The organism is Glycomyces rhizosphaerae, assembly GCF_042647865.1.
Lineage (GTDB): Bacteria > Actinomycetota > Actinomycetes > Mycobacteriales > Micromonosporaceae > Glycomyces > Glycomyces rhizosphaerae.
Map to the genome: position 1 here is coordinate 617,850 of NZ_JBHRWO010000004.1, position 108,932 is coordinate 726,781.

The 108,932-nt window shown below is 69.3% G+C and carries 113 protein-coding genes and 2 pseudogenes (1 of these 115 only partly in view); 54 read left to right on the top strand and 61 right to left on the bottom strand.

The genetic code is table 11. The features are described 5' to 3' along the window. On the bottom strand, positions 1-884 hold the 5' portion of the coding sequence (locus ACFO8M_RS03710) for a sulfotransferase family protein (RefSeq protein WP_387970640.1). The gene continues 322 nt to the left of window position 1, outside the view; only the first 884 of its 1,206 coding nucleotides appear in the window; the start codon lies at positions 882-884; its stop codon lies off the left edge, out of view. Positions 885-977: 93 nt separating this feature from the next. Here ACFO8M_RS03710 and ACFO8M_RS03715 point away from each other — a divergent pair, with 93 nt between their 5' ends. From ACFO8M_RS03715 to ACFO8M_RS03725, 3 genes are read left to right on the top strand one after another with little or no spacing between them, the layout of a single operon-like run. Then, complete coding sequence (locus tag ACFO8M_RS03715; protein WP_387970643.1) at positions 978-1,289, top strand: hypothetical protein; 312 nt, start codon at positions 978-980, stop codon at positions 1,287-1,289. A 6-nt stretch (positions 1,290-1,295) separates the two neighbouring features. Continuing rightward, on the top strand, positions 1,296-1,508 hold the full coding sequence (locus ACFO8M_RS03720; RefSeq protein ID WP_387970645.1) for a hypothetical protein: 213 nt from the start codon (positions 1,296-1,298) through the stop codon (positions 1,506-1,508). Positions 1,509-1,563: 55 nt separating this feature from the next. Next, positions 1,564-2,484 carry an alpha/beta fold hydrolase gene (locus tag ACFO8M_RS03725; protein WP_387970648.1) on the top strand — a complete coding sequence of 307 codons (921 nt, stop codon included), beginning with the start codon at positions 1,564-1,566 and terminating at the stop codon, positions 2,482-2,484. Between the two features lie 225 nt (positions 2,485-2,709). Here the strand turns inward: ACFO8M_RS03725 and ACFO8M_RS03730 are convergent, their stop codons facing one another. The 8 genes from ACFO8M_RS03730 to ACFO8M_RS03765 form a co-directional block, all read right to left on the bottom strand. After that, positions 2,710-3,516 (bottom strand): SigB/SigF/SigG family RNA polymerase sigma factor, encoded by an 807-nt coding sequence (locus tag ACFO8M_RS03730; protein ID WP_387970651.1) that lies wholly within the window; start codon positions 3,514-3,516, stop codon positions 2,710-2,712. A 288-nt stretch (positions 3,517-3,804) separates the two neighbouring features. Further along, positions 3,805-4,089, bottom strand: coding sequence for a hypothetical protein (locus tag ACFO8M_RS03735; protein ID WP_387970654.1), 285 nt, complete (start codon positions 4,087-4,089; stop codon positions 3,805-3,807). Positions 4,090-4,146: 57 nt separating this feature from the next. After that, entirely contained in the window at positions 4,147-4,470 is a 324-nt protein-coding gene (locus ACFO8M_RS03740) for a hypothetical protein (RefSeq protein ID WP_387970657.1), read from the bottom strand. 83 nt (positions 4,471-4,553) lie between these two features. Next, positions 4,554-4,718, bottom strand: coding sequence for a hypothetical protein (locus tag ACFO8M_RS03745; RefSeq protein ID WP_387970660.1), 165 nt, complete (start codon positions 4,716-4,718; stop codon positions 4,554-4,556). A 79-nt stretch (positions 4,719-4,797) separates the two neighbouring features. Continuing rightward, positions 4,798-5,025 carry a hypothetical protein gene (locus tag ACFO8M_RS03750; RefSeq protein ID WP_387970663.1) on the bottom strand — a complete coding sequence of 76 codons (228 nt, stop codon included), beginning with the start codon at positions 5,023-5,025 and terminating at the stop codon, positions 4,798-4,800. A 32-nt stretch (positions 5,026-5,057) separates the two neighbouring features. Next, positions 5,058-5,828, bottom strand: coding sequence for a GNAT family N-acetyltransferase (locus ACFO8M_RS03755; protein ID WP_387970666.1), 771 nt, complete (start codon positions 5,826-5,828; stop codon positions 5,058-5,060). 113 nt (positions 5,829-5,941) lie between these two features. Beyond that, positions 5,942-6,247: a hypothetical protein gene (locus ACFO8M_RS03760; RefSeq protein WP_387970669.1), complete on the bottom strand. Its 306-nt coding sequence runs from the start codon at positions 6,245-6,247 to the stop codon at positions 5,942-5,944. Further along, a complete protein-coding gene (locus ACFO8M_RS03765; RefSeq protein WP_387970671.1) occupies positions 6,240-6,590 on the bottom strand; it encodes a hypothetical protein in 351 nt (116 codons plus the stop codon). The genes ACFO8M_RS03760 and ACFO8M_RS03765 overlap by 8 nt, the downstream gene beginning before the upstream one ends. A 348-nt stretch (positions 6,591-6,938) precedes the next feature. Between ACFO8M_RS03765 and ACFO8M_RS03770 the strand changes: the two genes are divergently transcribed. Both ACFO8M_RS03770 and ACFO8M_RS03775 read left to right on the top strand, forming a co-directional pair. Continuing rightward, positions 6,939-7,799, top strand: coding sequence for a Scr1 family TA system antitoxin-like transcriptional regulator (locus ACFO8M_RS03770; protein WP_387970674.1), 861 nt, complete (start codon positions 6,939-6,941; stop codon positions 7,797-7,799). Next, positions 7,759-8,010, top strand: coding sequence for a DUF397 domain-containing protein (locus ACFO8M_RS03775; protein ID WP_387970677.1), 252 nt, complete (start codon positions 7,759-7,761; stop codon positions 8,008-8,010). Before ACFO8M_RS03770 ends, ACFO8M_RS03775 begins: the two co-directional genes overlap by 41 nt. 129 nt (positions 8,011-8,139) lie before the next feature. Here ACFO8M_RS03775 and ACFO8M_RS03780 read toward each other — a convergent pair whose 3' ends face one another. Continuing rightward, complete coding sequence (locus tag ACFO8M_RS03780; protein ID WP_387970679.1) at positions 8,140-8,553, bottom strand: nuclear transport factor 2 family protein; 414 nt, start codon at positions 8,551-8,553, stop codon at positions 8,140-8,142. An 87-nt stretch (positions 8,554-8,640) separates the two neighbouring features. Between ACFO8M_RS03780 and ACFO8M_RS03785 the strand changes: the two genes are divergently transcribed. Beyond that, positions 8,641-9,087 carry a MarR family winged helix-turn-helix transcriptional regulator gene (locus ACFO8M_RS03785; RefSeq protein WP_387970682.1) on the top strand — a complete coding sequence of 149 codons (447 nt, stop codon included), beginning with the start codon at positions 8,641-8,643 and terminating at the stop codon, positions 9,085-9,087. Positions 9,088-9,101: 14 nt separating this feature from the next. Here ACFO8M_RS03785 and ACFO8M_RS03790 read toward each other — a convergent pair whose 3' ends face one another. Beyond that, on the bottom strand, positions 9,102-9,833 hold the full coding sequence (locus ACFO8M_RS03790; RefSeq protein ID WP_387970685.1) for a TetR/AcrR family transcriptional regulator: 732 nt from the start codon (positions 9,831-9,833) through the stop codon (positions 9,102-9,104). Between the two features lie 89 nt (positions 9,834-9,922). Between ACFO8M_RS03790 and ACFO8M_RS03795 the strand changes: the two genes are divergently transcribed. Further along, positions 9,923-10,606, top strand: coding sequence for an NAD(P)-dependent oxidoreductase (locus ACFO8M_RS03795; protein ID WP_387970687.1), 684 nt, complete (start codon positions 9,923-9,925; stop codon positions 10,604-10,606). Positions 10,607-10,694: 88 nt separating this feature from the next. Beyond that, entirely contained in the window at positions 10,695-11,594 is a 900-nt protein-coding gene (locus ACFO8M_RS03800; protein ID WP_387970690.1) for an aminoglycoside phosphotransferase family protein, read from the top strand. A 37-nt stretch (positions 11,595-11,631) separates the two neighbouring features. Here ACFO8M_RS03800 and ACFO8M_RS03805 read toward each other — a convergent pair whose 3' ends face one another. From ACFO8M_RS03805 to ACFO8M_RS03825, 5 genes are all read right to left on the bottom strand, one after another. Further along, positions 11,632-12,150 carry a hypothetical protein gene (locus tag ACFO8M_RS03805; RefSeq protein ID WP_387970693.1) on the bottom strand — a complete coding sequence of 173 codons (519 nt, stop codon included), beginning with the start codon at positions 12,148-12,150 and terminating at the stop codon, positions 11,632-11,634. A gap of 45 nt (positions 12,151-12,195) precedes the next feature. Continuing rightward, positions 12,196-13,131 carry a sigma-70 family RNA polymerase sigma factor gene (locus ACFO8M_RS03810; RefSeq protein WP_387970696.1) on the bottom strand — a complete coding sequence of 312 codons (936 nt, stop codon included), beginning with the start codon at positions 13,129-13,131 and terminating at the stop codon, positions 12,196-12,198. Positions 13,132-13,141: 10 nt separating this feature from the next. Continuing rightward, on the bottom strand, positions 13,142-14,332 hold the full coding sequence (locus tag ACFO8M_RS03815) for an NAD(P)/FAD-dependent oxidoreductase (protein ID WP_387970699.1): 1,191 nt from the start codon (positions 14,330-14,332) through the stop codon (positions 13,142-13,144). A gap of 82 nt (positions 14,333-14,414) precedes the next feature. Next, on the bottom strand, positions 14,415-15,284 hold the full coding sequence (locus ACFO8M_RS03820; protein WP_387970702.1) for an alpha/beta fold hydrolase: 870 nt from the start codon (positions 15,282-15,284) through the stop codon (positions 14,415-14,417). Further along, positions 15,277-15,873 (bottom strand): TetR-like C-terminal domain-containing protein, encoded by a 597-nt coding sequence (locus ACFO8M_RS03825; protein ID WP_387970705.1) that lies wholly within the window; start codon positions 15,871-15,873, stop codon positions 15,277-15,279. The genes ACFO8M_RS03820 and ACFO8M_RS03825 overlap by 8 nt, the downstream gene beginning before the upstream one ends. Positions 15,874-16,056: 183 nt before the next feature. Here ACFO8M_RS03825 and ACFO8M_RS03830 point away from each other — a divergent pair, with 183 nt between their 5' ends. Continuing rightward, positions 16,057-17,244 carry a sulfotransferase family protein gene (locus ACFO8M_RS03830; RefSeq protein ID WP_387970708.1) on the top strand — a complete coding sequence of 396 codons (1,188 nt, stop codon included), beginning with the start codon at positions 16,057-16,059 and terminating at the stop codon, positions 17,242-17,244. A gap of 151 nt (positions 17,245-17,395) precedes the next feature. Continuing rightward, the gene (locus ACFO8M_RS03835) at positions 17,396-17,920 is read left to right on the top strand and encodes a hypothetical protein (protein WP_387970711.1); all 525 of its coding nucleotides are present in this window, start codon (positions 17,396-17,398) and stop codon (positions 17,918-17,920) included. Positions 17,921-18,244: 324 nt separating this feature from the next. Here ACFO8M_RS03835 and ACFO8M_RS03840 read toward each other — a convergent pair whose 3' ends face one another. Beyond that, complete coding sequence (locus ACFO8M_RS03840; RefSeq protein ID WP_387970714.1) at positions 18,245-19,063, bottom strand: NAD(P)H-binding protein; 819 nt, start codon at positions 19,061-19,063, stop codon at positions 18,245-18,247. An 89-nt stretch (positions 19,064-19,152) separates the two neighbouring features. On the opposite strand from ACFO8M_RS03840, the gene ACFO8M_RS03845 reads away from it, so the two are divergent. The 3 genes from ACFO8M_RS03845 (at position 19,153) to ACFO8M_RS03855 (ending at position 20,329) form a co-directional block, all read left to right on the top strand. Beyond that, positions 19,153-19,557, top strand: a complete 405-nt coding sequence (locus ACFO8M_RS03845; protein ID WP_387970717.1) for a winged helix-turn-helix transcriptional regulator — start codon at positions 19,153-19,155, stop codon at positions 19,555-19,557. Positions 19,558-19,619: 62 nt separating this feature from the next. Then, positions 19,620-19,964 carry a helix-turn-helix domain-containing protein gene (locus ACFO8M_RS03850; RefSeq protein WP_387971197.1) on the top strand — a complete coding sequence of 115 codons (345 nt, stop codon included), beginning with the start codon at positions 19,620-19,622 and terminating at the stop codon, positions 19,962-19,964. Beyond that, positions 19,847-20,329 (top strand): IS630 family transposase, encoded by a 483-nt coding sequence (locus tag ACFO8M_RS03855; RefSeq protein WP_387970720.1) that lies wholly within the window; start codon positions 19,847-19,849, stop codon positions 20,327-20,329. Before ACFO8M_RS03850 ends, ACFO8M_RS03855 begins: the two co-directional genes overlap by 118 nt. Here the strand turns inward: ACFO8M_RS03855 and ACFO8M_RS03860 are convergent. Then, positions 20,262-20,736: pseudogene (locus ACFO8M_RS03860) on the bottom strand (IS5 family transposase); the annotation flags it as partial. The gene ACFO8M_RS03855 and the pseudogene ACFO8M_RS03860 sit on opposite strands and share 68 nt — an antisense overlap. A gap of 43 nt (positions 20,737-20,779) precedes the next feature. Beyond that, complete coding sequence (locus tag ACFO8M_RS03865) at positions 20,780-21,256, bottom strand: hypothetical protein (protein WP_387970723.1); 477 nt, start codon at positions 21,254-21,256, stop codon at positions 20,780-20,782. 379 nt (positions 21,257-21,635) lie between these two features. On the opposite strand from ACFO8M_RS03865, the gene ACFO8M_RS03870 reads away from it, so the two are divergent. Further along, positions 21,636-21,944, top strand: coding sequence for a GNAT family N-acetyltransferase (locus tag ACFO8M_RS03870; protein WP_387970726.1), 309 nt, complete (start codon positions 21,636-21,638; stop codon positions 21,942-21,944). A 158-nt stretch (positions 21,945-22,102) separates the two neighbouring features. On the opposite strand, the gene ACFO8M_RS03875 is transcribed toward ACFO8M_RS03870, so the two are convergent. Continuing rightward, positions 22,103-22,837 (bottom strand): carbon-nitrogen hydrolase family protein, encoded by a 735-nt coding sequence (locus ACFO8M_RS03875; protein WP_387970729.1) that lies wholly within the window; start codon positions 22,835-22,837, stop codon positions 22,103-22,105. A gap of 123 nt (positions 22,838-22,960) precedes the next feature. Here ACFO8M_RS03875 and ACFO8M_RS03880 point away from each other — a divergent pair, with 123 nt between their 5' ends. Beyond that, positions 22,961-23,446, top strand: coding sequence for a cupin domain-containing protein (locus tag ACFO8M_RS03880; RefSeq protein WP_387970732.1), 486 nt, complete (start codon positions 22,961-22,963; stop codon positions 23,444-23,446). On the opposite strand, the gene ACFO8M_RS03885 is transcribed toward ACFO8M_RS03880, so the two are convergent. The 8 genes from ACFO8M_RS03885 to ACFO8M_RS03920 all read right to left on the bottom strand — a co-directional run bounded on the left by ACFO8M_RS03885 (position 23,443) and on the right by ACFO8M_RS03920 (position 31,642). Next, a complete protein-coding gene (locus ACFO8M_RS03885) occupies positions 23,443-24,093 on the bottom strand; it encodes a response regulator (RefSeq protein WP_387970735.1) in 651 nt (216 codons plus the stop codon). The two genes, ACFO8M_RS03880 and ACFO8M_RS03885, sit on opposite strands and share 4 nt — an antisense overlap. Beyond that, positions 24,083-25,363, bottom strand: coding sequence for a sensor histidine kinase (locus ACFO8M_RS03890; RefSeq protein WP_387970738.1), 1,281 nt, complete (start codon positions 25,361-25,363; stop codon positions 24,083-24,085). Before ACFO8M_RS03890 ends, ACFO8M_RS03885 begins: the two co-directional genes overlap by 11 nt. Beyond that, a complete protein-coding gene (locus ACFO8M_RS03895) occupies positions 25,354-26,088 on the bottom strand; it encodes an ABC transporter permease (protein ID WP_387970741.1) in 735 nt (244 codons plus the stop codon). Before ACFO8M_RS03895 ends, ACFO8M_RS03890 begins: the two co-directional genes overlap by 10 nt. A 20-nt stretch (positions 26,089-26,108) precedes the next feature. Beyond that, positions 26,109-27,017 (bottom strand): ABC transporter ATP-binding protein, encoded by a 909-nt coding sequence (locus tag ACFO8M_RS03900; RefSeq protein WP_387970744.1) that lies wholly within the window; start codon positions 27,015-27,017, stop codon positions 26,109-26,111. A 173-nt stretch (positions 27,018-27,190) separates the two neighbouring features. Continuing rightward, positions 27,191-28,018 carry an RICIN domain-containing protein gene (locus ACFO8M_RS03905; RefSeq protein ID WP_387970747.1) on the bottom strand — a complete coding sequence of 276 codons (828 nt, stop codon included), beginning with the start codon at positions 28,016-28,018 and terminating at the stop codon, positions 27,191-27,193. Positions 28,019-28,051: 33 nt separating this feature from the next. Continuing rightward, on the bottom strand, positions 28,052-28,792 hold the full coding sequence (locus tag ACFO8M_RS03910) for an RICIN domain-containing protein (RefSeq protein WP_387970750.1): 741 nt from the start codon (positions 28,790-28,792) through the stop codon (positions 28,052-28,054). A gap of 26 nt (positions 28,793-28,818) precedes the next feature. Next, the gene (locus tag ACFO8M_RS03915) at positions 28,819-31,296 is read right to left on the bottom strand and encodes a TPR repeat region-containing protein (protein ID WP_387970753.1); all 2,478 of its coding nucleotides are present in this window, start codon (positions 31,294-31,296) and stop codon (positions 28,819-28,821) included. A 31-nt stretch (positions 31,297-31,327) separates the two neighbouring features. Next, the gene (locus tag ACFO8M_RS03920; RefSeq protein WP_387970756.1) at positions 31,328-31,642 is read right to left on the bottom strand and encodes a hypothetical protein; all 315 of its coding nucleotides are present in this window, start codon (positions 31,640-31,642) and stop codon (positions 31,328-31,330) included. 277 nt (positions 31,643-31,919) lie between these two features. Here ACFO8M_RS03920 and ACFO8M_RS03925 point away from each other — a divergent pair, with 277 nt between their 5' ends. The 9 genes from ACFO8M_RS03925 to ACFO8M_RS03965 all read left to right on the top strand — a co-directional run bounded on the left by ACFO8M_RS03925 (position 31,920) and on the right by ACFO8M_RS03965 (position 42,274). After that, entirely contained in the window at positions 31,920-32,270 is a 351-nt protein-coding gene (locus tag ACFO8M_RS03925; protein WP_387970759.1) for a hypothetical protein, read from the top strand. Between the two features lie 14 nt (positions 32,271-32,284). Next, a complete protein-coding gene (locus tag ACFO8M_RS03930) occupies positions 32,285-32,587 on the top strand; it encodes a WXG100 family type VII secretion target (protein WP_387970761.1) in 303 nt (100 codons plus the stop codon). Then, positions 32,584-32,934, top strand: a complete 351-nt coding sequence (locus ACFO8M_RS03935; RefSeq protein ID WP_387970763.1) for an ABC transporter permease — start codon at positions 32,584-32,586, stop codon at positions 32,932-32,934. The genes ACFO8M_RS03930 and ACFO8M_RS03935 overlap by 4 nt, the downstream gene beginning before the upstream one ends. A gap of 24 nt (positions 32,935-32,958) precedes the next feature. Next, on the top strand, positions 32,959-34,290 hold the full coding sequence (gene eccD, locus ACFO8M_RS03940) for a type VII secretion integral membrane protein EccD (protein ID WP_387970766.1): 1,332 nt from the start codon (positions 32,959-32,961) through the stop codon (positions 34,288-34,290). Between the two features lies 1 nt (position 34,291). Beyond that, entirely contained in the window at positions 34,292-38,260 is a 3,969-nt protein-coding gene (gene eccCa / locus ACFO8M_RS03945) for a type VII secretion protein EccCa (protein ID WP_387970769.1), read from the top strand. 70 nt (positions 38,261-38,330) lie between these two features. Next, positions 38,331-39,077: an SDR family NAD(P)-dependent oxidoreductase gene (locus ACFO8M_RS03950; RefSeq protein ID WP_387970772.1), complete on the top strand. Its 747-nt coding sequence runs from the start codon at positions 38,331-38,333 to the stop codon at positions 39,075-39,077. Positions 39,078-39,080: 3 nt separating this feature from the next. Then, positions 39,081-40,493 (top strand): metallophosphoesterase, encoded by a 1,413-nt coding sequence (locus tag ACFO8M_RS03955; protein WP_387970774.1) that lies wholly within the window; start codon positions 39,081-39,083, stop codon positions 40,491-40,493. Between the two features lie 142 nt (positions 40,494-40,635). Next, positions 40,636-41,337 carry an alpha/beta fold hydrolase gene (locus tag ACFO8M_RS03960; RefSeq protein ID WP_387970777.1) on the top strand — a complete coding sequence of 234 codons (702 nt, stop codon included), beginning with the start codon at positions 40,636-40,638 and terminating at the stop codon, positions 41,335-41,337. A 127-nt stretch (positions 41,338-41,464) separates the two neighbouring features. Continuing rightward, a complete protein-coding gene (locus ACFO8M_RS03965; protein ID WP_387970780.1) occupies positions 41,465-42,274 on the top strand; it encodes an isocitrate lyase/PEP mutase family protein in 810 nt (269 codons plus the stop codon). A 224-nt stretch (positions 42,275-42,498) separates the two neighbouring features. On the opposite strand, the gene ACFO8M_RS03970 is transcribed toward ACFO8M_RS03965, so the two are convergent. After that, complete coding sequence (locus tag ACFO8M_RS03970) at positions 42,499-43,137, bottom strand: TetR/AcrR family transcriptional regulator (RefSeq protein ID WP_387970782.1); 639 nt, start codon at positions 43,135-43,137, stop codon at positions 42,499-42,501. Positions 43,138-43,199: 62 nt separating this feature from the next. Between ACFO8M_RS03970 and ACFO8M_RS03975 the strand changes: the two genes are divergently transcribed. Beyond that, positions 43,200-44,567: an MFS transporter gene (locus ACFO8M_RS03975; RefSeq protein ID WP_387970785.1), complete on the top strand. Its 1,368-nt coding sequence runs from the start codon at positions 43,200-43,202 to the stop codon at positions 44,565-44,567. A 198-nt stretch (positions 44,568-44,765) separates the two neighbouring features. Here ACFO8M_RS03975 and ACFO8M_RS03980 read toward each other — a convergent pair whose 3' ends face one another. Beyond that, positions 44,766-45,326, bottom strand: a complete 561-nt coding sequence (locus tag ACFO8M_RS03980; RefSeq protein ID WP_387970788.1) for a CGNR zinc finger domain-containing protein — start codon at positions 45,324-45,326, stop codon at positions 44,766-44,768. Positions 45,327-45,411: 85 nt separating this feature from the next. Here ACFO8M_RS03980 and ACFO8M_RS03985 point away from each other — a divergent pair, with 85 nt between their 5' ends. Continuing rightward, positions 45,412-46,278 (top strand): alpha/beta fold hydrolase, encoded by an 867-nt coding sequence (locus tag ACFO8M_RS03985; RefSeq protein ID WP_387970790.1) that lies wholly within the window; start codon positions 45,412-45,414, stop codon positions 46,276-46,278. A 12-nt stretch (positions 46,279-46,290) separates the two neighbouring features. Here ACFO8M_RS03985 and ACFO8M_RS03990 read toward each other — a convergent pair whose 3' ends face one another. Further along, positions 46,291-46,737 carry a PaaI family thioesterase gene (locus ACFO8M_RS03990; RefSeq protein WP_387970793.1) on the bottom strand — a complete coding sequence of 149 codons (447 nt, stop codon included), beginning with the start codon at positions 46,735-46,737 and terminating at the stop codon, positions 46,291-46,293. Positions 46,738-46,902: 165 nt separating this feature from the next. Here ACFO8M_RS03990 and ACFO8M_RS03995 point away from each other — a divergent pair, with 165 nt between their 5' ends. Further along, positions 46,903-48,261 carry a GH39 family glycosyl hydrolase gene (locus ACFO8M_RS03995; protein ID WP_387970795.1) on the top strand — a complete coding sequence of 453 codons (1,359 nt, stop codon included), beginning with the start codon at positions 46,903-46,905 and terminating at the stop codon, positions 48,259-48,261. A 61-nt stretch (positions 48,262-48,322) separates the two neighbouring features. On the opposite strand, the gene ACFO8M_RS04000 is transcribed toward ACFO8M_RS03995, so the two are convergent. Then, positions 48,323-48,877 carry a TetR/AcrR family transcriptional regulator gene (locus ACFO8M_RS04000; RefSeq protein ID WP_387970798.1) on the bottom strand — a complete coding sequence of 185 codons (555 nt, stop codon included), beginning with the start codon at positions 48,875-48,877 and terminating at the stop codon, positions 48,323-48,325. A 62-nt stretch (positions 48,878-48,939) separates the two neighbouring features. On the opposite strand from ACFO8M_RS04000, the gene ACFO8M_RS04005 reads away from it, so the two are divergent. Next, positions 48,940-49,908, top strand: a complete 969-nt coding sequence (locus tag ACFO8M_RS04005) for an alpha/beta hydrolase (RefSeq protein WP_387970801.1) — start codon at positions 48,940-48,942, stop codon at positions 49,906-49,908. A gap of 66 nt (positions 49,909-49,974) precedes the next feature. On the opposite strand, the gene ACFO8M_RS04010 is transcribed toward ACFO8M_RS04005, so the two are convergent. The 5 genes from ACFO8M_RS04010 to ACFO8M_RS04030 form a co-directional block, all read right to left on the bottom strand. Further along, positions 49,975-51,285 (bottom strand): extracellular catalytic domain type 1 short-chain-length polyhydroxyalkanoate depolymerase, encoded by a 1,311-nt coding sequence (locus ACFO8M_RS04010; protein WP_387970804.1) that lies wholly within the window; start codon positions 51,283-51,285, stop codon positions 49,975-49,977. Between the two features lie 163 nt (positions 51,286-51,448). After that, positions 51,449-52,084 (bottom strand): LysE family translocator, encoded by a 636-nt coding sequence (locus ACFO8M_RS04015; protein WP_387970807.1) that lies wholly within the window; start codon positions 52,082-52,084, stop codon positions 51,449-51,451. Between the two features lie 120 nt (positions 52,085-52,204). Next, positions 52,205-52,747 carry a hypothetical protein gene (locus tag ACFO8M_RS04020; protein WP_387970809.1) on the bottom strand — a complete coding sequence of 181 codons (543 nt, stop codon included), beginning with the start codon at positions 52,745-52,747 and terminating at the stop codon, positions 52,205-52,207. A 69-nt stretch (positions 52,748-52,816) separates the two neighbouring features. Continuing rightward, complete coding sequence (locus ACFO8M_RS04025) at positions 52,817-53,644, bottom strand: SAM-dependent methyltransferase (protein ID WP_387970812.1); 828 nt, start codon at positions 53,642-53,644, stop codon at positions 52,817-52,819. Between the two features lie 282 nt (positions 53,645-53,926). Further along, positions 53,927-55,660 carry a cellulase family glycosylhydrolase gene (locus ACFO8M_RS04030; protein ID WP_387970815.1) on the bottom strand — a complete coding sequence of 578 codons (1,734 nt, stop codon included), beginning with the start codon at positions 55,658-55,660 and terminating at the stop codon, positions 53,927-53,929. Positions 55,661-56,050: 390 nt separating this feature from the next. On the opposite strand from ACFO8M_RS04030, the gene ACFO8M_RS04035 reads away from it, so the two are divergent. After that, on the top strand, positions 56,051-56,509 hold the full coding sequence (locus ACFO8M_RS04035; protein WP_387971200.1) for a MarR family winged helix-turn-helix transcriptional regulator: 459 nt from the start codon (positions 56,051-56,053) through the stop codon (positions 56,507-56,509). A 105-nt stretch (positions 56,510-56,614) separates the two neighbouring features. Here ACFO8M_RS04035 and ACFO8M_RS04040 read toward each other — a convergent pair whose 3' ends face one another. After that, entirely contained in the window at positions 56,615-57,718 is a 1,104-nt protein-coding gene (locus tag ACFO8M_RS04040; protein ID WP_387970819.1) for an FAD-dependent oxidoreductase, read from the bottom strand. 161 nt (positions 57,719-57,879) lie between these two features. Here ACFO8M_RS04040 and ACFO8M_RS04045 point away from each other — a divergent pair, with 161 nt between their 5' ends. The 3 genes from ACFO8M_RS04045 to ACFO8M_RS04055 are packed head-to-tail and all read left to right on the top strand — an operon-like array spanning position 57,880 to position 60,258. Next, the gene (locus ACFO8M_RS04045; protein WP_387970822.1) at positions 57,880-59,058 is read left to right on the top strand and encodes a MalY/PatB family protein; all 1,179 of its coding nucleotides are present in this window, start codon (positions 57,880-57,882) and stop codon (positions 59,056-59,058) included. 37 nt (positions 59,059-59,095) lie between these two features. Then, positions 59,096-59,548, top strand: coding sequence for a MarR family winged helix-turn-helix transcriptional regulator (locus ACFO8M_RS04050; protein WP_387970825.1), 453 nt, complete (start codon positions 59,096-59,098; stop codon positions 59,546-59,548). Further along, entirely contained in the window at positions 59,545-60,258 is a 714-nt protein-coding gene (locus ACFO8M_RS04055) for a VOC family protein (RefSeq protein ID WP_387970827.1), read from the top strand. The genes ACFO8M_RS04050 and ACFO8M_RS04055 overlap by 4 nt, the downstream gene beginning before the upstream one ends. Here the strand turns inward: ACFO8M_RS04055 and ACFO8M_RS04060 are convergent. Next, the gene (locus tag ACFO8M_RS04060; protein ID WP_387970829.1) at positions 60,255-61,502 is read right to left on the bottom strand and encodes an MFS transporter; all 1,248 of its coding nucleotides are present in this window, start codon (positions 61,500-61,502) and stop codon (positions 60,255-60,257) included. The two genes, ACFO8M_RS04055 and ACFO8M_RS04060, sit on opposite strands and share 4 nt — an antisense overlap. Positions 61,503-61,591: 89 nt before the next feature. Here ACFO8M_RS04060 and ACFO8M_RS04065 point away from each other — a divergent pair, with 89 nt between their 5' ends. Further along, on the top strand, positions 61,592-62,101 hold the full coding sequence (locus tag ACFO8M_RS04065) for an Lrp/AsnC family transcriptional regulator (protein WP_387970831.1): 510 nt from the start codon (positions 61,592-61,594) through the stop codon (positions 62,099-62,101). A 64-nt stretch (positions 62,102-62,165) separates the two neighbouring features. Next, complete coding sequence (locus tag ACFO8M_RS04070) at positions 62,166-63,032, top strand: GNAT family N-acetyltransferase (protein ID WP_387970834.1); 867 nt, start codon at positions 62,166-62,168, stop codon at positions 63,030-63,032. Positions 63,033-63,077: 45 nt separating this feature from the next. Here the strand turns inward: ACFO8M_RS04070 and ACFO8M_RS04075 are convergent, their stop codons facing one another. The 4 genes from ACFO8M_RS04075 to ACFO8M_RS04090 all read right to left on the bottom strand — a co-directional run bounded on the left by ACFO8M_RS04075 (position 63,078) and on the right by ACFO8M_RS04090 (position 68,439). Next, positions 63,078-63,626, bottom strand: a complete 549-nt coding sequence (locus ACFO8M_RS04075) for a GNAT family N-acetyltransferase (RefSeq protein ID WP_387970837.1) — start codon at positions 63,624-63,626, stop codon at positions 63,078-63,080. Positions 63,627-63,636: 10 nt separating this feature from the next. Further along, positions 63,637-65,133, bottom strand: a complete 1,497-nt coding sequence (locus tag ACFO8M_RS04080; RefSeq protein ID WP_387970840.1) for an APC family permease — start codon at positions 65,131-65,133, stop codon at positions 63,637-63,639. Positions 65,134-65,169: 36 nt separating this feature from the next. Beyond that, on the bottom strand, positions 65,170-65,841 hold the full coding sequence (locus ACFO8M_RS04085; RefSeq protein WP_387970843.1) for a GPP34 family phosphoprotein: 672 nt from the start codon (positions 65,839-65,841) through the stop codon (positions 65,170-65,172). A gap of 210 nt (positions 65,842-66,051) precedes the next feature. Further along, a complete protein-coding gene (locus ACFO8M_RS04090) occupies positions 66,052-68,439 on the bottom strand; it encodes a xyloglucanase (protein WP_387970846.1) in 2,388 nt (795 codons plus the stop codon). A 227-nt stretch (positions 68,440-68,666) separates the two neighbouring features. On the opposite strand from ACFO8M_RS04090, the gene ACFO8M_RS04095 reads away from it, so the two are divergent. After that, positions 68,667-70,562: a glycoside hydrolase family 3 protein gene (locus tag ACFO8M_RS04095; RefSeq protein ID WP_387970849.1), complete on the top strand. Its 1,896-nt coding sequence runs from the start codon at positions 68,667-68,669 to the stop codon at positions 70,560-70,562. Here the strand turns inward: ACFO8M_RS04095 and ACFO8M_RS04100 are convergent. Then, positions 70,559-71,137: a DinB family protein gene (locus ACFO8M_RS04100; protein WP_387970852.1), complete on the bottom strand. Its 579-nt coding sequence runs from the start codon at positions 71,135-71,137 to the stop codon at positions 70,559-70,561. The two genes, ACFO8M_RS04095 and ACFO8M_RS04100, sit on opposite strands and share 4 nt — an antisense overlap. Before the next feature lie 150 nt (positions 71,138-71,287). On the opposite strand from ACFO8M_RS04100, the gene ACFO8M_RS04105 reads away from it, so the two are divergent. Beyond that, a complete protein-coding gene (locus ACFO8M_RS04105) occupies positions 71,288-72,433 on the top strand; it encodes an erythromycin esterase family protein (RefSeq protein WP_387970855.1) in 1,146 nt (381 codons plus the stop codon). A 57-nt stretch (positions 72,434-72,490) separates the two neighbouring features. Next, positions 72,491-73,231 (top strand): YqjF family protein, encoded by a 741-nt coding sequence (locus tag ACFO8M_RS04110; RefSeq protein WP_387970858.1) that lies wholly within the window; start codon positions 72,491-72,493, stop codon positions 73,229-73,231. Positions 73,232-73,238: 7 nt separating this feature from the next. On the opposite strand, the gene ACFO8M_RS04115 is transcribed toward ACFO8M_RS04110, so the two are convergent. Beyond that, complete coding sequence (locus tag ACFO8M_RS04115; RefSeq protein WP_387970860.1) at positions 73,239-73,655, bottom strand: YkvA family protein; 417 nt, start codon at positions 73,653-73,655, stop codon at positions 73,239-73,241. Positions 73,656-73,730: 75 nt separating this feature from the next. Here ACFO8M_RS04115 and ACFO8M_RS04120 point away from each other — a divergent pair, with 75 nt between their 5' ends. Then, the gene (locus ACFO8M_RS04120; protein WP_387970862.1) at positions 73,731-74,507 is read left to right on the top strand and encodes an alpha/beta fold hydrolase; all 777 of its coding nucleotides are present in this window, start codon (positions 73,731-73,733) and stop codon (positions 74,505-74,507) included. A gap of 62 nt (positions 74,508-74,569) precedes the next feature. Here the strand turns inward: ACFO8M_RS04120 and ACFO8M_RS04125 are convergent, their stop codons facing one another. Both ACFO8M_RS04125 and ACFO8M_RS04130 read right to left on the bottom strand, forming a co-directional pair. Further along, positions 74,570-76,027: an RICIN domain-containing protein gene (locus tag ACFO8M_RS04125; RefSeq protein ID WP_387970864.1), complete on the bottom strand. Its 1,458-nt coding sequence runs from the start codon at positions 76,025-76,027 to the stop codon at positions 74,570-74,572. Between the two features lie 203 nt (positions 76,028-76,230). Then, a complete protein-coding gene (locus ACFO8M_RS04130; protein WP_387970867.1) occupies positions 76,231-77,580 on the bottom strand; it encodes a hypothetical protein in 1,350 nt (449 codons plus the stop codon). Positions 77,581-78,125: 545 nt separating this feature from the next. Here ACFO8M_RS04130 and ACFO8M_RS04135 point away from each other — a divergent pair. After that, positions 78,126-79,163 carry a S66 family peptidase gene (locus ACFO8M_RS04135; RefSeq protein WP_387970869.1) on the top strand — a complete coding sequence of 346 codons (1,038 nt, stop codon included), beginning with the start codon at positions 78,126-78,128 and terminating at the stop codon, positions 79,161-79,163. On the opposite strand, the gene ACFO8M_RS04140 is transcribed toward ACFO8M_RS04135, so the two are convergent. Continuing rightward, a complete protein-coding gene (locus ACFO8M_RS04140; protein ID WP_387970872.1) occupies positions 79,147-79,317 on the bottom strand; it encodes a hypothetical protein in 171 nt (56 codons plus the stop codon). The genes ACFO8M_RS04135 and ACFO8M_RS04140 overlap by 17 nt on opposite strands. Positions 79,318-79,343: 26 nt before the next feature. Between ACFO8M_RS04140 and ACFO8M_RS04145 the strand changes: the two genes are divergently transcribed. Then, entirely contained in the window at positions 79,344-80,558 is a 1,215-nt protein-coding gene (locus ACFO8M_RS04145) for a glycosyltransferase (RefSeq protein ID WP_387970875.1), read from the top strand. Positions 80,559-80,564: 6 nt separating this feature from the next. Here ACFO8M_RS04145 and ACFO8M_RS04150 read toward each other — a convergent pair whose 3' ends face one another. Then, on the bottom strand, positions 80,565-81,233 hold the full coding sequence (locus ACFO8M_RS04150) for a cellulose binding domain-containing protein (RefSeq protein WP_387970878.1): 669 nt from the start codon (positions 81,231-81,233) through the stop codon (positions 80,565-80,567). 268 nt (positions 81,234-81,501) lie between these two features. Between ACFO8M_RS04150 and ACFO8M_RS04155 the strand changes: the two genes are divergently transcribed. From ACFO8M_RS04155 to ACFO8M_RS04170, 4 genes are all read left to right on the top strand, one after another. Next, positions 81,502-83,820, top strand: a complete 2,319-nt coding sequence (locus ACFO8M_RS04155; protein ID WP_387970881.1) for an FdhF/YdeP family oxidoreductase — start codon at positions 81,502-81,504, stop codon at positions 83,818-83,820. A 222-nt stretch (positions 83,821-84,042) separates the two neighbouring features. Then, positions 84,043-84,864, top strand: a complete 822-nt coding sequence (fdhD, locus tag ACFO8M_RS04160) for a formate dehydrogenase accessory sulfurtransferase FdhD (RefSeq protein WP_387970883.1) — start codon at positions 84,043-84,045, stop codon at positions 84,862-84,864. 648 nt (positions 84,865-85,512) lie between these two features. After that, on the top strand, positions 85,513-87,210 hold the full coding sequence (locus ACFO8M_RS04165; RefSeq protein ID WP_387970886.1) for a DUF6055 domain-containing protein: 1,698 nt from the start codon (positions 85,513-85,515) through the stop codon (positions 87,208-87,210). 137 nt (positions 87,211-87,347) lie between these two features. After that, on the top strand, positions 87,348-87,752 hold the full coding sequence (locus ACFO8M_RS04170; protein ID WP_387970888.1) for a hypothetical protein: 405 nt from the start codon (positions 87,348-87,350) through the stop codon (positions 87,750-87,752). A 57-nt stretch (positions 87,753-87,809) separates the two neighbouring features. On the opposite strand, the gene ACFO8M_RS04175 is transcribed toward ACFO8M_RS04170, so the two are convergent. Both ACFO8M_RS04175 and ACFO8M_RS04180 read right to left on the bottom strand, forming a co-directional pair. Next, a complete protein-coding gene (locus tag ACFO8M_RS04175) occupies positions 87,810-89,732 on the bottom strand; it encodes an immunoglobulin domain-containing protein (RefSeq protein ID WP_387970891.1) in 1,923 nt (640 codons plus the stop codon). Between the two features lie 151 nt (positions 89,733-89,883). Further along, positions 89,884-90,471, bottom strand: coding sequence for a TIGR03086 family metal-binding protein (locus ACFO8M_RS04180; protein ID WP_387970893.1), 588 nt, complete (start codon positions 90,469-90,471; stop codon positions 89,884-89,886). Positions 90,472-90,611: 140 nt separating this feature from the next. Between ACFO8M_RS04180 and ACFO8M_RS04185 the strand changes: the two genes are divergently transcribed. Continuing rightward, positions 90,612-91,346 (top strand): hypothetical protein, encoded by a 735-nt coding sequence (locus ACFO8M_RS04185; RefSeq protein WP_387970896.1) that lies wholly within the window; start codon positions 90,612-90,614, stop codon positions 91,344-91,346. Positions 91,347-91,404: 58 nt separating this feature from the next. On the opposite strand, the gene ACFO8M_RS04190 is transcribed toward ACFO8M_RS04185, so the two are convergent. Both ACFO8M_RS04190 and ACFO8M_RS04195 read right to left on the bottom strand, forming a co-directional pair. Next, the gene (locus ACFO8M_RS04190) at positions 91,405-93,648 is read right to left on the bottom strand and encodes a rhamnogalacturonan lyase family protein (protein WP_387970899.1); all 2,244 of its coding nucleotides are present in this window, start codon (positions 93,646-93,648) and stop codon (positions 91,405-91,407) included. Between the two features lie 225 nt (positions 93,649-93,873). Next, entirely contained in the window at positions 93,874-94,170 is a 297-nt protein-coding gene (locus tag ACFO8M_RS04195) for a helix-turn-helix transcriptional regulator (RefSeq protein WP_387970902.1), read from the bottom strand. 398 nt (positions 94,171-94,568) lie between these two features. Here ACFO8M_RS04195 and ACFO8M_RS04200 point away from each other — a divergent pair, with 398 nt between their 5' ends. Beyond that, entirely contained in the window at positions 94,569-95,729 is a 1,161-nt protein-coding gene (locus ACFO8M_RS04200) for an MFS transporter (RefSeq protein WP_387970905.1), read from the top strand. On the opposite strand, the gene ACFO8M_RS04205 is transcribed toward ACFO8M_RS04200, so the two are convergent. The 3 genes from ACFO8M_RS04205 to ACFO8M_RS04215 are packed head-to-tail and all read right to left on the bottom strand — an operon-like array spanning position 95,730 to position 98,604. Continuing rightward, positions 95,730-96,503, bottom strand: coding sequence for an ABC transporter ATP-binding protein (locus ACFO8M_RS04205; protein WP_387970908.1), 774 nt, complete (start codon positions 96,501-96,503; stop codon positions 95,730-95,732). After that, on the bottom strand, positions 96,500-97,561 hold the full coding sequence (locus ACFO8M_RS04210) for a FecCD family ABC transporter permease (RefSeq protein ID WP_387970911.1): 1,062 nt from the start codon (positions 97,559-97,561) through the stop codon (positions 96,500-96,502). Before ACFO8M_RS04210 ends, ACFO8M_RS04205 begins: the two co-directional genes overlap by 4 nt. Further along, positions 97,558-98,604: an ABC transporter substrate-binding protein gene (locus ACFO8M_RS04215; protein WP_387970914.1), complete on the bottom strand. Its 1,047-nt coding sequence runs from the start codon at positions 98,602-98,604 to the stop codon at positions 97,558-97,560. Before ACFO8M_RS04215 ends, ACFO8M_RS04210 begins: the two co-directional genes overlap by 4 nt. A 278-nt stretch (positions 98,605-98,882) precedes the next feature. On the opposite strand from ACFO8M_RS04215, the gene ACFO8M_RS04220 reads away from it, so the two are divergent. Beyond that, a complete protein-coding gene (locus tag ACFO8M_RS04220) occupies positions 98,883-99,305 on the top strand; it encodes a hypothetical protein (protein WP_387970916.1) in 423 nt (140 codons plus the stop codon). On the opposite strand, the gene ACFO8M_RS04225 is transcribed toward ACFO8M_RS04220, so the two are convergent. Beyond that, the gene (locus tag ACFO8M_RS04225; protein WP_387970919.1) at positions 99,302-100,123 is read right to left on the bottom strand and encodes an NAD(P)H-binding protein; all 822 of its coding nucleotides are present in this window, start codon (positions 100,121-100,123) and stop codon (positions 99,302-99,304) included. The genes ACFO8M_RS04220 and ACFO8M_RS04225 overlap by 4 nt on opposite strands. Before the next feature lie 135 nt (positions 100,124-100,258). Here ACFO8M_RS04225 and ACFO8M_RS04230 point away from each other — a divergent pair, with 135 nt between their 5' ends. Next, a complete protein-coding gene (locus ACFO8M_RS04230; protein ID WP_387970921.1) occupies positions 100,259-100,723 on the top strand; it encodes a MarR family transcriptional regulator in 465 nt (154 codons plus the stop codon). On the opposite strand, the gene ACFO8M_RS04235 is transcribed toward ACFO8M_RS04230, so the two are convergent. The 3 genes from ACFO8M_RS04235 to ACFO8M_RS04245 all read right to left on the bottom strand — a co-directional run bounded on the left by ACFO8M_RS04235 (position 100,717) and on the right by ACFO8M_RS04245 (position 104,825). Beyond that, positions 100,717-103,362 carry a tetratricopeptide repeat protein gene (locus tag ACFO8M_RS04235; RefSeq protein ID WP_387970924.1) on the bottom strand — a complete coding sequence of 882 codons (2,646 nt, stop codon included), beginning with the start codon at positions 103,360-103,362 and terminating at the stop codon, positions 100,717-100,719. The genes ACFO8M_RS04230 and ACFO8M_RS04235 overlap by 7 nt on opposite strands. A 1-nt stretch (position 103,363) precedes the next feature. Further along, entirely contained in the window at positions 103,364-103,705 is a 342-nt protein-coding gene (locus ACFO8M_RS04240; RefSeq protein WP_387970927.1) for a CU044_2847 family protein, read from the bottom strand. A gap of 91 nt (positions 103,706-103,796) precedes the next feature. Continuing rightward, positions 103,797-104,825 carry a LacI family DNA-binding transcriptional regulator gene (locus ACFO8M_RS04245; RefSeq protein ID WP_387970930.1) on the bottom strand — a complete coding sequence of 343 codons (1,029 nt, stop codon included), beginning with the start codon at positions 104,823-104,825 and terminating at the stop codon, positions 103,797-103,799. Between the two features lie 209 nt (positions 104,826-105,034). On the opposite strand from ACFO8M_RS04245, the gene ACFO8M_RS04250 reads away from it, so the two are divergent. From ACFO8M_RS04250 to ACFO8M_RS04265, 4 genes are all read left to right on the top strand, one after another. Further along, entirely contained in the window at positions 105,035-105,856 is an 822-nt protein-coding gene (locus ACFO8M_RS04250; RefSeq protein ID WP_387970933.1) for an SGNH/GDSL hydrolase family protein, read from the top strand. 136 nt (positions 105,857-105,992) lie between these two features. Next, on the top strand, positions 105,993-106,811 hold the full coding sequence (locus tag ACFO8M_RS04255) for an SGNH/GDSL hydrolase family protein (protein WP_387970937.1): 819 nt from the start codon (positions 105,993-105,995) through the stop codon (positions 106,809-106,811). 66 nt (positions 106,812-106,877) lie between these two features. Then, positions 106,878-107,282 (top strand): YchJ family protein, encoded by a 405-nt coding sequence (locus ACFO8M_RS04260; protein ID WP_387970940.1) that lies wholly within the window; start codon positions 106,878-106,880, stop codon positions 107,280-107,282. 92 nt (positions 107,283-107,374) lie between these two features. Continuing rightward, positions 107,375-107,944, top strand: a complete 570-nt coding sequence (locus ACFO8M_RS04265) for a TetR/AcrR family transcriptional regulator (protein WP_387970942.1) — start codon at positions 107,375-107,377, stop codon at positions 107,942-107,944. Here the strand turns inward: ACFO8M_RS04265 and ACFO8M_RS04270 are convergent. Next, positions 107,941-108,198: pseudogene (locus tag ACFO8M_RS04270) on the bottom strand (theronine dehydrogenase); the annotation flags it as partial. The gene ACFO8M_RS04265 and the pseudogene ACFO8M_RS04270 overlap by 4 nt on opposite strands. A gap of 1 nt (position 108,199) precedes the next feature. Here ACFO8M_RS04270 and ACFO8M_RS04275 point away from each other — a divergent pair. Together ACFO8M_RS04275 and ACFO8M_RS04280 are read left to right on the top strand one after the other, a co-directional pair. Next, the gene (locus tag ACFO8M_RS04275) at positions 108,200-108,478 is read left to right on the top strand and encodes a hypothetical protein (protein ID WP_387970945.1); all 279 of its coding nucleotides are present in this window, start codon (positions 108,200-108,202) and stop codon (positions 108,476-108,478) included. 49 nt (positions 108,479-108,527) lie between these two features. After that, positions 108,528-108,905, top strand: coding sequence for a hypothetical protein (locus ACFO8M_RS04280; RefSeq protein WP_387970948.1), 378 nt, complete (start codon positions 108,528-108,530; stop codon positions 108,903-108,905). Positions 108,906-108,932: the final 27 nt, after the last annotated feature.

Below are 108,932 nucleotides of genomic sequence, written 5' to 3' on the forward strand. Positions count from 1 at the left end.
ATCTGCTCCAGGTCCGGACGGCGCTGGTACAGCGACCACGAGGTCTCCATCAGCGAGCACACCGAACCCATCACGGTGGTCGGATCACGGTGCGTCCAAACGAACTTCGCGTCCGGGAAGACCTTGCGGATCACGTCGAGGTCGTTCAGGTGCGCCGGGTACTTCAGCGTCCAGCGCTTCGGTTCGCGGCCGTACTGCAGCACCTGCAGCGCCCGCTTCAGGTACACGTAGTCGGCGGTGTAGTCCCGCTCGCCGAGCCACTGCTTGTACTCCGGGAGCGCCGCGCGCAGCGCGAGGTGGTAGGTGCCTTGCGGCAGGATGAACATCGACTCTTCGGGCTGGCGGGCCCGGATGGGGTGGATGACCTCCCATGACGGCGCGAACCTGACCATCATCCGCGCCCCGGACTCGATCATCTTGATCGTCTTCTCGGACTCGGCCGGGTCGACTGGCACATCGGTCCGCAGCATCTCCCACAGCAGCGGCCCGCGGTGGTCGTCCGAGGCGGCGAGGATCTTGTGTGCCAACGTGGTCGCCGTGCGCGGCAGGCCCACCACGAACACCGGGGCGACGACCTTCTCGTCCGCGATCTCCGGGTGCTCCTGAATCCTCTGCCGGATCCGCAGCCGGTTCTCCAAGCGCGACTTGGCATCCATCAGGCCCGACTGCCAACCGAACGGCGTCAGACGCTTCTCGTCGGCCAGGCATTTCAGGTGGAAGCCGAGATCGGCGATGAACTGTTCCTCGCCCGCGACCGACCATCCGGTCGACGCCTCGACTTGGGCGACGGCCTTTTCCCAGGTCTCAAGAGGACGCTTCCGGCCGCCCGAGGAGGGCCTGAGCATGGCATTGACGAGCGTGGCGGTCAGGGTGGTCCGGCTCATGGGGGGTCCTTTCGGAGCGCTAGGCCCGCAAGGCGACAGCTGGCCCCGACAGATTACTACTGGTAGTTCAGGTTCGTCTCTTAGAGTTTGACCATGGTCATTCAGCGGCTCGCGCAGATGACCGGCATGAGTGCGGGACCCTCGATCCGACCCGACTGGAACGCGGTCAGGTCCGCGCTCGGGTTCGACGTGCCCGGCGACTACAAGGAGTTGATCGACGACTTCGGGGCCGGCGCACTCAATGACTTCGTGCTGCTGCTCGGCCCAGGTGAGCCGGTGAAGCTGTACAACTTGGTGGAGCACGGCCTGTACTGGGACGGGTATCTCAGGGAGATCTGGGAGAACTCCCCGAGGACATCCCCACGGCGCTCCAGGGCAGCTTCGCTCTCATCAGTTGGGCGCTGACCGAGAATGGGCGTCCAGATGCTCTGGATCGCCGAACCTGGTGTGCCCGCAGAGAAATGGCAGATCGCGTTCCTCCGGTACGCCGGAGAACGCTGGGAATTCCATCAGGAGTCGACCATCGCAATCCTCACGGCTTTGGCCGCCCGCGAGCTCTCGACGCCGCTCGTCCCGCCCTTCGAAGACGATGAACCAGTGGAGTTCATCTCCTACGATTCCTGACCAAGCTTGGTGGTTGACGTTTCGGGCGTTCCCGGCGTGGTGTAGACCAGGGGGCATGGTTCTTCCTGTTGAGGTTGTTGCGCCGGTGATGGTTGAGGTTCGCGAGGGACATCGGCTGGCGGTGCGGCGGCGTGGGGACGGCGGGGTGCCGTTGCTGCTGGTTCATGGGTTCCCGTGTACCAGCCGGATTTGGTCGCACAATCTCGTTCCCTTGGCCGAGGCCGGGTTCGACGTGGTGGCCGCGGACCTGCGGGGTTATGGCGACTCCGATCTCGCACCTGACGGGTTCTATGACTTCAACGCGTTCAACGAGGACCTGACCGGTCTGTTCGACGCGCTCGGGTGGGAGAAGGCGGTCGTGGCCGGGCACGATCTCGGTGCGATGATCGCCATCGACATGGCGACCCGCCACCCCGACCGCGTCGACCGCCTGGTGATCCTCGATGACTCCATGCCGGACCTGGACGAGGCGTTCGCGGCCGCCGGTATTCCGGCGGGCCGGCCCAAGCCGGCTGTGTACGACTATCAACGGCGCCAAGGTCGCCACGCTGAGGAACTGGTCGCCGAGCTGGATACGCCGGAGCGGCGCCGGCGGTACATCGGCGAGTTCTTCGGGCACCGCATGTGGTGCCCGCCCGACGCCTTTGACGAGGACGACCTGGCTTTCCTGACCGAGTCCTATGGGGATGCGGACCGATTGCGCGCATCCTTCGCCGACTACGAGGTCGTCATGGGCACCAGGAAGCTCTCAGCGCCGGAGATGATCGACCGGCCGGTCCAGCACCGGACCCTGATCCTGATCGGCGCCGACCAAGTGACCCTCGGCGACCACATTGAGCAGCGTTGCGTGATCGCCTTCCCCGAGGCGGTCGGGCCGTTCTGGGTCAAGGGCGCCGGGCACTTCATGCCTTGGGAGACACCTGAGATGGTCAATCGCGCCATTGCGTCCTTCTGCGGCGACCTGCTCGCGACCTGAGACAGCTCGGGACATGGGGCTTACCGGCGCATCATTGTCGTTGGAGGAGAACACCATGCACCTTGAAGCAGGACTGGAATCGGGGCGGTGATGTGCGGCTGCCGTCTGCACGGCGACGGATCGGTCGAGGCCATGATCGGCGTTGCGGGCCGGGACTCGCAAGGATCCAGGCCGAGCCCGTCGCTGAACGACGTTCGAGACGCCGTTCTGGCGGGATGCCGGTGCTCAGTCGTTGTAGTCGTGCTCCTTCGGTGCGGTGAGCATGAGTTTGCGAAGCTCCAGGAGTGTGCTTTTGAGCAGGCGGGAGACGTGCATCTGCGAGATGCCGATCTCGGTCCCGATCTCGGATTGCGTCTTTTCGCCGAAGAACCGCAGGGAGAGGATCTGCCGCTCGCGGACGGGCAGCTGCCGCAGGAGCGGGAGCAGGGACTCGCGGTTGTCGACCAGTCCGAGGGCGAGGTCGTCCGCCCCGATGGTCTCGGCCGGCGGGTCGCCGTCGGCAAACGCCGGCTGGTCGAGTGAAACCGACCGGAACGACTGGATCGCCTGCAGCCCTTCGAGAACTTCGGCTTCGGAGACACCCAGCCGTTCGGCGAGGTCGACGGCGGTGGCCGGACGGCCCAACGTTTGGGAGAGGTGGGCGCCTGCGGTGTTGATCGCCATGCGCATCTCCTGGAGGCGGCGCGGCAGGCGCACCGGCCAGGCGGTGTCGCGGAAGTGGCGACGCACCTCTCCCATGACCGTCGGAACGGCATAGGAGAGGAACTCGATGCCGCGTTCGGGATCGAAGCGGTCGACGGCGTGGATGAGGCCGACCGTGGCGACCTGGACCAGGTCGTCCTTGGCGATGCCGCGGCTCGCATAGCGACGGGCGATGTTCTCGGCGAGCGGGAGATATCCGGTGATGATCCGGTCCCTGAGTTCCTCGCGCCGGAGATCGTGAATTCCGAGTACGGCCATCTGTCCGAACAAGGGCGCGAACTCCCGGTATTCGTCGTCGCTGCGAGGTCTGCTGATGTCTTGTGGTGCCATGTGCGGCTACCGCCCTGCGACTGTCTGGTAGGGCAACCGGTGAATGCCGGTTCGGATCGACCAGGTTGCGCGTCCCGGGCTGGCACCAGCGCGTTCCGGCCACGCGTGCGGGGTAGGTCCCGCATCGCAGGCGATCGGAGCGCCGTCTAGCTGACACTTGCGGAGCGCTCGGGTCTTGGAGTGCAGTCCCGGTCCGCGCCTAGGCGGACCGTGCAGGCGCCCGAGTGGCTCCATCGATATGTTCAGCCTATACCGATTCGGTCTCAATGCGGCCGGGCTGACCACTGGTCATCTGTATAAACATGCAGGCAGTGCCAGTCTCGACAGGTCCGGCGGCACGCGGTTCGGGCCGGCGAAGGTCAGCCAGTGGTCGAGGGCGGTCGACGCGGCGCGGAACGAGTGATGGGAACCGAGGTTCTGGGCGTGCGGTCCGAATGTCGTATGCAGGTCTGCAACTGCTGCGACGTAGCCGGCGAACTCGCCGTCGAGCGTCGCCACGTACAGATCGGTGGCCGCGGGCTTCCAGACGAGGGAAGGCGGGGTACGGGAGGGCGTTGGGGCAGTGATGGTCACCTGATTCGTAGAGCGGAGCGGACGCACGGTCCGCTGGATGCGGGACGGCGTTTCGGGCTAGCGGCGCACTCGCCGCACCGCGGCTTTGCCGCGTTCGGGCAGTCCGGCAGCGGCGTGCACCAAGGCGTCCATAGCGTCCTCGGTCTGGGCTGCTGCCCGTTTAAGGAGCGTCTTTGCTGTCCGTCGCCGGCTGAGCTGCACCCCGATGATGGCGGCCGCCGCAATGCCGACCGCGACCGATCCCACGAGGATCGGGAGTATCGACCGGAAGACGTCCCTCTCGACGCGATCGTCGTCGGGTTCGTGATCGTGCCAGTCATCTGCGGGCAATTGCTCGGCATCGGTTCCTGGGGTCTTCGCCGGTGTGATCGCTGGGGCCATGGCCGTATCCTCCTTGGTTCGGGGTGGAGGCATGCCCGTTCGGGGCGGGGGCGAAACCCCGCCCTTACCGTCCGGGTCGGCGGTCAGGCTGCGCGGTGGCCGGCTCGTCGCCTGATGAGACCGAAGACGATGGTGCCGATGACCAGCACGATACCGACGGCGGCCAACCAGAGCAGGCCCTCGATGGCAAAACCGACGATCGCGAGCAGGACCCAGGCGACTACTAGGATCCATAGGACTGTACCCATATTTCGAGCGTACGCCCGCAAACGGCATAAATGTTCGGGACGTGAAGAAACTCCTCAATAGCTGAGCGTTCGACAGCCCTCAGCGGGCGAGGGTCACCGCGTTGACGTTGTAGTCGATGCGTTGGGGTTCTCCGCTGGTCACGAGCTCCAGGACGGAGTGGTTGACTTCGTCGTCGAGGTCGCGGATCTGGAGTGAGGTGTCGGCGTTGAGCGGGTACGTGTCGGTGGTTTCGGCGTCGACCCAGAGGCCGTCTTCGAGACGCTGGTGCACGGTCGCGTCGCTGTCGTCTTCGGAGTTGTGGCTCAACGACTTCGAGGATCGTGTGCGATGGAACGATCTCACTGCCAGATGGTGCGGGTATGGGTGATTCCGAACCCGTGGCGAGCGAGATTGTCGTGGCTGGGTGAGCCGAATGCGGCGGTGACCACCACGAGGTCGCTGCCCTCTGCCGCGGCGTCGGCCAGTCGCCTGTCGATGAGTGCGGCTTGGCAACCCCGCCTGCGGTATTTCGGCAAGGTCGCCGCCCCGGCGAAGTAGCCCACCTTGTTGTGCGTGAAGAGCGAGCCCGCCGCTGCCGGATGCCCGTCGATCAGGGCCACGTAACGGCGTAGCCCGGGAGTGGAATGCTCGATGGCGAGCATCCTCCGGAACACCACGTCGCTCGCAGGTGTTTCATAGCCGCCGTACAGAACTTCCAAATACCGTTCATCGTTCAGGCCCACCTCCTGGACCGCAGCTTGGGGAGCGGCAGCTTCCGGGCGCGGGCGCGCATGCAAGGTGACAGTGGGCGTTGAGGGCGCCAGTCCGGCGTCCAGGAGCGTGTGGTGCAACTCGGTAGTGGCGTCGCCCGCCCACACCTCGACCGCTGGGAGCAAGGCTTGTTCGGCATAGAACTCGAGGACTTCCTTCAGCGCCCTGCGATCTGCTGATCGATACCCCCGCACTTTGTTGTACGGCACGCGCTGCGGAAGCGTCGGAAGTCGTGTCGCCGCGGCCGCTCCAAAACGGCGGAGCGTCGCGTTCGGGTCCTCAACGGCGATCGCCGTGAAGTCGAGTTCTGCCTTGCGCGTGATCACTGCTTCGGCCTGCTCGACCAGGTCTGTCCACATGTACCCAGTCTCGGCTACGGCCCACGTCAAGTTGCAGCAGGCTCGGTGAGCGAGCGGGGGATGAGGTGAGGCCGGTCGGACTCCACCTTGTCCGACCGGCCTCGGAGTGGAGCTTAGTAGTCGAACAGGCTCGGCCTGTCGACCAACTCGCGGGCCTTCTCGAGAATCCACGGGCACCACGGATCGCCGTTCCACGCGCCGCGCCAGATCGCGGGCTCCTCGGTGTCGTCGCCGAACCGGCAGACTTCGCGAGGACCCACGCCGTCATCGCAGTCGACCCGGTACGTGTTCGGCGTGCCCGGGGGAGCCGAGACGAAGATGACGAAGAACTCGACCGGGCCGCGCCTGAACTTTCCGAGGCTGTGTTCGCCTTCGGGTTCGGCCGGGTCGGTCGGGTCGGCGAAGGTCGTCTCAGCCACGGCAGAACCGGATCTCGCTCGAGTGGGGCGTGGTCGCCTTGCGCGCGTTGGGGTTGTGGAAGACCCGGAACGCGCTGTTCCAGGCCCACTCCCGCCATTCGGGCCTGGACGAGCGCCACTCCTCGTTCCATGTGGCGTGCTCTTGCCCTGTGTTCAGACCCGAGACGATGAGGATGACATCCGCCCGGTTTCCCTTGGCGTACACCTGGAACGAGTCAGGCGCTTCCGCGCTCGAAGCGCAGACGATGAAGCAGCGTTGGCCGTCATCGAACTGCCCGCGCTCGAGTGGGTCCGGAGCGGACTGGGCGACTTCGGGTCTCGGCTTCGCGGCTCGGTTGTACATCGCGACCTCCAATGGAGAGAGTGTCAGATAGCCGACAGTGGAGATGCCGAAGAGCCGCCGATGACCTTTGGGAGGCAGCGACTCCCCGGTAATCCCACCGCTCGCGAGCCGGTACACGACCCGCGATCTATCCAACATAAGCCACGTTTTCGCAGTTCAAGAGGTATGCGCTGCAATGAGTCTCCGTGCACGGGGATGGTGTCACAAGATCGGGCCACAATATTCGGAGTCAAATGTTGTGGCCCAATGTTGTGCACCGATCTTGATGGCGGTGTTGATGACTGCCCCTGGCGTGCAACGTGGGATCATCGCTACTACCGGTTATCTGCACAGCGTTGGGAGCGCGCGATGGCATCCTCGACTCGATACGAGAAGCTCATTAAGGCCTATCTGACGGCCGAGATCAATGCGCTGATGAAGGAAAAGGGCTGGATCGCCCCGCATCTTGCCAAGGCGGTTGGCAAGCATGTCAACACGATCCGACCGTGGATGAGCGGAGCGCGGCTTCCCGATGCGGGCAACATCCTGCTCATCTGCGAACGGCTGGGTGCCGATCCGGCGCGCGCGGCCTACATGCAGCATGTCAGGGAACAGCTCACGATGGGACCGGAGGTCGTGTCTGATCTCGACAAGCGCAACTTGTTCATCGTCGAGGCGAGCGAGCGCAACTACGGCAAGTTGGTCAAGTGGAACCCGGTGCTGTTCCCCAGTTTTGCGCAGACCGAGGCGTTCCATATGGAGTTGCTGCCCGATCCAGAAGATCCGGCCAGGAAGATCGAGCACTGGAAGCGCAAAGAGCGTCGAAGCGACACGTTCTTCGGTCGAATCGGGAGCGACGATTCGCCAGAAGCAGAGCTTTATCTGCCTGCTACCGCGTTCACCTTCCTGGAGCGGCTCGCGTCCAGGGAGAGACACCGTCAGGTCGAGTGGCTTCTCGCGATCGATGCAATGCCGGGCTGTGAAGTGCAAGTGGTTCAGTCACCGTATCTCGTGCCGTTCGCGTTCGAGTGTTTCAAAGGTGAGGGCCGACCAGGTGCGGGGCCGGATTTCGTGTATGTCGAAACTCTTGACCAGAGCCGTCACCTTGTCGATCCCGAAAAGCTTGCCTTGTATGATCACAGGCGCAGCCTGCTGCGGGCTGATGCGCAACGGATTGGAAGGTATCTCGATGGTCGAGTTCACCAGCTGGCGGAAGAGCACCCGCAGTAGCGACACCGCCGAAGCGGATTGCGTCGAGTGCCGCCGGTCCTGGAGGAAGAGCACCCGGAGCGACAGCGACACTGATCCAAACTGTGTCGAGGCTCGGAACACTGTCGCTGGGTTCCAGGTTCGTGACTCCAAACTTGGACATGACTCCCCGGTCTTCGATTTGACCGCCTCGGACTTCACCGGCCTCCTGCGTGTCACAGACCGCGACTGAGCGACCAGGCCACCACAGACAAACCGCCCCCGCCTTCCGGTTGGAAGACGGGGGCGTTCTGCTGTACCGAAACTCAGCCGGTGGCGGGGAAGGCCCGGATCGAATCCTGTTGAGGTGCAAGGACAAGCATCAGTCCTTCCTGATCCATTGCGGCTTGACCTCGTGTTCGCTGATCCGCCAACCCAGAGGCGTCCGCACCGCGGCGCTGCTCGAGCGCAGGCCACCGATCTGGTGGGGCGGCGCGCCTTCGCGGAAGTAATACACGACCGAGTTCGCCGAAACGGCCGCCTGGTCGCCGTCGAGTTCCACCAGCAAGTCGAACTGCGTGTGCTGCGTGAGCTCACCCTCGACCTCCGCTTTCCGCATGAAGTCGACGAGGCTGTCGAGGCCGCGCATCTCTCCTCCTCGCGGCGAGTGCACCACCACGTCGGCGGCGAAGACGGCGCCGGCGTCGTCCCACCGGCGTTCGTCGAGCAGGAGCGCGAAACGAGTGAAGAGGTCAGTGATCTCGAATCGGTCGGCGATCATCGTCTCGTCGGGCATGTCATCCTCTTTCGTTCGTCTCACTAACGTTGGTGTCACCAACTATAGATGGATTCGTTGGCGATGCCAACCTTGTATCGTGAAGCGATGGAGCAGACTCCCGCACGCCTGATCGAGATGCCCAGCTGGCTGCTCACCCAGTTGTCGATCCACGCCCATCGGCTGTCGTCAGACGCGTTCGCCGAGGTTGGTGCGCGCGGATACCACTACCGGATTCTGTCCTCCCTGGACGAGTTCGGCATCGCCAGTCAGGCCGAGCTCGGGCGCTACTCCAACATGGACCGCAGCGATGTGGTGGCGGCGGTCAACGAACTCGCCGAGCAGGGCTGCCTCGAGCGCACCCCCGACCCCCACGACCGCAGGCGCAACCTGGTGTCCCTCACCAAGACCGGCGAGCGGCAACTGCGGCGACTGGACCGGGCGCTCGACACGGCGCAGGAATCACTGCTCGAACCGCTCGCCGCCGAAGACCGAGCAGCCTTGACTCGCATGCTCGGTCAGCTACTCGCACATCACCAGCGCGCCCAACGCTGAAGTCGGTTTCGGGATCAGTCGGACTCGGCCTCGAAGCCTAGGGAACGGGCGAGGTCGCGCAGTTCGGCCCGGTAGAGCCTCGCCGGGTCCTTCGTCTGGGCGCGCAGGTGTCCGTAGACCTCCAGTGCGACCAGACCGTGCATCCGCCCCCACGTGCGCAGCGCCAGGGCGACCGCGGCGGGCGGCAGGTCCGGGAACTTGTCCTTGACCAGGTCGGCGAGGCCCGGGTCGAAGTCGTCCCAGGTGTAATCGTCTTCGCGCCCTTGGTCTTTCAGCGGCCAAGCCGCCGCGACGAGGCCGGTGAGCCCGGCGCAGGCCCGTGACGCGGCTTCGGGTGCGGCGCCGCTCTCGGGCACCTTGTACCCGCGCACCGGGTCGCCGTAGACGAGCCGGAACCCGGCGGGGTGCGCGATCGCCCACGCCCGGAACGACTCGCCCCAGGCCAGGAGCCTGGCCGCGGGTGCGTCGGCCGGGTGCGCGTCGCGCGCGGCTTCCACCTCGTCCACCAGCGAGGTGTACATGTCGCTGGTCAAGGCGGTGATCAGGTCGTCGCGGGTGGCGTAGTAGCTGTACAGAGCCCCGGCGGTCATCCGCATCTCGCGGGCGATGGCCCGCAGCGAGATCGCGTCCGGCCCGCCCTCGGTCAGCAGCTCCAGCGCGACCCGCTTGATCTCGGCGGTGGTGTCGAGCCGAAGTTGTTCTCGCCGAGTCGGAGTCGCGTTCGTCACGTTGACAGTGTACCCCATGTAGAAACTATGCTCCGCAGGAGAATTGCACGGCGTTCAATGTTTGATCGCCGTTGAATCCGAGTTCTCGGAAGAAACGGAGACCCGCAATGCGGATCGGAGTATTCGGCGCTACAGGCGCCATCGGCGGCCGGATCGTCGTCGAGGCAGTGGACCGAGGGCACCAGGTCACCGCCTTCACGAGCGATCCGGCCCGGTTGGGCGACAACGATGAAGCGGTGACCTGGCGGGTCGCGGACGTGCTCGATCCCGAGAGCATCGCCGCGAACATCGGCGGACTCGACGTGGTCGTGCAGGCGATCAACGCGGGCCGTGGCGTCCCGGACACCATCGCCAACGCGGACGTGCTGCCCAGGGCCGCAAGCTCAATGGTCAAAGCGCTGGAATCGCACCCGACGGTCAGACTCATCGTCATGGGCGGAGCCGGGAGTTTGGAAGTGGCTCCCGGTCTGATGGTCGTCGACGTCGAGGGCTTCGCCGAGGGCCTGCCCGACGCACTCGGCGTCCCGGTGGAGTACGTGAACGCGGTCCGGGCGGGCGTCGAGGCGCTGGGCCTGTACCGCACCTCGAACCGGAAGTGGGCCTACATCAGCCCCTCCGCCGGTCTCATCAAGCCTGGCGAACGCACTGGGCGGTTCCGCATCGGCGGCGACCAACTGCTCGTGCGGTCCGACGGCACCAGCGACATCAGCCTGGAAGACCTGGCCATGGCGGCCGTCGACGAGGCGGAGACCGCGCGTCACGTGCAGCGTCGATTCACCGTGGGCTACTGAGGAAGTCGGCTTTGGTGGCCGCCCAGTTCAGGCCGGGCGGCCACCGGTCGATCGGGTCGGGCTGTGCGGTTGCGGTTAGGGTGCTTGGATGACGGACTTCCAGTTGAGCGATCTGGTCATCGACGAAGACCTCGTGCGGGCGATGCTGCGCGACCAGCACCCCGACCTGGCCGAACTCGAGCTTCGGGAGGTGGACGGCGGCTGGGACAACAAGATGTGGCGCCTGGGTGACCACCTGGCCGTCCGCATCCCGAGGACCCCGCGCGGCCCGTCGCTGCTCGACCAGGAGCACCGCTGGATGCCGGAGATCGCGAAGCGCCTGCCGCTGCCCGTGTCGGCGCCCGTGCGACTCGGAACGGCGACCGAGCGGTTCCCCGCAACTTGGCTCGTGACCACTTGGGTCGCAGGCGAACCACTCGACCACGCCCCGATCGAACGGGGTGCGGCATCGGCCGAGGCGCTGGCGAGTTTCCTTGCGGCCCTGCATCAGGAAGCGCCCGAGGACGCTCCGGTGAATCCGCAGCGGAGCGTGCCGCTGAAGGACCATGCCGAGGTCGCCGAGCGGGGTATCGAGCATTGGTCCACTGCGGAGACGCTCGCGCCGATGCGCGAGATCTGGAACGACGCGCTCGCCGCCGTCCAGTGGGATCGGGCTCCCGTGTGGATTCACGGCGACCTGCACCCGGCGAATGCGGTTGCGGCCGAAGGGACTTTGGCGGGTGTGATCGACTTCGGCGAACTGTGCGCCGGTGACCCGGCCACCGACCTTGCGGCGGCCTGGCTGCTGCTGCCCGAGGGCGCGGCCGAGCTGTGCCTTGACGCCTACCCGGACGTCGACGAGGCCACGGTGCTGCGGGCGCGAGGTTGGGCGCTGCTGCGGGCCCTGAACCTCTTGAGCATCGGCCACGCGGGGGAGCAGGGCTGGCCCGGCGGCAAGGTGAGCTGGAAGCCCGCCGGTGAAGCGACGATCGCGCGCCTGCTCGCCTAGCGCGGTTGCTTTCCGCCGCCTCGCGGGGACGGGGCGTTTACTGTTCGCAGGTGGATTCGTCGTACGCCCGCAAGGCCTCTTCGGCTTCCTTCACCTCGGGGGCGTACCAGATGTCGGTGATATCCGCCAGAGAGGCGTTGTCGGCCATCACTTCGGTCATCCGCGTCCCCGCTTCCGAGAGCGTGAGGACGTGCGATGCGATTTCGTCAGGCGCGAGAGAAACCGCCATCAGTCCGTCCATGGCAATGCTGTAAGTAAAGGTGGGCGCTGATGCATCGGGCACCATGTCATCGGTCGCACCCGGTCCCTGCTCGACGGCGGCGCTCGCGAATCCGAACTCCAGCATTGCGGCCGAAGTCAACAGGGACGACAACTCGGTGCAGAACGCCTCCGCGGCTTCCGCGCTGGACATCTCCGTCGGTGAAGCCACAGCGGACGTCTCCGGGGTGGTCGGGTCATCGGCGGGCGGCTCGCCCTCCGCGCAGGCGCTCAATGCTGCGGCAGTCGCGAGCACGGTGCGTATGAGGGCCGCGTTGAGGGGGCGCTTCGTGTTCATGCGCGAAGCGTAAGCAGGTTCGCACGGGACCGGTCCCATGCGCGTTCACCAGTTTTCGATGATCGGGTCGCGGTGCTCGCCGCGCTGCCACTGCTCCGTGACCCGCCCCAACCGGGCCGGGGCCGCGAGGCCGTGGACGGCCGCGACCTTGCCGTCCCGGACGTCGAGGATGCCGAGTCCCACGACCCGGTCCTCAAGGGCGACAAGGATCGCGGGCGCGCCGTTGACCATGGCCGCGTAGAACGACGGCGACCCGCCGACCATCTGGTGCTTCGCCGGGGTCGGCTTGAACGCCGCCCGAAGAGTGGCGGCGATCCGGACCGGGACCGACTCGTACATGAGCTTGTCGAGGAGGCCCGCGCCGTCGGAGACCGCGACCGCGTCGTCGGTCAGCAGGGCCACGAGCCGCTCGGTTCGGCCCGAGGAGGCGGCGTCGATGAACGCTTCGACGATGTGGCGGGCCGAGGCCGGATCGATCTGGGCGGCGTTCCGGCGCACGCCGACATGGCGCCTGGCCCGGAGCGCGTGCTGCTGGCTCGCGGACTCGGTGATGTCGAGGATCTCAGCGATCTCGCTGTGGCTGTAGGCGAACGCTTCCCGCAGGACGTAAACGGCCCGCTCGGTCGGCGGTAGGCGCTCCAAGAGCATGAGCACCGCGAAGCTCACCGATTCGCGCTGCTCGAAGGTCTCGGCGGGGCCGAGCATCGGGTCGCCGTCGAGGACCGGTTCGGGCAGCCATGCGCCGACCGCGCGCTCGCGGCGCGTCTTCGCCGAACGGAGCCGGTCGAGGGCCAGGTTGGTGACCACTTTGGTCAGCCACGCCTCGGGGACCTCGATGTAGTCGCGGTCCGCGGCCTGCCAGCGCAGGAAGGCGTCCTGCACCACGTCTTCGGCGTCGGCGGCCGAGCCGAGCAGGCGGTACGCCAACGAGGCCAGCCGTCCCCGGCCGGCCTCGAAGCGTTCCACAGCGGCGATGTCCATGAGCGCCACTCTAGGCGGCTGTGGCCTCAGTCGATCGAACGGTTTGGGCCGCGAGTCGGTGCTTGCGGGCCGGCATGCCGAACGTCGGGTGGCCGGCGCCCCATGCGGCGCCCTTGAGGATGCTGTTCTTGACGCGCGCGGTCGTTCGGCCGCGGAAAGCACCGGGCTTCGAAGTGGCGTCGCCGTCCACCAACTGGTAGATCGCATCTTTGCGACCGAGGCTGATGTGGTTGCCGAAGTAGAGCAGTCCGGTGTTGACGACCTCGCGGCCGGTGAGTTCGCCGATGATCGCCTTGATGGCCTGCTTGACGGAGAATCCCGCTGAGCCGCAGTTCATCGGGAGCGGCTTGCCGTTGTCGCCGAGGGTGAACACGGCGTCCCCGGCGGCGAAGACCTCGGGGTGGGAGACCGAGCGCATCTGGCGGTCCACGGTGATCTGGCCGTTCGATTCGACGGCGAGGCCGCTCTCTGCGGCGATGGGGTGGACGGCGAAGCCCGCCGCCCACACGGTCGCGTCCGAGGCGAAGAAGGTGCCGTCGGCGGCGTAGGCGCCGTCCGCCGTGACGCGTTCGATCGGCGAGTGCTCGTGGACGAGGATCCCGAACCGGTTGAAGGCCCGCAGGAGGTGGTCGCGGGCGACTGGGCCGAGCCAGCCGCCCAGTTCGCCGCTGGTGGCGACCTCGACGCGGAGTCCGGGGCGGGATTCGGCGATCTCGGTGGCGGCCTCGATCGCGGTCAGGTTGCCGCCGATGACGAGCAGGGTCCCGTCGCCGTTCAGCTCGTCGAGGCGGTCGCGCAAGCGGAGCGCCGAGGGCCGCGCGGCGATGTGGAAGGCGTGTTCCTCGACGCCCGGGACGGCGTGGACGGCGGCGGTGCTGCCGAGCGTGTAGAGCAGCGTGTCGTATTCGAGAAGGTCGACGCGCTGGCCGTCGGTGACGGCGACGGTCCGGTTGTCGGGGTCGACGGCGGTGACCCGGGCGATCTTCAACTGGATGTCGGTGCCCGCGAACACTTCCGTGAGCGGGCGGTGCTTGAGGTCCTGCCCGGCGGCGACCTGGTGGAGGCGCAGCCGTTCGACGAAGTCGGGTTCGGCGTTGACGACGGTGATCGCGAAGTCGTCGGAGTGAAGGTGGCGGGCGAGGTAGCCGGCGCCGAAGGCTCCGGCGTACCCCGCTCCGAGGACGATGATGCGGTGTTTCATGGTCTCGCTCCTGTCTGTCTCGCTGGTGCCCTTTGAACGGGGCGGCTTCGCGATCCATGACAGGTTCGAATGGTGACCTGTGTCACCGTATTTCGAGGAGGGCGGTGAGCGCTTCGGCGAACTGGCGGGGCCGCTCGATCGCGCCGAGGTGGCCGCCGGGGAACTCGGTGAGCGGCAGGTCGAGGGACGCGGCGAACGCGGCGACCGTGCGGTGGGGGAGTTGGCCGCGCGAGTCGATCCCCGCGGCGGGGACGAGGCGGTCGGCGGCGGCCCGCAGCGCGTCCGGGTCGGGCACGTGGGAGGTGAACGGGACCAGCACGTGCTCGATGAACGCGGGCTGGAGGCCGGCGAGGCGGGCGAAGACCGGGGCCAGTTCCGGGGCGGGCGGCTCGGGTTCGGTGTCGGCGTAGCCGTCGAGCCAGGTCCCGAAGTGGCGCAACGGGATCGACACTTCGGGCTGGGGTGCCGTGACGCCTTCGGTCATGATCTTGCCCGCGGCGGCCATGTCGCCGGTGCGCGCGGTGTCGCGCACGGAGGTGAACATGGCCTGCTGCGCTTCGGCATCGGGCAGGAAGTGCGTCATGAGCGCTTCGTGGACGACGGCGGCGCGCACCCGTTCGGGGTGGCGGAGCGTGAGTTCGACGGCGGCGATCGCGCCCGCGCTGAAGCCGAACACGTTCACGGGTTCGTCGGTGAGCTTGTCCAGCAGGTGAAGTGCGTCGTCGGCGGCGCTCGCGGGGTACTGGTCGCCGAGCTCGGCTGCGTGCTCCCGACGGGAGGCGAGTCGCGAGTAGACAGAGATGACGGTGTAGCTGTCGGCCAGGTGCTTGGCGAGCGGACCCATGACGCCGGCGTCGCCGGAGCCGCCGGGGATGAGCAGCAGCGGCGGGCCGTCGCCGCGGAGGTCGTAGTCGATCGTGGTGTCGGGCAAGGTGATGGTGCCGTCAGGCATCGGTGTCTCCTGTCTGCGTCGAGTGTTCGGACCAGGCGGTCAGGGTGTGGTGGATGGCGTCGATCGCGCGGCGCCAGGACGTGTCGATGTCGCGGTCGGCCGTGAACCCGCCCGCGAGCTGGAGGTCGCTGAAACCGTGGAAGGTGCTGCGCAGCAGGCGAACCGCGTCGGTGGCGTCAGGTTCGGGGAGGTCGTAGCCGCGCAGCAGCGCGTAGCAGGCCTCGATGATCCGGGCGACGCCCGAGGACTGCGCGGCCAGCTCGGGCGGCAGCGGCGCGCGCGTGGCGGCGTAGCGGCCGGGCTGGGTGGTCGCGGAGTGCCGGTAGGCGTCGGCGAACGCGGTGAGCGCGGCGCGGCCGGAGCGGCCCGCGATGGCCGAGCCGAGCTTGTCGGCCCATTCGTCGAGGGCCAGGAGGGTCACCTGTTCGCGCAGGTCGGCTAGGCCGCGGACGTGGGCGTAGAGGCTGGCGTCGCGCACGCCGAACCGCTTCGCGAGCGCCGCGAGGGTGACGTGCTCGAAGCCGATCTCGTCGGCGAGGTCGGCGGCGGCGGCCACGAGGTCCTTGCGGTTGAGTCCGACGCGCGGCATCCCGAATCCTTTCCTAGTCTTCCTAGTTTAAAACCTAGGATACCTAGGAACCGTCCCGGTGTCGAGGTGGACTCGGGTCGGCGGCCGGATTGCTGTCGACACTGGACCGGCACCGGCGGCTATGCGAGAATGACGCGCATTCGGCCCCCACGGACGGGAAGCACCCCTATGCGCCGCAAGTCCATGACCACCAGCGTTCTCAATGTGCTGTTGAAGCCCACGATGTCGAGCAGACGCGATCCCGACAAGGTCTTCGACGCGATCGTCGCGAAGTCCGAGCAGGCCACCGGCGGCGACCGGGCCGCGATCGGCGAGTTCCTCGACGGGATGCGAGTCCTGAACGAGAACTTCGCCGCGAGCCCCAAGTTGAGCCCGATGGGCTGGCAGAGCGTCCAAGGCGACCTGCGCCTGCGCATTGAGAACCGTTTGCGCGTGCAGCGCCTCGTCACCGACCACCCCGAGATCGCCGACGAGCCGATCGAGCGGCCCGTCTTCATCGTCGGGCTCCCCCGGACCGCGACCACATTGGCGCACAACATCATCGCCAAATCCGCCGAACACCGCGGCCCTGCGTTGTGGGAGTGGATGTTCACCGACATCGACCGCGGCGAGGAGGCGAAACGGCGCCGCGTCAAGCAGACCGAGCGCCTGGTGGGCACGTTCATGCGGCTCGCCCCGGCGTTCAAGGTCATCCACCCGCTCAACGCCGAGAAGCCCGACGAGTGCAACTACCTGCTGCCGCACGGCCACCAGCACCTGGCGCGGGTCCACATGCCCGGGTACCGCAAGTGGATCGAGCAGCACGACACCCTGCCCGACTACCAGTACTTGAAGCTCGCGCTGCAAGTGCTGCAGTTCGGCCGGGAGCGCAAGCGGTGGATCCTGAAGTCCCCCATGCACCTCGACCACCTGCCCGAGATCCGGAAGGTCTTCCCGGACGCCCGGATCGTGTGGACGCACCGGGATCCGATCACGGTGCTCGGGTCGCTGTGCTCACTCGTGGAGTCCTCGCAGGTGATGCACGAGCGCAACCCCGACCTGCACGCGATCGGGGAGACCTGGCTCGGGCTCCAGGTGAACGCGATCGAGCGGGCCCGCAAGGCCCGCATCGACTGGCCCCGTTCGTCGTTCATCGACGTCCCCTACCCGTGGCTGGCCGCCGAGCCGCACGAGAAGGTCCCGATCCTCTACGAACGCCTCGGTGCGAAGTGGACGGAGGCGGACGCGCTGAACCTCGACGGCGTCCTGGCCCGCCCCGGCATCGGCCGCCAGCACGAGTACGAACTCGCCCGGTACGGCCTCAATCCCGAGCAGGTCGAGTCCGCGTTCGGCGACTACCCGCAGCTGGTCGAGAAGATGCGGATCGACTAGGGCCTGTCCTGTGAATCAGGTCGGCCGGGAGCGCGTCGGTCCGGGTCCCGCTCCGCGCGTCCCCGGTGGCGTTCAGGCGCTGGCGGCGGGCGGTCATACTCGGTACCGACGCAGGCGCGGGGGGCAGGCCTCCGGCAGGGAGGCAGGAAGCATGAAGCAGCCGCGGCAGGCCCGGGCGGTCCAGTGGCACCTCACCGCGGACGGTTCGGCGGTCCAGGCGTACCCGAAGGCCCTCGACCACTTGGATCCGAAGCAGGAGGCGCCGAAGGGGCTGAAGTACGTCCGCTACGCGACCACGCGGCGCCTGGCGCTGGCGGACCTGTACGCCCTCGAGGAGGCCGTCGACAAGACCGTGGCGCGCGACGGCCGCGTGCACTCGGCGGCGGCCCTCACGGGTGCGATCGGGCTGGCCGCGATGATCGTCGGCTGGGTCGTCCCTATCGGCGTCGACGGCGGATGGTCGCAGATCCTGTTCATCGCAGCGATCCCGGTCCTGGTGGCCGGGGTCGCGGGCATGATGTTCAAGGCGCCCGGCTTGACGAACCGCAGCATCGAGGGCCTCCGGGCCGAAGCGGGCCTGGACGTCTCGACCCTTGAGGTCCTCAAGGAACCCGACGCGCTGGCCCTGCTCCACGCCCCGGGGACGGTCTCCGGGCCCGGCATCACGGGCGGCTAGGGCTTTTCCTGTGGATCGTTGAGCCAGATCATGGTCGCGGCGATGACCAGGCTCGCTCGGTAGATGGCCGCCCGCTTCGCATAGCGGGTGTCCAGATCCCGCCATTGTTTGAACCGGTTGAAGCACCGCTCGAGCCGTCCGCCTCTCCACCGGCGATATAGGTGTAGGCGAGAACGGCGATGGCGAGCGTGCCCGCGATGACCCTCGCGCGGTTGATTCCCTGCATATGAACACGCGTCGCGTTCGGAGAAGCCATGGCGGCCACCATGATCGCGCTTCGCCATGCCGGCCGGTCGCGGCTGTCACCGCGACCGGCCCGCGCGGTCAGCGGAAGGCGGCGGCGTTGCGCTTCGCCCAGTCCGCAAACGGGATCGGCGGGCGGCCGAGGACGCGTTCCACGTCCTCGCTGATCCGCTGCTCGGCCGCGTTCGGGTTGCCCATGACGTCGAGCGAGCCCTCCACGACCTCGGCCGGCCAGAACTCGAGCAGTTGCTCGAAGGCCTCGGCCCGCGTCTGCTCGACGAACGCCACCGGCTCGCCGATCGCCGCCGCGATCGCCGTTGACTGCCCGCGCGGCGTCATCAACGCGGGCCCGGTGAGCGAGTACGCCTTCCCGGCATGGCCGTCCTCGGTGAGTGTGGCCGCGGCGACTTCGGCGATGTCGAGCGGGTCGACCAGCGGCAGGCCCACGTCGCCGAACGGCGCGAGGACCTTGCGCTCCTTGCTGACCGGCTCGGCCCACAGCAGTGCGTTGGAGGAGAATCCGCCCGGCCGCAGCATCGTCCACTCGAGACCGGAGGCCTTGACGGCGTCCTCGAACACGCGCAGTTCCGGCTCCTCGGGCCGGGTGGCGACCCGCTCCGAGGAGAGCAGCACGACCCGGCCGATACCGGCGGCCCGGGCCGCATCGAGCACGGGCACGATGTCGAGATCCTGGTCGCGGGTGAGCAGGAAGAGTCGTTCGCCGCCTTCGAATGCGGACTTCAAGGTCTCGGGTGCGGCGAGGTCGGCCTTGCGGTGGACGACCCCGGCGGGGAACTCGGCTTCGCCGCGCGAGACGGCGACGACCTTCTCCCCTGCGGCGGCCAGGGCCTCGACGAGCGGGCGGCCCACGTTCCCGGTGGCTCCGGTGACAACGATCATCTTGGGTTCCTTTCGATTGCGGGTGTAAAACCGAAGGTAGAGCCAAGACTTACTTTCCGGAAGGGCCTACCTCGAGGTAAGCTCCTGGCATGCCGGGAGGAAAACAGATCACCGCATGGGCTCCGCCGGACGGTCGTGAGGTCTTTCACACCAACTGCCCCGCAAGGCAAGTGCTCGACCACATCACCAACCGCTGGGGCATCTGGGTGCTGCTCGGCCTGCGGGAGGGCGAACTGCGGTTCTTCGAGCTGCGCGACCGCATCGAGGGCATCAGCGAGAAGATGCTCTCGCAGACCCTGCGCCAGCTGGTGGCCGACAACCTCGTCTGGCGGCGCGTCGAGGCCACCGTGCCGCCCCAGGTCACATACGGCCTCACCGAGTTCGGCGAGGGCGCGGCCGACCACCTCGGCGGCATGTTCGACTGGTTGCGCGGCAACGCCGCCTCCATGATGGAGAAATGCGCGAAGGATGAGGCGGCGAAGGCACGAAGCTGAGCCCTTCCGAGGAACAGGCCCTGGTGGGTGCTCTGGTCGATTACGATCCCGACACCGTCGGGGTGGGCGGGAAACTGTGGACCGCCAAGAAGGTCTGCGTGCTGGCGCGGCGCCTGTTCGGAGCCGCGTTCACCGACCGCGGCATGCGCAAGCTCCTGCGCCGCTTGGGGTTCAGCTTTCAGCGGCCCGACCGCCGAGCTGTCGAGGGTGATGGGCCGCGCGATGGGACTGGGCCGAGCGGGCCTGGATCGAACTGTGCGGGCAGGCCGCGTCCGAGGGTGCGCGGATCATGTTCCTTGACCAGGTCGGGGTCTGCTCGGACCATCTGTCGGGTCGCACCTGGGGTCGCAAGGGGCACACGCCGCTGGCGACGACGAGCGGGAACCGGTTCGGCGTCAACGCCATGAGCGCCATCAGCCGCGAAGGCCAGATGTATTTCACCGTGTTCCGCCAGTCGTTCACCATTGAGGTGTTCATCGACTTCCTCGAGCGGGTTATCGGCACTTTCGAAGGCAAGACCCATCTGGTCGTCGACGGCCACTCGGTTCACCGCTCCAAACGGGTGCGGGAGTGGGTCGCGGCCCGAGACGACCGGATCGAGCTGCACTTGCTGCCGCCGTACTCCCCGCACCTCAACCCCGACGAGTTGGTCAACGCCGACCTCAAGCGGCACCTGGCCGACAAGGTGATCACCGATGTTCGAAGGCCTGGGAGTCGTGGAGGTTCGCTCCCGAGACGGCGAGGGCAAGCGGGAGTCCGTTGCGGTCGGTGAGCACATGGATCTTCGAGCCGGACTTGCCACGATCGACCGGGTTCGGGCCGGTCAGTGATCCCCCTTCTTGGCGCGCAGGCTCGCCCCGTCGACGATCGCCCGCGACCAGTCGATCTCGCCGACGGCGCCGAGCCGGTCGAGGACGGCGCGGTGGAGCTTGGCCCACAGGCCGGCCTTGGACCACTCCGCGAAACGCCGGTGCGCGGTCTGGTGGGAGACGCCGAAGGTCGGCGGGAGGTGGCGCCAGGCGCAGCCGGTGGTCAGCACGAACGCTATCGCTGCGAAGGTCTGCCGGTTATCGCCCGAGGAATCCCGCCGCCCTGCGCCCGCTTCGGTGCTATCGGGATCAACGGTTCGGTGATCTCCCACAACCCATCGGGCACCATGCGTCCGCCGAACTCATCCATGCCAGATCTAAACCAGATCGGTTGCACGGCAAGCGGGGCGAACTCAAGAGGCTGAGCTCGACGTGCCTGGAGGAGGTGTCCAGCTTCGATGCATGCCGGTGCTGTAGCCGATGAGCAGGTTCACAGCGGCCAGGACCAGGAGGAGAAACAGCACGTTTCCGGAGCCACTCGGGTTCGACAATGCCAGTAGCCAGACCAGATAGCCGGCGATGAAGGAGAGGCTGTAGATGCCGGGGGCGGCGAGTCGCAGCTTCACGGCTACTAGGGGTCCGATGATCATCGCGCTGAGTGGGGCGAGCAGCAGGAGGGCCAGCATGTACGGTATGCCCGCGCCGGGGGCGAACTCTTCTGAGCTGTCAGCCCAGGATGAGGAGACGGTATCGCCGCCGAACGTGATCGCAGCGGCAGCGGCAACCTGAGCGAGGCTGACCACAAGAGTCTTGCCCATGGCGACCTCGCGTCCCTTGCGCCGCAAGGCGGATCGGCTCTCATGCTCCTGGGGGTTCGCTTGTTCGCTCATGCGACCCAAGTTTACCGAGCAGTTTCGCCGCGGCTCTTCTCTGAGAGCAGCGAATACACCAACTGAGACACGCTCTAAATCCGGCCCAGTACCAGGGCGTTTCCCTGTGCCCCAACAGTTTGCCGTCGCCCTCCGTACCGATTACCTTGCGGGAAAATCTTAGTGGCGGCAATGGGAGGGGGTTGTGGTCATGATCTCGGAGAGCGCGATCCGCGTGCACGGAACAGGAGGAGGGGCTCCATGGGGGCGCGTGGTGCGACGCCGGTCACTATCGACAGGGCCAGTTTCGACGATATAGAGACCGTCACTGAATAAGGCTCCGGCCTCCAGGGAAGTAGCCGTTTCCTTTATCTCGGAGCGGCTATCCAGGGCTGACTCGATGATTTTGATCGCCAGGAATGCCGATGGGGCTGCCGTGGGATTCACGCAGGTCTATCCGACCTTTGCGTCCGTCTCCATGGGGCGGGTGTGGATTCTTAACGATCTATACGTCGTCCCGGATGCGAGGCGCCTCGGAGCAGGTCGAGCGCTCGTCCGGGCCGTTACCGACGAGGCCCAGGCCGAGGGAGTTGTCAGGGTGACGCTTGCCACCGCTGAGGACAACGTATCCGCGCAGGCGCTCTACGAGGTCGAAGGTTTTGCGACGGGACAACCGGTACGCCATTACGTCAAGCGGACGCGTAAGTGAATCCGTCAAGATGAGCTGAGCCTCGCCACAGTTGGAGGCTTTCATGAAGACGATTATCATCGTGGACCGGCTCGCCGAAGCAGGGATTCCCTATTGAGTCGGAAATAGAGAGCATCGCTCGCAAACCAGCAACGAGCGAAGATCCATCAAGTTCCGGCTCAATAGAACCGCAACTCGGCCTTGACGATCCGGCCCGGGTGCTCGTCCGCCCGCACCGCGACGGTGCCGTCCGGCGCCCAGATCGCCGAGTTCCCCGTGGTCTCGGCGTAGTCACTGCCGGGTCCCGCGAAGCAGGCCTGCACCACCCACATGCCGTAGCCCTTGGCGAGTTGCGGCATCCGCTTGTCGCGCTTGGGAAGCCCCAGCGGCGTGAACAGCGAGCCCGCGACGTACGCGTCGATGCCGCCGATCCCCGAGCGCTTTGCGAACTCGGCGGTGGCCGGCGCGTGCTCGAACATCATCGTGTCGCGGCAGATCGCCAGGCCGAGCCGCCAGCCGTCCAACTCCATGACGACAGGATCGGCCGCGGCCCGGAAACGGCGGGCCTCCTCCTCGTCGGGATGCAGCTTGCGGTACGCCACCGCGACACCGGACCCGTCGATGCGGAGCATCGCGATGAACTCGGCGTCGCCCTCCTTGACCGGCGCCCCGGCCAGCGCGACCGAACCGGTGGTGGCGCAAGCCGCGACGATCGCCGCCAGCTCGGGATCGTCAAGGGCCACAGCGGGAGCCGCGAGCGCGTACGAGGTGAGCGACAGCTCCGGGAACACCACCAGCCGAGCGCCGGAGGCAAGGACCGCCTCAGCGTGCGCGGCGGCGTTGAACGGGAGGTCGCCGGGCCGCAGCTCGGGCTGCGCGGCGGCGACGGTCAAAGGCGCGGGGCGATCGCTCATGCCCCGAGCTTATCCGTCCCCGGCCGGGTCCGACCTTCGCAAACCGGGCGCCTTCGGCGGCGATACGCTCCAGTCGTCGCCGAACCGGGCGGCCGTCACCGCCGACCAGAGAGGGACCCTCGTATGTCTTACCCCGAACCGAAGTACTTCGGCGAGACCGGCGAGATCACCGCCGCCACCCGCCCGAACGGCAGCCCCGCCGACATCCTCTTCGACAACGGGTCCGCCGACTACCTTGCCAAAGGCGCGGCCACCGGCGGCGAGTTCGGGCTCTACCGCTGGAACATGGGACCCAAGAAGGGCGGGCCCGGCGCGCACTTCCACAAGACCATCTCGGAGTCCTTCTACATCCTCGAAGGCACCGTGACGATCTACAACGGCAGCGAATGGGCCCCCGCGAGCAAGGGCGACTTCGTGTACGTCCCCCAAGGCGGCCTGCACGGCTTCCGCAACGACACCGACGAGCCGGCCTCGATGCTGCTGCTCTTCACCCCGGGCGCGGTGCGCGAGCCCTACTTCGAGGGCCTTGCGACGCTCGGCGAGATGACCGAGGAGGAGCGCGCGGCGTTCTTCATCGAGCACGACAACTACTGGGTCGAGGAAGCCTAGCGGCCCTTCGGTTGCAGGAGGCCGCGTTCGTACGCGGCCGCGACGGCCGCGGCGCGGTCGTTGACCTCCAGCTTCGCGTAGACGTGCATCAGGTGGGTCTTCACCGTGGCCTCGCTGATGAACAGTTCCTTGGCGGCCTCCCTGTTGTTGCGGCCCTTCGCGATGAGCGCCAGCACCTCCAGCTCGCGTTCGCTCAGCGGGCCGGTGCTCGGTGCGGGCCTGCGGATCTGGTCCATCAGGAGTGAGGCGACCGAGGGCGCGAGCACCGTCCCGCCTTCGTGTGCGGTGCGGATGGCGCGCTGCAGCTCGGCGGGCGAGGCGTCCTTGAGCAGGTAGCCGCTGGCGCCCGCCTCGATCGCGGGCAGCACGTCCGAATCGGTGTCGTACGTGGTCAGCACCAGCACTTTCGCCGTCGAGTTCCGGGCGGCGAGCTCCCGGATCGCGCTCACGCCATCGGTTCGGGGCATCCGCAGGTCCATGAGGACCACGTCCGGGCCGAGGGCGAGCGCCCGGTCGACCGCTTCGCGGCCGTCGGCGGCCTCGCCCACCACCTGGATGTCGTCGGAGCGGTCGAACATGCCGCGCAGGCCGTCGCGCACCACGGGGTGGTCGTCGACGATGAGCACGCGGATCGGTTCAGGCGGCATCGGGCACCGCCTGCGGGATGGCCGGGACGATCGCCGAGACCACGGTGCCGGACCCGGGCTCGGACTCGATGGAGACGGTCCCGGCGAGGCGGCCCACGCGCTGGCGCATCGCGGCGAGCCCGTACCCGTTCCCCTTGGTGGCCTTGATCTTGGACGGTTCGAAACCGATTCCGTCGTCGCGCACGTCGAGCGCCAACTGGTCCTCCATATAGGAAAGGGTGATGCCGACCCGCCCGGCTCTGCTGTGCTTGGCGGCGTTCTGCAGCGCCTCCTGGGTGACGCGCAGGAGCGTCACCTCGATCTCCGGGTGCATCGGCTTCGCGTCCCCGATGGTGACCAGCTCGACCGGCACCGCGTGCGCCTCGGACCATTTCGCCGAGACCTCGGCCAGCGCCTCCGGCAGCTGCGCGGTGTCGAGCGTCGGCGGCCCGATCGCCTGCACGGTGCGGCGGGCCTCGGCGAGGCTCTCGCGGGCGAGCTCCACGGCGCTGTCGAAGTGACGGCGGCGCTGCGACTCGTCGTCGGTGCCGTCGGCGGCGTGGAGCTGCGCGATGATCCCCGCCAGGCCCTGCGCGACGGTGTCGTGGATGTCGCGGGCCATGCGCTGGCGCTCGTCGAGGATGCCCGCTTCCCTTGCCTGCGTGAGCAGTTGCATGTGGAGCCCGGCGTTCTCTTGGAGCGCCGCCTCGCGGGAGAGTATGGCCTCCTCGCGCTGCGTCCGCAGTTGCACCAGCTTCTCGTTCAGCAGGAACCCGGAGCTGATCGCGGCCGTCTGGATGAGGACGACCACCGTGTACACCACCAGTGCTTCAGCCTGGATGTCGGTGAAGTCGACCATGGAGGCGTTGACCACGAGCGAGGTCCCGCCGATGCCGGCGACGACCATCCACATCGGCTTGAAGTACCCGGCGTGGAAGAACCCGGTGATGACGAAGATGAAGAACAGCATGTCGCGGGCCATCAGCGCCGCGCCGAAGCCCAGCATCACGAACAGGTGCACCGCGAGCCGCGCACTCGAAGCCTCGGTCTTCGACGGGATGCGGGTGTAGGCGAAGTACACCCACACGACCGCCGCCGCCGTGAGGCCGAGCGTCTGGAGCTGGAAGTCCATGGGCCGCTGGGAGATCAGCGCGCTGAGCACCAGGCTGACCGCGAGGAGGCCGTACGGCATCCAGTCGAGGAGCCGGTGGTACGCGGACTCGATCCTGGAGTGCCGTTCGGACAACTCCTCGGGGGTTCGCGGCACCGGCTCCATGACTGCTACTCCCACTTGAAGATTCGGGCCGCGACCGCCCCGGCGACCACGGCGGTGGCGGCCATGACCAGGAGCGGGGCGACGGCGGGGGCCGTGCCGGTCCAGGCGTCGAGCAGCGACTGCACGCCCGGCGGCACGAAGTCGCCGGCGCGGGCGACCGCGTCCGGCAGCATGAACCGGGGAAGGTACACGCCGCCGAAGAACATGGCCGTCATGAACAGCACCGTCGAGAGCCCGGAAGCGGACCGGGCGGTCGGCGCCACGGCTGCCACGAGCATACCGAGCGCGAAGACCGCGGTGATGCCGAGGACGAAAGCGATCGCGAAGCCCAAGGGGTGCTGGGGCAGCGGCACATCGAACACGAGTTTGCCGGCCACGACGACGAGCAGGGCCGAGGCGAGGGCCGCCCCGATGTTCACGACCAGTTGCGCCAGAAGGAGTTTCACCGGGTGGACCGGGGTGGTCCGCATGCGGCGCAGCACGCCCTGCTCGCGGTAGGCCGCCAGGACCGCAGGGAGGTTGGTCAGGCCGATGACGCCGACGGCCATGACGATCGTGGAGGGCGCGAAGTAGTCGATGAAGCGTTGGCCGCCCATGTCCTCGGACGGTTCGCGCAGCATCGGCACGGCGCCGAGTCCGAGCAGGACGACGGTGGGCAGGAGCAGGCCGACCGTGAACGACATGGGATCACGCAGGAACAGCCGGGATTCGATCTGGATGAGTTTGCCGAGAGCGGACATCAGGTTCTCCTTGCGGGGGCTTAGTTCTCGAGGGACTTGCCGGTGAGGGCCACGAACGCGTCGTCGAGGCTGACCTGCTCGACGCGCAGGTCCGCGGCCACGATCTGGTTGCGCGCCAAGACGGACGCGACGGCCTGGAGGAGGTTCTCGCCGCCGGTGACGACCACGTGCGGGCCGCTGCGTTCGACGCGCGCGACCTCCGGGAGGTCGAGCAGGAGCGAGTCCGGGAACGCGGCCGAGGGGCGGAAGCGCACCCGCTGCTCCACGCTCACCCGCGCAGTGAGCCCGGCGGGGGTGTCGAGGGCGACGATCTTGCCCGAGTCGACCACGGCGAGGCGGTCGCAGAGCCGCTCGGCCTCGTCCATGAAGTGCGTGACCAGGATGATCGTGACCCCGGAGTCCCGCACCTCCTCGATGAGGTCCCACGTGTCGCGCCGCGCCTGCGGGTCGAGCCCGGTCGTCAGCTCGTCGAGCACTGCGACGCGCGGGTTCCCGACGAGCGCGAGCGCGATCGACAGCCGCTGCTGCTGGCCGCCGGAGAGCTTCCCGAACGGCGTCTTCCGCTTGGCGTCCAGGCCGAGCTTTTCAAGCAGCTGATCGGTATTCGCGCGCTCGCGATAGAACGAGCCGTACAGGTCCAGGGCCTCGCCGACGCGGAGGCGGTCGGGAAGGCGGCTCTCCTGCAACTGGATGCCGAGCACCTGCCTGAGCTCCGCGCCGTCCCGCTCGGGATCGAGGCCGAGAACTGAGACGCTGCCGCCGTCCCGGTTCCGCAGGCCCTCGACGCATTCGACGGTGGTGGTCTTGCCCGCGCCGTTGGGGCCGAGGATCCCGAAGATCTCGCCTTCGTCCACCTCGAACGAGACGCCGTCGACGGCGCGGAAGTTGCCGTAGTCCTTGACCAGGTCTTTGACTTCGATGATCGCCATTGCGGCCTCCTTGCTTCGTGTAGGTCAACACTCGCAAGAACGGCGCGGCGCGGCATCGACCGCGCGACGGAGCCGCCGGTTGATCCGCGCGATCAACCGATCGGCTGATCGCCCGACCGATTGCGGGAACGGCGAAGGGCGTACCGGCGATCCCGGTACGCCCTTGCAGTCCTTTACGAAAGCGTGAAGCGCTGGGCCGAGTCGCCTCCGTCGCAGGACTCGGTGGCGGTCGGCTCGCCCGCGCTGGAGGAGCGGCCTTCGAGCATCCCGATGCACAACCCTGAAGCGCTGGTGGCGATCGTGTAGACCCCGCCGCCCTGCGGTTCCAGCTCCCAGAACTGGGTCTCGGTGAACTCGCAGCCGAACGCGGCCATGAGATAGCCCTCCTGGTCGGCCGGGGCGTCCGCGCCCATGCAGGCGCTCCAGTCCGAGAAGTGCATGTTGAAGACGTACACGCCCTCGTCCCAGGCCACGACCTGGATCGTGGACGGGTTCGTCGAGCCGCACCCGGCGAGGACCACGACCGTGCGGCCCTCGTTGCCCGGTTCCGGGCCGGTGCTCAGGCACAGGCCGCTGGCCTCCTGTTTCACCTGGTACCAGCCGTCACCGGGATAGGTCGGCTCCGGCGGGGCCGCCTCGGTCTCCTCGGCGGTGTCCGCCGGCCGCTCCGCTTCCTCCTCCGTGGCCGCGGCCTCGGTCGGTGACGGAGAGGGGCTCGGCGACGGCGACGGCGTCGGGCTGGGCGCCGGTGTGGCGTCCATAGAGGTCGGTGCCGGTTCGTTGGCGGCGGCCGGTTCCGGGTCGCCGCCGCCCCCGCCGCTCGCGGCCATCACCGCGGCGATGACGGCGATCGTGAGGACGAGCGCGACGACGGCGGCGACACCGGCCATGGCCTGGCTGCTGCCCAGGCGCATCCGCGCCTTCTCCCAGATCTCGCGGAGCTTCGCGGGCAGGTCGTTCCCGGACGAATGCCGGGGGATGTGTGGATCACGTTGTTCCACAGAGGATTCCTTTATGGAGGGGTGAAAGAGCTGTCAGGGGACCAGCAGCGCGAACCGCTGGTTCGGGTCCTCGGGATCGCACGTGGCCGTGGCGAGGGCCGCGCCCGCCTCGGCGGTCACACCCTCCAAGAGCCCCAGGCAAAGACCCGAAGCGACGACGGCGAACGTGTACGAGTCCGCGCCGGCACCGGTGAGCTGGAACTGCTGCAGCGGCGAGTCCGCGCAGTCCTGCCCGGAAGAGAGGTACCCGGGCTGGTCGGCCGGATCGTCGGCGCCCCAGCAGGCCTGCCAGTCGTCCTCGGTGAAGTCGAGGCCGACGGTGTAGACGCCCGCGCCCTGCGACGTGAACGCGAGGCTCGCCGGGTAGGTCGCGGCGCAGTCGCCGAGGACCATGACGCTGCGCTCGGGATTGCCCGGCTCGGGTCCGTCGGTGACGCACAGGCCCGTGGACTCCTGGCGGGCGAGGTACGCGCCGTCCGCCGGGAGGGTCGGCGCGGGATCGCCCTCGCCCTGCGGTGCGGCGGAGGAGCTTTCGTCGCCACCGGGCGTGGCGGCCTCGTTCTCGTCCTCACCGCCGCCGGAGGCGACGACGGCCACGATGATCGCGATGAGGAGCACCAGTGCCACGACGGCGGCCGTCGCGGCCACGGCCTTGTTCGCGCCGATCCGGTCGCGGAGTCCTTCGAGGCTGGACTGGAGGCGGTCGGGCAGGTCGCGCTGCTGGTCCGAGGCGCGGTTCGCCGGTCTTGTCGGGGGAGGGTCGGTCTGGGTCACAAGGGTTTCCTAGTCGTGGGGGCGGGCTATTCGGTCTGGCCCTGGGAGACGTCTTTGCGCTGCTGCTCGATGTCCTGGATGAAGTCCTTGTAGCGCTGGAACAGCTCCGGGTCGCGCTCGATGAGCCGTTCGAGACCGGTGATCACCCTGTCCTGGCTGACCCGCCGGTCGCCGAGGTCGGGGTCGTTGGCGAGCAGCAGGTCCTTCACGGAGCGCAGGTCCTGGGCGTCCTTGGGACCGGCCACCAGCTGCGGTTCGACTTGGCGGACGTCGCCGATGTCGATGCCGGACTTCGGGTCGCGGGTCATGCCGTCGACGATGCTGTAGCCGACTTCCATCTTGATGTCGTCGAGCGAGCGCGTGACGCCTTCGTCGTAGGGCGCGGTGCCGTCCTTCCAGACGATGTTCTCGGCCCTGGCGACGCCCGGGCCCCACTTGCCGAGCTCGAAGCCCTCGTTGACGACCACTTTCCAGCCGCTGTGCAGGGCGCTCGCCCCGGGGACTTCGAGGGCGATCTCCTTGGCGATGGTGAAGCCGGCGGCCATCCAGGCGGCCTGGCGGTTCGCGTCGGCGGTCTGCCCGGCGGCGTCCTCGCCGGCGTCGGCCTGCGCGGCGCGGAAGGCCGCGTCGACGTAGCCGAGCAGTCGACCGGAGGTCCGCGCGTGCTCGCCCGCCTCGGCGCCGTCGGCCCAGCCGGGCATGCCGCCGGTCTCCAGGTACATGTGGGCGTAGGCGGCTTGGGCGAGGTCGTCGCGGGCCTGTTCGTCGCCCATGACCAACTCGAGGAAGCGGACCCGGCTCCCGGTTTCGAGGTCGAGCGGTGCCTCACCGCCCCAGTCGACGCCGGTCTCCTTGACCGGTGAGGCGGCGAAGGCGTCGAGGAAGGCGATGGCCGAGCGGCCCATGGCCTGGGCGACGGCCGGGTTCGCGGCGCCGATCGGGGCGGCCTCGTAGTCGCCGATCTCGCCGAAGTGGTCGCTGAAGAACTCGTAGCCCGACTCGTCCCATGGCCCGACGGGCTTCTCGTCGGTCATGATGCCGAACATGGCGGCGAACGACTCGGTGGCCGACTTCGCCAGTTCTTCGTCCTTGCCGACCGCGGCGTCCGGGATCCAGTCGATGAGTTTCGCGGCGGTCTTGCCGTCGTCCTCCCATTGGTGGCCGAACAGGCCGCGCAGCACCGATTCGGCGGTGTGCTCCTTGTAGTAGGGGTGCTGGAGGTCGCCGGTGAGGATGGCCGCGTTGGCGTCGGTGTTGGCGAGCGAGTGGTCGAGGATGGTGCGGGCGGTGCCTTCGCCGATGCTGAAGCCGCCCGCCTCGCCGTCGAGGTGCTCGGAGACGGCGATGGTGAGCGCGGCCGAGAAGTCCTTGCCGCCCCGCATGTACGCCATGCCCTGGTAGTCGATGGCGTCGAACATGGTCGCGAGCGCGCGCAGTTCGTCGCCGTCGTGGTGTTGGGGCTTGAGGTCGGATCCTTTGCCCTTGCCGCCGATGTAGGCGTCCACGAAGTTCCGCACCGAGTCGGGGAGGCGGCCGGTGCCGCCGCCGAGCTTGTCGTTGGAGACGGCGAGGAGGCCGCCGCCCATGCCGGCGAGGACGAGTGCCTTGTCGGCGTCGGTCCAGTAGGTGTCGTCCAAGAGGTCGGGCATGTTGAAGACGCTCTTGTCGATCGCGCCGAAGAACCGCTCCAGGTACTCCAGTTCGCCGGCGGACAGCTTGCCTTCGCCGATCGAGTCGAGGTGGTGGGCGCGCTCGATCAGTGCCTTGAGGACGCCGAGTTGGCCGCGCAGTTCCGGGGGGAGGTCCTCCACCCGTCCGTTCTTGAGGGCGTCGAGCAGGTCATCGCCGAGGACGCCGCCCCAGTCGCCGGTCAGCGGCATGGGCGCGTTCATCCCGAACACGCTGAACAGCGCCCAGGAGTCGACGCCCCCGCCGGTCGCCATGGCGCGCAGGTTCTCTGGGGTGGGGCCCTCTTTGAGCATGCCTCCCGCGTCGGCGGCGTCCCCTTTGAACTTCTCGTAGGCGGCGTTGGCGGCGTCGTTCATCTCGGCGAGCTTGAGTCCGCCCGCGTAGGCGGTGGCGTCGGCGGTCGCGGCTTCGCGTTCGGCCGGGGTCAGGTTGGGAGTCGTGCCGCCCACCTGGGATTCGCGGATGCCGAACTTGTCGTTCACGGCCTCGGCCCACTCGCGGTTGAGTTTCTTGACGGCCGCTTTGAACTCGCGGACCGAGGCGGCCCAGCGGTTGGTGACCGCCGAGCCCCAGACGGCGCCTTCCATGGCGGCGGTCGCCGCGGTCAGGAATTCGCCGCCGCGCTGCTTGATCGGCTCGGAGACCAGCTCGCTGAACTCGACGGCGGTCGTGTTCATCTTCGCGACCACGTCGGTGCCCTGACCGAGGATGCGTCCACTGTGGTTGTCGAGGCTGCGCGCGGCGTCCTCGAGTGCGTCCTCGTTCGCGGTGGTGGTCGGAGGATCGAAGCTGCCGAGGGTGGGAATTGCGGCCATCTGGTTCGCCCTCTCCGTCGTGCGGGGGTGGTCAGGGATTGATGGTGGGAGGAGTCGGCCGCGGGACGTCGAGGAGGTAGCCGCCGCGGTTGTCCTGGTCGGTGGTGGTGCCGTCGGTGACGGTGATCTTGGCGTTGCCGCCGACGCTCTCGCCGTGGTCGGCGGTCTTGGCGAGGTCGGTCGACCAGCGCTCGCCGAAGTCCTCGTAGCCGCCGGTCACCTCGGGCTCCCCGGCGGCGGCGATGCAGCCTTCCAGGGTGCCCATGAGGTCGCCGCGCAGACTGCCGTAGCTCTCGGCCAGGGTCATGGTCTCGTTGCCGCCGGCGCTGGCCTGATTGGGGTTCATGCCCAGGTAGTCCATTGGTCCTCCAGGGGGGTGCGGACTCACGACTGCGGCCAGCGTACCGAAAAGCCGTGAGGATTGGAATAACGTCAGATGAACTGACTTTATCGGTGTTCGTTGGGGCGCAATGGAAGTGGCAAGATGATCTTGGAGTGGCGAATGCGGTGGCTGGTGTCCAGAGTGGTTTGATCCGGTCTTTACTTACGCTTTACTTCCATGCCAACATGAACCGATACGCTCCACGCACGGGCCATCCGCACCCTGATCAAGGAGGACCCCCATGGCCGGAATAGGGACCGAATTCGGGCTCACCGAAGCCAACGCCCTCAACCTCAGCGCCAACAACCACTCCGTCTCCGTCGACGAACTGTTCGGCGACCTGCGCGCCCTCATCACCGAGATGGAAGAGGACGTCAACGCGCAGGGCGGCAACGCGCTCGCCGCCTTCCAGACCGCGAAGGCCGAGTTCATCACCGCTTACAACGCCCTCGCCGACAAGTACGGCGTCAGCTCCATGGCGCAAGGCGCCACCAGCACCGACGGCTTCACCACCGACGACGCGAACGAAGGCGGCTACGCCGGAGCGCAGGGCGGCCTGCCCGGCATCAAGCCGATCACCATCCAGGTCTAGAAGGGACTGTCCACATGCCTACTTCTCCTTACGAGCTCTACGGCAACGTCGGCAACCTCCAGAACCTGGCCGGCGTCCAGCACACCTACCGCGGCCGCTTCGAAGCCATCCTCGGCCAGATCCAGGGACACGTCAGCACCGTCCAAGGCAAGTGGGTCGGCGCCGGCACCGAGGGCTTCGGCACCTTCAACACCCAGACCTCCACCGAGTTCACCGACGTCCAGACGGCCTTCAACAAGCTCGCCACCGCCACCGACGACGCCGGGTCCAACTGGCAGGGCGCCATGGCCCGCATCAACTCCCGGTGGGGCGGGTGACCTCGGAGTCCCCCCAAACCCCCGCGCGATCGGCCGAACCCGGCACCGACCTCGCGCCGATGGCCATGCGGCGCACCGGCCAGAGCGAGCGCTACGTGCTCCAGGCCGCCGCGCTGCGCCGCCGCCAGCTCCGCGCCGCCGTCCTCTACGGCTCGGCGCGGAGCTGGCGGCAGCGCCAACCCCTGTGGCCCGCCGCGCTCATCGGCGCGATCGCGGTGGCCCTCGTTGTCGCCGCCTTCGCCGTCGCCAACGCCTTCGAGAAGCAGAAGCAGCGCGAAGCCGAAGAAGAGGCCGAACGCAACTCGACCGTCTCCGTGTCCATAATCGCCACCGCCCACCCGTCCTGAACACCCCTACCTGAAAGTCCCGCCTTGCCCGGTCGATACAGCACCGTCACCGTCGTCGGCCCCCGCGCCACCCGCGACCTCGCGCTCCCCGACGACCTCCCCGTCGCCGAACTCCTCCCCGAACTCCTGCGGCACACCGGACCCGAGGAACCCGACGAGGACGGCACCGGCTGGGCACTGTCCACCGTCGACGGAACGACCTTCGCCCCCGCCGAGACCCTGGGCGACCACCCCGTCGCCGACGGCGGCATGCTCCTCCTCCACGACGCCACCGCCGCCGCACTCCCCGACACCGTCGAGGACGTGCGCGACGCCGTCGAAGACGCCGTGGACGCCGGCGGCGCCCGCTGGGAAAGCGGCACCGGACGCCTCCTCGCCGTCGGCACCGCCGGACTCCTCGTCGCCGCCGCCGCGTTCAGCCCCGGCGCCGACGCCGCGATCCTCCTCACCGGCGGGCTCGTCTGCCTCCTCGCCGTCCTCATGGCCTGGTGGTCGGCCCGCCAGCACGACCTCATGACCCACCTCGCCCTCACCGGCGGCGTCCTGTGGGCCGGACGGGTCGGCTACGTCGCGGTCGGCGCCCTCGCCCCCGACGGCGCCGCGCACCCCGCGACCCGCATGATCGGCGCCGGGATCGCCGCCCTCGCCCTCATCGTCGCCGCCCGCGCCGGAGCCCGCCTCGCCACCGCCTACGCCGTCGGCCTCGCCTGCGCCCTCGGCCTCAGCGCGCTCGCCTGGTCCCTGTGGGCCCACATGGGACTCTCCGCGGTCCGCGCCCGGACTCTCATCATCCTCATCGGACTGTTCGCGCTCGCTCTCGTGCCCCGTCTGTCCATGTCCTCCGCCGGGCTCTTCGCCCTCGACCGCGACGTCCGCGCCGGGGACGCGACCACCGACGTGCACCTCGCGCGCCGCCTCGAAGCCACCGACGCCCGCCTCACCGGCGCCGTCTGCGGCATCGCCGCGACCACCGCAGCCGCCGCCGCCCTCCTCGCCGCCAACGGCGACACGTGGGCCGCCCTCATGGGCACCGGCGCCGCGCTCGCACTCCTGACCCGCTCCCGGATCTTCGAACTCGTCCGCCACGTCGCCCCGCTGCGCCTGGCCGGCATGGCCGCACTCGCCTGGGCCGCATGGCGATGGATCGGCGCCTCCGAACCGCTCCTGGCCTGGCTCCCGGCGCTGGCGGTCCTGGCCGGGCTCGCGTACGTCTCAGTCGCCAGTGTGTCGCGTTCGGCGGTGTCGGCCGCGTGGTGGCGGCGGGTCGTGGCCGTAGCCGAGACGATCCTGGTGGCCGGGATGATCGTGCTCGCCGGGCACCTCTCGGGCCTGTACGCGATGATCAGCGGGGTCTGACATGGGCACCGACGTCGTCCGCCGACCCGCCCGGCGCCCCGCACCCGAGGTCTCGACCGAGCCGATCACGCTCGCTTCGCCTCCGGCCCTCGGCGAGCCGCCGTCGGCGGCGATGGGCGCGCCGATGCTCATGATGCCGCTCATGTCCGGCTCGGGCGCGATGATCATGGTCCTGTCGAACCTCCAGCGGCCCCTGTACGCCACCGCGGGCCTGCTGATGCTCGTCGCCAGCGTCGCGATGGGCGTCGTGCTGTTCGCCGCGATGCGTTCGGGCCCCAGGCGAAAGCTCCGGCAGGAGCGCGAACGCTATCTCGACTACCTCGAGGACGCCCGGCACACCATCCGCGAGGCGGTGAAGGCCCAACGCGACCATGCGGCCCGCCGCCACCCGCACCCCGGGCTGCTGCTCGGTCTCGCGTGCGATCCGGGCCGCCGGTGGGAGCGCCGCGGCACGGACACCGACCTGCTCACCGTCCGATGCGGACTCGCGGCGGTGCCGCTGAGCCGCGCCCTGTCACTGAGAATCGACGAGCAGAACCCACTCACCGTGTACGACCCGGTGTGCCAGTCGGGTGCCGAAGAGCTCGTCGACCAGTACGCGCGTCTGGCCGACCAGCCGCTGACGCTCGAACTCGGCGCGGTGGGGGACACCGCGATCGTCGGCGAGTACGCGCGCTCGCGCGCCGCCGCCCAGGCGATGCTCGCCCAGCTCGCGGTCCTGGTCGCCCCCGAGGATCTGCGCGTGGCGATCGTCGCCTACCCCAGCGTCGCTCCCGAGTGGACGAACCTGTCGTGGCTGCCGCACCTCCTCGCCGACCCGAACGCGACCGAGACACCCGTGCCGCTCATCTGCTCCACCACGGCTGAACTCACCGAACTCCTCGCCGAGGACCTCGCGCTGCGCGCCGCCGAACTGCGCCGCCGCCGCGGCGGCCCGCCCGGGCCCGGTTCGCGCCGCCTCCTCGTCATCGTCGACGGCGAGCACCAGGTGTCCCTGCCCGGCCTGCTCGCCGATTTCGAAGCGCCGCAACTGCTCGGCGTCCACATCTGGACCCTCGTCGCCGAGCAGCGCCAAGAACCCGAGCACACCGCCGCACGCATCAAAGTGGACGCCGAGTCGGTCACCGTGACCCGCATCGAACGCACCGACGGCAGCGTCGCAGAGACCGCGTTCTCCGGCCGCCCCGACCGGCTCGACGCCGCCGACCTCGCCGCCATAGCCCGGGCCCTGAGCCCCTGGCGGCTCGCCCTCGACGACGTCTCCCGCGCGTTGTCGGGGGTACACGGCCTCGCCGACATCCTCGGCGTCGCCGACCCGGCCGAAGTGGACTGGCAGCGGACCTGGGCCCCGCGCGAGGAGTCCGCGCTGCTGCGCGTCCCCTTCGCCGTCGACGCCGACGGCCGCCCCGTCGAACTCGACCTCAAGGAGTCCGCGCTCGGCGGCATGGGCCCGCACGGCCTCATCGTCGGCGCCACCGGCTCCGGCAAGTCCGAGGCCCTGCGCACCCTCGTGGCCGCGCTCGCGGTGCGGCACCCGCCCGAGCGCCTCGCGCTGCTCACTGTGGACTTCAAGGGCGGCGCCACGTTCGCCGACTGCGACGCCCTGCCGCACAGCGCCGGGGCCATCACCAACCTCGCTGACGACCTCGGGCTCGTCGACCGCTTCGCCGAGGCGCTGTACGGCGAGATGTCGCGGCGCCAGCAACTGCTCAAGGACGCCGGGAACCTCCCGAACGTCCACGCCTACCACAAACAGCGGCAACAGCATCCGGACTTCGAACCGCTGCCGCACCTGCTCGTGATCATCGACGAGTTCTCCGAGCTCCTCACCGCCAAGCCCGACTTCTCGGACCTGTTCGTGGCCGTCGGCCGGATCGGCCGCTCCATCGGCGTGCACCTGCTGCTCGCCACGCAGCGGCTCGAATCGGCGCACCTGCGCGGCCTCGAATCGCACCTGTCGTACCGGATCGGCCTGCGCACCTTCTCCGAATCCGAGAGCCGCGAGGCCATCGGCGTGCCCGACGCCTACCGGCTCCCGCCCGAACCCGGCTCCGGATACCTCAAAGTGGACACCACGATCTTCACGAGGTTCAAGGCCGCCATGGTCTCCGGCAAGTACACGCCGCCGCGAGAAGAAGCCGAGCGGACCCTGCCCGTGCTGCCGTGGCCCGTGCCGCCGATCGTCAACGTCCTCGACACCCTCGCCGCCACCGCCACTGCAGTACGTGGCGCGGGGGAGCAGCCCGACGCCGAACACAGCGTGCTCCGCGTCCTCGTCTCCTCCCTCGCGAGCGCCACCGAGACCGACGGCATCGACCGCGTCTGTCCAGTGTGGCTCCCGCCCCTGCCCGAAGCCCTCCCGCTCTCCGCCGTAGCGGGCGAACCGGCCGATCTCGACGGCACCGTGAAAGCCGTGCTCGGCCTCCTCGACCACCCCCGCGAGCAACGCCAAGACCCCCTCGAATGGGAACTCTCGGGCGCGGACGCCAACCTCGTCGTGCTCGGCGCCCCCGGCTCCGGCAAGTCCACGCTCCTGCGCACCCTCATCGCCGGACTCGCCCTGCGCTACCCGCCGAACGCCCTGGCCGCCTACGTGATCGACTTCGGCGGCGGCGCCCTCGGCAGCCTCACCGCGCTGCCGCACGTCGCCGTCGCCGCCGGCCGGGCCGAACCCGAGCTCGTCGCCCGCACCCTCGCCGAGGTCCGCACCCTCCTCGACACCCGCGAGACCCTCATGCGACGCAACGGCATCGACTCCGCGGCGGGCCTGCGCCGCGCCGCCGCCGACGGCACCGTCGACGTCCCGGGCGACCTCGTGCTCGCCGTCGACGGCTGGGGCGGCCTCACCGAAGCCAACGACGACGCCAACGACCTGCTCATGGAGATCGCCTCCCGCGGCCCCGCGCTCGGCGTCCACGCCGTGCTCACCGCCGTGAACTCCTCCCAGGTGCGCGCCCGCCTCGCCGCGTCCTTCTCCGGACGCATCGAACTGCGCCTCGCCGACGCCTTCGACTCCGGCATCGACCGCAAACTCATCGAGGAACTGCCCAAAGAGGTCCCCGGCCGGGTCCTCACCTCCGACAAGCGCTTCGGGCACATCGCCCTCCCGCGCATCGACGACCAGTCCTCCATTGAGGACCTCGCTGACGGCTTCGCCGACCTCGCCCGCGAAGTGCGACGCCGCTGGCCCGGACCCGGCGTCAACGCCGTCAAAGCCCTCCCGGTCGACGTGGGCCTGCACGAACTCGTCCCGCCCGTCCCGGCCCCGGCCAGCGGCGACCCGTACGCGCTCGCTCCCGTTGTGGGCGTTGCCGAAAGCGACCTCGGACCCGCAGTGATCGACTTCGCGACCGACCCGCACCTCGTCGTCTTCGGTGACACCCAGACCGGCAAGACCACCCTCCTGCGCGGCATCATGCGCCAGATCGTGCGCCGCCCCAGCACCGAAGCCGGCATCTTCCTCGTCGACTACCGCCGCTCCCACCTCGAAGAAGTCCCCGAAAACCACCTCGTCACCTACTGCAACACCGCCGCCCACGCCGCCCAGAACGCCGCCGAACTCGCCGAGGCCCTCAAGAAACGCCTCCCCGGGCCCGACGTCACGCCGAAGCAGCTGCGCGAACGCGACTGGTGGACCGGTCCCGAGATCTTCGTCGTCGTCGACGACTACGACCTCATCGTCACCTCCGCCGGAAACCCCTTGGCGCCCTTGACCGAACTCGCCGCCCACGGTGCCGACCTCGGCCTCCACCTCATCCTCGCCCGCCGCACCGGCGGCGCCAGCCGCGCCGTCTACGAACCGCTGCTGCGCCAGGTCTGCGACATGTCCAGCCCCGGACTGCTCTTCTCCGGCGACCGCCTCGAAGGCCGCCTCATCAACGGCACCGCCAGCCGCCAACTCCCACCCGGCCGCGCCCTCCTCGCCCGCCGCGGCCGAAACCCCGACCTCGTCCAGATTGCCCGCCCCTGACAGACGAAGCGCACGGGACGCCGCCGAGCTAGCATCGCTGCGGCAACCCGAATCCAGAAGGAGACGCACCATGACGCGCACAGTGGTGGTCAGCGGCGGAGGCACCGGCATCGGCTACGCGGTCGCCGAACGATTCGCAGCAGACGGCGACCAGGTCATCCTGGTCGGCCGCCGCGAGGACGTGCTCACCGAAGCCGCCCGCAAGATCGGCGACCAAGCCTCCCATGTAGTCGCCGACCTCACCGAAATCGAAGGGGCCGAACGCGTCGCGAAGCACGCGGCCGACCATCACGGCACAGTGGACGTGATCGTCGCCAACGCGGGCGGCAACATCGGCATCCAAGCCCCCGAACAGGTACCCGAAGGCCTCGCCGGGGTCTCCTGGCTCTGGACGGAGAACCTGCGGCTCAACGTCATCACCGCCGTCCACCTCGTGGAAGGCCTCAAGCCGCACATCGCCGACGACGGCCGCATCCTCCTGTTCAGCTCCATCGCCGCCTACCGCGGCAGCGGCTCGGGCAGCTACGCCGCCTCGAAGGCCGCACTGCACCCGTACGCGATCGACCTCTCGACCGAGCTGGGCCCGAGGGGGATCACCGCGAACGTGATCGCCCCCGGGTACATCCAGGACACCGAGTTCTTCGGCGCCGGAATCAGCGAGCAGCGCCGCGCCTGGAACATCGACCTGACCCACAGCAAACGCCCCGGCACCCCCGCCGACATCGCCGCGCTCGCGCACTGGCTCGCCGCTCCCGAAGGGGGCAACGTCACCGCGCAGATCATCCAGTCCAACGGCGGCGCGCTGGCCGGGCGCTAGGGGATGGCCTTCGCCTGGTTCATCGTCCGGCTGCTCGCGGTCACGGTCGGGTTCGCCGCGCTGCACGGGTATGTGTGGTGGCGGCTGTGCCGGGATACGACGAAGCCGGGTTCGAAGTGGCGACCGATCGGCGCGGTGGTGCTCGGGGTCTTGGCGGTCTTCGGACTGCTCGCGCGGTTCTTTTCGCCGTCTGAGGCTCCGATGGCGTTCCAGGAGTGGGTGGGCTGGCCGGGCTGGATCTGGTTCGGGATCTTCATGTACCTGTTCGGCCTCCTGGTGGTCGCCGAGCCGGTGCGCTGGTTCCTCCTGCGCCGCAAACGAATCGAGGGCGCGGGCGTACGAGCAGCCGATCCCGATCCCGATCCCGATCCCGATTCCGATTCCGATTCCGATTCCGATTCCGAGGCTGACCCGCAGGCCTCGACCGACTGTCGGACCCCCGAGCCATCATCGAAACGGGGAGCCCCGCGCGACAACACCCCCGACCTCGGGGGTCAGACCCCGCCGGATCGTCGGACCCGCGCGTCATTCTTGAAACGGGGGGTCCCCGGACCCGACACACCCGGCCTCGGGGAACGGACGCACACGCGCCGCCTCGTCGTCTCCCGGGCGATCGGGTTGAGCGCGTCCGTGCTCGCCCTCGGCACAGTCGGGCACGGCCTGTACGAGGGTTACCGCACTCCACCGCTGAAGGCCGTGACCGTGCCGCTCTCCCGTCTCCCACGTCGATTCGACGGGTACCGGATCGCGATCGTCGGCGACACGCACTTCTCCGCGCTCCGCGGGCGCGGCTATTGCGAACGCGTGGTGGAGCGGATCAACGGGGTGCAGGCGGACCTCATCGCGTTCGTCGGCGATCTCGCCAGCAACGAGGCCGACCAGATCCGCGAGGCCACCGACCCGCTCGCGAAACTCCAGGCCCGCGACGGGGCGTTCTTCGTAGCTGGAAACGCCGAGCACTATGTGGGCGCTGAGGAGTGGTACGACCGCGTCGCCGAGCTCGGCATGACAGGCCTGCCGAACACGCGGGTCGAGCTGGCGGGCTTCGACCTGGCCGGCGTCAACGACCTCATCGTGGAGCAGCGCCACCTCGTCGACGAGACCGGCCCCGATCTCGAAGCGGCCCTTGCCGACCGCGACCCCGAGCGTCCGGTGATCCTCATGGCGCACCAACCGAACATGATCGATCGCGCGCTCGGCTACGGCATCGACCTCCAGCTCTCGGGCCACACCCACGGCGGCCAGATGTGGCCCGTGCACTACCTGTCGCAGCTGCGCAGCGGCCAACTCACCGGCCTTGAGGAGTACGAGGGCACCCCGGTCTACGTCACGAACGGCGCGGGCACGAACGGCCCCCCGATCCGCGTGGGCGCCGACGCCGACATCACGGTCATGATCCTGCGAGCGGGAAACTAGCGGCCGCAAGGCTTCGAACTGTCGTACCCCTGCGTCACCATCGAATCGGGGGCCCCGCGCCGACACTCCCGACCTCGGGTGCCGGAGCCGTCTCCCGCGCGAACGCGGGGAAGTTGTCGGACCCCGCCGTTATGGTCGGGGCATGGACATCATCCTCATCCCCGGTTTCTGGCTCGACGCTTCCTCCTGGAGCGAGATCACCCCCGCGCTGGAGAAGGCCGGGCATCGCACGCACCCACTCACGTTGCCCGGCATGGAATCCCGCGATGCCGACCGAAGCGGCATCGGCCTGCGCGACCACGTCGACGCGGTGGCCGCGGCGGTCGACGCGATCGACGGTCCGGTCGTGCTCGTGGGCCACTCCGGCGGCGGCGCGGTCGCGCACGCCGTTGCCGACGCCCGGCCCGACCGCATCGACCAAGTGATCTATGTGGACTCGGCGCCGCTGGGCCCGGGCGGTGTGATCAACGACGAGCTGCCGGTGGTCGACGGCGAGATCCCGCTCCCGGACTGGAACGTGTTCGAGGACGAGGACCTGGTCGACCTCGACGACGAACTTCGCGAAGCCTTCCGCGCCAGGTCCATCCCGACCCCGAAGAACGTCGCCTTCGACAAGCAGGTGCTCGGCGACGAGCGCCGTTTCGACGTGCCGATCACGCTCATCTGCTGCGAGTTCGGCAGCGCCATGGTCCGCACGTGGATCGAGCAGGGCGTGCCGTTCGTGAAGGAGATCGCCACGGTCAAGGACGTCGCCTACATCGACCTGCCGACCGGCCACTGGCCGCAGTTCACCAAGCCGGCCGAGCTGACCGAAGCGATCCTCTCTGCGGTAGGACGGGCTTGACCGGACTCGCTCGACGTTGATGCCGAGGCGATCGTCTCGGCGGTAGGCCGTGCTCGACAGGCGCCGCTCGACGGTAATGTCGTTTTTCGGCCAGCCATGAAGCGACATCGCTGCTTACATTGTCGACATGACGAACCAGACCGCCGCCCGCTTCCGCTCCCTCCACGCCACCCCGGCCCTGCGCCTTCCGAACTGCTGGGACGCCGCCAGCGCGGCGGTCATCGCCGCCGCGGGCGCGCCCGCCGTCGCCACGACGAGCGCCGGGGTCGCGTGGAGCCTCGGCCGTGCCGACGGCGACGCGCTCGACCGAGATGCGGCCGTGGACGCCATCGCGCGGATCGTGCGTGTCGTGGACGTGCCGGTGACCGCCGACATCGAGTCCGGTTACGGTGCAACGCCGAAGGAGGTCGCGGTGACGCTCGCGGCGGTCGCCGAGGCCGGTGCGGTCGGCGTGAACATCGAGGACACGGTCGCGGAGGTTCCGGGTTCGCTGCGGGACCTCGCCGAGCAGGTCGAGCGTCTGGTCGCGGCGCGGGAGGGCGGCGGGCCGGACCTGTTCATCAACGCGCGCATCGACATGTACCTGGCGGGGATCGGCGCGGAGGCCGACCGGTTCGACGCGACGGTCGCCCGTGCGGAGGCGTACGCGGAGGCGGGTGCCGACGGCATCTTCGTGCCGGGCGTGTCCGACCCGGCCGTGATCGCCGCGCTGGTCGAGGCGATCCGGTTGCCGCTCAACGTGATGGCCGGCCCGGGCGCACTGGCGCCGTCCGAGCTCGAACGCCTCGGTGTCGCCCGCATCAGCCTCGGCCCGGGCCTCGCCACGGCCGCATACGAACTGGCCCGCAAGGCCGCCATCGGCTTCCTCGAAGCCGACTCATACGAGGCGGTCGAAGGCGGCATCGCATACGGCACCATGAACGCCCTCCTGGCCTGACGGCATCACGCGCCGCGCAACTCGGAGAGAATGTCGGACCCCCGCGGCACCCTTGTGTCCGGGGGTCCGAACGCGCGGCGCACCCGAGCTCGGGTGCGGGACGAATCGGTCCGGCCCCGAAAACGTCGGACCCGCAGGGCACCCTTGTATTCAGGGGCGCCGGTTTGCGACGCACCCGAGCTCGGGTGCGGGACGAGTCGGACGAGTCATTGCGTCCCTTGCCTTCAGGTTTCGTCTCCGGTGTTCGTCTCATCCGGGCGGAGTGCGGCTTGGGCGAATGACAGCACATGCCGGCGCATGATCTCGGGGTTCTCGCTCTCGTCGGCGCCGAGGATGAGCCGCGACAGCTGCGGCACGACGCTCGGCCAGGCCGCGAGGCCGATGAGGATGAACAGGGTCGGGGCCGCCTGCAGGCGGCCTTCGGCCGCGCCGAGTGACTGTTCGAGCGCCTTGACCTTCTCCCGATAGCGCACCCGCCGCTCCGCCTCTCCGGGGAGCGGCTCGGTGCGGTAGTGGAGCGCCTCCCACAGCAGCAGCCGCAGCAGCTGGGGGTGGAGGCGGTGGAACTCGTGGACGCGGTCGACGTATTCGACCAGGTCCTCCCCGGCGGCGAGCGGCACGGCCTCCGCGAGTTCGTCGAGCGCGTCGTTGACGACCGCGTCGAACAGGCCTTCCTTGCTGCCGAAATAGCCGTAGACCCGCTCGCGGTTGACGCCCGATCGGGCGGCGATGTCGGAGATGCGGGTATGGGCGAGCCCGTGTTCGGCGAACACCTCCCTGGCGGCTTCCAGGAGTTTCTCGCGGGTCGTCAACGGTGACGGGCTCGCGCTGGTGTCGCGTATGCGAAGTTGTGAATCCGACATGAACGTAACAATACTCCAACTCTGTTGTTGATCAACAAACGAGTTGGTGGTCTAATGAAGTCATGAGCCAGGAAGCCCAAGTTCGTCCCGTCGCACGGCCCAGCGGCGACGAAGGCCGTGACCAGCACTGGGCCCCCACCGGTCGCACGCTCGTCCCGCTGGCCTCGGCCGGCGTCTTCGTAGTCGGCCAGCTGTACGTCGTCATCCCCCTGCTCGGGGAGTTCGCCGCAGGCTGGCAGTCCGGCAGTGCCGAGACCGCCTGGATGGTGACCGCGTTCGGCTTCGCCTACGCGTTCGGCTTCCTCTTCTCCGGCCCCGCCGCCGACCGGTTCGGCCGCCGCCGCGTCCTCCTGATCGGCCTCGTCGCCTCCGCCCTCGCCACCGCCGCCGTCGGCTTCGCCGACGGCCTGGCGTCCGGCCTCACCCTGCGGGCGGTCCAAGGCTTCACCTCGGCGTTCTTCGCCCCGGCCGCGCTGGCCTACGCCGCCGAGCGCATCGCCCCGCCCCGCCGGCCGATCGCGCTGACCACCATGACCAGCGGCTTCATCGCGTCCGCGATCATCGCCCAAGCCGCCGCCACCCTGCTGTTGCCGGAGCTCGGCTGGCAGTCGCCGTTCTTCGGCGGCGCGGTGTGCGTGCTCGCGCTCGCGGCGATCCTCTTCTTCGTCCTCGAGCCCGACCCCGACCGCAAGGGCGCCGCCCGCGTGAACCCGCTGGGAGCCATGGCCCACATGCTGCGACGCCGCGACACGCTCCTGCTCTACCTCGCGACGGCAACCGTCCTCTCTGGATTCGTCGCGGTCTACACAGGACTCGAGACGGTAGGACCGGACGGCCTGTCGGGCAACCCGCGCGCGATGCTCGCCCTGCGCGCCTCCGCGCTCCCGGCCTTCCTCGCCGCACCCTGGATCGCGGGACGCCTGCGCCGCTTCGCACCCACGACGCGAGTGGTCGGCGCGCTGGCCGTGGCCGCAGTCAGCGCGTTCGCGGCCGCCGCGGCCTCCGGGCTCGGGGTCTGGGCGATCGCGGTGTGCCTGCTCGTCTTCGTCGCCGGGATCGCTTTGGCGGCGCCGGGACTCATCGAGGCCGTCGGCTCGGCCGCGGGCCCGGCTCGGGCGGCCGCCACCGCGCTCTACACGTTCACCCTCTTCGTCGGCGCGAGCCTCGGCCCCCAACTGGCCGCCGCCGTCGACGGCGCCGGCTTCATCGGCGTCTGCCTTGCCGCCGGAACGCTTCTCGCCGTGGGGGCGATGATCGCCCTCGCAGCGCGCAACACCAGGAAACAACATGCGTTAGGGCCGCAACACGCCAGGCCCGGCGACCGTGGCGGTCTCCGGGGCACCGTGATCCGCCGCCAACCGGACGGCTACCGCCTCGGCGGACCCCACGCCACCGTCGTCGCCGACCGCGACTGCCGCCCGCTCGGCTAGACCTGTCTCCGGCAGAACGACGGGCGGTACCGGCCCCGAGAGCCGCCTGATCCGCCGGCGCTTTACGCCGACGACCTTGCCGTGCAGTGGATCAAGCCGCACGACGAAACGGTGACGGATGCGGACGGGGTCCGCACCATCACCGGCATGAAGGTCAAGACCCGGCACGCCGACGGCACCTGCGCTGGTCCCGTCTCGCTAACGCGCGGCCTTGCGGCGCTCGTAGTGGCGGGCCACGCGGACGCGGTTGCCGCAGCGCTCGGGGGAGCACCACTGGCGCCGCGGATGGGCTGGCACGAACAGCAGCACACAGTCTTCGGCGCCGCAACGGCGCAGCTTCGCGACAGCCGGGTCGGTGAGCAGATCGATGGCGGCCTGGGCGAAGTCGGCGGCGAGCCGGTCGGCGGTGGTGCCCTCTCGTTGCACGCTCGCCACCACTGCGCCTGCGTCCCAGTCGAGTCGGGTGCGGTTAGGCGCGGCGTTCACCGCTGCCGCGAGTCCTCCCAGACTCGACTCCGGCGGTCGCCGACCCTCGACCAGCGCGCCGAACGCGGCCGCGGCGTGATCCCGAACGGCCAGCACCGCTTTGAGCGCGGCGCGGTCAGCCGTCACCCCGCCGAACTCCGGGTGCCGCTCGGCCTCCAGTGCCAGCCAAGCGCCCAATTCCTCCGGACCGGCCAGCAGGTCCCCGTCCGCGGTCACGGTGTTCACCAGATCGATCGCCGGCGGCTCGCCGACCAGTGGTGTCGTCGCATTCATGGGGCTAATGCTACATGGATTCAAGTATGCGTTAGCATTCTGTCCAGAAGCTAATGCATAAACGAATCAAGAAAGCATGTGAATGATGAACCGGTTCCCCTCGATCCACTACGGCCGCATCGACGTCGACGGCGTCGAAGTCCACTACCGCGAGTCCGTGCCCGAACGGCCCGACGCTCCCGTCCTGCTGCTCCTGCACGGCTTCCCCTCCGCCTCGCACCAGTTCCGGCGCCTCATCGACGCGCTCGGCGCCGACTACCGGCTCATCGCCCCCGACTACCCGGGCTTCGGCGAGACCGTCGCCCCCGAGGACTTCACGTACACCTTCGACCGCCTCGCCGACATCGTCGAAGGCTTCACCGACCGCCTCGGCCTGCACCGCTTCGCCATGTACCTCTTCGACTTCGGCGCTCCCGTCGGCCTCCGGCTCGCCGAACGCCGCCCCGACCGCGTCACCGGCCTCATCGTCCAGAACGGCAACGCCTACCTCGAAGGCATGTCCGAGGCCGCCCGCGACTTCACCGCGCTCAGCCCGGAACAGCCCGGCGCCGAGGACACCGTGCGCGGCCTGCTCGCCTTGGAGGGCACGCGATTCCAGTACGAGACCGGCACGCCCGACCCCGGCCTGATCGCTCCCGAGAGCTGGACCCTCGACCAGCACTACCTCGACCTGCCCGGACGCAAGGAGGCGCAGGTCGCGCTGGCGTTCGACTACAAGTCGAATGTGGAGCGATACGCCGATTGGCAAGCGTGGCTGCGGAAGTACGCGCCGCCGACGCTCATCGTCTGGGGCACGGGCGACCCGTTCTTCACCGAAGCGGGCGCCCGCGCCTACCTCCGTGACCTGCCCGAGGCCGAACTGCGTCTGTTCGACGCCGGCCACTTCGCCCTGGAGACGCACCTGGCCGAGATCGCCCCGCTCATCGCCGAGTTCCTCGACCGGGACCGGTAAGGAAGCGGCGCTTCAGCCTTGCGGCGCTTCGCGGATCATGCAGGTGAGACGGCCGGTGCAGACGCGCCGGCCCTCTTCGTCGCTCACGACGATCTCGTAGGTGGCGGTCGATCGTCCACGGTGGATCGGGGTCGCGACCCCGGTGACCGTGCCGGACTTGACTCCGCGGTGATGGGTCACGTTGAGGTCCACGCCGACCGCGATGTTCCCGGGCCCGGCGTGCAGCATCGAGCCGACCGACCCGAGCGTCTCGGCGAGGACCGCCGAGGCCCCGCCGTGGAGCAGGCCGTACGGCTGCCGGTTCCCCTCGACCTCCATCCGCGCGACCACCCGCTCAGGGGCGGCCTCGAGCACCTCGATCCCCATGCGATCGCCCAGTTCACCGGCGGAGAACAGCTTGTCGATGTCCATGCCCGCACCGGCGAACCGGTCGCGGACCTCAGGGGGAAACTCGGTCATGTCTGGCGGCTCCGTTCCATGTGCGGCACGTCGTCGTGTCGTCGGTGAGCACAGTTTAGGCCGGTCCCGAGAATTCACGGCCACGTCGCCTCCGACAGTGCTCTTCGGACATCGATCGTGGGAGAATCGCGGGCACCACATCCCTTGGTACGAAAGGCCACCGGCTTGAACAGCATTCGGCTGCACCACCCCCGCACCGCCGCGATCGGCGGTTTCGCCGCCCTCATCCTCGCGGGCGCCGCCGCCTGGACCCTCGCTCCCGACGCGGGCGCCGACGAACCCGCGATCACCGTCGACTTCACCACCCCCGTCGCCCAGATCGAGCCCGGCGACCTCGGCGCCTCCATCACCGGTTACGGCGGCCTCAACTACATCGTCAACAGCCCCGACCACCGCGCCGCCATGGCCGCGCACGACTTCGGCGTGCTGCGCATCGAACTCGAGTACGCCGTCCCCGGCGACCACACCAGCCGCATCGTCTGCGGCGGGGACTGGTGCCACACCGAGTACGACGGCGACCAGTGGGTCGAGGCGATCCGCTCCCTCGGGGCGGAGCCGATCCTCGTGCTCCCGGCCGAGACCGGCGACGCCGTCGCCCTGTTCGAGCACTTCAACGCGCAGGCGCCGATCACGAGGGTCATCGTGGGCAATGAACTCGACGCCGGGGTGCCGCCCAAGATGGACGCCGCCACCTACAGCGCCCGCTTCAACGAGATCGCCGCCGCCCTCCACACCCTCGCCCCCGCGGTAGAAGTCGGCGGCCCCGGCACCGCCCACAACAACATCGACTACCTCACGACATTCCTGGCCGCCTCCGGCCAGCACGTCGACTTCGTGGACTACCACGACTACGGCAAGGGCGGCGAGGCCAAGACCGCCGAGCAGCTCCTCGCCGAGGTGGCGAACTACACCACCGACATCGCCCAGGTCCGCGGCCTCATCGAGGCGGCCGTTCCGGCCCGCGCCGCCGAGATCGGCATCCAGATCGGCGAATGGAACATGGACTGGGCCGACCCGAGCCCGGCCTGCGCGTCGATGACCACGCACCTGCCGACCGTCTGGGGCGCGGCGACCCTCGGCACCATCCTCGAATCCGACGCCACCGCACTCGCATACGGCGACAAGAACGGCTGCCTCGGCCTCACCGGTGAATGGGGCGAGGGCACCGGCGCGGACTTCGTGGACATCAACGAGCCCTTGCCGCTCTACCACGGCATCGGCATGTTCACCGGCGAAGGCCTCTTCCGCTCCTTCGGAACCACGATGGTCGCGACGACCAGCCCCGATCCGCTCCTGTACACGTTCGCCTCGACCGGGGACAAGAGCGTCGTCATCGTCAACACCGGCACGTCGGCCGTGACCATGGACGTCGACTTCACCGGGCTCGACGCCGGAACGGCGGCGGTCTGGCAGACCACCGACGCCCAGCGCGAACCCCACGAAGCCGGAACGGCCGCGATCGCGGGCGGCACGACCACGGTCGAACTGCCGGGCCGCTCGGTGACCACGCTCGTCATCGGCTGACCGGCAGGAAGTCCAGGGCCGCAGGCGCTTTCGCGTCTGCGGCCAGGGCGTCCCGCTTCGGTCAGCGGAAGACGCCGAGGACCATCGCGATGAGCGCCTCGACGTCGTCCTCGGCCATCGGCTCGCCGCTGATGCCCATCCGGTGGAGCAGGGTGCCGATGATGACGTCGATGACGAACCGGACGCGCTGCTCGGACTCGCCGAGCGCGTCCTGCAGGATCCGCAGGTAGGGAGCCTGCAGCTGCGTGGACAGGATCTCGCGCAGGTCGGGATCGCTGACGGCGTCGGTGAACACGCCCGCGAACGCCGCGCCGACCCCGGGTTCGCTGATCTTCGCCGCGCCCCAGCGGATCGCGGTGGTCAGGAGCTCGTCCCGGTCCTCGCTCACGACCGGCGCCGGGCCGAACACGTCCACGAGGCAGGCCGTGATCAGCGCGCCCTTGGACGGCCAGCGCCGGTACAGCGTCGTCTTCGCGACGCCGGCCGCGACCGCGATCCGGTCCATCGTCGCGCCCGCGTACCCGAACTCGTGCACCGAGCGCAAGGTCGCGGCGAACACGTCGGCGTTGAGGTCCGAGCGCGGCCGCCCGGCCCCCGGTGAAGTGGATGCCTGCACGGGATCAGGCTATCCTGTCGATTACGCTACTTCAAGTAGCGTAATTGAACCGGGAGGACACCATGACCAGCAAGGCCCCGATCGGCGCCCGCCTCATCCTCAAGGACCGACCCGACTGGGAGTCCGTCACCGAAGACCAGGTCATCGCCGGACGCGCGAAGCTCGTCCGCCTCCTCCGCTCACCGGCCATGCGCATCGTCGCCGGCGTTCCCGACCACCGCGCGCGCATCGAAGAGCACGCCCTCGAACTGCCGGGCCGCCGCCTCACCCTGCGCGTGCACCGCCCCAAAGGCCGCCATGACCGGCTCCCGCTCGTCCTCTCCTTCCACGGCGGCGGCTTCATCACCGGCACCGCCGCCCAGAACGACTGGCTCAACAGCCGCCTCGCGGCGGCGCTCCCCGCCGCCGTCGTCGCCGTCGAATACCGCCTCGCCCCCGAGCACGTGCTGCCCGCGGCCGTCGAGGACGCCCGTGACACGCTCGAACGGCTCGCCGACGACCCCTTCGACTGGGACATCGACCCCGCCAGGATCGCCGTCGTCGGCGAGAGCGCCGGAGGCACCCTCGCCGCGCTGCTCGCGCTGCGCTCCCGCGAGACCGGCCCGGCCATCAGCGCCCAAGTCCTCGTCTACGCGGCCCTGGACTGGACCGCCACCATGACCGACCACCGCTCGGTCGAGCGCAACATCGGCCAGCCCGGGCTCTCGGCCGGCGAACTGCGACTCGCCCGCCGAATCAGTCTCCCGCCGGACTTCGACCCGGACCTCGTGTCCCCCTTGAAGGTCGCCGACCTCAGCGGCCTGCCGCCCGCGCTGGCCGTCGCGGGGGAGCTCGATCCCGCTTACGACCACGGCCGCAAGTACGTCGAACGGCTCCGAGCCGCCGGGAACGACGCCCGCTTCACCCTGTACCCGAACGCGGTCCACAAATTCATCAGCGTTCCCGGGCTCGTCCCGGCCGCCCGGCCCGCTCGGCGCGAGATCCTCGACTTCCTGCGCGGCCGACTGGCGGCGAACGCGCAGGCCCGATGAGCGAACGCCGCCGGGGCCGCAGGCGCTGTCGCGTCTGCGGCCCCGGTTCTTCGGTGGGGTAACGGGTTAAGCAGGTGTGCACGTCACCGCGGGCGTCGCCGCCGCCCCGGTGCCGATGAAGCCCCAGGAGGACGTCCGGGTCTGGCCCGCGGCGACCGAGCCGTTCCAGCCCACATCCTCGGCCGTTACCGAAGAGCCGCTGCTGGTCACGCCCGCGTTCCACGAGCTGGAGATCGTCTGGCCGCTCGGCCAGGTCCACTTCAGGGTCCAACCGGTGATCGCGGCGGCGCCCGCCGTCACGTCCACATTGGCCTGCCAGCCGGAGTTCCAGGTGCTGACCACCTTGATGACCGCCGAGCAGGCATTCGCCGGGCCGCCGGTCGGGGTGGTCGTCGGGTCGGTCGGCCCGGTGGTCGGCGAGGTCGGGTCCACATCGGTGTCGATGCCGAAGAACTCGAGGGCCTTGGCCGCCATGCCGTTCGCCATCAGGTTGTGGCCGACGCCCTGGAGGCTGATCGCCTCGACCTGCGCCTGCGCCCCGGTGCCGCCGTAGCGGGTCCGGTTCCAGTTCGTCTGCGGCGTGTCCGAGAAGTCGGGGGTCTGGTCGGTGCCGTTGACGTTCGTCCACTGGTCGATCTGCTCTTGGAAGTTCTGGTAGAACAGCACGTCGTCGTTGGTGCCGTGCCAGGTCTGCATCCGCGGCCACGGCCCGCTGTAGCCGGGGTTCGCGGTCCGGACCTCGTCGCCCCACTGCTGCGGCGTGCGGTTGATCTGGCCCTGCGAGCACTGGCTGTTCCACTCCGAGCCGTTGTCGGTCCTGAAGCAGGTGTAGGGCACCCCGGAGAACGCCGCGCCGGCCTCGAAGACCTCGGGGTAGACGCCGAGCATCACGTTGGTCATCATCGCGCCCGAGGAGATCCCGGTGGAGAAGATCCGACCGGTGTCCACGTTGTACTCGTTGATCGTCCAGTCCATCATCGACTTGATCCCGACCGAGTCGGAACCGGTGCCGCTCAAGGAGGCGGCCGAGGCCACGTCCCAGCACTTGCTCGATCGCGTCACCGACGGGTAGACCACGACGAACCCGTACTGGTCGGCGAGCCGGGCCCATTCGGTGCCGGTGTAGAACGCGTTGGCGTCACCGCCGCACCAGTGGATGCCGAGAACCATGGCGGGCTCGGGGTCCACGTTGTCGGGCACGTACAGGTACATCTCGATATTGCTGGGGTTGTCGCCGAAGTTCGTGATCTGGGTGAGCGAGGCGGCGCTGGCCGGCTTGGGGATCATGACCGCGATCAGCGCGGCCGCGGCGACGAACACCGCTGCCACTGCGGTGATCAGGCCTCTGCGCATGCGGGGGAGGGTGGAGGCTGACATGGGGTCCTCTCTAGACGCTGCCGGGGCGTCGTGACGGCCTGGGGGAGCGGGCCGCGCGAGCCGGAAGACGGTTGGGGATCGCGGTCAGGGTGCCCACACTATATATCCATCATCTTCGATATGCAAGCGCTCCCAAGGCGACCCCGACCCCCAGCGAATGCCGTCAGGCCCTTTCCCCGGCCGCCGCCGCGATGCCGAGGCCGATGAGGGCCGTGCCCCCGGTGCGGCTGAGGATCAGCTTCGAACGGGGGCGGCGCAGGACGTCGCGGGCGGCCGAGGCCACCAGGCCCCACACCGAGTCGCAGACCGCCGCGAGCACCGCGAACGTCGCCCCCAGCAGCAGCATCTGCACTGTGGCCGAACCGGATTCGGTGTCCACGAACTGGGGGAGGATCGCCAGGAAGAACAGGATCGTCTTCGGATTGAGCACCCCCACGACGAAGCCCTCCGCCATCGTCGCCAGCGCCCGCTTCGGCGTCCCGGCCTCGTCCTCGGGCGCCGCCATCAGACCCTTGCGATCACGGAGCGCCTTGACGCCCAAGAACACCAGGTACGCCGCGCCCGCGTACTTCACGATCGCGAAGGCCAGCGCCGACTCCTGGATCAATGCGCCCAGACCGACCGCTGCGAGCACGGCGGCGGCGAAGGCGCCGATCGCGTTGCCCCAGGCGGTGAGCACGGCCTGCTTGCGGCCGTAGGCGAGTGCGCGGCTGACGGTGAACATGACCGACGGCCCGGGGATGAGGATCAGGATGAGCGAGGCGACGACGAACGCCAGGAACTGCGCGATGCTGGGCATGGCCCGATCAAAGCACCCGGCCGCCCCGGCGGCAACCCTATTACAGTGCGGAACCCCGGAAGCGGGCGCCGAAGACAACGAGGGGCCGGCGACCGCCGACCCCTCACTGCGTCATGACCTTCAACCGCGGACGAACTCGATGTCGTGGAAGCGGCGTGCGACCGCGTCGTAATGCAGCCGTGCGCCTTCCATGTACCCGAACAGCGCGCCCCACTCGTCGTGGTCGGCCTCCGGGAACAGCGTCACGAGCCCGCATTCGATGTGGCCACCGTGACCGATCACCAGGGCCGCGTCTCCGGGCCCGAGCGGCGCCATCAGGTCCCCCCACTGCCGCGCGAGCGCGTGCGAGTAGTCGGAGGCGATGCTGCCGCGCCGGTTCACCAGTCGCGCGAGCCGTGTGAACGGCGCCCCCACGTCGTAGCTCGCCGCTTGCGACTCCTGCAGGAACCCGTTGACGTTCGGTAGCGTCGGGAGTTCCAACGTCACCGCGAAACCCATCGCGATCGCGGTCTCCCGCGCTCTAGGCGCGACACTGGTCGCCACGGTTTCGAAGGGCCCCATGAGCGTTCCCGACCAACGGGCGAGCTCGACCCCTTCCTGAGAGAGGTGGACGGCCTCGTCTCCGTTGCGCTTGCTGTGCCGACGGATTTCGAGCATGGGCATAGGCGGTCTCTTCTCTTCTCGAACACGCTGCGCAGTACTAATGTACGGCTCGGCCGCCGCCGCCTTTCGTCAGGGCTTGACGGCGATTCCCGCCATCTGCGTCCGCTCGTACGGTTCGAAGTCCGCGAAATCGGGCACCTTGCGGCCGGGCTCCCCGGGGTACCAGCGCGAGACGAACTCCAGGCCCGGCGCGACCATCGGCAGGCCCTGAAAATGCCGCTGCAGCCGGTCGATCGGGCGGATCCAGCCGTTGCCGAGCGTCTCCAGACACGCCTGCGACAGCCCGCGCTGGGCCGGGTCGCCCGTGTCGGGCCAAGCGGTGAGGAACAGGTGCGAGCCCGACGCGAGCGGTTCCATGAGCGCGGCGATGATCTCGTCCGGCTCCTCGTCCTCGGAGATCTGCATGATCATCCCGACGATCAGGAGGGCGATCGGGCGGTCGAAGTCCAGGTGCGCCCGGACTTCGGGATTGGCGAGGATCCCCGCGGGGTCGCGCAGATCGGCGGTGACCACAGTGGTGTTGCGGTTGTCGGCGAGCAGCGCGCGGCCGTGGGAGAGCACCATCGGGTCGTTGTCGACGTAGACCACGCGGGTGTCGGGATTGATCTCCTGCGCGACCTGATGCGTGTTCTGCTCGGTCGGCAGGCCGCAGCCGATGTCGAGGATCTGGTCGATCCCGGCGTCGCGCACCATGTACTCGACACCGCGGATGAGCGCCTTCCGGTTGAGCCAAGCGGCTTCGCGGACCTGGGGGATTCGCCGCTCGAAGACTTCGAACGCCTCGCGGTCGGCCTTGAAGTTGTTCCGGCCGCCGAGGATGGCGTCGTAGACGCGCGCGGTCGAGGGGACGGCGGGGTTGATCCCCGGTGGCGGCCTGTCGGGGGCTGCTTCGTACACGGCATTCCAATCAGCACTGAATGGGCAGGTGACAGGGAAATCGGGCGACGCGTCGGGAGGTCGCGTCGCACTCGGCGCTGGAGCGCTCAAGCGGGCCCCTCGCCGGTGGGGGACATCGGTTCAGACTAGCCCATCGGCAACGTGAACATGAGCGGCCGAACACCGGTCGTGAGGACCGTTTCGGGCCGCGTTGGCTGGGAAAATGCTCCCAATCAGCGTACGAAACGGGGCGCCCGATGCTCGGGCGCCCCGTCGTCGTTGTTGTTTACATAGGGCTTGTTCTCATGCGGCCCTTGACGTTAATGAAGCGCTGCCGGTCACGGTGGTGCCGGAACGCTCCAAGGTGTACTGAACGGTTTCGCCGCTCCAGAAATGGAAGGTGAGGTTCACGGTCGAGTTGTCGTTCACCTCGGCGAAGAACGCCTCAGGGAGGACGACCGTGCCCGCCTCGTAGTCGGGTTCGAACGCGGTGGCGAACTCCTTGTACGTGGTCCAGTTCTGCGGCCCCGCGGCGGTGCCGTCCGGGTAGGCGGCTTCCATGGTCGCCAGCTGGTCGCCGTTGAACGCCATGGGAATCGCCAGTTCGGTCGTGGTGCCGCTCGCGTCCTGCGCCACCGGGGCGGAGGAGGAGATGACGTGGAGCTTCCACGGCACGCCCGCGGAGTATCGTGCTTCGAGCACGGCCCGCTCCCCGAGTCCGCCGTCGCCGACCAGGCCCGCGAGGAGCTCGGCGCTCAGCGTGAGGTTGTCACCGTCCACGGTGTAGTCGGTGCCCGCCGCGAGTTCGGTGTCCCCGTTCCAAAGCCCGGTGAACTCCAGGCCGTTCGGGTTGAGCGCGATGGTCTGCGCGGCCGGGGTCTCGCCCGCCGGAACGTACACGAGGTCCGAGGCGGCGGTGCCGGAGCGGCCTTCCCAGGCGCTCTCGACGTGCGCGAACAGGTCGGGGTCCTTCCAGGTGTAGGCAGTGCGGTCGAAGTGCTGCCCGTTGTCCCACCACATGGTCGTGACGCCGGTCTGCTTCGCGTAGTGGCCGAGGTACTCGAAGAACTTCAGCTTCTCGCCCTGCTCGACCACGCCGACGTGCTTGTCGAAGCCGAGGAGGCCCCACTCGCCGAGGATGACCGGGACGCCCTGGTCGATGAAGGTGGCCTTGACGCGGTCGAAGGTCGCCTCGAGGTCGGCCTGCACCTCTGCATTGAAGGTCGTGTATCCGGCGACGTTGACGCTGAAAGGCCAGAAGCCGTAGTAGTGCACCGTGGCGGCGATCATCGGGTCGTTCAGGGACGCGATGCTCTCGGCGGCCGCGTCGAGGCGGGCCTGGTCGCTGCTGGTGTGGAGGGTCGGGATGACCAGGAGCCGGTCGGCGTTGTCGCCGCCCGAGCCGCGCACGATCTCGTGGAAGGAGACGTTGAGTTCGTGCAGGAGGTCATCGCCCGTGGCTTCGTCCACATCGGCGAACTGCGGTTCGTTAATGTTCTCGAACACCAGCTCCGGCGGGGCGTCGGCGAAGGTCTCGGCGATCTGCGTCCACGCCGAGTCGTAGCGGTCGAGGACCGCGTCGTGCTGCGTCGGCATCGTGTTCACCCACTGCCACGAGTCGTGGTGGATGTTGATGAGCACGTAGAAGCCGTCTTCGAGCGCGAGGTCCACGACCTCCTTGACGCGGGCCAGGTACGCCTCGTCGATCGTGTAGGGCGCCGCCGCGTCCTGGTGCGCGGACCAGGTGACGGGGATGCGGATCGAGTTGAAGCCTTGGGCCCGAATCTGGTCGAGGAACTCCGCGGTGATGCGCGGGTTGCCCCAGGCGGTCTCGTCCTCGCCGACGGCGTCGAGCGAGTTGCCGAGGTTCCAGCCCGGCTGCATGGCCGCGACGGTCTCCTCCGCGCTGAGCTGCGCGGTGCCTCCTTCTGACGGGGCTTCGGTTTCGGCGAAGGCGGTCCGCACGGTGAACGCGGCGGCGACTGCCGCCAGCACCGCCACCAGGGCCGCTATGAGCCTGATCGGTTTGCGTCGCAAGGGTGATCACTCTTTCTGGGCGCCGCGGGAGGGCATGCCGGGTCGGCCTCCCTTTGCATGGCGCATCGATAGGAATTTGCCGGGAAGATCCCGTATTGCGGGGTCGAAACGCAACGTGAATCATGCCAGGCGTATTTGCACATGTCAACATTTTGATTGTCCGAGGCAACAAAAAAACTCCCTGTCACGGCAGGTATGACAGAGCGTTTTGCAGCACGGGTTCTGTACCGGGGGCCGGTCGGGGCCGCCGTGGCCGCGGCGGTGGTCCGCGCTCCCGAAGGCCCTCCCGGCGTCGTGGCCGGATGGGCCGGGATTCGTGTCAGATGACACGGGGCGACGCCTGTATACAGGCAGTATGCTTGGTGGATGGAGGATTACGCGGGCGAGCCGATGAGCATGGGCACCGCCCTGGTGCGCACCGCGTTCCTGGTCGACGCGGTCTACTCCGATTCGGTGCGCGAATTCGACCTCACGGTGCAGCAGGCTCAGCTGCTGTGCGTCCTCATCGCCAGGCCGTACGGCATGTTCGAGCTCGCGAAGACCTTGGGCCTCGCCAAGTCGAGTATCTCCGGGCTGGTCGACCGCTCCGAGAAGCGGGGCCTGGTGCGCCGCGAGTCCGACCCCGGCGACGGCCGTGCGTTCCTGGTGGCGCTCACCGACAGGGGCGCCCAGCTCGCCGAGCAGTTCCACGACGAGACCACCAAGCGCGTGGCCGAGCTCCCGCTCAGCTTGAGCGCCGCCGACCAGCAGATCCTGGTGGGCCTGCTCACGCGGGTCGTCGCTGACAACCAGGTCCCCGAGGTCTTCACCGACACGGGCTGCCCGTCCCGAGGCTGCGCCGAGAACTGAAGGCGCGCAGCGGTGTTGCGAAAGCACAGCGAAGCCCCCGCCACGGACTCGTGGCGGGGGCCTTCCCGGTCCTATGACGATCGGGCGGACCGGGGAGCTTCTGCCCTACTGGGCCGGGGCGAGCTTGAACGCCGAGTCGAAGTAGCCGACCATGAGGTCGCGTCCCTTCCATTCGATGACCGATTCGAGCGGCAGCTGCACCGGGCCGTTCTCGGACGGCATCTGGCCGACGCCGAGTTCGGGGCCGAGTGGCACGATGACCCGGAACGGTGTGGGCTGGTACTCCTGCTCGGGAGCTTCGCCGTTGATCTGCGCGATGATGTTGGCGGCCACCACGGCCGCGTGCTGCCCGGCCGAGCTGGCGCGCTTCTCCTCCTGCACGTCCGTGAGGTCGCCGATGGCGTACACGTGCCCGTGACCCTCCACATTGAGCTTCGGAGTGACCGGGACCTGCCCGCGCCGGTTGAGCGTCGTGAGGCCGTCCCCGAGGAAGCCCGAGTTGGTGCTCACGCCGAAGGCGCGGAACCAGATGTCGGCCTCGAAGACCTCGCCGCCCGCGGTGGCCGTGACGGCCCCGGCGCGGCCGGGCTCGACCTCGGGCTCGTCGTCGAGCGTGACGCCCAGGCGCACTTCGATACCGAGCTTCTCCAGCTGCGAGTGGAGCTCCACCCGCAGCTCCTCCTCGTAGCCGGGCATCAGCTGCTCGCTCGAGTCCACAATGGTGATCTGCTTCTCGGGCCACACGGCCTTGATCTCGCCGGCCAGCTCCAGTCCCACCGGCCCGGCCCCGGCGATGAGCACGCGCTCGGCCCCGGCCAGTTCGGCGTGCGTCTCCTTGAAGTGCGCGACGGCGTCGGCGGTGGAGTCGGCGCGGGTCTTGGCCGGGTACGGGTAGCCCGAGCCGGTCGCCAGCACGATGTAGTCGGCCTCGACGCGCTCCCCCGAAGCCAGGGTCACACCCTTGGCATCCACAGCGGACGCGTACTCGCGGATCTGCTTGCCGCGCTTGATGAATCCGTCGTACGGGTAGAAGATCCGCTCGGCCCACTCCTCGGGCTGCGTCAGTGCCCGCAGCGATCCGGCGGCGTGGACGAAGGCGTCCTTGGGTTCGATGAGGACCACGTCGGCGTGCTCGTCCAGCGCCTTGGCGACGGCGGCTCCGCCGTATCCGCCGCCGACGACCGCCACGGTCTTCGCTTGCTGCGTCATGTCGTTCCCTCTCCGGAAAACTAGTTCGTACCACGAACCATAGTAGTTCGTGTTGCGAACTACAAGGGTTGCGCGGCATCCTTCGCCGTGACCACCCCCACTCGTCGAAACCGCCTCTGGCGCTAGGTGACACAGCGGAGAAACTTCGCTACCGTCTTGTTATGAGCGTCGTCACAAATGCCTCGAATGACCTGCCCGGCAACCCGCTTCGGCAACTCCACCTCGATCAGCTCCGCCAGCGCACCAGCGTCAAATGGCGGACCCACCCCGACGACGTCCTGCCCCTGTGGGTCGCCGAGATGGACGTCCCCCTGGCCGAACCGATCGCCAAGGCCGTCACCGACGCCCTGGCCGCCGGCGACACCGGCTACCTCGGGAGGACCGGCTACGCCGAAGCCTTCGCCGAGTTCGCGACCGAGCGCTGGGGCTGGAACCTCGACCCCGTGCGGATCAGGCCCGTGCCCGACGTGATGCTCGGCGTGGTCGAGATGCTCAACCAGATCACCGCGCCCGGCGACGCGGTCGTCGTCAACAGCCCCGTCTACACGCCCTTCTACGAGTTCTGCAACTTCAACGGCCGCAAGGTGATCGAGGCACCCCTCGGGCCGGACCACCGGATCGACTTCGCGGCCCTCGCCGAGGCCTTCGAACTCGCCCTCGGCCGCGGCCGACGCGCCGCCTACCTGCTCTGCAGTCCCCACAACCCCACCGGAACCGTCCACAGTGCCGCCGAACTCGCCCGGGTCGCGCGCGTCGCCGCCGACTACGGCGTTCGCGTGGTCGCCGACGAAGCCCACGCCCCGATCGTTGCCCCCGGCACCGCGTTCACGCCTTACCTGACCGTGCCCGGCGGGGAGAACGGCCTCGCGGTGACCTCTGCCGCGAAGGCCTGGAACCTGCCGGGCCTGCGCGCCGCCCTCGCGATCGCCGGGCCCGCCTCGGCGGTGGAGCTCGCCCGGATGCCCGAGCAGATGAGCGGCAGCACCAGCCATATCGGCGCCGTCGCCCAGACCGTCGCCTTCCGGGAGGGCGGCGCCTGGCTCGACGCGCTCCTCGCCGGGCTCGCGGACAACCGCCGCCTGCTCGCGTCCGCGCTCGCCGAGCACCTGCCGCAGGCGGTGTACCGGCCGGCGCCTGCCACGTACCTCGCGTGGCTGGACTGCCGCGGCCTCGGCCTGGGCGACGATCCCTCCGCGGTCTTCCTGGAACGCGGCCGGGTCGCCCTGAACGCGGGGCACGCCTTCGGCACCGGGGGTGCGGGCCATGTGCGCCTCAACTACGCGACCTCGCCGGAGATCCTGACCGAAGCGGTCGAGCGGATGGCCGCCGCTCTCGAGTGATTTGACAGGTACCTGTCAATGACGTAGCCTCGGGGACGTGGAACAGCTCAGTCCCCGGGGCCTCGCCGTGTCCGAACTCGTCATCGAGGTCTTCCGGGCCAACGGCGCCCTCCTCGCCGCCGGCGACGCCCTCGCCCGTCCGGCCGGGCTCACCAGCGCCCGCTGGCAGGTCCTCGGCGTCATCGACCACGCCCCGGCCACGGTCGCCGATGTCGCCCGCACGATGGGCCTGCGCCGCCAGAGCGTCCAGCAGACCGCCGACGCGCTCGTCGCCGACGGCCTTGCCACCTTTGCGGACAATCCCCGCCACCGCCGCGCGAGACTCCTCGACCCCACCGCAGCCGGACGCCGCGCCCTGACCGAAACCGAACGCGCCCACGCCCTCTGGGTCGACGCGCTCGCGGGCTCGCTCGACCCGTCCCAGATCGAGGCCGCCACCGCGGCCCTGCGCGCGCTCTCCACCGCACTCCGACCGGAAGGAAGCCGATGAGCGGCGAGTTCACGATCCCCCTGCTGCCGTGCAGGTCCATCGACGAGACCAGCGAGTTCTACCGGATGCTCGGCTTCCGGAGGACCCACCGCCAGACCCGCCCCAACCCGTACATCGTCATGGCCCGCGACGACTGGGAGGTCCACTTCTTCGGCGTCGACGTGCTCGACCCCGAGACCAGCTACGGCACCTGCCTGGTCTTCGTCCCCGACACCGGCGCGCTCTGGGACGAGTTCGCGGCGGGGATGCGCGAAGTGCACGGCAAGGTCCTCGTCTCCGGCATTCCGCGGGTGACCCGGCCGCGCAAGCGCGCCAACACCGGCAACCGCGCCGGGTTCTCCCTGACCGACCCGAGCGGCAACATCATCCGGATCTTCCCGACGCAGGAAGACATCGCTGAACCTGAAGCGCCGCAAAGCAAACTCGGCAGGACCCTTGTGAAGGCCATCGTCCTCGGCGAGGCCAAAGGCGACACCGCGCAGGCGATCAAGGTCCTCGACTCGACTCTCGCGCGGAGCGGCGACGAGGCCCCGAAGAACGAACTCCTCGACGCCCTCGTCTACCGCACCGAACTCGCCTTGAGAGAAGCCGACAACGCGAAGGCCGCCGCACTCCTCAAGCAGATCAATGAGACCAATTTGTCCGAAGAGGAGCAAGAGGCCGCCGCATCTGCGCTCGCCACCGCCAGAGACCTCGAACAGCAGCTCTAGGGAACGCCGTTCGTCAACGGCCGCCGTTCGCGGCGCCGCGGGCGGCCCGACGCTGCGACCAGCGAGGGGATCAGCGCCGCCGCGACGGCCCCGGCGAAGGCGAGCGCGACATAGCCTCCCTGTGCCACCAGCGGACCGCACGCCAGACCGCCCGCCGCGGCGGCCACTCCCATGCCCACCTCACCCCAGCCCTCGCGCTTGAGGCGCACCGCTCTCGGCACCGACGCGGTCAGCATCGCGCTGCCCGACACCAGTCCCAGGTTCCAGCCGGCACCCAAGGCCGCCATGGCGATCGCGAGCGTCAACGACGATGACGCCCCTGCCGCAGCCAGCGCGCACGCTCCGGCCATCGCCCAGCCCGCCAATGCCGCAGTCGGGGCCGCACCGATGCGCTGGACGAGCCAGGCGCTCAACGGTGCGGGCGCGAACATGCCGGCGATGTGGACGCTGATGACCACGCCGATCATCGTCAAGCCCGTGCCGTTGTGCCCCAAGTGCACCGGTGCCATCGTCATGACCGCCACCATGACCAGGTTGGTGACCGCCAGTACGGCCAGCCCCGGTGCCGCCGACGCGATCCGGTCCGGCTCGGTCGCCGCGGCCGCTGCCCGCGTCGCAGGCCTGGTGTCGCGCAGTCCTGCGATCAGCATGACCGCATACAGCGCGAAGGCCAACGTGCCGAGGGCGAACGGACCGGCCAACGCGGGGATGCCCAGTCCCACCGCGGCCAGGCTCGCGGGGGCGAGCAGGTTCGGTCCGGCGATCGCCCCGATGGTGGTCGCGGTCAGGATCGACGCCATCGCCTTGGGTCGCATCGCCTCCGGGGCCAGTTCGGCGGCGGCGTACCGGCCGAGCATCACGGATGCCGTGCCCGCGCCGAGCAGCACGCATCCGGCGAGGATGAGCACGAGCGAGGACGTCAGCGCGCCCGCCGTGACGATGAGCGAACCCGCCATCGCCACCCCCGCTCCGGCCGCGAGTGTGCGACGGCGGCCGAAGGGCACGGCCAATCGCGACAAGATCGCTGCGGCCGCAGCCGATCCCGCCACCAACGCCGTCTGCGGCAGACCCGCCGTCGACTCGGACCCGGACACCTCGAACGCGAGCAGCGACCCGGCCGCGCCGGTCAGCGCCTGGCCGAAACCGCCCACGATGCCGGCCGCCCGAAGGACCCCCATCGTCGGGTCGCGGACGAACTCGAGGCCGGACGCTGCGGCCGCCACGACGGTATCGTTGTCTCCCATGTCCTGAGACTAGAAAGTCGGACCCCCGGCCAGAAGGGGCGATGTAGCGGTCTGCGGCCCAGCTGCATTGCGAAGGAAAGGAATCTGCGATGAATGCTTTGCGATCGCCAGAACTGGACGAAACCGACTGGAAGATCCTCGCCGAACTGCAGTCCGACGCCCGTCTGTCCTTCAACGAGTTGAGCCGCCGCATCCACCTCTCGGCGCCCGCCGTCGCCGAACGGGTGCGGCGGCTCGAGGAGTCCGGCGTCATCGCGGGTTACGGGGCGCGCGTCGACCCGGCCAAAGCGGGTCAGCCGCTGCTGGCGTTCATCCAGCTGCGCTGCTCGCTCAGCCGGTGCCTGCTGAAGACCACCGGCGCCGACGACTTCCCCGAGATCGCCGAGGTGCACAAGCTCAGCGGCGAGCACTGCTCGATGCTCAAGGTCCGCGCCGCGTCCCTGGGCCACCTCGAAGGGCTCATCGAACGGCTCGGCGAGCACGGCGAGTTGCGCACCCACATCGTACTGTCCACACAGTACGATGACCGGCCTCTCGCGCCGACGACACCGGACCGGGAGGTCAGCGACTCGGCAGGCTGGGCCCGCCCCGGCCGTTGACCAGGCTCCTCAACAGCGGAGAAACGTCGTTGAAGACCGTTCCGGGGTGGTGTTCACTCGGGGCATGACGATCGTGTCGGGCACCCCCGGTATCGACGGCCTCAGCGAAGCCGCCGGTGCGCTCAGGGAATGGCAGTCGGACAAGGCGCCGATGCAACTGCACCCAGGGGACTTGGGCTGGTTCCAGCGGTTCGGCGCCGAAACGACGGCGGCGGCCGTCCGGACCTGGAGCCGGGACGGGCGGATCCTCGCCGTCGGGCTCCTCGACGGCCCCGATCTGCTGCGGATGACGACCGCGCCGGAAGCCATGCGGGACGAGGAACTGGCTCGGCAACTGGCCGACGACATCATCGACCCCGACCGCGGCGTCCTGCCCGCAGGCAAGGTGAACGTCGAAGCGCCCAAGGACGCACTCGTCCAGCACGTCCTGGCCGAATCCGGCTGGGGCACCGACGAACCGTGGACGCCGCTGCGCCGCGACCTCACTGTGCCGGTAGAGGACCCCGGCGTCCGGATCGAGGCCGTCGGGCCGGAGCAGGTGAGTGAACGCACCGCCGTCCATCGCTCGGCGTTCGACGGCTCGACGTTCACCGACGAGCGCTGGCACGCGATGGCGGCCGGAGCGCTGTACGCCGATGCGCGGTGCCTGCTCGCCTACGACGACCAGGGCAATGCCGTTGCGGCGGTGACGGTCTGGTCGGCCGGGCCGGGGCGGCCCGGGCTGATCGAGCCGATGGGCGCACACCGCGACCACCGCGGTCACGGCTACGGCAAGGCGATCTGCGTCGCCGCGGCCGCCGCGCTGCGGGAGATGGGTTCGTCGAGCGTCGTCGTCTGCACCCCGAGCTCCAACGTCGGCGGTGTCGCCGCCTATCGTTCGGCCGGCTTCGAGCCGCTCCCCGAAGTCCGGGACCGGCACAGGGACGCCTGACCGAAAGAGCCGCACCGATGCCGGTGCGGCCCTTCTTCTCGAAACTCAGATCCCGGTTCGTGCGGGGCGCCACATCGGGTAGAGCGGCGGGCCGCCCTCGCCGATGCGGAACGGTTCGCCGTGCGGCCGGTAGCCGAGGGTCGCATACAGGCGGGCCGTCTGCGGCGAGACCGCCTCCAGATACGCGGAGGTGCCCGTCTCGTCGAGCCATGCGTGGTGGCTCCGGAGCATCGCCGAAGCGATGCCGCGGCCGCGCGCGTCCTCCCTGACGCCCACCAGGGCCACGTAGTTGTGCGGTTCGGCGGGGTGGTGCTCGTCCATGGCCTGATCGAGTGCCGCGAACGCCTCGTAGTGCCTCCCGCAGGCCTTGCGCAGGCGTGCTTCGTAATCGGGGATCGGCGGTTCCTCTTCGGTGCGGTCGAACCAGACGAGAGCCCCTTCGCTTCCGGAGGTGGCGACACCCCCGTGAGCGGTAGCGTGCTCCACGAATATTTCGAATTGACCTTGCACGGCCGCGAGGCGTTCGACGGGGTCCTCGACGAGCCAGATCGCGGTCGGCACCTCCTGGAAGGCTTCAGCCAGGAGCACACCCACGTGATCGGTCCTAGCGTCCACCGGCCACCTCGGCCAATTCGGTTTCGGCGGACTGCACGAGCGGGGCCTTCGCGCCGTGGCCGATGCCCGCGTACACCTCCGGGCGTCGCCATTTCAGGTACGCCCCCCAGCCCGCGCCCAGCAGTGCGAGGCCCGCGAACAGGATCGGCACCAGGATCGGAAGGAGCGAGCCCTTCTCGACGCCCAGCAGCGTGTGGAAGTGGAGGACCGACAGCCACAGCACCCACACCAGTGCGACCACCGAGAGCAGTGGCGCGACGCGCGCGGCCCAGACCGTTTCGCCGCGGCGGTTGCGCGCGAAGTACACCACGACCGCGATCGCGCAAGTGGCGATCAGCGCGAGCAGGCCGATGCCCGCCGAAGTGCTCATGTAGAAGAACAGGTGCACGAGCGGGTCGAGGCCCAGGACCGCCCAGGCGACGATGACCAGGCCGCTGATGACGGTCTGCGTGATCGAGGCCGCCACGGGGGAGCAGGTGCGCAGTGAGGTGCGGCCCAGCCATTGGGGCGCGACGCGCTCGCGGCCGAGCGCGAACAGGTAGCGCGCGGTCGTGTTGTGGAAGCTCAGGGCCGCGGCGGTGACCGAGGTCAGCAGCAGCACCTCGCCGATGGTCGCCCACGGGGCGCCGAGCTGGTCACCGGCGAGGGTGAACATGAGCGAGGAGTCCGCGGTCGCGGCCTCCACGATGTCGTTCTCGCCGACGGCGGCGATGATCGACCACGATGAGGCGATGTAGATGAACGCGAGGATGGCGACGGTGGCGACGGTGGCCCGCGCGACCGTGCGGCGCCGGTCCTTCGCCTCCTCGCCGTAGACGGTGGGCGACTCGAACCCGATGAAGCCGGTGACCGCCAGCGCCAGCATGGCTCCGGCCGCCTCGCCGCCGAGCGCGGACGGCGACAGTGCCCCGAGCGGGACGCCGTCGGCGGCGTTCAGGAAGTTCGAGGCGCTGAATAGCAGGATCACGGCGATCTCGACGGCCAGGAGCACGGCCAGGACCTTCGCGTTGATGTCGACCGCGCGCGTCCCCAGAAGTCCGATGAGGAGCCACGCGGCGAGTGCGCAGCCCCACCACGGCACGTCGACCCCCATGCGGGCCATGACGTTCTGCGCTGTGAGGCCGAGTAGGCCGAAGAGGCTGACCTGCATGGCGCAGTAGGCGGTCGCCGCGACCCAGGCGGCGCCCACCCCGGGGACGCGGCCGATGCCTCGGGCGATGAACGCGTAGAACGCGCCCGCGTTCGTGATGTGACGGGACATCGTCGTGTAGCCGATGCTGAACAGCCACAGGCACGCGGCGACGATGACATAGCCCAGGGGGATGCCGATCTGGCCGGCGATGGCGAACATGACCACGACGCCGCCGGCGATCACCGTGAGCGGCGTTGCGGCGGTGAGGGAGAAGTGCAGGAGGCTGAACGTGCCGAGCTTGTCGCGGGCCAGGACGGCCCGGACCGCACTGGGCGGTGCTGAAGGGGTGGACATGGGGGATGACTCCTCTTCGGATGGCGGGATGGGAACTCAGAGGCCGCCGGTGATGGCGATGTCGGCCACCGCGGCGGCGAGGTGCGCGAGGATCGCCCGCAGCGGCGTGGGCAGGGCCTTCCGCTGCTTGTCGGCGTACGTGCGGGCGCCGGAGGGCACCTGGGAGTAGAGCGGTTTGGCGAGACCGACCGCTTCGGACAGGGTCAGCAGGAAGGCGTCCTCGGTCGAGATCCGGGAATCTGATGTGGACAAATGGCGCCGCAGTCGCGAGAAGGTGGCGTTCGCGATGAGCGCGTCGGTCGGCTCGTAGACGACCTCGACGCGATGGCGCCAGCGGGTGCGGTACTCGTTGCGGACCATGAGACCGACCATGGTCATGTGCTCGGCGGTCTTGGTGTACACGTCGGTCGCGGCGAGGAACTCGAGCCAGTCGCGCACGGTGAGGCTGTCGCGCTCGGCGCGGACGTGCTCGACCAGCCACAACGTCAGCGAGTCCCCCGGCGGCCGGAAGCGCTCGTCGAAGCACACCCGATCGACTCCCTTTGCCGCCCAAATGATGACGTGCTCCGAGAGCACCAGCTCGGCCAGGAGCGCCGCGCCGATTCCGAGCCCGGTCACGCGAGGAACGGTGGCGGGCTTGTAGACGTCGTCGAGGGAGGTGATCAGGAGGGTGTCATAGACCAGGCGAGCGGAGGGCGCGTCGGACACCAGGGGTAGTCCTTCCTATACAGGGTGATTCACGCGATTACATTACCGTTGCCTATCGCCTGTTCGTTACGGGCATAACCGACAGTTCATTCCAACCCATCGCCGTGCGGCACAACCACTTCCCCCACAACGAACATGCGCCGGCCGCGGGACCGAACGGTGGCCCCGCGACCGGCGCGGTCGCTCCCCTGAGCGCTCTACAATGGGTGTTTAGTCGGTGATGTCGCCGTAGATCAAGCCTCGGCCGTTCGTCGCGATGTACACGCGGCCGTACACCTCCGGGTCGCCCGAGATCGCCTTCCCGGTCCAAGCCCATTGGTGGGCGTCGTCATTGATCCGCGCCCAGCTCTGGCCCTCGTCCGTCGACCGCCAGATCCCGCGCTGCCCACCGGCTTTCGCCGAGGTGTAGATCGCCGGGTAGCCGCGGCGGCGGCCCTTGCCGAAGCCCACCGCGTCCGCCGCCTCGAAATCGCGGATGCGCCTCCAGGACCTGCCGCCGTCGGTGCTGCGCCACATCCCGTACACCGGATCGACCTCGGCGGGCGTGTTGCCGCCGACCAGCCACAGGTGGCCGCGCTTGCCCGGGACGGCGCGGAAGTCCACATCGCCCTCCGCCGGCAGGCCCGACGCGCCCGTCTCGGCGAAGCTCAACCCGCCGTTCGTGCTCGCGAAGAACACACCGGAAGCGAAGGCGTACAAGCGGTTCGGGTCGACCCGGTCGGCGCGCACCTTCGCGCCCGCGGGCAGCCCGTCCACCGGTGTCCACGTCTGGCCGAGATCGGTGCTGAACACCGGCGCGGTCGTCCCGTCGCCGGGCGTCCACACGATCACCGCGCCATCGGCGCTCACCGCGACCGTGCCGCCGTTCGCCCCGCCCGCAACGCCTTCGAGGCGCTTCGTCGTCAGCCAGGTCGCGCCGCGGTCAGTGGAGACGCCCACATGCCCGTCGACGTCGCCGTGCACGTCCCCGGTCCCGACCACGACGTCCGGGTTCAACGCCGCGAAATCCACGCCCCGGCCCGAAGACCAGTCGGGCCTGCGGATCTGGACCCCGGCCCGGCCGAGATCGGTCTGCACGAACCCGCCGAGGTCGCCCGTCGCCGACACCAAAGTGCCGCCGAGCGCCGCGATGTCCTGCACCGCAGTCTCTTCCACGCCATCGGCCCGCACCGCCACCGCGAACGGCTCGATCGGCAGCGCCACCTGATGCCCGGCCGCGTCGTCCCAGCCCAGGAGCGCGCCCTGCGCGTCCCAGGCCGTCAACTGCTCCGTGCCCCAGATCGTGGCGCCCGTGCCCCACATGACCCGGTCCGAGTTGTGCGGGTCGATCGACAGCGCGTCGATCATCCACCCGTGCTTGACCGCGTACGCGGGCCCGTCGTCACTGCCCCCGAACGAGAGCCACTCGCTCCCGGAAGCGTCCATGGTGAACCGGTCGGTCCGCTCGGGCGGCCACGACCAGTTCGCGTCCCACGCGTAGTCCCAGCTCGTCTCCCACGTCGCACCCGAATCCCGGGAGCGGTAGATGATCTCGTCGGGGTACCAGTTGTTCTGCGTCGCGGTCATGAGGGTGCCGGGGCGCTGGCGGTCGACGGTGATGCCGCCGAAGCCGGGGGTCTTGCCGACCGGGCTGTAGGTGGGCGTCACGTCCTTCCAATCGCCGGTGGCGAGGTCGAGGCGCCAGACCGCGCCGCCCTTGCCGCTGGCCGGGGCGCCGTTGTAGGGGCCGGGATCCCAGCTCGTGACGATGAAGAGGTGGCCGTTCGCGTGGTCGATCGCGGCCTGCTTCGGGATGGCCCGGTTGCCGTCCACCGCGCCGATTGCGGCGGCGCCGGGCACGGGCTGCCAGGTCTGGCCGCGGTCTTCGGAGACGTAGAGCGGGTCGGCGGGGTCGGCGACGCCGACGAAGATCCGGCCGCCGGTCTGGTCGAACTCGACCCAGATGACGCCCTGGTTGTCGTCGGAGTAGTCGCTGCCGGGGTCCTGCACGAAGTTCCCGGCGTTGGGGAACGCCTCGACCTTCGCCCAGGTGCGGCCGTGGTCGACGGAGCGCCAGAGGCCGTTGCCGTTCGGGGTGCCGAGATAGACCACGGCGTTGTCGGTCGGGTCGACGGCGAGGCGTTCGCCCATCCCGCGGCCGGGCATGTTGCCGCCCTGCTTGAACGGGAGCTCGGCCGCGCCCCAGGTCGCGCCGCGGTCGTCGGAGTAGAGGACCGCGCCGTTGGTGGGGTCCCAGTCGTTCGTGTAGGTCCCGACGGCGGCGTAGACGCGGTCGGTCTCGACCGGGTCGGTGGCGACCGAGACGACGCCGGTCCAGCCCCATTCGTCCCAGCCCACCCAGTCGAGCAGCGGCAGCCAGGTCTGGGTCGGCTCCTGCCAGCGGTAGAGGCCGCCGATGTCGGTGCGGGCGTAGATGAGGTCGGCCTCGGTCTCGTTGAAGACGATGCCGGGGACGTACCCGCCGCCGTTGACCACGGCGTTGCGCCAGGTGTAGGCGTCCTCGCAGCTGGCTGAGGTCTTGGCGGAGGCGTGGGCGGGAACGGCAGCGGCGGCCACCGCGGCGGCGCCGAGCGAAGCGGTGAATGTGCGTCGTCGCACGTGTGCTCCTAGGGGAAGGGGTCGTGAGAGGTATCGGGACGACCGTCGAAGGGTTAGTTTGGAGACCCAACATAACAGGGGATGATCGCGCAGGCAACTGCCCGAGCGGCCGTTACTCGCCTTCCAGCCGCCTCTGGCTGTGCCTCTGGACATGGGAGCGCTCTTCCACTACAGTCGAACCAGGTTGGGGCCGTAGTCGATCGCTCACCCCTCAAGGAGTCCGCTCCATGGGCGCACCCATGCCCGCACTCTTCCGCCGCCCGGTGGTCCTTTGGACCGCCCTGGCCGCCGCGCTCGCCGCCGCCGTGATCACCGTGCTCATCGTCGTCCCCGGCGACGAGGGCGACTCGTCCTATCTCGACTCTGAGGCCCCAATCGCCGAGCGCGTCGAAGACCTCCTGGGCCGCATGACGATCGAGGAGAAGATCGGCCAGATGACGCAGGTCGCCGTGCCAGCGATCGAAGGCGTTCCGTCCGATATTCGCAACCTCGGCATCGGCTCGCTGCTCAACGGCGGATCGGACGCCCTGCACGACACGCCCGAGGCCTGGGCCGAGATGATCGACGGCTTCCAGCGCGAAGCCACCGATTCCCGCCTGGGCATCCCGCTCGTCTACGGCATCGACGCCGTCCACGGCAACGGCGCCCTCCCCGGGGCCGTGATCTTCCCGCACAACATCGGCCTCGGCGCCGCTCACGACCCGGGCCTCGCCGCGCAGGCCGCCGCGATCACCGCCGCCGAGACGCGCGCGACGGGCGTCCACTGGACCTTCGCGCCGTGTGTGTGCGTCGCCCGCGACAGCCGCTGGGGCCGCACGTACGAGTCCTTCGGCGAGGACCCGGGCCTGGCCGTCGACTACGCCGGGCCCGTCGTCGAGGGCTACCAGGGCGAGGACTTGGCAGCGAACACCAGCGTCCTGGCGACCGCGAAGCACTACGCCGGGGACGGCGGCACCGCCTACGGCACCTCGACCACCGAGCACTACCTCCTCGACCAGGGCGTCACCACCCTCACCGAAGAAGCACTCCGCGCGATCCACCTGGCGCCCTTCAAAGCCGCGGTGGACGCGGGCGTCGGTTCGGTGATGGCCTCTTTCTCCTCCACCGATCTCGGCGACGGCCCGGTGAAGGCCCACGCCGACTCCTACCTCATCAACGACGTCCTCAAGGGAGAGCTCGGTTTCGACGGCTTCGTCGTCTCCGACTGGCAGGGCGTGGACCAGATCGACGGCGACTACGCCAAAGCGGTGCGCACCGCGATCAACGCCGGGATCGACATGGTCATGGTGCCCTTCGAATACCGCCGGTTCATCGACACGCTCCTGGCCGAAGTGGACTCCGGGGGCGTGAGCGAGGAACGCATCGACGACGCCGTCTCCCGCATCCTCACGCAGAAGTTCGCCCTCGGCCTGTTCGAAGCGCCCTTCGTCGACACCACGGGCGCGGCCGACATCGGCTCGGACGAGCACCGCGCAGTCGCCCGCCATGCCGCGGCCGCCTCGCAGACCCTGCTGCGCAACGACGACGACCTCCTCCCGCTCGCCGGCGACGAGGCGATCTACCTCGCCGGTTCCGGCGCCGACTCCCTCGGCCGCCAGATGGGCGGCTGGACCGCCTCCTGGCAGGGCACCGTCGATGCCGTCACCGAGGGCACGAGCATCCTCGCGGGTATCGAGGAAGTCGCCCCGAATGCCGCGATCACCTACAGCGAGAAAGCGACCGAACCGATCGGAGGCGCCGATGTCGGGATCGTCGTCGTCGCCGAAGACCCCTACGCGGAAGGCATCGGCGACGCGGGAGCGGGGGAGCACGACATGCGACTGTCCGAAGCGGACGCAGCCGCGGTCGACACCGTCTGCGCCGCCGTCGCATGCGTGGTCATCGTCGTCTCCGGCCGCCCGATCGAGCTCACCTCGCACCTCGCCGAGGTCGACGCCCTCGTCGCCGCCTGGCTTCCGGGCAGCGAAGGCGCCGGCGTCGCCGACCCGCTCTTCGGCGGCACCCCTTACGGCGGCCGACTCCCGGTCACCTGGACCCGCTCGAACGACCAGGAGCCGATGAACGCCGGCGACCCGATCTACGATCCGCTGTTCCCACTCGGCTTCGGCCTGCAGACAGGCTAGCGCCCGACCTCGGCGCCGAGTCCCTTCGCGCGGTAAAGGTCCCGCAGGAGGCAGATCTCCGCGCCGTGGGCCATGAGCTCGCGGTTGAGGTGCAGCACGAGCCTCGCCATCGGGGCTTCCGCGAACCAGGAGCCCTTGGGGCCCAACGGTTCCTGGATCTCCTCGGCGTCAAGACCGCTCACGTTCTCGCGCCAGTGCGCATAGGTCTGCTCGAGCATGGCGATCGCGTCGGCCGCAGTGGCGGGCGGCGGGTCGGGCCAGAGGCGCAGGTCCCACATCTGGGCCTCCTCCAGCCCTTCATGGGGGCCGAAGAAGGCGCGGGCGCGAACCCCGAAAATGTCACGTCCTATGTGGAACATGCGCCAGGCGATCGTGGTCACCGGCGGTGGCTCGGGAGCGGGATCGGCCCCGTCCATCCGCAACACGCCCTCGGCATCGGGTCTGAGGCTCCAGCAGCCGTCGACCGGCTCCCAGAAGTACTCGGCATCGGTCAGCCCCTCCAGCCTCGGCCGAAGGTGGGCATCCCAATAGAACTCCATCTGCCCGAGGATCTCCGCTTTCCAGTCCACCGTCATGACCCCGACCCTAAGCCAAGGGTCCGACAACCCCACGGCTCATCCGAGACGCCGACCGGGCACTCACCTCCGATTGAAGCTTTATCACAGCCCACAGAGCCAGAACCGCGTGCAAGTGTCAACCGATCTTTCAACGATACGTTTGAGGCCATGACTCAAGACATCCGCACCTTCGTCAACGACTCGCACGACCTCGTGGCACTCGGCGAGCCCGACCACCGGGAGCCGGCCTTCGCCGAGATCCGCAACGAACTGTTCCCCCGACTGGTCGAGCGCGGGTTCCGCTCGATCGCGCTCGAATCCGACCGGGTGGCCGCGTTCGCCGTCGACGACTTCGTCCGCGACGGCGAAGGCAGTCTCGACTCGGCGATGAGCGACGGCTTCTCGCACGGCTTCGGCGCCTTCCCCGCCAACCGGGAACTCGTCGCCTGGATGCGCGAGTACAACGCCGACCGACCCCCGGCCGAACGGATCTCGTTCCACGGCATCGACGCCCCGTTCGAGTTCACCGCCGAAAGCCCCCGCCGCTACCTCACCGAAACCCGCGACTACCTCGGCCTCGGCCTCGATCTCGCAAGCCTCGCCGGCGACGACGAACGCTGGAGCCGCATGGAAGCCGTCACCGATCCGGCCCAGTCGCCCGGCGACACCCCCGAAGCCCTGCGGCTGCGGGCGATCGCCGACGACATGCTCACCGAGCTCTACGCCCGCGCACCCGAACTCATCGCCGCCACCTCACGCGCCCAATGGGACCGGGCCCGCATCCACGCCACCACCGGACTCGGCCTCCTGCGCTACCACCGGCAGGCCGCGCAGCCCGGCCAAGACAGCGAACGATGGAGCCGCCTCAGCGCCGTCCGCGACTCCATCATGGCCCAGAACCTCCTCGACATCCGCGACCACGAAGCCGACCGCGGCCCGACCCTCGTCTACGGCCACAACATCCACCTCCAGCGCAACCCGAGCCGCATGACCATGGGACACATGGCCCTCACCTGGTCCGGCACCGGAGCCATCCTCGCGTCCCTGCTCGGCGACCGGTACGCGTTCATCGCCGGCAGCCTCGGCCGCAGCGACGGCATCGGCCTCCAGGCACCCGACCCCGGAACCCACGAAGGCCGACTGCAGGAACGGTTCGACACCTGGGGCCTGATCGCGGCCGACACCCTCGACCCGGCCGTCGAACGCACCGACACGACGTCCCAGCAAGGGCCCTTCCCCCTCGAACAGGCGCTCCTGGACGGCGCCGACGCGGTCCTCCACGTCAGCGTCGGCCGAGCGGTCGCCGACAACTGACCGGTCAGGGAGGTGGCGCGCCGACGAACACCGCCGCGGCACTGCGATGCTGGACCGGTGCCCACCAACGCGCCGCCTCCCGAGCCCATCACCCCCGACCCGCCGGCGCTGATCACCCGCCCGCTGCTCACGCAGTCCTGGCTCGACCTGGCGTTCCTCCACTGGACGGTCGCACCCGAGGACGTCGCGCCCCTCCTACCCGCCGGCACCGTGCCCGACACCCTCAACGGCGTCACCTATGTAGGCCTCGTCCCCTTCCGCATGCACCGCGTCGGATGGTTCCGCCTCCCCGGCATCCCCTACCTCGGCACCTTCCCCGAGACCAACGTCCGCCTCTACTCAGTGGACGAACAAGGCCGCCGCGGCGTGGTCTTCCGATCCCTCGACGCCGCCCGCCTCCTACCGGTGCTCGCCGCGCGCAACGGCTTCCGACTGCCCTACGCGTGGTCGCAAATGGACATCCGTGCCGACGGAGCGATCCGCACCTACACCGGCACCCGACGCTGGCCCGGACCCCGAGTCGCACACAGCCGCATCACCGTACGCATCGGCGAACCCCTCACGGCCCCAACTGAACTCGAGCACTTCCTCACCGCCCGCTGGGGACTGCACCACACCGTCTCCGGGCGACTCCGGTACCTCCCCAACGCCCACCCGCGCTGGCCGCTGCACCGGGCCGAACTCATCGAATGCGAGGAGAACTTGATCGCTGCGGCAGGGTTGCCGAACGTCTCGGGTGATCCGGTCAGCGTGCTGTACTCGCCGGGCGTCGCTGTCCGCTTCGGCCGCCCGGGATAGCGCGTCGTCAGCGGTCGCGGACGCCCACGGCGCGAAGGACGGCGGCGAGGCCCTCGTCGGTGCCGGGCCAATGGCGCTCCAGCACGTCCGGTCCCGCCCCGCGCACCACCGAGCGCAGCACGACGGCGGTGATCACGGCGTCGTCGGCGTAGCCGATCACGGGAATGAAGTCGGGGACGAGATCGATCGGCGAGGCGAGATAGGCCAGCAGCAGCCACAGGCGCACCCGCACGCCCAACGGGACCTGCCGGTCGGTCGCCAAACGCCCCAGCAGGCGCAGCAGATCGGGCAGGAGCCGCAGGACCTCCTGCAGCGCAGCACGGTCGAAGCGGCGGCCGGTCGTCATCATGACCGCGATCAGGATCAGCCAGACCACGAGGATGCTCACCGCGCAGCCGACGACCACACTCCAGAACCAGTTCATCGCCGCCAAACCTACAGGCACACGACGCCGCTGCGAGGCCCTCGGCGCCGGCCGGTATGTGGCATCTTGGTGGACATGAAGGATTTGTTCTGGCGCGACACCGGATCCGGCCGCCCGCTCGTCTTCGTTCACGGCGGCTTCCTCGACCACCGCATGTGGGACGACCAGATCCCGGTCTTCGCACGCGATCACCGCGTCATCGCGCATGACGCCCGCGGCCACGGCCGTTCCGCCAACGCGAGCGGCCCCTTCCGCCACGGCGACGACCTCGCCGCGATCCTGCGTCACCTCGACACCGGGCCTGCGGTCCTAGTAGGACTGTCCATGGGCGGCGGCATCGCGATCGACGTCGCCATGGACCATCCCGAACTCGTCGAGGCCGTCATCGTCAGCGGCGCCGGCACCTTCGAATCCCACTTCGCCGACCCCTGGACGATCAAGGTACTCGAGGACTTCGGCACCGCGATCGCCTCGGGCGCAGCCGAAACCGCGATCGAGATCTTCATGCGGTTCACCTCCGGGCCGAGCCGCACGCTCGAAGACGTCGACCCCGAAGTCGTGCGGCGACTCTACGAGATGCTCAGAGGCTCCTTCGCCAAGCACACCGCCGGCGAACCGAAATGGATGCTCCCGTCACCCGACACCTGGGCCCGCGCGGCGCAGATCGGCGTCCCCGTCCACGCCATCAACGGCGCCGTCGACTCGCCCGACCACCTCGAGATGGCCGAACGCCTCGTCAACATCGTGGGCACCGGCACGACGACCACGATCGACGGCACCGCCCACTACCCCAACATGGAACGCCCGCAAGAGTTCAACGCCGCCCTGCAGGACATGCTGCGTACCCTCTGAACCCCCGGGCCGAGCACGATTTCGGGTCCCTGGAGGCCGAGCGGCCCCCAGGGACCTCGTCGCTAAACGCCGAGCCAGGACTGGGGACCGGAGTAGGTGCCGAGGAGCCCGGGGAGCTCCGAGGCCGAGTTCAGCGTGTAGGAGTAGAAATCGGACGGGTTGAAGGCCGAGCCGCGGGTCTCCTGCCTTCCGGTGCAGCCGGAGCAGATGCTGCCGCTCTGGCGCAGCTGCGCGGTCGTGTCCGCGTAGTACGGGTCCTTGACGTTCTGGAAGTAGGAGTTCTCCAGGACCATCTTGGTCTGGCCCCGCGAGTAGTTGCCGTAGCCGGTGACGCCCTGCAGGTAGTTGTTGTACAGGTGCGCGTAGGCCACGTTGTCGGTGCTCGGGTTGCGCGAGTTCGTGCCCTGGAACCAGTTGTGGTGGATGGTGATCCGGGCGGTGACGTTCTCGGTCCAGCCGATGCCGAACGTCTTGTTGTTGGGGCCCAGCTGGTTCCATGAGACGGTGAGGTTCGTGGTGTCCTTTCGAGAGTCGATGAGGCCGTCGTTCATGTCGGCGAGGCGGTTGTGGTCGATCCAGACGCGGTCGGCGCCGTCCATCTGGATGGCGTCGTAGTCGTACATGTCGTCGCCGGGGTCGTCGTCGGCCATCTTCGTGTCGCGGATGGTGAGGTTCCGGATGATGACGTTGCTCGTGGCGTCGCCGAGGAAGAAGCCGCCGCCGACGATCTGGCCCGCGGTGCCGACGCCGATGATCGTCTTGTTCGAGGAGACGGGGACCTCTCTGCCCTTGGGGCTCATGTTGATCGTGCCCGCGACCTTGATGGTGTAAGCCCCGGAGGAGGCCGCGTAGCGCTCGAGGTCGGCCTGCGTGGTGACGGTGACGGTGGTGCCGCCCTGCCCGCCGGTGGTGCCTTCGCCGAAGCCGTCGAGGACGTCGACGCCCGCGGGCGGACCCGAGCCGCCGACGGGGACGAGCTCCCACTGTTGGTTCGTGGCGCCGGTGGGCGAGAACTGGGAGATCCTGCCGCCGTTGGCGGTCGACCACTCCCAGACGTCGAGGGCCTTGCCCGTGGCGCGGTTGACGAACGTGGCGTAGCCGCCGCTCTCCTGAATGCTCCACTGCTGGTTGGTGCTGTTGGCGTCGCCCCACTGCTGGATCTTGGCGCCGTCCGCGGTGCTGCCGTTCTCGACGTCGAGGACCTTATTCGAGTGCCGGGCCTGAATACGGTAGTAGCCGCCGCCTGAGTCGACGAACCGGAACTGCTGGTCGTACGAGCCGTTGCTCGCCCATTGGACCGCTTCGGCGCCGCTGTCGGTCGAGGCCGCGCGGATGCCCATGACGAGACCCGAGTGGCGGGACTCGAGGTTGTACCAGGTGCCGACTTCGAAGGCCTGGGCTTTGGCGCTCTGCCAGAAGGCCAGCGAACTGGCCGCCAGGGCGCCTGCGAGGAGGACGGCGAGCGCCAGCACGAGGCGTCTATGCCTGTGCAGGGCACTCGGGATGGGGGAGGAGGTCATGGTGCTTCCTGTTCTGAGGGTGCGGGTCGCGACCGGCGGACGGCGGGCGCCGCCCGCCTAGAATCGAGACTCCAACATATTTAATTTCTTCAATTTACATAACCGACGACCGGCCCCGCAACACCCCGACCGCACCTTCTCCAAATCGGACGCCGACCGACGCCGGCGGTTCGCACCCGAACCGCCGACACCGGCCGGCATTGCTACCAGGGAATGCCCAAGGACTCGGCGAGCTCTCGCGAGCCGCCGATCACCCTCGCGAACCGCTTCGGGTCGGCATCCCTGAACCGCTGCACGATCCGATCGACGATCGCGGTGACCGCGTCATCGTCCACAATCGCCGCATCCGGTACCTCGACCTTGTACTCGAACTGAAGCCACGGCCGATCCGATGAAGGCGAAGGCACCTCCGGATGGGCGAAATGCAGCCTGAGCACCGAGCGCTCGCGGTTCCACGAGTCGGCGGAACCGAACCGGCACTCCCAACGGGACATGAGCCCCGGCTCGGCCTCCATCCGCTCACGCAGCAGCCTCGCGACGCGACGGGCAGGCCACTCCCACGCGAAGTCACTCGCGGCCCGGGCGACCTCCGTGTCGTACGCGGCGGCGTCGAAGCTGAAGCGCTCCGGGTCCCCCTGCGCGCCACGGGTACGCCAGACCTCCCACTCGACACGCCCGCGCGCCTCGACCCGCCGGATCCGCGCCCGCAACGCACCGCAGCAGCCTTCGGTGCAATCGGCCTCGGCGAGAACAACCTCCCGGGATTCCGCGGTGGCTTGAAGACCGTCCTCAGCGCCTTGGAACCGTTCCGGAATTCTCGGCATCCCCATGCCGAAGGAACGCGGCTCGAGCGGCACGCCGTCGATGAGCAGGTGCGTCCGCACGTCCCCGGGGGAGCCGGGCTGCGGCACCGCGATCCGGATCGCCAGTCCCTCCGGGAAATCCCCGGACCGATCCCGTTGAGCTTCAATGACCTGATGGTGCAACCAGATCGCCTGGCTGTCCCCGGGGCGCCGCGCCACCTCCGCCTTGACCGCCTCCAGAGTGCAGGGCGCGGACAGCCACGCCCCGAGCCGTTCGATAGCCTGCCGGCGCTGGCCGGGGGAGTATCCGAGCAGGGCGCACGGGCCGTACCGGATCCCGTCGCGCAGCCACACCATCGAGACCGGCGTCTGCGGGCCATCACCCATGAGCAGCGGGTTCTCGGCGGCGGCGACCACCGCTGCAGCGAGGCGCTCGTTTCCTCGGATCCATTCGGGCGTGCCCTGGAAGTCCTCGGTCATCCGCAGGAGTGTGATCGCGTCGCCGACCGAAAGCGCCGCCACGAGGGCGTTGATGTCGGCAATCGGCGCTGCGCCGAGCGTTACCGCGAACGGATGACGCTCCCTGAGCGGCACTCGATTGGCGAGGGCGAACAGGCCCGGAGTTCCGAGTCCCAGCCGTTTGAGGGCCCTCAGCGCGATGGACCTGTAGTTGCGACCGAGCAGCGCGAAGGTGCCGATCAGGTCGGTGTCGCCCGGCTCACCGGACCATGCAAGGAGCTGGAGGCCCACGCGCACTTCGGTGCCGGTGACGCCGGTGCGGAGCAGGCGGAGTGCGATGGTCCGTGCCTGGTCGTCCCGCAACCCGAGGTCGATCGATTTGGGATCGAGCCGGAGGCGTTGGTCGTTCAGGAGTCCACGGAGTTGTTCCGTGAGCCGTGCGAGATCGGTGTCCGAACAGGAGGCAGCCGACCGCACCATTTCGGCCAGCTCCGCCTCGGCGGCTTCCCGATCCCGCTGGCGATCCTTGAAGTTCTCGCGGGTTGGGGGGAGCCGATCCTGCCACAGCGCCCGGCCGCCCGGCCGGGGCTGCTCGATGGATTCGCGAAGGTCCTGGACTTCCGCTTGGGGGAGCGGGCCTTCGGGGAAGCGACCGCTGAGGTCGCGGATGCGTTGGAGAACAGCGACGAGGTCGGGTTCGAGCGCACTGCGCTCGCCGGACCGCGTCATGAACCTGAAGTGCTCGTTTCGTTGAACATCATGGGCGACAATCTACTCCACACCCGCAACCGGCGGTATCGGATACCGCGGGACGACCGCACCGGTAGCCTGGCGCGATGCCGCTGTATCCGCCGAAGCCGGTGCCGGGCGACCGTGTCGCGATCGTCTCGCCCTCGTCGGGGCTCCCGGCCGTGCTGCCACTGCCGTATGAACTCGGCCTGCGCCGCCTGACCGAGTCGTTCGGGCTGGTGCCCGTGGAGTACCCGACCACGCGCAGAATGGGCGCGAGCCCGGCCGATCGGGCGGCGGACCTGCACGCGGCGTTCGCCGACCCGTCCGTGAAGGCCGTCATCAGCAGCGTCGGCGGGGACGACCAGATCACGGTGCTCCCGCATCTCGACCGGGACCTGATCGCGGCGAATCCGAAGCCGTTCTTCGGGTTCAGTGACTGCACGAACCTGCTGGCGTTCCTCGCCGAAACCGGGATCGTCTCGTTCCACGGCGGCGCGGTCATGACCGCGTTCGGCAGGCCGGGTTCGATGCACCCGGCGACCGAGGCCTCCTTGCGGGCGGCGCTCTTCGAGCCCGGCCCGTTCCTCCTCGCCGAGCCCGCGGGGTTCGGCGAGACGTCGGGGGACTGGGCCGACCCGGCCACATTCGAACGCCCGCCTGTGATGCGCGAGGCCCCCGCCTGGGAATGGCGCAACCCGGGTCCGGCGGTGGAAGGCCGGGCCTGGGGCGGGTCCCTCGAGGTCGTCTCCTGGCTGCTCATGGCCGACCGGTGCATTCCAGAACCCGACCGGTTCGACGGCGCGGTGCTGTTCTTCGAGACTTCGGAGGAGATGCCGAGCGCGACCGACGTGTACCGCGTCCTGCGCTCGATCGGCGAACGCGGTCTTCTGCAACGGTGTTCGGCGTTCCTGATGGGACGGCCGAAGTCATCGAGCTTGGACCGTCGCCTCGACGCCTCCGATGCCGACCGGTTCCGTTCCGAGCAGCGGGAAGCGGTCCTGCGCGTGCTCGACGAGTACGTGCCGGGCACGCCCGCCGTCCTCGGTGTCGACTTCGGACACACCGACCCTCAGCTCGTGATTCCCTACGGCGGAACAGTTCGGGTCGACGGCGAGACGAAGACCCTCACCGCGACGTACTGACCAGGTACTCGTCGATCAGGGCCGCGTTGGCGTCGAGCGGATCGACGGCGTCGACGAGGAGGCGATCGACCTCGATCTCGGAGTCAAGCTGGCCGAGCCGTACCCCGAACGGTCGGGCCTGTGTTGCGCACGCGTCGCAGAATGGGCGGCCCACGGGCCGACCTATCGAACGGGGGAGCGATGCGGGTCCTGCTCTCGGCCTACGGGTCGCGCGGCGACATCGAGCCGATGGCCGCGCTCGCGGTCAGCCTGCGCGCGCTCGGCGCTGAAGCGCTGGTGTGCGCCCCACCCGATGCCGAGTTCGCCCGGCTGCTCGCAGACGCCGCTGTACCCATGGTCCCGGCCGGACAGGCCGTGCGCCCCGTGGTGACCGGGGCCGAGGCTCCTCCAGCGGGGGACTTCGCCGATCGGACCGCCGCGATCATCGCCCAGCACTTCGACCGGATCACCACGGCCGCAGCAGGATGCGACGCCATCGTCGCGACCGGCATGTTCCCCGTCGCGGCCGCAGCTCGGACCGCCGCCGACGCGCTCGGCCTCCGGTACCACCATGTGAGTCTCCAGCCGACGCTGCTGCCGTCGCTGCACCACCCGCCGCCTGAGCGACTGGGTCGGCCCCTCCCGCCCGGCACGACCGACAACCGGGCCCTCTGGTCCCACGACGCCGCCAGCATGCACGCACTGTTCGGCGAGCCCGTCAACCACCATCGCGACTCGATAGGCCTGCCGCCCTTGGTGAACGTCCGCGACCAGATCTTCACCGACCGCCCCTGGCTCGCGACCGACCCGGTGGTGAGCCCGTGGCATCCCGCCGACTTCGACGTCGTCCAGACCGGTACCTGGCTCCTGCCCGACACACGCCCCCTCCCCACCGAACTCGAGGCATTCCTCGAAGCCGGTCCGCCACCGGTCTATATCGGATTCGGCAGTATTCCATTGCACCCCAAGGCGAGCGCCGCACGCGTCGCCATCGGGGCCGCCCGCAGGCAGGGCCGCCGCGTCATCCTTGCCAGCGGCTGGGCCGGCCTTGACCTCATCGACGACCGCGACGACTGCATCGCCGTCGACGAGGTCAACCACCAGGCGTTGTTCAAGCGAGTAGCCGCCGTCGTGCACCACGGCGGCGCGGGCACGACCGCCACCGCCGCGATCGCCGGTGCGCCCCAAGTGGTCGTCCCGCAGATCGTGGACCAGCCCTACTGGGCCCGTCGCGTCGCCGAACTCGGCATCGGCACCGCGCACATGGGCCCGAACCTCAGCACCAGGTCGCTCACGGCCGCAATCGAAACCGCCCTCGCCCCGGCCATCCGCGAGCGCGCGATCGAGACGGCCGCGACGCTCCGCACCGACGGTGCGACCGTGGCTGCGAAGCTCCTACTCGACGCTTCGCGTTGAAGCCGTTCAGGATCGTGCCGTGCACGGCACCGAATCGGGAAGGTCGAGGTCGTCGTCGGTCTGCGCCTGGAATCCCGCGATCGCGTTCTCGTCCGGATCGAGGCGGGCGTTCCAGCCCTCGCTGCCGTACCGGCCGTCGCCGAGGTCCCGCATGTTCCAGTAGTTGTAGATCTCCGCGCCATCGAGATCGAGGTCGAGCTCCCAGGACTCGAGCGCTTCGCCGCCGGTGTTGACCACCTCCACGGAAACCTCGATCGAGCCCTCCCACTCATTCTGGAGGGCGAGGCTCGCGGTGCAGCCCGAGTCGGCCGGAGTGGCCGCCTCCTCCTCCGGTGCCGTCGTATCGCTCGGCGGCAACGGATTCGAGGTCTCGCTCGACGGTTCGGCACTCGTCGCCGCAGCGTTCGACTCCGAAGCGGACTCGCCGGCCGAGCTCGAGGCCTGCGCCGAGTCCGTCGCGCCCTCGGTAACCGTGCCGTCCGGGATCGACGGCGTCTCCAGACCCTCTACCGTGCCGACCGTGTCGGGCTCGGGATCGCCGCCGAACACATCGAACTGCCACAGGGCGATCGCGGCGGCGATCACCGAGACCGCGCCCAGGACCTGGAGGAGGCGGCCGTGCAGGCGACCGCGTCGGCCGAGTGCATCGCCGAAAGCGCCGTCGTGCTCGTCCATCACCACCGCTTTCCACTCTGGACCGCGATGCGGGCCAGGGACGGTGGACCCGCACTGGTCCGCGTCGTTCAGCGTACCCGGACGGTCACCCCGAAGCGGTCCGCGCTGTTTCGCCCCGATACCCGGTGAACTGGGATTTCAGTCGGGATCGTGCCGGTCTGTAGCGAATCCGACACTGCTCGAGGCCGAGTCGTCCGACCGACAGGCGAGTCCGGAGCCGCCGAGTGTTCCCTGCCGGTCGACCGCCGCCCCGACCTACACTTTGCGGATGAGCAAGGCGCCCGACCTCGACCCCGCCCAGGACGCACCCGACGTCCGCCGCCCGAAGCACCACGCCGTTGGCCTGCCCGCCGTGGTCAACTCGGTCCGGTTCGTCGGCTCCCAGGCGGGCGTCAAACGGGGCCTGCCGCTCCTGCGCGACGTCAACCAGACCGGCGGCTTCGACTGCCCCGGCTGCGCCTGGCCCGAACCCGGGCACCGCCACCCCGCCGAGTTCTGCGAGAACGGTGCCAAGGCCGTCGCCGAGGAGGGCACCCGCCTCCGCGTCGCCCCCGAATTCTTCGCCGCCCACAGCGTCGCCGACCTCGCCGACAAGTCCGGTTACTGGCTCGGCCAGCAGGGCCGCCTCACCGAACCCGTCTACCTCGCCGAAGGCGCGAACCACTACCAGTCGATCGGCTGGGACGAGGCCTTCGCGCTCATCGCCTCCGAGCTCGCCGCTCTCGACCGGCCCGACGACGCCGCCTTCTACACGTCCGGGCGCACCAGCAACGAGGCCGCGTTCCTCTACCAGCTCTTCGCTCGCAAACTCGGCACGAACAACCTGCCCGACTGCTCGAACATGTGCCACGAATCCTCCGGAGCCGCTCTCGCCGAGACCATCGGCATCGGGAAGGGCAGCGTCACCCTCGACGACCTCCACGAGGCCGACCTCATCATCGTCGCAGGTCAGAACCCCGGGACCAACCACCCGCGGATGCTCACCGCCCTCGAGAAGGCCAAGCGCGCCGGCGCCCGCATCGCCACCGTCAACCCCCTGCCCGAAGCCGGCATGCAGCGCTTCAAGAACCCCCAGGCCGCGCGCGGATTCGTCGGGCGCGGCACCGAACTGACCGACCTCTTCCTCCAGATCAAAGTCGGCGGCGACCTCGCCCTCTTCAGCATCCTCAACCGGATGCTCCTGCGCGCCGACGCGATCGACCATGCTTTTCTCGACACGCACACCCACGGCTTCGAGGCCTTCGCCGCCCACCACGGCACTGGTGACGATGCCGCGGCGATGGCCGAGGCCGTCGAACGCACCGGCCTTCCCGAAGCCGACATCGAGCGCCTCCTCGCCATGGTCCTCACGGCCGACAAGATCGTGGTCTGCTGGGCGATGGGCCTGACCCAGCACCGCCACGCCGTCCCCACGATCCGCGAGGTCGTCGCCTTCCTGCTCCTGCGCGGCAACATCGGGCGGCCCGGCGCCGGGGTGTGCCCGGTGCGCGGGCACTCGAACGTTCAAGGCGACCGCACCATGGGCATCTGGGAACGCATGCCCGACCGGTTCCTCGACGCCCTCGGCACCGAGTTCGACTTCGCGCCGCCGCGCGACCACGGGCTCGACACGGTCGGCACGATCCGCGCCATGCGCGACGGCGACGTCAAGGTCTTCTTCGCCATGGGCGGCAATTTCGTTTCAGCCAGCCCCGACAGTGCGGCCACCGAGGCGGCCATGCGCCGCTGCCGCCTCACCGTGCACGTCTCGACCAAACTCAACCGCTCGCACGTGGTCACCGGCGCCCGGGCGCTCATCCTCCCGGCCCTCGGCCGCACCGACATCGACGTCCAGGGCAATGGAGGGTCCGGTCGCGAGCAGTTCGTCACGGTCGAGGACTCCATGGGCATCGTGCACGCCTCGCGCGGCAGCGTCCCCGCCCTAAGCCCCGACATGCGCTCAGAGGTCGCCATCGTCACCGGGCTCGCCCGCGCCGTCTTCGGCCCGGACGACACCGTGCCCTGGGAGGACTTCGCGGCCGATTACGACCGCATCCGCGACCGGATCGAACGGGTCGTGCCCGGCTTCGCCGACTACAACGCCCGCGCCCGCGTCCCCGGCGGTTTCGCGCTCCCGCACGCGCCGCGCGACGAACGCGTCTTCCCCACGGCCACAGGCAAAGCGAACTTCACCGTGAACCCGGTGACCTCGCCCGAAGCCGGCCCCGGGCGGCTGCTGCTCCAGACCCTGCGCAGCCACGACCAGTTCAACACCACGATCTACGGGCTCGACGACCGCTACCGCGGCATCCACGACGGCCGCCGCGTCGTGTTCGTCAACCCCGACGACGCCGCCGAACTCGATCTTGTCGACGGCGCCTACTGCGATCTGGTGAGCGAATGGACCGACGGGGACCGCCGCGCCCCGCATTTCAAGATCGTCCACTACCCGACCGCCCGCGGCTGCGCCGCGGCGTACTTCCCCGAGACGAACGTCCTCGTGCCGCTCGACTCGGTCGCCGAGACGAGCAACACCCCCACTTCCAAATCGATCGTGGTGCGCTTCGAGCCTGACAGCGGCGAGCCGGCCAGGGCCGTCGAGCCTTGATCCGAATCGGGGGCCCCTCCCCCCGCCCCCACCCCACCCACCCCGAATTTCGCAGGCCTTCGAGCCGGCAGGTGCCGACTCGCGGACCTCGCTTCCAGGATCCGCCCGGTCGTGAATTCGGACCTCCTTCCTCGTTGTTCCCGGCCCGCCGCGCTATACAACAAGTAGGCCTCGCCGAACCTGAAGCAGACCTGAAGACATCTGAAGGGAACCTGAAGCCCCATGGGCCGCGTGACCGTCCGCCGCAAGACCACCCGCCTCGCCGGCGCCCACCGATCCGAGCGAGTCGACACGCTCGCCGTCGAAGAGCCCCTCGAACTGCGGGTCGGGGGCGAATCGCTGCAGGTCACCATGCGCACCCCCGGCGACGACTTCGACCTCGCCACCGGCTTCCTCCTCTCCGAAGGCGTCATCACCAAACCGGGCGACGTCCTCAGCATGCGGTACTGCGCCGGCGTCGACGCGAACGGCGAGCAGACCTACAACCTCCTCGACATCGCGCTGGCCGCCGGCGTGGCGGCCCCGCCGAAGTCCGCGAAGCGGAACACCACCGTCACCTCGGCGTGCGGGGTCTGCGGCAAGGACAGCCTCGAGGACGTCCGGACGAAGGCCGCCTGGAGCGTGGCCGAAGACGACACGATGGTCAGCGCCGAGGTCCTCGCCTCCCTCCCGGACCGACTCCGCCAGTCGCAGAAGATCTTCGACCGCACCGGCGGCCTCCACGCGGCGGGCCTGTTCACCGCGGACGGGAAGCTCCTCACCGCCAAGGAAGACGTGGGCCGCCACAACGCGGTCGACAAGGTCATCGGCCAGGCCCTCCGCGAAGGCCTCGTCCCGCTGCGCGGCACCGTCCTGGCCGTCTCCGGCCGCGCCTCGTTCGAACTCGTCCAGAAAGCGGTCATGGCCGGGATCCCCGCCCTCGCAGCGGTATCGGCGCCGTCCTCGCTCGCCGCCGACCTCGCCGAGGAATCCGGTCTGACCCTCGCCGGATTCGTCCGCGACGACACGATGAACCTCTACTCCCGCCCCGATCGCATCACCTGACCCCCAGTGACTATGGCGCCCTGGGATTTTCGTTCAGGTTTATGTGCCTATGCGCCCCGGGGGCGAAGTGCCTCGGTCGCAACGGTGTAGCGGAAACCGGCCGCTGAAATCCTCCGTCCCTTGCATAGCCATTGCCTCACCCGATATGACCGTGCGAACTCGATGCGGGGCAGCGATTTCCGCCGCAGGGTCGAGACCGTCCACGCCGCCTTCACCGCCCACCAGCGGGTCGACGCCGACCCCCACTGCCCGACCTTCCCCTAGTCCGATCCGAAGGGCCCGGCGGAAGCGACCGCAAACGCACCCGCCGTGCCGATCCCGCCGCGGGCGCACCCGCCCGCGGCCATGCTTCCCCTGGAGCTCTGACCGGCGGGCGAACGCGTCGGCTGCCGCATCGTGAGGGGCGGCGGATGACCGCACGGAGGCTGAGGTTCGCGGCCGGGGCGCGATTTCGTGTGATTTGCGAGGTTTGTTTCTGAAATTCCCTGCGCTTGTGCCGGTGCTCCGCGGCGGGATCTAATATTTACGTCCGTGAATATTAATTGCGGTTCGGACCGTGGGCTCGGGTTGGGTGTTCGCGCGGGACCACTGCGGGATCGGCCGCGGGCGTGCCCGATGTGGTTGCGCCCGAACGAAGGAGCTCAGCTCATGGAAGTCACGCGTAGCCGGAAGCGGCGGCTCGGGGCCGTCGGGTTGGCGGTGGGGGCGGTCATGGCCGCCTCAGTCGCGGTGGTGGCGGCAGTCCCGGCATCTGCCGCCGCATGCGACGCCGTCCAGTACTCGATCACCTCCCAGTGGGGCACAGGACACAACGCCGCCGTGTCCATCAAGGCCGGGAGCGAATCGATCAACGGATGGAAGGTCGAATTCGACCTGCCGTCAGGCTCGACCGTCCAAAATGCTTGGAACGTCGACTACACCCAGTCCGGCTCCCACTTCACCGGCGAGGACGTCGGCTGGAACGCCCAGATCGCCTCCGGCCAGACCAAAGAGGTCTTCGGCCTCACCGTGACCGGCACCGGCACCATGCCGACCACCTTCAAGGTCAACGGAGTGGCCTGCGGCGGATCGAGCACGCCCACCGAGACGCCCAGCCAACCCGATCCGACCGGAGAACCCCAGCAGCAGAAGCAGACCCGCACCCCCAGCTTCCTCATCGAGGCCGGAGCCGAAACCGACAACTACGTCGAGTCCGCGAACTTCACCGTCCGCTGGGGCGACGCGATCGACGCCGTCGCCTGGGGCCAGCAGCACGGCTACAGCAACTATCCGCAGTGGGTCGCCGACCATATGGAGGAGATCTACGACTTCTACGTCAACGAAGTCGGCTTCGTCGACCCCGCCGACCACAACGTCGGATCGCAGTACCGGATCAACCTGTACCTCTGCGGCACTTGGTCCAACGACTTCCTGCCGCCCGCGAACTGGGCCGGGCCCGACGACATCGGCGTCGGCCACATGTGCCTGCCGTACGACAAGATCTGGGACGACTGGGTCGAATCCCACGAGTTCAACCACATCATGCAGTCGTATGCGGTGGACATCAACATCGAGAACGGCAACGGCGGCGGCTGGGGCGCCGGCAACCCGATCGCCGGACCGGTCTGGGAGGCCCACGCCAACTACATGGCGCGCATGAAGCGTCCTGAAGTGACCGTCGGCTCGGGCTACTTCGTCGACCGTCAGCACCAGCGCTGGCTCGCGCAGGAGACCTACTACGGCGACTGGATGCTGTTCAACACCATCCGCGACCTCTACGGCCCCGAAGTCATCGACCGGTTCTGGTACGAGGCCAAGCAGGGCGAGCATCCGATCGACACGATCAAACGCGTGCTGCAGCTCGATCAGCAGGAGTTCGCCACGCTCATCGCCGAGTACACGTCCCGGCAGGTCACCTACGACTTCACCGACGGCGCGGCCATCCGCACCGACATGTGGCGCGGCGGCGGCAGCTACCGGCCGCTCCACACCGACCCGCTGACGAGCCTCGGCTCGAACCGCTACCGCATCGCGAACACGGACGCGCCGCACCAATACGGCCACAACGTCATCCGCCTCAACCCGACCACCAGCAACGTGGGTGTGCAGCTCGCCGGGGCCTCAAGCCTCTCCGGCGCCGACTGGCGCTTCCGGCTCGTGGCGGTCAAGGCCGACTTCTCGGTCCGCTACAGCAGCATCTTCGCTCCCGGCCAGACGGCCGACTTCTCGCTCCAGAGCGGGGAGACGCACATGATGCTCGTCGTGGCCGCCACTCCGTCGCAGCACCGCAACTACACGATGTGGCAGACCGGCGTCGGCGACCCGTTCCCGTACGAACTCACGATCACCGGCGCCACGCCTTCATAACTCCCGACACCGATGACGGGGCGGGCCGAAAGGCCCGCCCCGCGCTTCGATGCGGCGCCGGGGCGGGGCGAACCGTGTTACGGTCGAGGTCATCCCCTCATCGGGTCCGATCGCATTCTTCATGAAGCAGGCCCGCCATGGCGCACGACGATTCCGTTCTCATCGCATCCGGACTGCAGGTCCTCAAGCGGTACGCCTCCCAGGGCGAGACGCTCACCTACGCCGATCTCAACCGCGAACTCGGCGAGCCGTTCAAGCTCGGCGCGAATTTCCCCGGCCAGATCGGGAAGCTCTGCGACGACATCACCGCCGCCCACTCCAGCGCGACCGGCCTCGAGCTCATGATCTCGGTCCTGGTCTGCGACAGCGAAACGGGGCTTCCCGGCGACGGCTTCTTCAAGCTGGCCGCGAGCCTCGGGCGCCTGGCCCCGACCGGTGACGTCGATGCCAAGCGCGCCTTCGTGAAGGCGCAGGAGCGGAGGGTCTTCATGGTCTTCCGTCCCGCGAAGACCTCGACCTCCGGTTTCGCACCGAATCGCTGACCGGGCAAGCGCTGAACGGGCCCCGCCGCACTTGCGACGGGGCCCGGTTTCGTCGGGTCAGCGGAGGCCGTACGAGCGGATGGTGGTGTGCGTGACCTCGGTTCCGGCGTCGTCGGTGGCGGTCAGGCGGAGCGAGACGAACGCGGCGTCGTCGGGGTGTTCGAGGGTGGCGGTGTCGCCTTCGAGCGCGGCTTCGGTCCAGGTCTGGCCGTCGTCGTAGGAGACTTCCAGGCCCATCGACTCGGCGGTGTGCTCCCACGAGTCGAGTGCCAAGGTGAGTTCCTGGGGCTGGTCCCGTTCGGCCCAACCGCTTTGCACGGCTGTGGATTCCACGAAGACGACCGGGAGGTCCACCAGCGCCTCGTCGACGGTCGCGGAGTCGAACTGCCATTCCATGGACGATTCGACGGCGAACAGCGCGGTCTTGGTGCCGCGGGTGGCCTCGGCAGTGAGGGTGTAGCGGCCTTGGTCGCCTTCGGGCAGTGCGATGGAGAAGTCGGCCGGGTCCTCGGCGCTGCCGAGCTCCTCGCCGTCGCGGGTCAGCGTGACGGAGCCGGTCTCGTATCCGACCAGGTTCACGGTCTCGCCGTCGTGGCTCGCGGCCGGGGTGAGGTTGCCCGCGATCGTGTCACCGAAGCGGATGACCGCGGCGGTGCCCACGGCCAGTGGGCCGTCGCCGATGACCCGCTCGACCGCGCCGGCCGGCAGCGCTTCGTCGCCGCTGTAGCTCGTGAAGCCCTCGGTGAGCAGGTGGTCGGCGTCGAACAGGCCCGCTTCGACGGTCCGGTCCCAGAGGATCGGCTCGGCGCTGTAGAGGTTCGTCGCCTGTGACGGGAAGGCGCGGTCGACGCACTGCCCGAACAGGAAGAACTGGTCCTCCCAGGCCCGCGGGTAGTCGCATTGGCTCCCTTCGAGTTCGACGCCGAGGTCCTGGTACTCGGTCGATTCGACCGCGAGGTCCGCGTCCGCGACGGTGTACGCCGGGTCGGCGGGCAGCGCACCGGTCTCGCCGAACGCGAGCGTGTAGGTGTAGGGCTCGGCGGCGTCCACCGGGCCCGTCAGCACCGGCTGGTAGATGAAGTTGAACGTGGAGTCGGACGCGTCGGGCTGCGGCAGGAGGTAGGCGTCCGAGTCGGCGTCCATGAATTCGAAGGTGCCCAGACTGCTGTTCTCGGCGGCGGCCTCCATATAGAGCACGTGCTCTTCGAGTTCGGCGTCCTCGCGCTCCACCTCGACGCTGACGGGCGCGGCCGCGGCGGCGTCGACGGCCAGTTCGGCCGGCTCCTCCCCGACGGTGACCGGGGTGAAGCCGTAGACGGTCTCGCCGCGCTCGGTTTCATTGGCGCGGTTGATGAGCAGTGTCAGGATCAGGTAGTCGCCCGGTTCGAGTTCGGCGGTGCCGGTGCCGTCCTCGCCGATCGTGATGTCGCCGGTCTCGTCGGTGCCCTCCTTCATCCAGGCGACGACGGACTCCTCCGGGACGCCGCCGGAGCGGTCGCTGACGCTGATGCTGAGCTCCTGCGCGGCCTCTGATGCCTTGGCCTGCTGGGCCGCCGGGACGAAGCCGGCGTAGTCGCGGGTGTCGAGTTCGGACTCACCGACCGCGGCCGCGTCGGTGTGGCCGCCTGCGAGCAGCCGGGAGACGTTGTATCGGCGCGGGTCCTCGTCGCCGGAGCGGATCGCATCGAGCATGTCGGTGGGGACGACGACCACGTCGTCCGAGCCGTCGTGCGCGGTCTGTCCGACGAAGCCGACGTCCTCACGGCCGGCGGCCGGCTCGACCTCGATGCCGCCGCCGGGCGACAGCCGCACCACGTCGCCGGTGGGCAGCGTGACCGTCCCCGCTGCGGCTTCGGATACCGTTGCGCCCGTTTCGTTTCGGGGGTCGTCCTCGGCATTGGCGATGGCGCCGCCCCAGGCGGCGGCTCCTCCCAGCGCGGTGACCGCAAGGGCCGCACCGATAATGCGTCGATTCCGCATCGCACTCCTCCTCTGTGGCGCATGGCCCCGGGCGGGCCGCGCCGACAGGGGACGCCGCGAGGATCCTCGATGGTTGCATACCGAGGATCCATTGATTTCCGACGATCACCGCAAGCAGTGCGAAAGGCGCAGATCGCACCGAGAATGCGACTTACGGTCGCCAGGCGGGGTCGCGGCCGGTGAGGGCGATGAGGTGGTCCTGGGGCGAGGCGTCCGCGGGGATCCTGACGACGGGGCCGTAGATGCCCTCGCGGGCCGCCTGGTCGTCGGCGTCCTGGCCGGTGAAGGCCGTGAGCGTCGCGATGATGCCGGAGTCGAGCTCGTAGTCCTGGTCGGTCGCGCGGGCGAGGTCCCAGCCGTGGACGGCGACTTCGTTGAGCGCCACGAGCCCCATGACGGCGGCGGGGAGCGTGACGCCGCCCGCTAGAGCGTCGCCGTCCCACGCGGAGGGTTCGCTCCAGGCCCCGGCCAGCGTCGCCAGGCGGTGCTCGAGTTCGCCGCGCCATTCCGGCTCGAGGGTCGCCGCGGGTTCACCGGGCGGAGCGTCGTTGTGGGGGCCGGTCTCGCCGCGGGCGGCGGCGGTGAACGCGAGGCACAGGCCGAGCAGATGGTTCAGCAGCTGGGCCTGCGTGTAGTGCCCGCACGGGGTGGGCTCGGCGAGCTGCGCGTCGTCGACACCGGCCAGCAGGCCCGCGACTTGGTCGGTGACGGCCTTGAAGTCGATCGTTGCGTCGGTCATGTCGTCGTCGCTCCTTGGTTCGGAAGAGTGTCGACCATAGAGACGAGGTTCGGCGCCCGGATTCATCGACGGGACCGGCCCGGCCCCGCGACCTGCGGCGTAACGTACAGGGGAGAAGCCCTCGTTCCATTGGAGGAACGATGAGACGTGCAACGATCGCCGCCGTGCCCGCCGCGCTCCTGGTCGCGAGCTTCCTCGCCGCATGCGGCGACGGCACCACCGAGGAACCGTCCCCGCCCCAGTCGGCCGAGCCGACCTTGGCCGACATGCCCGATCCCGCCGAGTTCACCACCACGATCGACAACCCCTTCATGCCCTGGATCCCGGGCACCGTCTTCACCTACGAGGGCGGCGGCGAGACGATCGTCGTCGAGGTGACCGACCAGACCCGCGAGGTCCTCGGCGTCAACACGGTCGTCGTCCACGACACCGTCAGCGAGGGCGGCGAGGTCATCGAGGACACCTATGACTGGTACGCCCAGGACGCGGACGGGAACGTCTGGTACTTCGGCGAGGACTCCAGGGAGATGTCAGGCGGCGAGGTGACCAGCACCGAGGGCTCCTGGGAGGCCGGCGTCGACGGCGCCCTCCCGGGCATCGCGATGGAGGCCGACCCGCAGGTCGGCGACTACTACTACCAGGAGTTCTACGAGGGCCACGCCGAGGACACCGGTGAGGTCGTGGCCGTCGACGAGCAGGTCGAGGTGCCGTACGGGACCTTCGAGGACTGCCTGCGCACCGAGGACGTCAACCCGCTCGACACCAGCGTCATCGAGCACAAGTTCTACGCCGAAGGGGTCGGTTTCGTCCTCGAGATCGGCGTCCAGGGCAGCGATCAGCGCATCGAGCTGGTCAGCGTCGACCCGGGCGCGTGAGGCTCCCCGCGCCGGGGCCCGCGACGACGGTCGCGGGCCCCGGCTTCTCGGGGCAGGGTCAGGGTGTGGTGATGGACGGGAACGGGTAGCTCGTGACGTCGCTGCCGATGTAGAAGCTCGGGTGCGGCGGCTGGTTGTAGGCGGTGTTCTGCCAGGCGATCGCCACGCGGTACTGCGGGTTGTGCATCAGGGTGGCGATGCGCAGGCTGGTGGTGGAGGACGTGGCGTAGATGCGGAGCGCGGTGTTGTCGCTGGTGCGCCAGACGACCTCTTCACGCCAGTCGCCGAACAGGTCGGCCGAGAGGGCCGGCGTGGCCTTCGTGCTGTTGTTGGACGCGACGCCCGAGCCGGACAGGAGCGTGCCGGACGGGTAGTTCGTGATCGCGGTGCCGTCGAGCAGTTCGCGTTCCCCGTCGCCGTCCCACCAGCTCAGGAAGTTGATCGAGGCGGGTTTCGCGCCGATGTTCGACCCGGAGGCGTTGAGCAGGCCGCTCACATTCGACGACCAGTACTCGGCTCCGGCGTTCGACGAGAGGACGTTCGCCGCGACGCCTCTGCCGTTGTCTCCGCTTGCGGGCGTTTGGAACAGGATCGCCCCGTTCGATCCGTTGAGGCTCGACGAGGGCTGACTGCCGCTCTCATGCGGCATGAACACCTCTTGGCCCGCCCGGCTCGGCACGAAGTCGCTCACGTGGAGCGCGTCGCCGTGGCCGAAGCCGGTGTTGTAGAGCGCCTGGCCGTTCGAGCCGACGGCCATCGCGCCGAAGACCACGTCCTGGCGGCCGTCGGCGTTGAGATCGGCGATCGAGAGGCTGTGCGCCCCTTGCCCGGTGTACTGGCTGCCGGCGCTGTTGGAGTCGAACACCCAGCGGGACACCAGGTCCGTGCCGTTGAAGTCGACCGCCCAGATGACGCTGCGCGTGTAGTACCCGCGCGAGAAGATCATGCTCGGGTGCTGGCCGTCCAGATAGGCCGTTCCGGCGAGGAAGCGGTCGACCCGGTTGCCGTAGCTGTCGCCCCAGTTGGCGACCGTGCCGCGCGCGGGCTGGTAGTTGATGGTGTCGAGGACGGCGCCGTTGGCGCCGTTGAAGATCGTCAGGTACTCGTTGCCGGTGAGGATGTAGCCGCTGCTGTTGCGGTAGTCCGCACTGGCGGTGCCGATGACCTGCCCGGTGCCGGAGACGGTGGCGTCCGAGGTCTTCATGGCGATCTCGGCGTCGCCGTCGGAGTCGTAGTCGTAGACCTGGAACTGCGTGTAGTGCGCCCCGGCCCTGATGTTGCGGCCCAGGTCGATCCGCCACAGGCGCTGGCCGTTGAGCTTGTACGCGTCAATGTAGACGTTCCCCGTGTAGCCGGACTGGGAGTTGTCCTTGGCGTTGCTCGGGTCCCATTTGACGAGGTACTCGTACTGGCCGTCCCCGTCGAGGTCGCCCACGCTCATGTCGTTGGCGTTGTACGTGTAAGCCTCGCCCGAGGGGGTGGTGCCGCCGGCCGGGCGCTGCAGCGGGATGTCCCTGTAGCCGCTGGAGTTGAAGGTCGCCTCGGCGCCGACCTGCGTCCCCGCGGTGCCGCCGTTGACGGGCGCGACGGTGTAGGTGCCGCTGCCGCCGGCGTCGAGGTAGTTGGTGGCACCGGTGATCGGGGAGCTGTTGAGCAGGGTCCCGTTGCGGTACACGTTGAACGCGGTGTTCGAAGAGTCGGTGCCCAGGAGCCGCCAGCTGACGAGGCTGCCGCCGCCGGAGGGGACGACGGTGACCCCGCGGCCGAGGTCCTCCATGATGGCCCCGGTCTGCTGCGCGGCGCCGTCGGTGACCTCGACGTAGTCGATGTTCGGCAGGCCGGTACCGGTGGAGGCCACCAGTTGCACGGTGTTGCTCCCGGCGTTCAGCGGGACGGTGACGGTCTTGGTCGACCAGGTGGTCCACGCGCCGGTCGCACCGAACGCGCTGGCCGATTCCACCGTGGAGCCGTTGACGACGATGTTCGCCGGGCGGGAGTCGGTGGCGCCGTGGGCGTACCGGATCGCCACGGTGGCCGTTCCGGCGCTCGCGGCGGTGACGGTGAACTGGGCCGTGGCACCGGTCGCGTTGCTGGAGTTGCAGAATCCGCTGCCGGAGTACCCGGTGTGGTTCGATTCGATCAAGCCGTCGCAGACGGCCGGGGCGCTCTCGGCCTCGTAGCGGACGGTGGCGGCGTCCGCGGAGGTCATCGCCGTCAGCGATGCGGCCGCGGCGACCAGCCCTATGGCCGCGGCCACCGGGGCCCGCAGGCGTCTCGCCCGCCGGGAGGTTGACTCGTTCATGTTCACTCCGTATCTGATGGAGAGGAGGTCCCCCGACCGCGGCCGCACCGGCACGGGACACCGGGAGGCTGCGCCGGGGGCGCTGCGGCACAGGGGGAAGCGGCGGTCGGCGCGGCGTGCCGGTGGCGCGCTCGACCGTCTCCATTCATATCGAAACATTGAATTGAATCGATATAACGAGGTGCACTCAGAATAGCTGGATAGCGCCATCAAGGCAATGGCCGCCTACAGGCGAAGGTCCGGTTCGCGCCGCAGGAACTCGCCGGGCGTGCGGCCGAACGCCTCCCGGAACGCGCCGATGAACGCGCTCGGGCTCGCGTACCCGCACGCGCCCGCGATCCGCGTGACCTGGTGCCCTGCCGCGAGCAGCACCAGGGCGTGGTGCAGGCGGAACTGGCCGCGCCACTGCGCGAACGTCATCTCCGCCTGCTCGCGGAACAGCCGGCTGAGCGTCCGCTCGGAAGCGCCGATCGCGGCACCGAGCTGCGCCAGGGTCCGCCGGTCCGCCGGATCGTCCTCCAAGAGCGCCACCACTTCCCGCAGGCGCTCGTCCTGCAGTGCGGGCAGGAACCGCTGCGGCGCCTCGACCCCGCGGAGCAGGTCGAGGACGACCCGTTCGAGGTGGCCTCGCGTGCCGGCTTCGAGCGCGGCGTCGTCGGTCAGGCACGTGACGGACGCCCTGCGACGGCGGCACGACCCACACGCCCGAGGCCGTGAACACCCGCAGGACGCCGCGCCGGGGGTAGATCAGCTGGTGGCCGTCGTGGCGGTGCCAGTCGATCCGCTCCCGGTGCGAGAGCATCCGGATCGGCGAGCTCGGAATGATCTGGCCGTCCATCGACATAACTCGGCAGAATACCGTTAGCCGCAGGTCGTGGCGAGTCGGAATCCTTGGGCCGTATGGACAAGGAGCACCCAGCATGACCCAGACCGCCGCCCCGCCCGAGACCCGCGAGGCCGCCCCGTCGCCGCTGCGGCGCATGCGGCTGTGGGCCGCCGCCCACGCCGTCGACGACATGTACCAGGGGCTCGTGCCCGCCGTCGTGCCCTACTTCGTGCTCGACCGAGGCTACGGCTACGTCGCCGCCACCGGCCTCACCCTCGCCGCCGCGCTCGGCGCCTCGATCCCGCAGCCGTTCTTCGGCCTCCTCGCCGACCGCCGCCGCCTCGACTGGTTCGCCCCCGCGGGCGTCGCCCTCGCCGGGATCGGCCTCGGCCTGGCCGGTCTCGCCGGGCCGTACCCGCTGGTGCTCGCGCTCATCTTCCTCTCGGGCCTGGGCGTCGCCATGTTCCACCCGGCCGCAGGAAAAGGCGCACGCGAGGCCGCGGGCGACAGCGCCACGGGCATGAGCATCTTCGCCGCGGGCGGCTCGGTCGGCTTCTTCCTCGCCCCGGTCCTGGCGACGCCCGCGCTCATGGCGATGGGCGTCGGCGCGACCGCCCTCTTCATCCCGCCCGCGGTCCTCATCGCATTCGTCATGCTCCGCAGGCACACCCGCACCGCAGCCGGACCCGCCAAGGCCCGCACCGGCACCGACAGGTGGGGCCCGTTCGCCGTCCTCACCGGGATCGAGGTGGTCCGGTCGATCCTGTGGGTCGGGATCATCACCTTCATCGAGCTGTACTGGATCCGCCACCTCGACTCCAGCCACGTCGTGGCCGGGATCGCCTTGGCGGGCTTCATGCTCGGCAGCGTGATCGGCACCCTCCTAGGTGGACGAATGGCCGACCGGTTCGGCGCGGTCCGCACCACCCGCATCGGCGGGGTACTGATCATCCCGCTGCTCGTCCTGCTGCGGTTCGTGCCCGACGAGTACGCGGCGCTGGCGGTCGCGCTCGCCGTCGGCATCGCGATCAACGTCCCGTTCGCGGTGCTCGTCAAGCTCGCCCAGGACTACCTGCCGACCCGCCCCGGCACCGCCGCCGGCGTCACGCTCGGCCTGGCCATGAGCGTCGGCGGCCTATTCGCCCCAGTGTTCGGGCTCATCGCCGAACACCATGGCCCCCAAGGGGTCTTCACGGTGCTCTGCGTCGTGCCGCTGGCCGCCGTCGTCCTCGGCCTGTTCCTCAAGCGTCCCTGATCAGGCCCGCGGTCCCGGATTGAAGACGATCAGCGGCCGCTTCGTCGCCGCATCGACGGTGACCGTGGCGTCGACCTCGTAGACCTCGGCGATGAGCGCCGGGGTCAGCACCTCGGCCGGAGGCCCGGAAACCACCGCGCGGCCCTCCTTCAGGACCAGGACGGCGTCGCAGAACATCGCGGCGAGGTTGAGGTCGTGGAGCGCCACCACGGTGGTCACCGGCAGTTCGGTGAGCAGCCGCAGCAGATCGAGCTGGTAGCGGATGTCGAGGTGGTTCGTGGGCTCGTCGAGCAGGAGCTCCCGCGGCTGCTGCGCCAGCGCCCGCGCGATGTGGACCCGCTGGCGTTCGCCGCCGGACAGCCGGTGCCACAGCTCGCTGGCCTTGTCGTGGAGTCCGGTGCGCGCCAACGCGTCCGCGACTGCTTCGGCATCGGCCTGGCGGTTCCCGCCGAAGGCGCCGCGGTGCGGGATGCGGCCGAGGGCGACGATGTCGCGCACGGTGAGGTCGACGGCGGTGTCGGCGTGCTGCGTGACGGTGGCGATGGTGCGCGCGGCCGCCCGCCGGGGAAGCTCGGCGAGTGAGGCGTCGTCGAGGGTGACGACGCCGGCGGTGGGTTTCACCGCGCCGCAGAGCAAGCGGATGAGGGAGGACTTGCCGGAGCCGTTCGGGCCGAGCAGCCCGATGGTCTGGCCGGGGTGCGGGCGCAGCGTGACGCCGTCGACCACGAGCCTCCCGCCGCGGTTCCAGGTGACTTCGCGCGATTGCAGCGTCATACGGTCCTCCTGCGGCGGAACATGATCGCGATGAACGCCGGCACGCCGACCAGTGCGGTGGTGACGCCGATCGGCAGCGGTGAAGGGGAGAACGCGACGCGCGAGACCGCGTCGACCCAGACCATGAACGCGGCTCCGATCAGCGCGGTCAGCGGCACCAGTCGCAAGTGGAGCGGACCGGCGAGGAATCGCGCGGCATGCGGCAGCACCAGGCCGACGAAGCCGACGGCGCCGACGATGCTGACCATCGTCGCCGTCAGCAGGGCGGTGGCGCAGATGAGCACCGCGCGCTCGCGTCTGACATGCACCCCAAGGGAAGCGGCGACGTCGTCGCCGAAAGCGAAGGCGTCCAGCACATGCGCGCGGAAGAGGCACAGCACGATCCCGGCGATCGCGGCGAGGCCGCACAGCACGACCCCGTTCCAGCGCACGCCTTCGAGCGAGCCGAGGAGCCAGAACATGACGCCGCGGGTCGCGTCCGAGTCCGCGAAGGCGAAGATCACGAACGAGGTGAGCGCCGAGAACAGCTGCGTCACCGCGATACCGGCGAGGATCAGCTTGTCGTCGCCGCCTCCGGCCATGCGCGCGATCGCCAGGACCACGCCGAAGGAGACGAGCGAGCCGATGAACGCGCCGCCTGGCAGGCCGAGCCCGCCCGCGCCGACGCCGAGGATCGCGACGACGACCGCCCCGGTCGAGGCGCCCGAGGAGATCCCGAGGACGTACGGGTCGGCGAGCGGGTTGCGCAGGAGCGACTGCAGGATCAGCCCGCACAGGCCCAGCCCGGCCCCGCAGGCCGCGGCGACCAGGGCGCGCGGCAGGCGGTCTTCCCACACGATCGCCTCTTTCGAGATCCTGACGGGGATCTCCGCGCCCGCGAAGTGGTTGAGGAGGATGTCGCGCACGTTGACCAGCGACACGTCGGCGGGCCCGAGGGTGATCGCCACGCCGATCGAGGCGATGAGCACCGCGACCGCGGCGAGGCTGACGCCCAGGAAGCGCAGCCGCGCCCGGCCCCGGTGTTCCGGGGCGGGCGCGGTGGCAGCGCTGAGCGTCACGCGTCGCCCTCGAACGACTGCAGTGCCGCGGAGAGCTTCTCGAGGCCGTCGACGAGGCGGATCGACGGGTTCATCTCGGCGCCGCGCAGCTCGACGTACCGCTGCTCGGCGACCGCCGTGAGCCCCTTGGTGACCGGGTCGGACTCGAGGAACTCGATCTTCTCGGCCGCCTGGTCGCCGGGCCAGCGCTCGCGGCTGAGGTCGGCCATGACGATGACGTCCGGGTCGAGGTCGACGAAGGCCTCCCAGGTGGTGGCGGGCCAGTCGTCGTCCAGGTCGGCGAAGACGTTCGCGGTGCCGGCCTCGGTCGCGAGGAGGTTCGCGGAGCCGAGCCCGCCGGCGACGTACGGCGTCTTGAGGTCGGAGAACCAGAACGCCACCGACAGCCCCGAGGCGTCGATGCCCTCCAGCGACGACTGGCGGCGGGTTTCGAGTTGCTCGACGAGGACTTCGCCGCGGCTCTGGACGTCGAAGATCGCGGCGAGTTCGCGGATCTCCTGGTAGAGCGCGTCGAAGGTGAGCGCGTTGGTGCGGGTCCCGCCGCCGTTGACGCTGATGTCGCCGTCGCAGTCGGTGGGGGAGAGGTACGCCTCGATGCCGGTCTCGGCGAAGCGGGTCCGTTCGGCCACGCCGCCTTCGGCGTAGTGGCGGCCGAAGGACGCGGTCACGAAGTCGGGGTCGGCGCCCATGACGACCTCGTAGGTGGGCGCTTCGTCGGCCAGGCGCGGCACGGCGTCGTTGGCCTCGGTGAAGTTCTCGAGGACCGGGTCGGTCCAGGACGCGGTGCCGACCATGCGGTCTTCCAGGCCCAGTGAGAGCAGGATCTCGGTCGCGTTCTGGTCGAGGGACACGGCCCGCTGCGGCGCGGCGTCGAAGGTGACCTCCTGGCCGCAGTTCTCGACGGTCAGCGGATAGGCGGTGGCGCCTTCGCCCGCCGCGGCCTCGGTCTCCGGCACGGGCTCGGACGCCCCGCAACCGGTCAGGACCGCCAACAGGACTGATGCGCTCACCGCGAGGGGAATCGCGCGCGTGCCTGCACTCATCGATGCATTCCTTTGTTCGGGCGAGGTCGGCAGGGACGGCCGCCTCTCGCCACAAGACATTAGGTAAGGCTCAGCTAATTAAGATGAGGCGGGTTCGCAGTTGAGGCCACTGCCACAATCGTCCGCTCTAGCGCGCTCCACCCGCGGCGACCAGGGTAGCCGCGAGTGGAACGGCGCGCCTGAGCACCGAAAGGCCGATCGGGGCGGGACCCCGCGGACCCGCCCCGATCGGTAACGTCAACGGCACCAACTTGACAGCGGACCCGAGGAACCACCCCATGAAGCTCCGACCTCCCTTCGCATCGGTCCCGATCGTCGCCGGCATCTGCGGGGCCGTCGGGTTCGTCCTCACCCTCTTCGATCCCGGCGACGACTTGGACCTCGTCAAGCTGCTCGCCGTCACCGTGCTCTGCGGCGGCATCCCCGGGCTCATCACCTTGGCCTGCATCGCGATTCCCTTCGCCAGGGTCGACGAGCGCGGCTTCTGGCAGTTCCTGAACAACCAGGGCATGCGGCTCGTGCGGCCCATCGGCCACGGGGAGCGCTTCGTCGTCGACAGCCGTCGACTGTTCGTGCTCCGCGCCGACGGCGAGTACGAGCGGATCAAGCTCTACCGATGGAACGTCTCAAGGCGGACCTGGGCCCGACTCGAAGCCGCCTACCCACTGGTGTCCGAACAGGAGAAAGCGGCAGTCGACTAGTTGTCCCGCAACCACTCCGCGAACGTCCGCGCCGGGTGGCCGGTCACTCGCTCCACGTTGTTGTTCACCGTGGCCGGACGCTCCCCGAGGTTCGCGGCCACTTCCAGCAGCGAGTCGAACACCGCCTCCGGGAACCACTCCGGACGCGCCGCCAGCGCCTCCGCGCGCGTCAGCTCCTCCAGCTCGATCGGCTTCCCGAGCGCTGCGGCGATCTGGCCGACCACTTCGCGCTGGCTGAGCGATTCGGGCCCGGTGATGATGAGGCTGCGGCCGCGGAACTGCTCGCGGGCGAGGAGTTCGGCGGCGACTTCGGCGATGTCGTCGAGGTGGATCGGGTTGATGCGCCAGTCGGGGTAGGCGAGCGACACCTTGCCGGCGCGGATCTGCTCGCCCCAGTCGCGGGTGGTGTTGGTGGCGAGCCAGGACGGGTAGAGCACGGTGTGGCCGAGTCCGGAATCGCGGACGGCGGCCTCGATCGCCCGGTGGGCCGTGCCGATGGGGCCGGCGTGCTCCACCGGGTCGTACGCGCCGGGGGAGGAGAGCAGTACGACGTGCTCGACTCCGGCTTCCTTTGCCGCCGTGAGGAACCCGGTGATGTCACCGAAGGTCGGGTAGAGGAAGGCGGTGCGCACGCCGTGCAGTGCGGCCTCGGCGGTCGCCGGGTCGGTGAGGTCCAGTGCGGCGGTCTCGACCCCTGCCGGGGCGTCGAGCGTCTTGGGGTCGCGGGCCGTGGCCCGCACGTGGTGCCCGGACTTCGCGAGGTGTGCGGCGAGGCGCGAGCCGATGTTGCCGCGGGCGCCGGTCACGAGGATGGTCATGGGTGTCACTCCTGGTCGGTGGGTGTTTCGCGGGCATGCGAGCGGGGGCACGTGGTGTGCCCTCGGGTAGCATGAGCCTGGAACCTATTTGCTTTGGAAGCAAAGAATATTTGATAGCAAAGATAATCTGGAGGCATGCTCGTGTCAAGTCCAGGGGGCATCGACGATGCGATCCGTGAGCTGCTGCTGCTCATGCCGCGCATGGTCGGCCGGGCCAAGCGCCTGCCCGTGCCCGAGCGCGTCCGCTCCCTCGAACTGAGCCCGCGCCACCTCTCGCTGCTCGCGCTCCTGCTCTTCGACGGCCCGGCCACCGTGAACGACCTCGCGGTCCGCCTCGAAGTCGCTCCGACCACCGTGAGCCTCATGGTCGCCGAACTCAGCCGCAAGGGCGTGCTGGAGCGCCGCGAGGACGAGGCCGACCGGCGCCGCCGCATCGTCAGCATCACCGCCGAGGAGCGGGGCGACATCGAGGCCTGGCTCGCCGGCAGCGCCGCCGCGTGGCGCAAAGCGCTGGCGCCCTTGACGAGCGAGCAACGCCGCCTGTTCGTGGACACCCTGCTCGCCTACGAGCGGGCCTTGGAGGAACCCGACGGTCAGTGAGCCTCGGAGGCTTCGAGCCGTGCGAAGTCGGCGGCGAGCTCCTCGAGGTTCCGGGCCGCGTGGTGCTTCCGGTACGCCTCGGCCGCGGCCTCCAGGCGCTCGCGGGCGAGCACCCGGTCGCCTCGGCCCAGTGCGACATTGCCGAGCCCGTGCATCGCGCACGCCGACCCGACCGGGTCCCCGATCCTGTCGAACAGGTCCATCGACTCGCGGTACCGCTCCTCGGCCGCTTCGAACTCGCCCGCCGCGCATACCGCGTCGCCCAGGCCCAGGATCGCGAAGGCGATGCCGTAATCGTCCCCTTCGGAGCGTGACGCCTCCAGGGCCGTGTTGAACCGCGCCACCGCGAGCGTGACATCGCCGCGGAGCTTCGCGACCCGCCCGAGGCCGCGCTCCACGTAGATCATCCGGTGCGTGAAACCGCCTTCGCTGTACGCGTCCATCGCGGCCAGGTAGTGCGCCTCGGCCCGCTCCGCGTCGCCGCGCATCTGCGCGACCTCGGCCAGCCCGCGGCGGGCATTGCCGACGCCGCCCGGATCTCCGGCGGTCTCCGAAAGCTGGAGCGCCGCACGGTATTTCGCTTCGGCCTCGTCGAACTGCCCGCGCAGCCGCGCCACTTCGCCCTGGCCCCACAGCGAGTGGCCGGTGCGGCGCCCGTCGCCGAGGACGCGGTCGATCTTCTCGGCCAGGCTGAACCCGGTCTCGGCGGCGTCGTACCGGCTGTAGCGCAGCCCCCGGTAGCCGAGGAACCGGCCGAGGTGTCCGAATTTCTCGGTGGTGTCGGTGACGGCCAGCGCCCGGATGGTCTCGACCTCCGCGGCGAACCAGTCCGGCCGGTTGCCGAAGTCGCGCCCGAGGCGGTCCAGATAGTACTGAGCGAGCGCGGCCCGCGACCCGGTCAGGTCGTCCTCCACCTCGGCGAGGTGTGCCCCGTAGACGCGCAGCAGGTCGTGCGCCCGGTAGCGGCGCAGGTCGCGGTCGCCGCCGTTGGTCTCGTTCAGGTCGCGTTCGGCCAGGCCGGCGCGGATGAGCCCGCGCATGCGCCGCGAGGCCTCCCGGACCGGGCATTCCATGGCCGCGGCCAGGCTCCCGAGGGTCGCGATGGCGCCCGGGTGCGCGCCGAAGGCCCGGAATGCCACGCGCTCTTCGGGTTCGAGCCGCCGGTAGGAGCCCTCGAGCCGGTCGAACACGTCCCGCTGGAGGTAGGGGTCGGTCTGGCCGCGCACCGCGGCGGGCTCGGGGAGGTCCTCGATGATCTCCTCCAGCGCGACTTCTTCGTTCGCCACTTCCCTTGCGTGCGTGGCGATGAGCACCGGCACGTACAGGTCGCGGCGCACGAGCTCGGTGACCTGTTCGAGCGGGTGGCGGTCCCCGGCGATCTCCAGGAACATCGCGATCGCGTCCGCTTCCTGCAGCACGTCCAGGCGCAGCGTGCGATCCGCGTCGTCGATGCGGATGACGTCCCTTGTGGTCACGATGGTGGCGCAGCCCTCGGACCGGATGAGCAGTCCGTCGAGCTGGTCGAGGCTGTCCACGTTGTCCCACACCATGAGGAGCCGCCGCCCGACGGCGGCGGCCCGCCAGCGCTCGGCGCGGGCACGGTGGTCGAGCAGTTCGACCTCCTTCGGGGTGGCCGCGCCGATCCCGGTGAGAATCGATCCGAGCGCGTCGGCGGCGGTGTCGGCGCGAGTGCCCCGATAGGACTCGAAGTCGTGGAACACCCTGCCGTCGAAGCGGTCTCGGCAGCGCTCGGCGAACGCGACCGCCAGTGCGGTCTTGCCGACGCCGCCGAACCCGCCGATGGACTGGACCACCGCGAGGCCTCCGGCCTTCTCGAGGTTGTCTTGGAGCTTCTGCAGTTCCGTGGTGCGGCCGACGAAGTGCCGCGCGGTGACGCCGGGGTTCCAGGTGTCGCGCCAAGGGACGTCGGAGCGGCGCGTGAACGCGGTGTCCCATTCGGGGACCGCGCTGAATCCCGTGGCCGCCTGTGCCCGCACTGCTTCACCGAAGCCGTTGCCGAGTGCGGAAAGCGGCGTGGCGACCGAGCCGACCGCGGCGCCGAGCCCGCGGCTGTTGTTGATGACGGCGCAGATCGCGCCGCGCTCGGGGTCGACGAGCATCCCGCCGGACATCCCCGGCAGCGCGTGTCCGTCGGCGAGCCACCAGAATCCTTGGCCGTCAACGCTCTCCCACCGGAAGTCGACCCCGCGCAGGACCGGCACCGAGGCCGCGCTGTCGGGGTTCGGCCTGGCGGCGATGAACGCGCGCCGCCGCACGGGCCCGGTCGGGACCGGCGCACCGAGGTCGAGGCGCGGCAGCGGATGCCGGGTTTCGCGCCGCCCATCGGCGTCGAGCAGTTCCACGACGGCGAGGTCCGGCCACGCCCACAGCTCGTCCGGTCCGGCTTCCCGGGCCGAGCGCTCCGATACGACCGCCCGCGCCGCGTTCACCTCCGGCACGGCGGACACGACCCGGAACGATTCGCCGTCCTCGAACCAATTGACGACGTGCGCGCAGGTCAGCACCAGTCCGGGTGCGGCCAGGAATCCCGAGCCGACGAATGCGCTCCCGTCCCCGGGGTCGGCCTCGATCCGGACGACGAAGCGGAAGAGCCGCAGGTCGTCGATGGACACGGACATGTCAGTCCTCGCCCGGCAGGGTCGTCCACTTGAGCGTGATCTTCAGCGTCGCGGCCGCGCCGCCGCCGACGAGGATCCCGGTGAGCTTGCCCGCCTTCACATCCGCGGCGATGCCGAACTCGACCACGGCCTCCTGCGGCTTGGTCTTCTCCCACACTTCGCCGAGTTCGTCAGTGACCGCCTGGATCAGGTCCTTCATGCGGTCGAACGACTCCGTCTTCGGTAGGCGGCCGCTGATCGGCATGAGGCCGCCGCCGGTCCCGGGAGCGGCGCGGTCCGGATCGTCCACCGTGGCCACGGTCTCCACGAGGAATTCGGTGTCGCCGATTCGGACTGGAACCACTTGGCGCATCAGCATCTCCAGGGGGTGAGGTTGCCGTCACCGTCCATCGTAGTGGTTGCGCGCCAACGCCACCGCCCGCGGAAGCGCCGGGTCAGCGCGGCGGGGCTGTCGATTCGCGCACCACGAGGCTCGTCGCGAGCTGCACGTGGTGCGAGTCGGGGACCTTGCCCGCGGCGAGGTCGAGGACCGTCCTGGCGGCGACGCGGCCCATCTGGCGCAGCGGCTGCTTCACCGTGGTGAGCGGCGGTTCGACCCACATCGCGTTGTACGTGTCGTCGAAGCCGACCACGCTGAGGTCGCCGGGCACGTTGAGGCCGCGGCGGTGGGCGGTCCTGATGACGCCCACGGCGATGCTGTCGCTGGCGGCGAAGATCGCGGTCGGCGGCTCGTCCAGGTCGAGCATCCGGTCGGTCAGCGCCGCACCGGTCTCGGCGTAGAAGCTGCCGGAGCCCATGAGCGCCGGGTCGAGTTCGATCCCGGCGGATTCGAGCGCCTCCCGGTACCCATGGAGCCTTTCGCGCGCGGGCAGCGACCCGGCGGGTCCGCCCGCGAAGCCGATCCGGGTGTGCCCCAGGTCGAGCAGGTGCCGGGTGGCCTGCACGCCCCCGGCCCAGTTGGTCGCGCCGAGGCTCGTGACGCGCTCGTCGAGGGGGTTCGCCGGGTCGATCACGACCAGCGGCAGACCCAGCTGCTCGCACGCGTCCATCTCGGCGCTCGTGAGCTGCGCGGTCACCACGACCAGGCCCGCCGCCCCCTGCGCGGCGATCTCCTTGACCCGGTCGGCGCCCATCGGATCGTTGTGGCCGGGGGTCTCGGACTCGAGGGAGCTGGTGACGACCTCGACGCCGAGTTCCCTGCCGCCGCTGATGATCCCGTCCAGCACGTACACCGCGTACATGTTGAGGATCGTGTCGAACACGACGTGGATCGTCTGGGGCGAGGGCGTCTCCCTCGGGCCGGTGGTCGGCACGTACTCGAGTGCGGCGATGGCCTCGCGCACGGCCTTGCGGGTCGCCTCGGCGACACCGGGGCGGCCGTTGAGCACCTTGGAGGCGGTGGCCTTGGAGACGCCCGCGTGTTCGGCCACCTCGGTCAGCGTCGCCCGGGAGCGGTTGCCCATCTGCAATACCCCTTCGAAGCGTGTGCCGCCATTCTAGCCACGATCGGAAACAGTTTCCAACCGACCATCGAAAACCTTTCCATCAGTGGTTCGTCACGCACTGTTCCTATTGCGACACAATGGACTTCCTTGTCTATAATGACGCCATCCTCCGGCGGGAGGGCCCACCCGCCCCACCCCGCCGGCCCTGTCGACAACAAGGAGACTCTGTGTCCTTCAAGGAAGGCAAGGCACGCCGCGTCCTCACCCGCGTGGCGGCGGTCGCGGCGGTCGCCGGCTTCGGCGTCGCCGGTCTGGCGAGCTCCGCCTCGGCCGACATCACGATCCAGCAGTATGTCGCGCTCGGCGACTCGTACGCCTCGGGCGTCGGCGCGGGCGACTACGCCGACGACGGCAGCGACTGCTACCGCTCGGCCAACGCCTACGCGAAGCAGGCCGCGACCGCTCTCGGCGAGCGCCTGTGGTTCGAGGCCTGCTCGGGCGCGCGCATCGAAGACGTGGTCGCGAACCAGCTGAGCCACCTCTACCCGGTCAACACCGAGCACGTCACGATCGGCGTGGGCGGCAACGACGCCGGGTTCTCCTCGGTGCTCACGGCCTGCGCCGGCACCGACACCGCGCTCTGCAAGACCGCGATCACCAACGCGCGCACGGTCATCACCGACTCGCTCCCGGCCGAACTCGACGACCTGTACACCCAGGTCGAGACCAAGGCCGCCAGCGCGGACATCGTGGTCGTGGGCAACCCGCGCCTGTTCAACGAGACCGCCTGCTCGGGCGCCCTGGCGATCACCCCGGAGGAGCAGGCGCTGCTGAACGACGCCGCCGACCTGCTCGCCGAGACGACCGCTTCGGTTGCGGCCGACCACGGCTTCGACTTCGCGGACCCGCGCGCGGCCTTCGAGGGCCACGGCGTCTGCTCGGCCGACCCGTGGATCCTCGGCTACGTCGGGACCCTGGAGTCCTTCCACCCCAACGCCGCAGGCCAGGACGCCTACATCGAGGTCGTCCTCCCGCAGCTCGACTACTAGAAGCAACCCTGGACCGGCCCACGGGCGTCATACCGTGGGCCGGTGCCGTTCACCCCACTTTGGTCGGTGCGCGACAATCGCCGGGCCCCTCACGGGGGCGCGCCTCCCGGGCCCGCCCGTCACGAGAAGGAGACCCATGTCCCGATACACCCGCAAGCGCGGCATGATCGCCCGCACCCTCGCTGTCGCGGCCGTCGCCGGCATCGGCGCCGCCGCCTTCGCCTCCCCGGCCTCGGCCCAGGGCTGGACGCCGCAGTACGTCGCCCTCGGCGACTCGTACGTCTCCGGCGTCGGCGCGGGCGACTACGCCGACGACGGCAGCGACTGCTACCGCTCCGCGAACGCCTACCCGCAGCTCGCGGCCGAAGCGATCGGCGCGGAGCTCTCGTTCGACGCCTGCTCCGGCGCGCGCGTCGAAGACGTCGTGGCCGAGCAGCTCGGCAGCCTCTCCTGGTGGACCCGCGAGGTCTCCATCGGGGTCGGCGGCAACGACGCCGGGTTCTCCTCGGTCCTCGGCGCGTGCGCCGGGACCGACACGGCCCTGTGCCAGGGCGCGGTCGCGAACGCGCAGGCGGTCATCACCGACTCGCTCCCGGCCGAGCTCGACGACCTGTACACCCAGGTCGAGGACCTGTCGCCGTGGGCGGACGTCACGATCGTCGGCAACCCGCGACTGTTCAACGGCACCAGCTGCTCCGGCACTCTGGCGATCACGCCGGCGGAGCAGGCGCTGCTGAACGAGACGGCCGACCTCCTGGCCGAGACCACGGCCGCGGTCGCCGAGGAGCACGACTTCGCGTTCGCCGACGTGCGCGACGCGTTCACCGGCCACGAGGTCTGCTCCGCGGACCCGTGGATCCTCGGTTACGTGGGCACGCTGGAGTCCTTCCACGCGAACGCCGCCGGCTACGCCGCGTACGCCGAGGTCGTCACGCCCTACCTCGAAGACTGCTAGATGACACGGGACCGGCCCGCGGGGACCACCCGCGGGCCGGTCCCGCGTCTGCGGCACAATCCCGTCATGCCCAGACGCTCACCCAAGTCGCGCCCGTGCCCGTGCGGCTCCGGCGCCGCGTTCAACGCCTGCTGCGGGCCGCTGCACGCGGGGACCGCGAAGGCTCCCACCGCCGAGGCCCTGATGCGATCGCGCTACAGCGCCTTCGCCCTCGGTGACGAGGCCTACCTCCTGCGCACCTGGCATCCCGAGACCCGCCCCGAACGGCTCGACCTCGGCACCGACGGCCGCCGCTTCACCGGCCTCGAGATCCTCGGGACCACCGGCGGCTCCCCGCTCCACACCCAAGGCACCGTTCGCTTCCGCGCCGACTACACCGACGCCGAAGGCCCTGGCTCCCAAACCGAGAACAGCGTCTTCGAACGCATAGGCGGCGCCTGGTACTACGTGGACGCCCTCGGCTTCGACTAGCGCCGACTGTCGAACGATTTGTCGATCGATTGCCCGGTGTCTAACCTCGTCGGGTGAGTTTCGATCCTCCGCAACCCGCCAAAGACCGCCGGGTGCGACGAACCCGCGCCGCCCTGCTGGGCGCCGCGATCGCGCTGATCAGCGCGCGCGGCACCGCGAACGTCCCGGTATCGGACATCGCCGATGCCGCCGGAGTGAGCCGACAACTCGTCTACCTCCACTACGGCGACCGCGACAACCTCCTCCTCGAAGCGGCCCTCGACCTGGCCCGCCGCGAACTCGCCGAACCCTTGGAGACCGCCCCAGGGGAGGCCGTCGGCCGCGTCCGCGCGCTCACGGTCGCCCGACATTTCGCCGCCCACCAGGGTTTCTACCGCGCGATGTTCACGACGGCGAGCGCGTTCGCGCTCAACCAGGTCGTCAGCGGCCTGCTCGCACCGCTGCGACGCGAATCCCTCCTCGCCCGCTTCGGCGAGACGCTCCCACCCCGAGAAGCCGACGACCTGGCCGTGTTCATCACCGGCGGCGGCACGGCCCTGCTGAGCGCCTGGCTCGACTCGGGGGAGGACCCGCTCGATCCTGAGGCGATGGCCGACCGCCTGCAGGCCATCGGCCGCATCCTCGACGCGGCCCTCGACGGCCTCGAATCCCCCTCGACCTAGTCGAAGGTCACCACGACCTTGTCGGCCGCGCCCGGAGTGGCGGCCACCTGCAACGCCTCTTCGGCGTCCTTGAAGGGGAAGGTGTCGCTGACGATGACGGCGAACTTCTCCCAGTTCTCGGCGATCTCCTGGGTGACCTGGAAGATCTCGTCCGGGTATCCCATCGAGAAGACGATGTTCACCTCGGCGTCGAGCAGGTCGCCGAAAGGCACCTCCACGGGCTTCTCGTGGACGGCGACGATCCCGAGGGTCGCCATGCTCGCCTACGCCTTCCTCACCACCGCCCGCGCCATTGAGACCACGGCAGTCGAGCCGGATATGATCCCGTTGACCTGCAACGAGATCTGGCACCTCATGGTCAGCGCAGGAATGCCGAACATTGGCTGGGAACATCGCCTCCGCTGGTCGGTCTTGGCGGGCCTCTCGCCGAGTCTCGGCGCCGCGAACGCACCAATCGAGAATCCAGAGCCACGCAGAAGCAACCGAGATCAACCGTTCCGGCCACTACGGTATTCGAACGCTGCTGCCCACTGAACCGAACGTGGCGACCTGCATTACTTCCGCAATCGAAGGGGGAACCGCCATGAAGCTGCACCGCGGAGGGATCAACCACTCCTATCTCGAAATAACCGGCAAAGAACTCCTGATCGGCGCTGCAGTAGCTGCGCTCGTGGTGGTCATGGTGATACTTGGGTTCAAATTGTCTGACAACGGCTCTCTGGTATACGACGGGCCCGCAACCTACGAGTCCCAAGAACAGGCCTGGCCAGAATACGGATGCTTCGCTGTTCCCGACATCAGCGAAGACCCGGTGTGCGGACCGTTCGCCCAGGTGCGAACCGGATCGCACACGGAGCTCGCCTTCGGTGAGGAGTACCTCGTCGAGGTTCACGAACTTGCCGACAGCAAGTACAGCTCGGGGGAACCTGTGTACATGTTCATCGTGAGCTCATCCGAGTAGCGTTCCGTGGCGCCTTCGGGGGCATGA

Bases quoted from the DNA above. Each gene is read 5' to 3' on its own strand.
- ACFO8M_RS03715 (WP_387970643.1), top strand. From the start codon at position 978: ATGGTCATTCAGCGGCTCGCGCAGATGACCGGCATGAGTGCGGGACCC.
- ACFO8M_RS03720 (WP_387970645.1), top strand. From the start codon at position 1,296: ATGGGCGTCCAGATGCTCTGGATCGCCGAACCTGGTGTGCCCGCAGAG.
- ACFO8M_RS03725 (WP_387970648.1), top strand. From the start codon at position 1,564: ATGGTTCTTCCTGTTGAGGTTGTTGCGCCGGTGATGGTTGAGGTTCGC.
- ACFO8M_RS03730 (WP_387970651.1), bottom strand. From the start codon at position 3,516: ATGGCACCACAAGACATCAGCAGACCTCGCAGCGACGACGAATACCGG.
- ACFO8M_RS03740 (WP_387970657.1), bottom strand. From the start codon at position 4,470: ATGGCCCCAGCGATCACACCGGCGAAGACCCCAGGAACCGATGCCGAG.
- ACFO8M_RS03745 (WP_387970660.1), bottom strand. From the start codon at position 4,718: ATGGGTACAGTCCTATGGATCCTAGTAGTCGCCTGGGTCCTGCTCGCG.
- ACFO8M_RS03755 (WP_387970666.1), bottom strand. From the start codon at position 5,828: ATGTGGACAGACCTGGTCGAGCAGGCCGAAGCAGTGATCACGCGCAAG.
- ACFO8M_RS03765 (WP_387970671.1), bottom strand. From the start codon at position 6,590: ATGTACAACCGAGCCGCGAAGCCGAGACCCGAAGTCGCCCAGTCCGCT.
- ACFO8M_RS03770 (WP_387970674.1), top strand. From the start codon at position 6,939: ATGGCATCCTCGACTCGATACGAGAAGCTCATTAAGGCCTATCTGACG.
- ACFO8M_RS03775 (WP_387970677.1), top strand. From the start codon at position 7,759: ATGGTCGAGTTCACCAGCTGGCGGAAGAGCACCCGCAGTAGCGACACC.
- ACFO8M_RS03780 (WP_387970679.1), bottom strand. From the start codon at position 8,553: ATGCCCGACGAGACGATGATCGCCGACCGATTCGAGATCACTGACCTC.
- ACFO8M_RS03785 (WP_387970682.1), top strand. From the start codon at position 8,641: ATGGAGCAGACTCCCGCACGCCTGATCGAGATGCCCAGCTGGCTGCTC.
- ACFO8M_RS03790 (WP_387970685.1), bottom strand. From the start codon at position 9,833: ATGGGGTACACTGTCAACGTGACGAACGCGACTCCGACTCGGCGAGAA.
- ACFO8M_RS03795 (WP_387970687.1), top strand. From the start codon at position 9,923: ATGCGGATCGGAGTATTCGGCGCTACAGGCGCCATCGGCGGCCGGATC.
- ACFO8M_RS03800 (WP_387970690.1), top strand. From the start codon at position 10,695: ATGACGGACTTCCAGTTGAGCGATCTGGTCATCGACGAAGACCTCGTG.
- ACFO8M_RS03805 (WP_387970693.1), bottom strand. From the start codon at position 12,150: ATGAACACGAAGCGCCCCCTCAACGCGGCCCTCATACGCACCGTGCTC.
- ACFO8M_RS03810 (WP_387970696.1), bottom strand. From the start codon at position 13,131: ATGGACATCGCCGCTGTGGAACGCTTCGAGGCCGGCCGGGGACGGCTG.
- ACFO8M_RS03815 (WP_387970699.1), bottom strand. From the start codon at position 14,332: ATGAAACACCGCATCATCGTCCTCGGAGCGGGGTACGCCGGAGCCTTC.
- ACFO8M_RS03820 (WP_387970702.1), bottom strand. From the start codon at position 15,284: ATGCCTGACGGCACCATCACCTTGCCCGACACCACGATCGACTACGAC.
- ACFO8M_RS03825 (WP_387970705.1), bottom strand. From the start codon at position 15,873: ATGCCGCGCGTCGGACTCAACCGCAAGGACCTCGTGGCCGCCGCCGCC.
- ACFO8M_RS03830 (WP_387970708.1), top strand. From the start codon at position 16,057: ATGACCACCAGCGTTCTCAATGTGCTGTTGAAGCCCACGATGTCGAGC.
- ACFO8M_RS03835 (WP_387970711.1), top strand. From the start codon at position 17,396: ATGAAGCAGCCGCGGCAGGCCCGGGCGGTCCAGTGGCACCTCACCGCG.
- ACFO8M_RS03840 (WP_387970714.1), bottom strand. From the start codon at position 19,063: ATGATCGTTGTCACCGGAGCCACCGGGAACGTGGGCCGCCCGCTCGTC.
- ACFO8M_RS03845 (WP_387970717.1), top strand. From the start codon at position 19,153: ATGCCGGGAGGAAAACAGATCACCGCATGGGCTCCGCCGGACGGTCGT.
- ACFO8M_RS03855 (WP_387970720.1), top strand. From the start codon at position 19,847: ATGTTCCTTGACCAGGTCGGGGTCTGCTCGGACCATCTGTCGGGTCGC.
- ACFO8M_RS03865 (WP_387970723.1), bottom strand. From the start codon at position 21,256: ATGAGCGAACAAGCGAACCCCCAGGAGCATGAGAGCCGATCCGCCTTG.
- ACFO8M_RS03870 (WP_387970726.1), top strand. From the start codon at position 21,636: ATGATTTTGATCGCCAGGAATGCCGATGGGGCTGCCGTGGGATTCACG.
- ACFO8M_RS03875 (WP_387970729.1), bottom strand. From the start codon at position 22,837: ATGAGCGATCGCCCCGCGCCTTTGACCGTCGCCGCCGCGCAGCCCGAG.
- ACFO8M_RS03880 (WP_387970732.1), top strand. From the start codon at position 22,961: ATGTCTTACCCCGAACCGAAGTACTTCGGCGAGACCGGCGAGATCACC.
- ACFO8M_RS03885 (WP_387970735.1), bottom strand. From the start codon at position 24,093: ATGCCGCCTGAACCGATCCGCGTGCTCATCGTCGACGACCACCCCGTG.
- ACFO8M_RS03895 (WP_387970741.1), bottom strand. From the start codon at position 26,088: ATGTCCGCTCTCGGCAAACTCATCCAGATCGAATCCCGGCTGTTCCTG.
- ACFO8M_RS03900 (WP_387970744.1), bottom strand. From the start codon at position 27,017: ATGGCGATCATCGAAGTCAAAGACCTGGTCAAGGACTACGGCAACTTC.
- ACFO8M_RS03915 (WP_387970753.1), bottom strand. From the start codon at position 31,296: ATGGCCGCAATTCCCACCCTCGGCAGCTTCGATCCTCCGACCACCACC.
- ACFO8M_RS03920 (WP_387970756.1), bottom strand. From the start codon at position 31,642: ATGAACCCCAATCAGGCCAGCGCCGGCGGCAACGAGACCATGACCCTG.
- ACFO8M_RS03925 (WP_387970759.1), top strand. From the start codon at position 31,920: ATGGCCGGAATAGGGACCGAATTCGGGCTCACCGAAGCCAACGCCCTC.
- ACFO8M_RS03930 (WP_387970761.1), top strand. From the start codon at position 32,285: ATGCCTACTTCTCCTTACGAGCTCTACGGCAACGTCGGCAACCTCCAG.
- eccCa (WP_387970769.1), top strand. From the start codon at position 34,292: ATGGGCACCGACGTCGTCCGCCGACCCGCCCGGCGCCCCGCACCCGAG.
- ACFO8M_RS03950 (WP_387970772.1), top strand. From the start codon at position 38,331: ATGACGCGCACAGTGGTGGTCAGCGGCGGAGGCACCGGCATCGGCTAC.
- ACFO8M_RS03955 (WP_387970774.1), top strand. From the start codon at position 39,081: ATGGCCTTCGCCTGGTTCATCGTCCGGCTGCTCGCGGTCACGGTCGGG.
- ACFO8M_RS03960 (WP_387970777.1), top strand. From the start codon at position 40,636: ATGGACATCATCCTCATCCCCGGTTTCTGGCTCGACGCTTCCTCCTGG.
- ACFO8M_RS03965 (WP_387970780.1), top strand. From the start codon at position 41,465: ATGACGAACCAGACCGCCGCCCGCTTCCGCTCCCTCCACGCCACCCCG.
- ACFO8M_RS03970 (WP_387970782.1), bottom strand. From the start codon at position 43,137: ATGTCGGATTCACAACTTCGCATACGCGACACCAGCGCGAGCCCGTCA.
- ACFO8M_RS03975 (WP_387970785.1), top strand. From the start codon at position 43,200: ATGAGCCAGGAAGCCCAAGTTCGTCCCGTCGCACGGCCCAGCGGCGAC.
- ACFO8M_RS03980 (WP_387970788.1), bottom strand. From the start codon at position 45,326: ATGAATGCGACGACACCACTGGTCGGCGAGCCGCCGGCGATCGATCTG.
- ACFO8M_RS03985 (WP_387970790.1), top strand. From the start codon at position 45,412: ATGAACCGGTTCCCCTCGATCCACTACGGCCGCATCGACGTCGACGGC.
- ACFO8M_RS03990 (WP_387970793.1), bottom strand. From the start codon at position 46,737: ATGACCGAGTTTCCCCCTGAGGTCCGCGACCGGTTCGCCGGTGCGGGC.
- ACFO8M_RS04005 (WP_387970801.1), top strand. From the start codon at position 48,940: ATGACCAGCAAGGCCCCGATCGGCGCCCGCCTCATCCTCAAGGACCGA.
- ACFO8M_RS04010 (WP_387970804.1), bottom strand. From the start codon at position 51,285: ATGTCAGCCTCCACCCTCCCCCGCATGCGCAGAGGCCTGATCACCGCA.
- ACFO8M_RS04015 (WP_387970807.1), bottom strand. From the start codon at position 52,084: ATGCCCAGCATCGCGCAGTTCCTGGCGTTCGTCGTCGCCTCGCTCATC.
- ACFO8M_RS04020 (WP_387970809.1), bottom strand. From the start codon at position 52,747: ATGCCCATGCTCGAAATCCGTCGGCACAGCAAGCGCAACGGAGACGAG.
- ACFO8M_RS04035 (WP_387971200.1), top strand. From the start codon at position 56,051: ATGAGCATGGGCACCGCCCTGGTGCGCACCGCGTTCCTGGTCGACGCG.
- ACFO8M_RS04040 (WP_387970819.1), bottom strand. From the start codon at position 57,718: ATGACGCAGCAAGCGAAGACCGTGGCGGTCGTCGGCGGCGGATACGGC.
- ACFO8M_RS04045 (WP_387970822.1), top strand. From the start codon at position 57,880: ATGAGCGTCGTCACAAATGCCTCGAATGACCTGCCCGGCAACCCGCTT.
- ACFO8M_RS04055 (WP_387970827.1), top strand. From the start codon at position 59,545: ATGAGCGGCGAGTTCACGATCCCCCTGCTGCCGTGCAGGTCCATCGAC.
- ACFO8M_RS04060 (WP_387970829.1), bottom strand. From the start codon at position 61,502: ATGGGAGACAACGATACCGTCGTGGCGGCCGCAGCGTCCGGCCTCGAG.
- ACFO8M_RS04065 (WP_387970831.1), top strand. From the start codon at position 61,592: ATGAATGCTTTGCGATCGCCAGAACTGGACGAAACCGACTGGAAGATC.
- ACFO8M_RS04070 (WP_387970834.1), top strand. From the start codon at position 62,166: ATGACGATCGTGTCGGGCACCCCCGGTATCGACGGCCTCAGCGAAGCC.
- ACFO8M_RS04080 (WP_387970840.1), bottom strand. From the start codon at position 65,133: ATGTCCACCCCTTCAGCACCGCCCAGTGCGGTCCGGGCCGTCCTGGCC.
- ACFO8M_RS04095 (WP_387970849.1), top strand. From the start codon at position 68,667: ATGGGCGCACCCATGCCCGCACTCTTCCGCCGCCCGGTGGTCCTTTGG.
- ACFO8M_RS04100 (WP_387970852.1), bottom strand. From the start codon at position 71,137: ATGACGGTGGACTGGAAAGCGGAGATCCTCGGGCAGATGGAGTTCTAT.
- ACFO8M_RS04105 (WP_387970855.1), top strand. From the start codon at position 71,288: ATGACTCAAGACATCCGCACCTTCGTCAACGACTCGCACGACCTCGTG.
- ACFO8M_RS04115 (WP_387970860.1), bottom strand. From the start codon at position 73,655: ATGAACTGGTTCTGGAGTGTGGTCGTCGGCTGCGCGGTGAGCATCCTC.
- ACFO8M_RS04120 (WP_387970862.1), top strand. From the start codon at position 73,731: ATGAAGGATTTGTTCTGGCGCGACACCGGATCCGGCCGCCCGCTCGTC.
- ACFO8M_RS04125 (WP_387970864.1), bottom strand. From the start codon at position 76,027: ATGACCTCCTCCCCCATCCCGAGTGCCCTGCACAGGCATAGACGCCTC.
- ACFO8M_RS04135 (WP_387970869.1), top strand. From the start codon at position 78,126: ATGCCGCTGTATCCGCCGAAGCCGGTGCCGGGCGACCGTGTCGCGATC.
- ACFO8M_RS04145 (WP_387970875.1), top strand. From the start codon at position 79,344: ATGCGGGTCCTGCTCTCGGCCTACGGGTCGCGCGGCGACATCGAGCCG.
- ACFO8M_RS04150 (WP_387970878.1), bottom strand. From the start codon at position 81,233: ATGGACGAGCACGACGGCGCTTTCGGCGATGCACTCGGCCGACGCGGT.
- ACFO8M_RS04155 (WP_387970881.1), top strand. From the start codon at position 81,502: ATGAGCAAGGCGCCCGACCTCGACCCCGCCCAGGACGCACCCGACGTC.
- fdhD (WP_387970883.1), top strand. From the start codon at position 84,043: ATGGGCCGCGTGACCGTCCGCCGCAAGACCACCCGCCTCGCCGGCGCC.
- ACFO8M_RS04165 (WP_387970886.1), top strand. From the start codon at position 85,513: ATGGAAGTCACGCGTAGCCGGAAGCGGCGGCTCGGGGCCGTCGGGTTG.
- ACFO8M_RS04170 (WP_387970888.1), top strand. From the start codon at position 87,348: ATGGCGCACGACGATTCCGTTCTCATCGCATCCGGACTGCAGGTCCTC.
- ACFO8M_RS04175 (WP_387970891.1), bottom strand. From the start codon at position 89,732: ATGCGGAATCGACGCATTATCGGTGCGGCCCTTGCGGTCACCGCGCTG.
- ACFO8M_RS04180 (WP_387970893.1), bottom strand. From the start codon at position 90,471: ATGACCGACGCAACGATCGACTTCAAGGCCGTCACCGACCAAGTCGCG.
- ACFO8M_RS04185 (WP_387970896.1), top strand. From the start codon at position 90,612: ATGAGACGTGCAACGATCGCCGCCGTGCCCGCCGCGCTCCTGGTCGCG.
- ACFO8M_RS04190 (WP_387970899.1), bottom strand. From the start codon at position 93,648: ATGAACGAGTCAACCTCCCGGCGGGCGAGACGCCTGCGGGCCCCGGTG.
- ACFO8M_RS04200 (WP_387970905.1), top strand. From the start codon at position 94,569: ATGACCCAGACCGCCGCCCCGCCCGAGACCCGCGAGGCCGCCCCGTCG.
- ACFO8M_RS04205 (WP_387970908.1), bottom strand. From the start codon at position 96,503: ATGACGCTGCAATCGCGCGAAGTCACCTGGAACCGCGGCGGGAGGCTC.
- ACFO8M_RS04215 (WP_387970914.1), bottom strand. From the start codon at position 98,604: ATGAGTGCAGGCACGCGCGCGATTCCCCTCGCGGTGAGCGCATCAGTC.
- ACFO8M_RS04220 (WP_387970916.1), top strand. From the start codon at position 98,883: ATGAAGCTCCGACCTCCCTTCGCATCGGTCCCGATCGTCGCCGGCATC.
- ACFO8M_RS04225 (WP_387970919.1), bottom strand. From the start codon at position 100,123: ATGACCATCCTCGTGACCGGCGCCCGCGGCAACATCGGCTCGCGCCTC.
- ACFO8M_RS04230 (WP_387970921.1), top strand. From the start codon at position 100,259: ATGCTCGTGTCAAGTCCAGGGGGCATCGACGATGCGATCCGTGAGCTG.
- ACFO8M_RS04235 (WP_387970924.1), bottom strand. From the start codon at position 103,362: ATGTCCGTGTCCATCGACGACCTGCGGCTCTTCCGCTTCGTCGTCCGG.
- ACFO8M_RS04245 (WP_387970930.1), bottom strand. From the start codon at position 104,825: ATGGGCAACCGCTCCCGGGCGACGCTGACCGAGGTGGCCGAACACGCG.
- ACFO8M_RS04255 (WP_387970937.1), top strand. From the start codon at position 105,993: ATGTCCCGATACACCCGCAAGCGCGGCATGATCGCCCGCACCCTCGCT.
- ACFO8M_RS04260 (WP_387970940.1), top strand. From the start codon at position 106,878: ATGCCCAGACGCTCACCCAAGTCGCGCCCGTGCCCGTGCGGCTCCGGC.
- ACFO8M_RS04275 (WP_387970945.1), top strand. From the start codon at position 108,200: ATGCTCGCCTACGCCTTCCTCACCACCGCCCGCGCCATTGAGACCACG.
- ACFO8M_RS04280 (WP_387970948.1), top strand. From the start codon at position 108,528: ATGAAGCTGCACCGCGGAGGGATCAACCACTCCTATCTCGAAATAACC.